120 protein-coding genes, 1 tRNA gene and 5 pseudogenes (2 of these 126 running past the window's edge) are annotated in these 109,986 nt (G+C 62.3%); 74 read left to right on the forward strand and 52 right to left on the reverse strand.

Annotated elements, in window-relative coordinates:
• Positions 1-458, forward strand: the 3' portion of a protein-coding gene (locus AC2S2E_RS03695) for a head GIN domain-containing protein (RefSeq protein WP_476106866.1). 280 nt of this gene lie to the left of the window's left edge; 458 of the gene's 738 nt are visible here — the last part of the coding sequence; its start codon lies off the left edge, out of view; the stop codon is at positions 456-458.
• A gap of 32 nt (positions 459-490) precedes the next feature.
• On the opposite strand, the gene AC2S2E_RS03700 is transcribed toward AC2S2E_RS03695, so the two are convergent.
• Positions 491-1,441 (reverse strand): L-threonylcarbamoyladenylate synthase, encoded by a 951-nt coding sequence (locus tag AC2S2E_RS03700; RefSeq protein ID WP_486523741.1) that lies wholly within the window; start codon positions 1,439-1,441, stop codon positions 491-493.
• A gap of 67 nt (positions 1,442-1,508) precedes the next feature.
• On the opposite strand from AC2S2E_RS03700, the gene AC2S2E_RS03705 reads away from it, so the two are divergent.
• Positions 1,509-2,348 carry an ATP-binding protein gene (locus tag AC2S2E_RS03705; protein ID WP_486523743.1) on the forward strand — a complete coding sequence of 280 codons (840 nt, stop codon included), beginning with the start codon at positions 1,509-1,511 and terminating at the stop codon, positions 2,346-2,348.
• Between the two features lie 223 nt (positions 2,349-2,571).
• Here AC2S2E_RS03705 and AC2S2E_RS03710 read toward each other — a convergent pair whose 3' ends face one another.
• A complete protein-coding gene (locus tag AC2S2E_RS03710; RefSeq protein ID WP_486523744.1) occupies positions 2,572-4,053 on the reverse strand; it encodes a PQQ-dependent sugar dehydrogenase in 1,482 nt (493 codons plus the stop codon).
• An 89-nt stretch (positions 4,054-4,142) separates the two neighbouring features.
• Here AC2S2E_RS03710 and AC2S2E_RS03715 point away from each other — a divergent pair, with 89 nt between their 5' ends.
• Positions 4,143-4,631 carry a GAF domain-containing protein gene (locus AC2S2E_RS03715; RefSeq protein WP_486523745.1) on the forward strand — a complete coding sequence of 163 codons (489 nt, stop codon included), beginning with the start codon at positions 4,143-4,145 and terminating at the stop codon, positions 4,629-4,631.
• A gap of 112 nt (positions 4,632-4,743) precedes the next feature.
• Positions 4,744-5,211 (forward strand): hypothetical protein, encoded by a 468-nt coding sequence (locus AC2S2E_RS03720; protein WP_486523747.1) that lies wholly within the window; start codon positions 4,744-4,746, stop codon positions 5,209-5,211.
• 38 nt (positions 5,212-5,249) lie between these two features.
• On the opposite strand, the gene AC2S2E_RS03725 is transcribed toward AC2S2E_RS03720, so the two are convergent.
• From AC2S2E_RS03725 to hemE, 9 genes are all read right to left on the reverse strand, one after another.
• Positions 5,250-6,218, reverse strand: a complete 969-nt coding sequence (locus AC2S2E_RS03725; protein ID WP_476106857.1) for a ParB/RepB/Spo0J family partition protein — start codon at positions 6,216-6,218, stop codon at positions 5,250-5,252.
• Positions 6,215-6,994: a ParA family protein gene (locus tag AC2S2E_RS03730; RefSeq protein WP_476106855.1), complete on the reverse strand. Its 780-nt coding sequence runs from the start codon at positions 6,992-6,994 to the stop codon at positions 6,215-6,217. The genes AC2S2E_RS03725 and AC2S2E_RS03730 overlap by 4 nt, the downstream gene beginning before the upstream one ends.
• On the reverse strand, positions 6,991-7,644 hold the full coding sequence (gene rsmG / locus AC2S2E_RS03735) for a 16S rRNA (guanine(527)-N(7))-methyltransferase RsmG (RefSeq protein ID WP_486523748.1): 654 nt from the start codon (positions 7,642-7,644) through the stop codon (positions 6,991-6,993). The genes AC2S2E_RS03730 and rsmG overlap by 4 nt, the downstream gene beginning before the upstream one ends.
• 1 nt (position 7,645) lies before the next feature.
• Complete coding sequence (gene mnmG / locus AC2S2E_RS03740) at positions 7,646-9,490, reverse strand: tRNA uridine-5-carboxymethylaminomethyl(34) synthesis enzyme MnmG (protein ID WP_486523749.1); 1,845 nt, start codon at positions 9,488-9,490, stop codon at positions 7,646-7,648.
• A 66-nt stretch (positions 9,491-9,556) separates the two neighbouring features.
• Complete coding sequence (gene mnmE / locus AC2S2E_RS03745) at positions 9,557-10,834, reverse strand: tRNA uridine-5-carboxymethylaminomethyl(34) synthesis GTPase MnmE (RefSeq protein ID WP_476106850.1); 1,278 nt, start codon at positions 10,832-10,834, stop codon at positions 9,557-9,559.
• Positions 10,835-10,846: 12 nt separating this feature from the next.
• Positions 10,847-11,092: a DUF6489 family protein gene (locus AC2S2E_RS03750; RefSeq protein WP_486523750.1), complete on the reverse strand. Its 246-nt coding sequence runs from the start codon at positions 11,090-11,092 to the stop codon at positions 10,847-10,849.
• Between the two features lie 304 nt (positions 11,093-11,396).
• Complete coding sequence (gene rho, locus AC2S2E_RS03755) at positions 11,397-12,653, reverse strand: transcription termination factor Rho (protein ID WP_172340039.1); 1,257 nt, start codon at positions 12,651-12,653, stop codon at positions 11,397-11,399.
• A gap of 392 nt (positions 12,654-13,045) precedes the next feature.
• A complete protein-coding gene (locus tag AC2S2E_RS03760) occupies positions 13,046-13,489 on the reverse strand; it encodes a CopD family protein (protein ID WP_476106905.1) in 444 nt (147 codons plus the stop codon).
• A 101-nt stretch (positions 13,490-13,590) separates the two neighbouring features.
• The gene (hemE, locus tag AC2S2E_RS03765) at positions 13,591-14,616 is read right to left on the reverse strand and encodes a uroporphyrinogen decarboxylase (RefSeq protein WP_486523752.1); all 1,026 of its coding nucleotides are present in this window, start codon (positions 14,614-14,616) and stop codon (positions 13,591-13,593) included.
• A gap of 328 nt (positions 14,617-14,944) precedes the next feature.
• On the opposite strand from hemE, the gene AC2S2E_RS03770 reads away from it, so the two are divergent.
• From AC2S2E_RS03770 to AC2S2E_RS03860, 19 genes are all read left to right on the forward strand, one after another.
• Positions 14,945-15,757, forward strand: coding sequence for a pyruvate, water dikinase regulatory protein (locus AC2S2E_RS03770; RefSeq protein ID WP_476106842.1), 813 nt, complete (start codon positions 14,945-14,947; stop codon positions 15,755-15,757).
• 40 nt (positions 15,758-15,797) lie between these two features.
• The gene (locus AC2S2E_RS03775) at positions 15,798-16,382 is read left to right on the forward strand and encodes a Maf family protein (RefSeq protein ID WP_486523753.1); all 585 of its coding nucleotides are present in this window, start codon (positions 15,798-15,800) and stop codon (positions 16,380-16,382) included.
• A 47-nt stretch (positions 16,383-16,429) separates the two neighbouring features.
• Positions 16,430-17,266 carry a shikimate dehydrogenase gene (gene aroE, locus AC2S2E_RS03780; RefSeq protein WP_486523754.1) on the forward strand — a complete coding sequence of 279 codons (837 nt, stop codon included), beginning with the start codon at positions 16,430-16,432 and terminating at the stop codon, positions 17,264-17,266.
• The gene (coaE, locus tag AC2S2E_RS03785) at positions 17,263-17,874 is read left to right on the forward strand and encodes a dephospho-CoA kinase (RefSeq protein WP_476106838.1); all 612 of its coding nucleotides are present in this window, start codon (positions 17,263-17,265) and stop codon (positions 17,872-17,874) included. Before aroE ends, coaE begins: the two co-directional genes overlap by 4 nt.
• A gap of 59 nt (positions 17,875-17,933) precedes the next feature.
• Positions 17,934-18,626 carry a DNA polymerase III subunit epsilon gene (dnaQ, locus tag AC2S2E_RS03790; protein WP_486523755.1) on the forward strand — a complete coding sequence of 231 codons (693 nt, stop codon included), beginning with the start codon at positions 17,934-17,936 and terminating at the stop codon, positions 18,624-18,626.
• Between the two features lie 61 nt (positions 18,627-18,687).
• Complete coding sequence (hpf, locus tag AC2S2E_RS03795) at positions 18,688-19,227, forward strand: ribosome hibernation-promoting factor, HPF/YfiA family (RefSeq protein ID WP_476106834.1); 540 nt, start codon at positions 18,688-18,690, stop codon at positions 19,225-19,227.
• A 202-nt stretch (positions 19,228-19,429) separates the two neighbouring features.
• Positions 19,430-19,888 carry a PTS sugar transporter subunit IIA gene (locus tag AC2S2E_RS03800; RefSeq protein ID WP_486523756.1) on the forward strand — a complete coding sequence of 153 codons (459 nt, stop codon included), beginning with the start codon at positions 19,430-19,432 and terminating at the stop codon, positions 19,886-19,888.
• Complete coding sequence (locus AC2S2E_RS03805) at positions 19,885-20,223, forward strand: DUF1491 family protein (RefSeq protein WP_486523757.1); 339 nt, start codon at positions 19,885-19,887, stop codon at positions 20,221-20,223. Before AC2S2E_RS03800 ends, AC2S2E_RS03805 begins: the two co-directional genes overlap by 4 nt.
• Before the next feature lie 197 nt (positions 20,224-20,420).
• On the forward strand, positions 20,421-21,032 hold the full coding sequence (locus AC2S2E_RS03810) for a cell wall hydrolase (RefSeq protein WP_476106828.1): 612 nt from the start codon (positions 20,421-20,423) through the stop codon (positions 21,030-21,032).
• 87 nt (positions 21,033-21,119) lie between these two features.
• The gene (locus tag AC2S2E_RS03815) at positions 21,120-21,287 is read left to right on the forward strand and encodes a DUF1289 domain-containing protein (RefSeq protein WP_476106827.1); all 168 of its coding nucleotides are present in this window, start codon (positions 21,120-21,122) and stop codon (positions 21,285-21,287) included.
• Between the two features lie 51 nt (positions 21,288-21,338).
• Positions 21,339-22,628 (forward strand): glutamate-5-semialdehyde dehydrogenase, encoded by a 1,290-nt coding sequence (locus AC2S2E_RS03820; RefSeq protein WP_486523758.1) that lies wholly within the window; start codon positions 21,339-21,341, stop codon positions 22,626-22,628.
• Positions 22,592-23,281, forward strand: coding sequence for a nicotinate-nucleotide adenylyltransferase (locus AC2S2E_RS03825; RefSeq protein ID WP_486523759.1), 690 nt, complete (start codon positions 22,592-22,594; stop codon positions 23,279-23,281). The genes AC2S2E_RS03820 and AC2S2E_RS03825 overlap by 37 nt, the downstream gene beginning before the upstream one ends.
• Positions 23,282-23,382: 101 nt before the next feature.
• Positions 23,383-23,790, forward strand: a complete 408-nt coding sequence (rsfS, locus tag AC2S2E_RS03830) for a ribosome silencing factor (RefSeq protein WP_476106822.1) — start codon at positions 23,383-23,385, stop codon at positions 23,788-23,790.
• Between the two features lie 44 nt (positions 23,791-23,834).
• Positions 23,835-24,257 carry a 23S rRNA (pseudouridine(1915)-N(3))-methyltransferase RlmH gene (locus tag AC2S2E_RS03835; protein ID WP_476106821.1) on the forward strand — a complete coding sequence of 141 codons (423 nt, stop codon included), beginning with the start codon at positions 23,835-23,837 and terminating at the stop codon, positions 24,255-24,257.
• A gap of 3 nt (positions 24,258-24,260) precedes the next feature.
• Complete coding sequence (locus AC2S2E_RS03840; RefSeq protein WP_486523760.1) at positions 24,261-25,457, forward strand: murein hydrolase activator EnvC family protein; 1,197 nt, start codon at positions 24,261-24,263, stop codon at positions 25,455-25,457.
• A 76-nt stretch (positions 25,458-25,533) separates the two neighbouring features.
• The gene (locus AC2S2E_RS03845) at positions 25,534-26,871 is read left to right on the forward strand and encodes a S41 family peptidase (RefSeq protein WP_476106819.1); all 1,338 of its coding nucleotides are present in this window, start codon (positions 25,534-25,536) and stop codon (positions 26,869-26,871) included.
• Between the two features lies 1 nt (position 26,872).
• Complete coding sequence (locus AC2S2E_RS03850) at positions 26,873-27,340, forward strand: disulfide bond formation protein B (protein ID WP_486523761.1); 468 nt, start codon at positions 26,873-26,875, stop codon at positions 27,338-27,340.
• A gap of 1 nt (position 27,341) precedes the next feature.
• Positions 27,342-27,860, forward strand: coding sequence for a demethoxyubiquinone hydroxylase family protein (locus AC2S2E_RS03855; protein WP_476106816.1), 519 nt, complete (start codon positions 27,342-27,344; stop codon positions 27,858-27,860).
• A gap of 108 nt (positions 27,861-27,968) precedes the next feature.
• Positions 27,969-28,553, forward strand: coding sequence for a hypothetical protein (locus AC2S2E_RS03860; protein ID WP_476106814.1), 585 nt, complete (start codon positions 27,969-27,971; stop codon positions 28,551-28,553).
• Here AC2S2E_RS03860 and xth read toward each other — a convergent pair whose 3' ends face one another.
• The 3 genes from xth to AC2S2E_RS03875 form a co-directional block, all read right to left on the reverse strand.
• Positions 28,554-29,327: an exodeoxyribonuclease III gene (gene xth / locus AC2S2E_RS03865; RefSeq protein ID WP_486523762.1), complete on the reverse strand. Its 774-nt coding sequence runs from the start codon at positions 29,325-29,327 to the stop codon at positions 28,554-28,556. It lies immediately after the preceding gene.
• Positions 29,328-29,566: 239 nt separating this feature from the next.
• Entirely contained in the window at positions 29,567-29,905 is a 339-nt protein-coding gene (gene erpA / locus AC2S2E_RS03870) for an iron-sulfur cluster insertion protein ErpA (RefSeq protein WP_476106811.1), read from the reverse strand.
• A 70-nt stretch (positions 29,906-29,975) separates the two neighbouring features.
• Positions 29,976-30,404 (reverse strand): CBS domain-containing protein, encoded by a 429-nt coding sequence (locus AC2S2E_RS03875; protein ID WP_476106810.1) that lies wholly within the window; start codon positions 30,402-30,404, stop codon positions 29,976-29,978.
• Between the two features lie 183 nt (positions 30,405-30,587).
• Here AC2S2E_RS03875 and AC2S2E_RS03880 point away from each other — a divergent pair, with 183 nt between their 5' ends.
• Positions 30,588-30,911 (forward strand): hypothetical protein, encoded by a 324-nt coding sequence (locus AC2S2E_RS03880; RefSeq protein WP_476106809.1) that lies wholly within the window; start codon positions 30,588-30,590, stop codon positions 30,909-30,911.
• On the opposite strand, the gene AC2S2E_RS03885 is transcribed toward AC2S2E_RS03880, so the two are convergent.
• Genes AC2S2E_RS03885 through AC2S2E_RS03905 form a run of 5 tightly spaced genes read right to left on the reverse strand, consistent with a single transcriptional unit; the run spans position 30,893 to position 34,307 of the window.
• Positions 30,893-31,264, reverse strand: coding sequence for a (2Fe-2S) ferredoxin domain-containing protein (locus AC2S2E_RS03885; protein WP_486523763.1), 372 nt, complete (start codon positions 31,262-31,264; stop codon positions 30,893-30,895). The genes AC2S2E_RS03880 and AC2S2E_RS03885 overlap by 19 nt on opposite strands.
• Positions 31,255-31,686 carry an acyl-CoA thioesterase gene (locus tag AC2S2E_RS03890; RefSeq protein WP_486523764.1) on the reverse strand — a complete coding sequence of 144 codons (432 nt, stop codon included), beginning with the start codon at positions 31,684-31,686 and terminating at the stop codon, positions 31,255-31,257. Before AC2S2E_RS03890 ends, AC2S2E_RS03885 begins: the two co-directional genes overlap by 10 nt.
• Positions 31,687-31,725: 39 nt before the next feature.
• On the reverse strand, positions 31,726-32,163 hold the full coding sequence (locus AC2S2E_RS03895) for a DUF2497 domain-containing protein (protein WP_486523765.1): 438 nt from the start codon (positions 32,161-32,163) through the stop codon (positions 31,726-31,728).
• A gap of 42 nt (positions 32,164-32,205) precedes the next feature.
• Positions 32,206-33,702, reverse strand: coding sequence for a TolC family outer membrane protein (locus tag AC2S2E_RS03900; RefSeq protein ID WP_486523766.1), 1,497 nt, complete (start codon positions 33,700-33,702; stop codon positions 32,206-32,208).
• Positions 33,702-34,307 carry a protein-L-isoaspartate O-methyltransferase family protein gene (locus AC2S2E_RS03905; protein WP_486523767.1) on the reverse strand — a complete coding sequence of 202 codons (606 nt, stop codon included), beginning with the start codon at positions 34,305-34,307 and terminating at the stop codon, positions 33,702-33,704. Before AC2S2E_RS03905 ends, AC2S2E_RS03900 begins: the two co-directional genes overlap by 1 nt.
• Before the next feature lie 293 nt (positions 34,308-34,600).
• Between AC2S2E_RS03905 and AC2S2E_RS03910 the strand changes: the two genes are divergently transcribed.
• On the forward strand, positions 34,601-36,121 hold the full coding sequence (locus tag AC2S2E_RS03910) for a fumarate hydratase (RefSeq protein ID WP_486523769.1): 1,521 nt from the start codon (positions 34,601-34,603) through the stop codon (positions 36,119-36,121).
• 258 nt (positions 36,122-36,379) lie between these two features.
• Positions 36,380-37,108 carry a metallophosphoesterase family protein gene (locus AC2S2E_RS03915; RefSeq protein WP_486523770.1) on the forward strand — a complete coding sequence of 243 codons (729 nt, stop codon included), beginning with the start codon at positions 36,380-36,382 and terminating at the stop codon, positions 37,106-37,108.
• Positions 37,109-37,126: 18 nt separating this feature from the next.
• On the opposite strand, the gene AC2S2E_RS03920 is transcribed toward AC2S2E_RS03915, so the two are convergent.
• Positions 37,127-37,837 (reverse strand): YiaD family glycine zipper/OmpA-like lipoprotein, encoded by a 711-nt coding sequence (locus AC2S2E_RS03920; protein ID WP_476106797.1) that lies wholly within the window; start codon positions 37,835-37,837, stop codon positions 37,127-37,129.
• Between the two features lie 202 nt (positions 37,838-38,039).
• Here AC2S2E_RS03920 and AC2S2E_RS03925 point away from each other — a divergent pair, with 202 nt between their 5' ends.
• Positions 38,040-39,350: a hemolysin family protein gene (locus AC2S2E_RS03925; RefSeq protein ID WP_486523771.1), complete on the forward strand. Its 1,311-nt coding sequence runs from the start codon at positions 38,040-38,042 to the stop codon at positions 39,348-39,350.
• Between the two features lie 76 nt (positions 39,351-39,426).
• On the opposite strand, the gene AC2S2E_RS03930 is transcribed toward AC2S2E_RS03925, so the two are convergent.
• Entirely contained in the window at positions 39,427-39,648 is a 222-nt protein-coding gene (locus AC2S2E_RS03930; protein ID WP_486523772.1) for a hypothetical protein, read from the reverse strand.
• A gap of 63 nt (positions 39,649-39,711) precedes the next feature.
• Between AC2S2E_RS03930 and ileS the strand changes: the two genes are divergently transcribed.
• Genes ileS through AC2S2E_RS03945 form a run of 3 tightly spaced genes read left to right on the forward strand, consistent with a single transcriptional unit; the run spans position 39,712 to position 43,508 of the window.
• Positions 39,712-42,543, forward strand: coding sequence for an isoleucine--tRNA ligase (gene ileS / locus AC2S2E_RS03935; protein WP_486523773.1), 2,832 nt, complete (start codon positions 39,712-39,714; stop codon positions 42,541-42,543).
• Positions 42,540-43,085, forward strand: a complete 546-nt coding sequence (gene lspA, locus AC2S2E_RS03940; protein WP_486523774.1) for a signal peptidase II — start codon at positions 42,540-42,542, stop codon at positions 43,083-43,085. The genes ileS and lspA overlap by 4 nt, the downstream gene beginning before the upstream one ends.
• A 6-nt stretch (positions 43,086-43,091) precedes the next feature.
• Entirely contained in the window at positions 43,092-43,508 is a 417-nt protein-coding gene (locus AC2S2E_RS03945) for a DUF3035 domain-containing protein (RefSeq protein WP_476106788.1), read from the forward strand.
• Positions 43,509-43,807: 299 nt separating this feature from the next.
• Here AC2S2E_RS03945 and AC2S2E_RS03950 read toward each other — a convergent pair whose 3' ends face one another.
• From AC2S2E_RS03950 to AC2S2E_RS03975, 6 genes are all read right to left on the reverse strand, one after another.
• On the reverse strand, positions 43,808-44,737 hold the full coding sequence (locus AC2S2E_RS03950; protein WP_486523775.1) for a bifunctional riboflavin kinase/FAD synthetase: 930 nt from the start codon (positions 44,735-44,737) through the stop codon (positions 43,808-43,810).
• Positions 44,738-44,750: 13 nt separating this feature from the next.
• Complete coding sequence (locus AC2S2E_RS03955) at positions 44,751-45,239, reverse strand: dihydrofolate reductase (protein ID WP_486523776.1); 489 nt, start codon at positions 45,237-45,239, stop codon at positions 44,751-44,753.
• Positions 45,239-46,297: a 5-(carboxyamino)imidazole ribonucleotide synthase gene (locus AC2S2E_RS03960; RefSeq protein ID WP_486523777.1), complete on the reverse strand. Its 1,059-nt coding sequence runs from the start codon at positions 46,295-46,297 to the stop codon at positions 45,239-45,241. The genes AC2S2E_RS03955 and AC2S2E_RS03960 overlap by 1 nt, the downstream gene beginning before the upstream one ends.
• Before the next feature lie 11 nt (positions 46,298-46,308).
• The gene (gene purE / locus AC2S2E_RS03965; protein ID WP_476106783.1) at positions 46,309-46,797 is read right to left on the reverse strand and encodes a 5-(carboxyamino)imidazole ribonucleotide mutase; all 489 of its coding nucleotides are present in this window, start codon (positions 46,795-46,797) and stop codon (positions 46,309-46,311) included.
• Between the two features lie 4 nt (positions 46,798-46,801).
• Positions 46,802-47,488 (reverse strand): 2,3-diphosphoglycerate-dependent phosphoglycerate mutase, encoded by a 687-nt coding sequence (gpmA, locus tag AC2S2E_RS03970; RefSeq protein WP_486523779.1) that lies wholly within the window; start codon positions 47,486-47,488, stop codon positions 46,802-46,804.
• 141 nt (positions 47,489-47,629) lie between these two features.
• Entirely contained in the window at positions 47,630-47,776 is a 147-nt protein-coding gene (locus AC2S2E_RS03975; protein ID WP_486523780.1) for a hypothetical protein, read from the reverse strand.
• A gap of 160 nt (positions 47,777-47,936) precedes the next feature.
• Here AC2S2E_RS03975 and AC2S2E_RS03980 point away from each other — a divergent pair.
• A tRNA-Thr gene (locus AC2S2E_RS03980) sits at positions 47,937-48,011 on the forward strand.
• 401 nt (positions 48,012-48,412) lie between these two features.
• On the opposite strand, the gene AC2S2E_RS03985 is transcribed toward AC2S2E_RS03980, so the two are convergent.
• Positions 48,413-49,345, reverse strand: coding sequence for an IS5 family transposase (locus AC2S2E_RS03985; RefSeq protein WP_486524543.1), 933 nt, complete (start codon positions 49,343-49,345; stop codon positions 48,413-48,415).
• 288 nt (positions 49,346-49,633) lie between these two features.
• A complete protein-coding gene (locus AC2S2E_RS03990; RefSeq protein WP_486523781.1) occupies positions 49,634-50,707 on the reverse strand; it encodes a hypothetical protein in 1,074 nt (357 codons plus the stop codon).
• Between the two features lie 453 nt (positions 50,708-51,160).
• Here AC2S2E_RS03990 and AC2S2E_RS03995 point away from each other — a divergent pair, with 453 nt between their 5' ends.
• Complete coding sequence (locus tag AC2S2E_RS03995; protein WP_486523782.1) at positions 51,161-57,445, forward strand: hypothetical protein; 6,285 nt, start codon at positions 51,161-51,163, stop codon at positions 57,443-57,445.
• 30 nt (positions 57,446-57,475) lie between these two features.
• On the opposite strand, the gene AC2S2E_RS04000 is transcribed toward AC2S2E_RS03995, so the two are convergent.
• Both AC2S2E_RS04000 and AC2S2E_RS04005 read right to left on the reverse strand, forming a co-directional pair.
• Positions 57,476-57,598 (reverse strand): hypothetical protein, encoded by a 123-nt coding sequence (locus AC2S2E_RS04000; protein WP_486523783.1) that lies wholly within the window; start codon positions 57,596-57,598, stop codon positions 57,476-57,478.
• 566 nt (positions 57,599-58,164) lie between these two features.
• Positions 58,165-59,163 (reverse strand): IS110 family RNA-guided transposase, encoded by a 999-nt coding sequence (locus AC2S2E_RS04005; RefSeq protein WP_486523784.1) that lies wholly within the window; start codon positions 59,161-59,163, stop codon positions 58,165-58,167.
• Positions 59,164-59,230: 67 nt separating this feature from the next.
• Here AC2S2E_RS04005 and AC2S2E_RS04010 point away from each other — a divergent pair.
• A pseudogene (locus AC2S2E_RS04010) lies at positions 59,231-59,605 on the forward strand (transposase); the annotation flags it as partial.
• 240 nt (positions 59,606-59,845) lie between these two features.
• Here AC2S2E_RS04010 and AC2S2E_RS04015 read toward each other — a convergent pair.
• The gene (locus tag AC2S2E_RS04015) at positions 59,846-60,877 is read right to left on the reverse strand and encodes an IS110 family RNA-guided transposase (RefSeq protein ID WP_066531508.1); all 1,032 of its coding nucleotides are present in this window, start codon (positions 60,875-60,877) and stop codon (positions 59,846-59,848) included.
• 72 nt (positions 60,878-60,949) lie between these two features.
• Here AC2S2E_RS04015 and AC2S2E_RS04020 point away from each other — a divergent pair.
• Positions 60,950-61,960 (forward strand): annotated as a pseudogene (locus AC2S2E_RS04020) (IS3 family transposase); the annotation flags it as partial.
• A 322-nt stretch (positions 61,961-62,282) separates the two neighbouring features.
• Here the strand turns inward: AC2S2E_RS04020 and AC2S2E_RS04025 are convergent.
• The 7 genes from AC2S2E_RS04025 to AC2S2E_RS04055 form a co-directional block, all read right to left on the reverse strand.
• Positions 62,283-63,314 (reverse strand): IS110 family RNA-guided transposase, encoded by a 1,032-nt coding sequence (locus AC2S2E_RS04025; RefSeq protein ID WP_486523589.1) that lies wholly within the window; start codon positions 63,312-63,314, stop codon positions 62,283-62,285.
• 815 nt (positions 63,315-64,129) lie between these two features.
• On the reverse strand, positions 64,130-65,146 hold the full coding sequence (locus tag AC2S2E_RS04030) for an IS110 family RNA-guided transposase (RefSeq protein WP_486523785.1): 1,017 nt from the start codon (positions 65,144-65,146) through the stop codon (positions 64,130-64,132).
• A gap of 87 nt (positions 65,147-65,233) precedes the next feature.
• On the reverse strand, positions 65,234-65,524 hold the full coding sequence (locus AC2S2E_RS04035; protein WP_486523786.1) for a ribbon-helix-helix domain-containing protein: 291 nt from the start codon (positions 65,522-65,524) through the stop codon (positions 65,234-65,236).
• A 183-nt stretch (positions 65,525-65,707) separates the two neighbouring features.
• Positions 65,708-66,508 (reverse strand): IS21-like element helper ATPase IstB, encoded by an 801-nt coding sequence (istB, locus tag AC2S2E_RS04040; RefSeq protein ID WP_486524544.1) that lies wholly within the window; start codon positions 66,506-66,508, stop codon positions 65,708-65,710.
• A gap of 11 nt (positions 66,509-66,519) precedes the next feature.
• Positions 66,520-68,040, reverse strand: a complete 1,521-nt coding sequence (gene istA, locus AC2S2E_RS04045) for an IS21 family transposase (RefSeq protein ID WP_486523787.1) — start codon at positions 68,038-68,040, stop codon at positions 66,520-66,522.
• Positions 68,041-68,137: 97 nt separating this feature from the next.
• On the reverse strand, positions 68,138-68,485 hold the full coding sequence (locus tag AC2S2E_RS04050; RefSeq protein WP_486523788.1) for a MobA/MobL family protein: 348 nt from the start codon (positions 68,483-68,485) through the stop codon (positions 68,138-68,140).
• Between the two features lie 125 nt (positions 68,486-68,610).
• A complete protein-coding gene (locus AC2S2E_RS04055) occupies positions 68,611-69,015 on the reverse strand; it encodes a hypothetical protein (RefSeq protein ID WP_486523789.1) in 405 nt (134 codons plus the stop codon).
• 177 nt (positions 69,016-69,192) lie between these two features.
• On the opposite strand from AC2S2E_RS04055, the gene AC2S2E_RS04060 reads away from it, so the two are divergent.
• Positions 69,193-69,408: a hypothetical protein gene (locus tag AC2S2E_RS04060; protein ID WP_486523790.1), complete on the forward strand. Its 216-nt coding sequence runs from the start codon at positions 69,193-69,195 to the stop codon at positions 69,406-69,408.
• Positions 69,409-69,435: 27 nt separating this feature from the next.
• Here the strand turns inward: AC2S2E_RS04060 and AC2S2E_RS04065 are convergent, their stop codons facing one another.
• Together AC2S2E_RS04065 and AC2S2E_RS04070 are read right to left on the reverse strand one after the other, a co-directional pair.
• Positions 69,436-69,849 (reverse strand): type II toxin-antitoxin system VapC family toxin, encoded by a 414-nt coding sequence (locus AC2S2E_RS04065; protein WP_486523791.1) that lies wholly within the window; start codon positions 69,847-69,849, stop codon positions 69,436-69,438.
• On the reverse strand, positions 69,846-70,112 hold the full coding sequence (locus AC2S2E_RS04070) for an AbrB/MazE/SpoVT family DNA-binding domain-containing protein (RefSeq protein WP_486523792.1): 267 nt from the start codon (positions 70,110-70,112) through the stop codon (positions 69,846-69,848). The genes AC2S2E_RS04065 and AC2S2E_RS04070 overlap by 4 nt, the downstream gene beginning before the upstream one ends.
• Before the next feature lie 166 nt (positions 70,113-70,278).
• Between AC2S2E_RS04070 and AC2S2E_RS04075 the strand changes: the two genes are divergently transcribed.
• The 21 genes and pseudogenes from AC2S2E_RS04075 to AC2S2E_RS04175 all read left to right on the forward strand — a co-directional run bounded on the left by AC2S2E_RS04075 (position 70,279) and on the right by AC2S2E_RS04175 (position 91,569).
• Positions 70,279-72,450, forward strand: coding sequence for a ParB/RepB/Spo0J family partition protein (locus AC2S2E_RS04075; protein WP_486523793.1), 2,172 nt, complete (start codon positions 70,279-70,281; stop codon positions 72,448-72,450).
• Between the two features lie 107 nt (positions 72,451-72,557).
• Positions 72,558-73,025, forward strand: a complete 468-nt coding sequence (locus tag AC2S2E_RS04080; RefSeq protein ID WP_486523794.1) for a DUF6878 family protein — start codon at positions 72,558-72,560, stop codon at positions 73,023-73,025.
• Between the two features lie 10 nt (positions 73,026-73,035).
• The gene (locus AC2S2E_RS04085; RefSeq protein ID WP_486523796.1) at positions 73,036-73,398 is read left to right on the forward strand and encodes a DUF6915 family protein; all 363 of its coding nucleotides are present in this window, start codon (positions 73,036-73,038) and stop codon (positions 73,396-73,398) included.
• A 69-nt stretch (positions 73,399-73,467) separates the two neighbouring features.
• Positions 73,468-74,001, forward strand: coding sequence for a hypothetical protein (locus tag AC2S2E_RS04090; RefSeq protein ID WP_486523798.1), 534 nt, complete (start codon positions 73,468-73,470; stop codon positions 73,999-74,001).
• Positions 73,998-74,213, forward strand: a complete 216-nt coding sequence (locus AC2S2E_RS04095) for a hypothetical protein (protein ID WP_486523799.1) — start codon at positions 73,998-74,000, stop codon at positions 74,211-74,213. Before AC2S2E_RS04090 ends, AC2S2E_RS04095 begins: the two co-directional genes overlap by 4 nt.
• 75 nt (positions 74,214-74,288) lie before the next feature.
• The gene (locus AC2S2E_RS04100; RefSeq protein ID WP_486523800.1) at positions 74,289-74,750 is read left to right on the forward strand and encodes a hypothetical protein; all 462 of its coding nucleotides are present in this window, start codon (positions 74,289-74,291) and stop codon (positions 74,748-74,750) included.
• Positions 74,750-75,079, forward strand: coding sequence for a hypothetical protein (locus AC2S2E_RS04105; protein WP_486524546.1), 330 nt, complete (start codon positions 74,750-74,752; stop codon positions 75,077-75,079). Before AC2S2E_RS04100 ends, AC2S2E_RS04105 begins: the two co-directional genes overlap by 1 nt.
• On the forward strand, positions 75,076-75,882 hold the full coding sequence (locus AC2S2E_RS04110) for a DUF7007 domain-containing protein (RefSeq protein WP_486523802.1): 807 nt from the start codon (positions 75,076-75,078) through the stop codon (positions 75,880-75,882). Before AC2S2E_RS04105 ends, AC2S2E_RS04110 begins: the two co-directional genes overlap by 4 nt.
• A gap of 174 nt (positions 75,883-76,056) precedes the next feature.
• Positions 76,057-77,880: a glutamine--fructose-6-phosphate transaminase (isomerizing) gene (gene glmS, locus AC2S2E_RS04115; RefSeq protein ID WP_486523803.1), complete on the forward strand. Its 1,824-nt coding sequence runs from the start codon at positions 76,057-76,059 to the stop codon at positions 77,878-77,880.
• A 337-nt stretch (positions 77,881-78,217) separates the two neighbouring features.
• Positions 78,218-79,158, forward strand: a pseudogene (locus AC2S2E_RS04120) (IS3 family transposase); the annotation flags it as partial.
• Positions 79,159-79,350: 192 nt separating this feature from the next.
• A complete protein-coding gene (locus AC2S2E_RS04125; protein ID WP_486522625.1) occupies positions 79,351-80,409 on the forward strand; it encodes an IS110 family RNA-guided transposase in 1,059 nt (352 codons plus the stop codon).
• Positions 80,410-80,425: 16 nt separating this feature from the next.
• Positions 80,426-80,611 (forward strand): annotated as a pseudogene (locus tag AC2S2E_RS04130) (IS3 family transposase); the annotation flags it as partial.
• A gap of 194 nt (positions 80,612-80,805) precedes the next feature.
• Positions 80,806-82,020, forward strand: a pseudogene (locus tag AC2S2E_RS04135) (IS256 family transposase).
• 276 nt (positions 82,021-82,296) lie between these two features.
• A complete protein-coding gene (locus AC2S2E_RS04140) occupies positions 82,297-82,491 on the forward strand; it encodes a hypothetical protein (protein ID WP_486523805.1) in 195 nt (64 codons plus the stop codon).
• Between the two features lie 96 nt (positions 82,492-82,587).
• Positions 82,588-86,970, forward strand: coding sequence for a strawberry notch-like NTP hydrolase domain-containing protein (locus tag AC2S2E_RS04145; protein ID WP_486523806.1), 4,383 nt, complete (start codon positions 82,588-82,590; stop codon positions 86,968-86,970).
• Between the two features lie 11 nt (positions 86,971-86,981).
• Positions 86,982-88,028 (forward strand): DUF7146 domain-containing protein, encoded by a 1,047-nt coding sequence (locus tag AC2S2E_RS04150; protein ID WP_486524547.1) that lies wholly within the window; start codon positions 86,982-86,984, stop codon positions 88,026-88,028.
• A 314-nt stretch (positions 88,029-88,342) separates the two neighbouring features.
• Positions 88,343-89,281, forward strand: a complete 939-nt coding sequence (locus tag AC2S2E_RS04155; protein WP_486523807.1) for a DUF2493 domain-containing protein — start codon at positions 88,343-88,345, stop codon at positions 89,279-89,281.
• A 107-nt stretch (positions 89,282-89,388) separates the two neighbouring features.
• Positions 89,389-89,574, forward strand: a complete 186-nt coding sequence (locus AC2S2E_RS04160) for a hypothetical protein (RefSeq protein WP_486523808.1) — start codon at positions 89,389-89,391, stop codon at positions 89,572-89,574.
• Positions 89,571-90,185 (forward strand): DNA-3-methyladenine glycosylase I, encoded by a 615-nt coding sequence (locus tag AC2S2E_RS04165; RefSeq protein ID WP_486523809.1) that lies wholly within the window; start codon positions 89,571-89,573, stop codon positions 90,183-90,185. Before AC2S2E_RS04160 ends, AC2S2E_RS04165 begins: the two co-directional genes overlap by 4 nt.
• A 581-nt stretch (positions 90,186-90,766) precedes the next feature.
• Positions 90,767-91,174, forward strand: a complete 408-nt coding sequence (locus AC2S2E_RS04170) for a single-stranded DNA-binding protein (RefSeq protein ID WP_486523810.1) — start codon at positions 90,767-90,769, stop codon at positions 91,172-91,174.
• A gap of 89 nt (positions 91,175-91,263) precedes the next feature.
• The gene (locus tag AC2S2E_RS04175; protein ID WP_486523811.1) at positions 91,264-91,569 is read left to right on the forward strand and encodes a hypothetical protein; all 306 of its coding nucleotides are present in this window, start codon (positions 91,264-91,266) and stop codon (positions 91,567-91,569) included.
• Between the two features lie 29 nt (positions 91,570-91,598).
• Here the strand turns inward: AC2S2E_RS04175 and vapC are convergent, their stop codons facing one another.
• Positions 91,599-91,991 (reverse strand): type II toxin-antitoxin system VapC family toxin, encoded by a 393-nt coding sequence (gene vapC, locus AC2S2E_RS04180; protein WP_486523812.1) that lies wholly within the window; start codon positions 91,989-91,991, stop codon positions 91,599-91,601.
• Positions 91,988-92,182, reverse strand: coding sequence for a type II toxin-antitoxin system VapB family antitoxin (locus AC2S2E_RS04185; RefSeq protein ID WP_486523813.1), 195 nt, complete (start codon positions 92,180-92,182; stop codon positions 91,988-91,990). The genes vapC and AC2S2E_RS04185 overlap by 4 nt, the downstream gene beginning before the upstream one ends.
• A 353-nt stretch (positions 92,183-92,535) precedes the next feature.
• Here AC2S2E_RS04185 and AC2S2E_RS04190 point away from each other — a divergent pair, with 353 nt between their 5' ends.
• The 16 genes from AC2S2E_RS04190 (at position 92,536) to AC2S2E_RS04265 (ending at position 102,750) form a co-directional block, all read left to right on the forward strand.
• Positions 92,536-92,700, forward strand: a complete 165-nt coding sequence (locus AC2S2E_RS04190) for a hypothetical protein (RefSeq protein WP_486523814.1) — start codon at positions 92,536-92,538, stop codon at positions 92,698-92,700.
• Positions 92,701-92,841: 141 nt separating this feature from the next.
• On the forward strand, positions 92,842-93,258 hold the full coding sequence (locus AC2S2E_RS04195) for a hypothetical protein (protein WP_486523815.1): 417 nt from the start codon (positions 92,842-92,844) through the stop codon (positions 93,256-93,258).
• Positions 93,259-93,439: 181 nt separating this feature from the next.
• A complete protein-coding gene (locus AC2S2E_RS04200; protein WP_486523816.1) occupies positions 93,440-93,631 on the forward strand; it encodes a helix-turn-helix domain-containing protein in 192 nt (63 codons plus the stop codon).
• 132 nt (positions 93,632-93,763) lie between these two features.
• On the forward strand, positions 93,764-94,039 hold the full coding sequence (locus AC2S2E_RS04205) for a DUF2285 domain-containing protein (protein WP_486523817.1): 276 nt from the start codon (positions 93,764-93,766) through the stop codon (positions 94,037-94,039).
• Positions 94,040-94,150: 111 nt separating this feature from the next.
• Entirely contained in the window at positions 94,151-94,363 is a 213-nt protein-coding gene (locus tag AC2S2E_RS04210) for a transcriptional regulator domain-containing protein (RefSeq protein ID WP_486524548.1), read from the forward strand.
• Between the two features lie 52 nt (positions 94,364-94,415).
• Positions 94,416-94,955, forward strand: a complete 540-nt coding sequence (locus tag AC2S2E_RS04215) for a DUF2285 domain-containing protein (protein WP_486523818.1) — start codon at positions 94,416-94,418, stop codon at positions 94,953-94,955.
• A gap of 155 nt (positions 94,956-95,110) precedes the next feature.
• A complete protein-coding gene (locus AC2S2E_RS04220; protein ID WP_486523820.1) occupies positions 95,111-95,407 on the forward strand; it encodes a helix-turn-helix transcriptional regulator in 297 nt (98 codons plus the stop codon).
• A 6-nt stretch (positions 95,408-95,413) separates the two neighbouring features.
• Positions 95,414-96,304, forward strand: coding sequence for a replication initiator protein A (locus AC2S2E_RS04225; RefSeq protein ID WP_486523821.1), 891 nt, complete (start codon positions 95,414-95,416; stop codon positions 96,302-96,304).
• 379 nt (positions 96,305-96,683) lie between these two features.
• Positions 96,684-97,454 (forward strand): DNA-methyltransferase, encoded by a 771-nt coding sequence (locus AC2S2E_RS04230; protein WP_486523823.1) that lies wholly within the window; start codon positions 96,684-96,686, stop codon positions 97,452-97,454.
• On the forward strand, positions 97,451-97,969 hold the full coding sequence (locus tag AC2S2E_RS04235; protein WP_486523825.1) for a DUF2840 domain-containing protein: 519 nt from the start codon (positions 97,451-97,453) through the stop codon (positions 97,967-97,969). Before AC2S2E_RS04230 ends, AC2S2E_RS04235 begins: the two co-directional genes overlap by 4 nt.
• The gene (locus AC2S2E_RS04240) at positions 97,966-98,547 is read left to right on the forward strand and encodes a S26 family signal peptidase (protein ID WP_486523827.1); all 582 of its coding nucleotides are present in this window, start codon (positions 97,966-97,968) and stop codon (positions 98,545-98,547) included. Before AC2S2E_RS04235 ends, AC2S2E_RS04240 begins: the two co-directional genes overlap by 4 nt.
• 15 nt (positions 98,548-98,562) lie before the next feature.
• Positions 98,563-98,892, forward strand: a complete 330-nt coding sequence (locus tag AC2S2E_RS04245; protein WP_486523828.1) for a DUF736 family protein — start codon at positions 98,563-98,565, stop codon at positions 98,890-98,892.
• Between the two features lie 77 nt (positions 98,893-98,969).
• Entirely contained in the window at positions 98,970-99,332 is a 363-nt protein-coding gene (locus AC2S2E_RS04250) for a DUF736 domain-containing protein (protein WP_486523829.1), read from the forward strand.
• Positions 99,333-99,337: 5 nt separating this feature from the next.
• Positions 99,338-100,153, forward strand: a complete 816-nt coding sequence (locus tag AC2S2E_RS04255; RefSeq protein WP_486523830.1) for a lytic transglycosylase domain-containing protein — start codon at positions 99,338-99,340, stop codon at positions 100,151-100,153.
• A 261-nt stretch (positions 100,154-100,414) separates the two neighbouring features.
• Complete coding sequence (locus AC2S2E_RS04260) at positions 100,415-100,549, forward strand: hypothetical protein (RefSeq protein WP_486523831.1); 135 nt, start codon at positions 100,415-100,417, stop codon at positions 100,547-100,549.
• A 446-nt stretch (positions 100,550-100,995) separates the two neighbouring features.
• On the forward strand, positions 100,996-102,750 hold the full coding sequence (locus AC2S2E_RS04265) for a relaxase/mobilization nuclease domain-containing protein (protein ID WP_486523832.1): 1,755 nt from the start codon (positions 100,996-100,998) through the stop codon (positions 102,748-102,750).
• 90 nt (positions 102,751-102,840) lie between these two features.
• Here the strand turns inward: AC2S2E_RS04265 and AC2S2E_RS04270 are convergent, their stop codons facing one another.
• From AC2S2E_RS04270 to AC2S2E_RS04285, 4 genes are all read right to left on the reverse strand, one after another.
• Positions 102,841-103,137 carry a nucleotidyltransferase family protein gene (locus AC2S2E_RS04270; RefSeq protein WP_486523833.1) on the reverse strand — a complete coding sequence of 99 codons (297 nt, stop codon included), beginning with the start codon at positions 103,135-103,137 and terminating at the stop codon, positions 102,841-102,843.
• Positions 103,138-103,203: 66 nt separating this feature from the next.
• The gene (locus tag AC2S2E_RS04275) at positions 103,204-103,719 is read right to left on the reverse strand and encodes a GNAT family N-acetyltransferase (protein ID WP_486523834.1); all 516 of its coding nucleotides are present in this window, start codon (positions 103,717-103,719) and stop codon (positions 103,204-103,206) included.
• Positions 103,720-103,728: 9 nt separating this feature from the next.
• Positions 103,729-103,980 carry a type II toxin-antitoxin system TacA family antitoxin gene (locus AC2S2E_RS04280; RefSeq protein ID WP_486523835.1) on the reverse strand — a complete coding sequence of 84 codons (252 nt, stop codon included), beginning with the start codon at positions 103,978-103,980 and terminating at the stop codon, positions 103,729-103,731.
• A 189-nt stretch (positions 103,981-104,169) separates the two neighbouring features.
• Complete coding sequence (locus tag AC2S2E_RS04285; protein ID WP_486523837.1) at positions 104,170-105,087, reverse strand: LysR family transcriptional regulator; 918 nt, start codon at positions 105,085-105,087, stop codon at positions 104,170-104,172.
• A 132-nt stretch (positions 105,088-105,219) separates the two neighbouring features.
• Between AC2S2E_RS04285 and AC2S2E_RS04290 the strand changes: the two genes are divergently transcribed.
• On the forward strand, positions 105,220-105,993 hold the full coding sequence (locus AC2S2E_RS04290; protein ID WP_486523838.1) for an SDR family oxidoreductase: 774 nt from the start codon (positions 105,220-105,222) through the stop codon (positions 105,991-105,993).
• Positions 105,994-106,055: 62 nt separating this feature from the next.
• On the opposite strand, the gene AC2S2E_RS04295 is transcribed toward AC2S2E_RS04290, so the two are convergent.
• From AC2S2E_RS04295 to AC2S2E_RS04315, 5 genes are read right to left on the reverse strand one after another with little or no spacing between them, the layout of a single operon-like run.
• Positions 106,056-106,970, reverse strand: a complete 915-nt coding sequence (locus AC2S2E_RS04295; RefSeq protein WP_486524550.1) for a PepSY-associated TM helix domain-containing protein — start codon at positions 106,968-106,970, stop codon at positions 106,056-106,058.
• On the reverse strand, positions 106,928-107,281 hold the full coding sequence (locus AC2S2E_RS04300; RefSeq protein ID WP_486523839.1) for a PepSY domain-containing protein: 354 nt from the start codon (positions 107,279-107,281) through the stop codon (positions 106,928-106,930). Before AC2S2E_RS04300 ends, AC2S2E_RS04295 begins: the two co-directional genes overlap by 43 nt.
• A gap of 23 nt (positions 107,282-107,304) precedes the next feature.
• Positions 107,305-107,646: a TonB-dependent receptor domain-containing protein gene (locus AC2S2E_RS04305; protein WP_486523841.1), complete on the reverse strand. Its 342-nt coding sequence runs from the start codon at positions 107,644-107,646 to the stop codon at positions 107,305-107,307.
• Positions 107,565-108,584: a TonB-dependent siderophore receptor gene (locus tag AC2S2E_RS04310; RefSeq protein WP_486523842.1), complete on the reverse strand. Its 1,020-nt coding sequence runs from the start codon at positions 108,582-108,584 to the stop codon at positions 107,565-107,567. Before AC2S2E_RS04310 ends, AC2S2E_RS04305 begins: the two co-directional genes overlap by 82 nt.
• 21 nt (positions 108,585-108,605) lie before the next feature.
• A complete protein-coding gene (locus AC2S2E_RS04315) occupies positions 108,606-109,454 on the reverse strand; it encodes a TonB-dependent siderophore receptor (RefSeq protein WP_486523843.1) in 849 nt (282 codons plus the stop codon).
• Between the two features lie 233 nt (positions 109,455-109,687).
• On the opposite strand from AC2S2E_RS04315, the gene AC2S2E_RS04320 reads away from it, so the two are divergent.
• A protein-coding gene (locus AC2S2E_RS04320; RefSeq protein WP_486523844.1) for a conjugal transfer protein TraG crosses the window boundary here: on the forward strand, positions 109,688-109,986 show its 5' end (the start). 1,819 nt of this gene lie beyond the right edge of the window; 299 of the gene's 2,118 nt are visible here — the first part of the coding sequence; it begins with the start codon at positions 109,688-109,690; the stop codon falls past the right edge of the window.

Raw genomic sequence — 109,986 nt, forward strand, 5'->3', positions numbered from 1 at the left:
TTCTGCGCGATAAAAAAGGGTGGAGCAGCGGCGAATCCGTCACCGTATTGATCACGATGCCCGCGCCCAAATCCTTAACGATGGCCGGATCGGGCAAGATCACCGCCACCGCTTTGGCCCGCGATGCCGAGGTGACGATTGCCGGATCGGGCGATATCGACACGCCGCAGGTCAATGCCGACAGTCTGGACATCTCGATCGGCGGTTCGGGCACCTATCGCGGCGCGGGCCATGCCGCCGATCTGGAAGTGAATATCGCAGGGAGCGGCAGCGCCGAGATGGCGGCGCTGAAAGCCGACAAGGCCGATATTTCGATCCTGGGTTCGGGCGACGCGCAATTCGCCTCGGACGGGACGGTCAAGGCATCCATGATGGGATCGGGTTCGGTGCGCGTCAAAGGCCGCGCCAAATGCGAGGTCAGCTCGATGGGATCGGGCAAGCTGATCTGCGAACCTTGATCAGATCGGCGCCACCGCGCGGCGAGCCTTGATTATATTGGCGCCGCCGCGCGGCGCAGGCGGTCGTTGATCGCCGCGCCAATGCCTTCATCGGGGATCGGGGCAATCGCCACTTTCGCCTGCGGGGCATGGGATGCCTCGTGCAGCGCCGCGTAAAGCCGCGCAGCAGCCTCTGCAAGGTCACCAGAGCGCGAAAGCGAGTAATCGCCACCCTCTGAGCCAAAAGTGATGTAAAACTCCTCAGCGGCCTTCTGGGCGGCATTCAGGCGCACCGGCTTGCCCGGCGCGTAATGGCTGGTCATCTGGCCCGGCGCCTCGATGCCGCGATCCTCATGCACCTCCCCCTGCCCCAACACGGCGCACAGATCGGCCGAGGTGATCGGGCCGGGGCGCAGCACCTGCCACCCGCCATCGGGGCGCAGGGCGACAATCGTCGATTCAATCCCGGCCTTGCACGCTCCGCCATCGACGATGATCGACACCCGATCGCCCAGTGAATCCGCCACATGCTCCGCCACCGTCGGGCTGACCCCGCCGCTGCGATTGGCCGAAGGCGCGGCCAGCGGCAGGCCAGACTGGCGCAAAATCGCCTGCATTACCGGATGGGCCGGACAACGGATCGCCACCGTGGGCAATCCCGCCGTCACCGCCGCCGCCAAAGGCGCATCATCGCGGCGCGGCAAAACCATCGTCAACGGCCCCGGCCAGAACGCTGCCGCCAGCGCCCTTGCCCGATCATCCAGCACCGCCAGCGCCTCGGCCCCCGCCACATCGGGCACATGGACGATCAACGGGTTGAAATCAGGCCGCCCCTTGGCCCGATAGATCGAGGCCACCGCATCGACGCTGTCCGCCCGCGCGGCAAGGCCATAAACCGTTTCCGTCGGCACCGCGACAATTGCCCCGTCACGCAAAGCCTGCGCCGCCCGCATCAGATCGTCGGGCGAAGTGGTCACAATATGGGGAAGTCGATTGTCAGCCATACCCCTCCCGCTATAGCGCAAGATCGGCAAAGTCTATCTGGCAAAGTCTATCTGAAGGAATGAATCCATGGCCGATCAAGGCGACCCTCTGGCCCGCATCGCCGATGCTCTGGAACGCCTGGGAGCGCATTTTTGCCCCCCACCCCCGGCGGCGGCGGCGTGGCTGGACCATCCCGCCTATGTCTGGGACGGGCGCGCCGCGCGCGGGGTGGCGCGTCTGGACGCCCCCGAATTGCGCCTGCTTCAGGGGATCGAGCAGCAGAAAGAAGCGATTTCGGGCAATGTCATGCGCCTTGCCGCGGGCCATGCGGCCCATGACATGCTGCTGTGGGGTTCGCGCGGCATGGGCAAATCGGCTCTCGTGCGCGCCAGCGTGCTGGCCGCGTCAAAGGCGCACCCCGGCGCCATCGCTCTGGTTCAGGTGGCGCCCGATGCGCTGTCCTCGCTCTCGGGCCTGTTCGCGCTGCTGGGGCGGGTGGACCGGCAATTCCTCGTCTTCATCGACGATCTGGGCTTTGAAGAAGGCGACCTGTCCGGCCCCCGCGCCCTGCGCTCATGGCTCGAAGGGGGCGTAGAAGCGCGCCCCGCCAACGTCCGCCTTGCCGTCACATCAAACCGCCGCGCCATCGTCGGGCGCACTTTGGGCGAGCAGGACGACCCCATCAATCCGCGTGACGTCGTGGATGACAAACTGGCACTGGCCGACCGCTTCGGCCTCTCCATCGGATTTCACGCCTGTTCACAGGACGACTATCTGGCCATCATCTCGGGTTATGCCGCCGAACTGGGCCTCAGCTTTGAAGTGGGCGATGCTCTGGAATGGTCCAAGCGGCGCGGCAGCCGGTCGGGGCGTATCGCGTGGCATTATGTCAATGAATTGGCCGGGCGGGTTGGGCGCAGGATTTAAGGGGGTTTATGCGAGGGTCTAGACCCTCGCGCTCCCGTTACTGTCTGCGTGGCGGAACAAATCGACGACGGTTCAAAACACGCAACGTCAAAATGATAAAGCCTGCGGCGCCTTTATACCGGCGCCGCAGGCTTTAATTTCATCAAACCGACTTCGCCAACCAAGCACCACCCCATATTGGGATTGCAAAGGGCCCGCCGGAGGCAAATTCACTTCCGAAAAATCAATTCTCCCGAACCTTCTGATCGTCCTTGAACTTCAAACGATACTGAATTTCCGGATCGCCGTTGAGGTTCTTTTGCGGCGGCAGATGATCGACCACCACCGGCTTGATCGCCGCCGCAGGCGCCGCGCCCGGTGCGATCACGCGCCAGATGATCCCGGCCGTATCGTCGGACACCAGCAACGCGCCATCCTGGGCAAAATTCAGCCAGGTCGGGCGGCCATGCGTATCGCCATCGGGCTTCAGGAACCCGGTCAGCACCTTTTCGGGCAGGCCCTGCGGATTGCCATTGGCGTCAAAGCGGACAAAGACCACGTCATAGCCGGCGGCGGGCTTGCGGTTCCACGAACCGTGGCGGGCGATAAAGGCACCATTGGCGTAATGGCTGCCCATCTTCTCCCCGCCCTTTACAAAGGCCAGCCCGATCGGCGCAACATGCGGCCCAAGCGCATATTCAGGCTTGCGCACGTAATCGATCAGGAATTCCGGCATCTGGAATTCGGGCGTGTTCTGATAGACGCGATTGTCCTCAACCTTGCCCCAATAGAACCAAGGCCAGCCATAATGGGTGCCCACCGGCACATTGGTCAGGTAATCGGGCACCAGATCAGGGCCAAGCTGATCGCGCTCGTTCACCACAGCCCACAGTTCCTCGGTCGAGGGGTTCCAGGCCATGCCATTGGCGTTGCGGATACCCATCGCATAACGGCGCGCATGGCCGCTGCTCAGGTCGATTTCATAGATCGCGGCGCGACCTTCCTCGGCCTTTGGCCCGCGTTCGCCGATGTTCGAGGCCGAACCGATGGCCACGAACAGGTTCTTGCCATCGGGGCTGAGCAACAGGTTGCGCATCCAGTGGTTGCCCGCCGGCGGCAGATCCATCAGCTTCTTGGGCTCGCCCGTCAGGCTGGTCGTGCCGGGCTGATAATCAAAGGCCAGCACCGCATCATGGTTGGCGATGTAAAGCTTGCCATTGGCAAAGGCCATGCCCGAGGGCGAGGACAGCCCTTCGCGCAGGACAAAACGCTGATCGGCCTTGCCCGTCCCCTTGCTGTCGCGCAGCAGGACGATGCGGTTCGGGCTGGGATCGCCCGCGCCGACAAAGCTCATGAAGATGTTCTGGAAAAATCCGGTGATGCCGCCCGGCCCATTATCCTTGGGCGCGCCGGTTTCGGCCACCAGAACATCGCCATTGGGCAATGTCAGGATATTGCGCGGATGCTGCAAACCTTCGGCAAAGCGGGTGACGGTCAACCCCTGCGCGGCCACCGGCGCTTCATTGGCGCCCCAACCCACCGATTTGGCCAGACCGACGGTCGGAATGGTTTCTGGTTCGGGATCGACCAGCTTGGGATGGCGCCCTTCCATCTGTTCGATCGGCAATTTGGAAACATTGCCATGCGTCAGATAGGCAAAGCCACCGCCGCCAACCAGAACGACGGCACCAAGGACGAGAAGCGATTTGCGCAAAGTAGGGCTCATGCGCGTTGAGATAGGAGTTTGACGGGCCGCCCACAAGAGCCGAATGGTGACCCTTGGCGGGCGCGGTTTGGCGTATTACATCGTCGCCCATGTTTGACTTTTCCGCCTCATCCGACGCGCCCAAGGGCGAAATCTATCGTGAATTGTGCGAAGCCGCGCTGGCGCTGACCGCGGGCGAGAGCGACGGTGTGGCCAATATGGCCAATGTGGCGGCGCTGATCTGGCAATTCCTGCCCGAATTGAACTGGGCCGGGTTTTACCGCGCGGTGGACGATGAACTGGTGCTGGGGCCATTTATCGGCAAGCCTGCCTGCATCCGTATCCCTTTTGGCCGGGGCGTGTGCGGGGCGGCGGCCTCGTCCGGGGAAACGCAACTGGTGCCCGACGTTCACGCTTTTCCCGGCCATATCGCCTGCGATGCCGCCAGCGCTTCGGAACTGGTCGTGCCGGTGATGGTCGATGGGCGCGTGGTGGCCGTGATTGACCTCGACAGCCCGGTCAAAGCGCGATTCGATGCCGAGGATGCGGCCGGGATTGAGGCTTTGGCCAAGGTCATTGGTGGGGCGATTATCGGTTAACCTTGTAAACGCATAGTTTTACTTCATTAACCTTTTGCTTTGTGGTGTGGTTGCTTTCTGGTATTAACCTTTATGAACAAGCCTGCTGCTTGCCTCATGAAGGTGTTGGCCCATGCCTGATGTTTCACCCTTTCGCGCGATATTGATCGCCGCCGGTTTCATCGCTGTTCCTGCCATGGCTCAAACCTCGGCCATCCCTCTGCCGCCTCCGGGCGCTGGGGCCAGTTACAGCCAAAACGTTGGTTCAGCGCCGGCGGTTTCCGCCGCCTATGCCTCCCCGCCCGTCACAGGCCCACAACCGGGCGGGTTACAACGCGGCGAATGGCTGGCCGAATGCGAGCGGCGGTTGAACGCAACGTCAGGCGCCGATGTCACGCTGTCGCCGGGCGCATGCCAAAGCTGGTGGGCCTATTATACGCAGGGCGGCGCGCCGCATCCCACCTATGGCTATGCCATTCCGATCAGCCTGACCGAAACGGTAACGCCCGATTGCCCGCCCCAAACCGTGATCGAAAAGCGCGTGATCCAACGCCGCGTGATCCGGCACAAAATCGTCCGCGACAAACGCATCGCGATCTGATCACACAAAAAAGGGGGCTTTGGCGGCCCCCTTTTCTTCTAGATCCCCTCGCCGGTCAGACGCTGGCAAATCAGGTCAAGCTGATCGAGCGTGCGATAGCGGATCGTCACCGCGCCCGAACGTGGATCAGCGTCCACGTTGATCTTGACCGACAGGCCGAGGAATTCCTCCAGATGCGCCTGCATCGCCTGAATGTCGGCGGATTCGGCGGATTTGAATTCGTTGCGCGCACGGCGTTGGGTCGGGGCTTCACGGCCCGAATGGCGGCGCACGACCTGTTCGACCTCGCGCACCGACAGGCCCTTTTCGACCGCCTGACGCGCCAGCCCTTCGGCATCCTCGACCCCGATCAACGCGCGCGCATGGCCCATCGACAGTTCACCCGCCTCGACCATCTGCGTCACCGGTTCCGGCAAAGCCAGAAGGCGCTGGATATTGGCGACATGGCTGCGGCTTTTATCGACCATCTTGGCGATCTCGGCCTGCGTCATGCTCTCGCCTTCGGCCAGTCGCTGATAGGCGCGCGCTTCTTCGATCGGGTTCAGGTCTTCGCGCTGAAGGTTTTCAATGAGCGCAATCGCCATCACCTCGCGCTGGGTCAGCTTGCGCACCAGAGCGGGTATTTCATGCACCTTGGCCCGCTGGGCCGCACGCCAACGACGTTCACCGGCGACAAGGCGATAACGCCCCTCGCCCAGCGGCACGACGATCACCGGCTGCAACACGCCACGCGCCGCAATCGATGCGGCCAGTTCATCCAGCGCCGCATCGTCAAACACCCGGCGCGGCTGATCGGGATCAGGTTCGATGCTGGACACCAGCAAAGAGGCCAGACCGCTCTCCACCGAAACCGGCCCGCCACCGGTGCCACCGGCGGCCACCGGCTCTTCACGCCGCGTTTCGCCCAGCAACGCCTGAAGCCCCCGCCCCAGCGCGGCCTTGCGGCGCGGCGCGGTGCCTCCGACCAAGGCGGCCGAAAGCGGGTTCTGGGTGGTGTCGTCGGTCATGCGGCTTTCCTGTTTTCAGGCAAACGTGAAATCAATTCGCGGGCCAGCGCGAGATAGGCGCGGCTGCCGCTGCAATGCTGGTCATAGATCAGCGCGGGTAGACCGTGGCTGGGCGCTTCGGACAGGCGGACGTTGCGCGGGATTTCGGTGTCGAACACCAGCTTGCCCAGGCACGAGCGCACATCATCCGACACCTGATCGGTCAGGCGGTTGCGGCGGTCGAACATGGTCAGCGCAATGCCGACAATGCCAAGGTCGGCGTTGAAACGCTGCTGCACCCGCTCGACCGTTTGCAACAACTGGCTCAGCCCTTCAAGCGCGAAGAACTCGCACTGCAAAGGCACCAGCACCGTATCGGCCGCCGTCAGCGCATTGAGCGTCAACAGACCCAGCGAAGGCGGGCAATCAATGAAGCAGATGTCATAGCGTTCCGCGCCACGTGAAAGCCCGTTGCGCAAACGATCCGTCCGGCCATCGACCGACACCAGTTCGACCTCTGCCCCCGACAGGTCCACCGTCGCGGCCAGCAAATGCAGCCCCGGAATGGTGGTTTCCATCGCACATTCCTTCAGCGTGGCCTCGCCCAGCAGAAGGTCATAGGTCGAATATTCGCGCGCCGATGCCGGAACGCCGACACCCGTGGAAGCGTTCCCCTGCGGATCGAGATCGATCAGCAGCGTGCGCCAGCCCGCCGCCGCAAAGGCCGTGGCCAGATTGATCGCGGATGTGGTTTTGCCCACGCCGCCTTTCTGATTGGCAATCGCAATGCGGATCACAGCTTCACTCCCTTGGGATTGAGATGGCCGACAATCAGCCCGGCTTCCTCATCGGTCAGCGATTGTTCCACGTGGAACCCTTCGCGCACCGATTTCTTGAGTGCCTCTAACTCTTGCCCTGCCGACCGCCCCTTGGGCAACAGCCAGAGCGTGTCCCTTGTGGAAAAGCGTGAAGAGATTTTCAGAAGCTTGTCCAGCGGTGCAAAGGCGCGGGCGGAAATCACCGCAACGGTCCGCGTCTCCACCATCTCCAGCCTTTGCCCCAAAACCTTTGCCTTGGGCAGGGCCAGTTCCTCGATCACGCGGTTCAGCCATTCGACTCGCCGGGCGCGCGATTCGACCATCAGCACTTCATGCCCCGGCCGAATCGCTGCAATCACCAGCCCCGGAAATCCCGCACCAGTGCCCAGATCGAGCCAGGGGCCCTTGGCCCCATTCCATGTTTCACGTGGAACATAGGACAGCAATTGCGCGGAATCGACGATATGACGTTGCCACACCATGGGGATCGTCGCCGCCGCCACAAGGTTCTGCCGCTCGTTTTCCTCGGCCAACATGGCGACCAGCTTCTCCAGCCGCTCCATCGCTTCGGGCGTCATTTCCCATCGCGCGTTCAGCCATTCGCGGGCCTGTTCCTCATTCGCAATCATCTCAGGCCAGCTTCCTTGCATGCACCAACAACGCCGCCAGAGCCGCCGGAGTTACCCCCGCCACGCGCCCCGCCGCCGCCAGATTTTCCGGACGCGCCCGCGTCAGGCGCTCCACCATTTCACTCGATAGGCCGGCGATCTCTCCATAGGGAAAGTCATCAGCCAGACGCAGATGTTCGTTGGAACGCAGGTCGGAAAGTTCCCTCTCCTGCCGCGCCAGATAGGGGGCATAGAATGCGTCCTCGGCCACTTCCTCGATCAGGGTCGCGTCCACGTCCAACGCCTTACCTAACCAGGGCCGTAGCCGGTCAATCGACACACCATCAAAGCGCAACCACTCACGCAGCGACAGACGCCCCGCATCTGCCTTTGCAGTGATGCCCACGGTCGAAAGATCCTGTGCCGTCACGCCCTGCTCCAACGCAGCTTCGAGCGCCGCCTTGTCCTGCTGACGACGCTCAAACCACGCGGAACGTTCCGCCCCAAGGCACCCTGCCGCCGCCGCCAGAGGTGTCAGGCGCGAGGTGGCATTGTTGGCACGCAGCCGCAGCCGATATTCCGCCCGCGCCGTCAACATGCGATAGGGTTCTGAAACGCCGTGGAGCGTCAGGTCATCGACCATCACCGCCAGATAGGAATTGGCCCGGTCAATCGCCGGAGCATCCCGCCCCAATACCGTGGCCGCCGCATTCATCCCCGCGATCAGCCCCTGCGCCGCCGCCTCTTCATAGCCGGTCGTCCCATTGATCTGGCCTGCGCAATAGAGGCCGGGGATCGCCCGCAGTTCCAGCGAGGTCCGCAACGCGCGCGGGTCGATATGATCGTATTCCACCGCATAGCCGGGCACCACCATCTCGACCTGCTCCAGCCCTTCCATATGGCGCAACATGGTCAATTGCACATCGGCGGGCAGGCTGGTCGAGATGCCGTTGGGATAGACCAGATGGGTCGACAGCCCTTCGGGTTCGAGGAAAATTTGATGCCCGTCACGGTCGGCAAAGCGGTGGATCTTGTCCTCGATGCTGGGGCAATAGCGCGGCCCCCTCGCCCCGATCGCTCCGCTGAACAGGGGCGAGCGGTGGAGGTTGGCACGGATCGTTTCATGCACAGCCTCATTGGTACGCGTGATCGCACAGGCCAGTTGCGGATTCACCCGCCGCGTTTCCACCGCCGACATGCACCAGTGTTCGGCATCGCTCGGCTGCTCCTCCAGACGCACCCAGTCGATGGTGCGCCCGTCCAGACGCGGCGGCGTGCCGGTTTTCAAACGCGCCATCGGCAAGTCGGCCTCACGCATTTGCTGCGCTAGACGATGGGCCGCCGCCTCGCCTATGCGCCCGCCGATCATGCGCTCCTCACCCCGGAACAGCGTGCCGCCAAGGAAGGTGCCGGTGCAAAGCACCACCGCCGATGCCGTCAGGCGAACCCCATCGGCCAGCTCCACGCCAGTCACTCGGCCCGCATTCAGCACCAGTGCCGCAACCTCTCCGGCCACTTGGGTCAAGTCGCCCTGCTGGGGCAGCATGCGTTGGATCGCCGCCTTGAACAGCTTGCGGTCGGCCTGAATGCGGGGGCCTTGGACCGCGCTGCCCTTGCTGCGGTTTAGCATGCGATAGTGGATCGAGGCAGCGTCCGCCGCACGTCCCATCAGCCCGTCAAAGGCGTCAACCTCGCGCACCAGATGGCCCTTGCCCAGACCGCCGATGGCCGGGTTGCAACTCATGGCGCCGATGGCGTTCAGGTCGAACGAGACGAGCGCCACGCGCGCGCCCATACGGGCGGCAATGGCGGCGGCCTCTACGCCGGCATGGCCGCCGCCGACAACGATGATGTCAAAATGCTGCATTCCTCGCCCCTACCCTAAGCGGGCGGGCGGGTCAAAAGCTGCGACGTGTTCCACGTGAAACACGCATCATTTTCCGATGCAGAAACGTCCGAACAAGGCGTCCAGCATATCCTCCGTCCCCGCCCCACCCAACAAGCGGTCGAAGGCGGACCGTGCGGCGCGCAACTCTTCGGCGGTCAACAGCAGGTCACCATCGGGGCGGATCGCACCCAATGCGGATGCTGCCTCGGAGAGCAAGCCATGCTGACGGGTGTTCAGTGCGACCTGGCCCGGCTTGGGCATGGCCATGCGCGCCGTGTCGATCAAGTCTTGGCGCAGGGCATCGACACCCTGCCCCGTCTTGCCGGACAGACGATGGCGAGGGTCGGTCTTGGCCATGCGAACGGCCGCATCGATACGGGATTCGATTTCCCACGCGCCCTCCGGCCCTTCACCCTCCGGCCCCAACCAAAGGACGAGATCGGCACGCGCCATGACTTCACGTGCGCGTTCGATGCCGATGCTTTCGACCACATCGGCGCCATCATCGCGCAGGCCCGCCGTGTCGAGAAACTGAAACGGCACCCCGCCCAGCGATACCGGACGCATCAGAATGTCGCGCGTGGTTCCGGCCAAAGGCGTGATGATCGCGGCATCATCCTCGACCAGCGCGTTGAACAAGGTGCTTTTGCCCGCGTTGGGCGGCCCGGCGATCACCACACGGAACCCCTCACGCAGAGCCTCGGCACGCGGGCGGGAAAGCCAGTCGGAAAGTTCCACGTGAAACATCGTCAGCGCCGGAGCGAAGGAAGCGGGCAGCGCGCCAACATCATCCTCGTCCCCAAAATCCAGCACCGCCTCAACCTGCGCCGAAAGCATCAACACCCGTTCGCGCCAAGCCTTGACCACCGCAGACAGCGCCCCGCCCGCCATGGCGACAGCGGCCTGCCGCTGCATTTCGGTTTCGGCGGAAAGCAAATCGCCCAGCCCTTCGGCCTCGGCCAGATCCATGCGGCCATTCAAAAATGCGCGGCGCGTAAACTCGCCCGCCTCGGCCCGACGCAGTCCGGGCAATCCCGATAACGCATGTTCCAAAGCGGCGATCACCGCCCGCCCGCCGTGGCAATGGATCTCGGCCAGATCCTCACCCGTCGCGGTGCGTGTGCCGGGGAACCACAGGACCAGAGCGCGGTCCAGTTCCGCCCCCGCGCCGTCGCGCAAGACCATCACACTGGCGCGGCGTTCCATCGGCAAACGGCCACCCAGCGCCACCAGCGCTTCGCCGGCCTGCGGGCCACTGATCCGGATCACCGCGATCGCGGCCGGAGGCATCCCGCTTGAGCAGGCAAAAATTGTGTCAGGCATTTTCCGGTGATCTTACTTCTTGCCGCCCGTCGCCATGCTTGCGCCGGCTTCCATGATGTTCTGAAACATCTTCATGCCAAGCTGGCCCATCGGGGCGAACTGCTTGGTGAACTCCTGAATCTGGTCGAGCGAGCCTGCGCCTTGCATCGCCTTCATCACCGCATCGACATAGGCCTCATTCGCCCGCGTCACATCAGGCAGACCCAGAAAGCGACGCGCTTCCTCGGGCGTGCATTCCACCTCGAAATTCATCTTCATCGCCGGGGCCTCCTTGGGCGCAAACCATAGTGGATAAAGACACAATGGGGGGGGGAAGTCTATATATTAGACAAATGAGAAAATGCGAGGGTCATAACCCTCGCGCTCCCGTTACTGTCTGCGTTGCGCCATGGGTTCAACCACAGCGCAAAATACGCAGCGTCTGAAATGATAAAGCCTGCGGCGCCTTTCAAAAGCGCCGCAGGCTCTAAGAATCCGATCCACAAACGTTCGCCCCCAACCGCAACCCCATATCAGGATTGCCAAGGGACAAGTCCCTCGGCCCGCCGGAGGCAAACTTCGCTTACTGGTTCATAGTGGCGAAGAAGTCCTCGTTGGTCTTGGAATCCTTCATCTTGTCGAGCAGGAATTCCATCGCGTCGACCGTGCCCATCTGCATAAGGATGCGGCGCAGGACCCACATCTTCGAGAGGTTGCCCTTTTCGACCAGGAGTTCTTCCTTGCGGGTGCCCGACTTGCCAACGTCCAGCGCGGGGAAGATGCGCTTGTCGGCGACCTTGCGATCGAGGACGATTTCGCTGTTACCAGTGCCCTTGAATTCTTCAAAGATCACTTCGTCCATGCGGCTGCCGGTGTCGATCAGCGCGGTGGCGATGATGGAGAGCGAGCCGCCTTCCTCGATGTTGCGCGCGGCGCCAAAGAAGCGCTTGGGGCGTTGCAACGCATTCGCGTCCACACCACCGGTCAGCACCTTGCCCGACGACGGCACCACGGTGTTGTAGGCGCGGCCAAGACGCGTGATCGAGTCGAGCAGGATGACGACATCGCGCTTGTGTTCGACAAGGCGCTTGGCCTTTTCGATGACCATTTCGGCCACCTGTACGTGGCGCTGCGCCGGCTCGTCAAAGGTCGAGGAGATGACCTCGCCCTTCACGCTGCGCTGCATGTCGGTGACTTCTTCGGGGCGTTCGTCAACCAGCAGCACCAGCAGGAACACTTCGGGGTGGTTGTCGGTGATCGCCTTGGCCATGTTTTGCAGCAGCACGGTCTTACCCGTGCGCGGCGGCGCGACGATCAGCGCGCGCTGGCCCTTGCCCTGCGGGCTGATCAGGTCGATCACGCGGGCCGACTTGTCCTTGACCGTGGGGTCGAGCGTGTCGAGACGCAGGCGCTCATTCGGATAGAGCGGGGTCAGGTTGTCAAAGTTGACGCGATGGCGCACCGCTTCGGGATTGTCGAAATTGACGCTGACCAGCTTGGTGATCGCGAAATAGCGCTCGCCATCCTTGGGTGCGCGGATCTCGCCTTCGACCGTGTCGCCGGTGCGCAGGCCCCACTTGCGAACCTGATTGGGCGAAACATAAATGTCGTCCGGCCCGGCCAGATAATTGGCCTCCGGGTTGCGCAAAAAGCCGAAACCGTCGGGCAGCACTTCGATCGTGCCCTGCCCGATGATTTCTTCGCCATCCTCGGCCACTTCCTTCAGGATCGCATACATCAGATCCTGGCGACGAAGTGTGCTGGCGCTTTCCACGCCATATTCCTCAGCCATCTCGACCAACTCGGCCGAAGTCTTTTTCTTTAATTCTTTCAAATGCATATCAAGGTATTCCTATGAGGTTCGGCCGGCGGGTCTGTGGGGCATGGAGAATGCAAGACCATAAAAATGCCGCGTCTGTTGTATCGCGCGGCGGTGCCGGTTGCGGGGGGAGATAGGGGATTGGAGGGCGGAAATCAAGGAAAGAGAGAGAATGCGAGGGTCTAGACCCTCGCGCTCCCATTACTGTCTGCGTTGCGCCAGAGGTTCAGCCAAGGCGCACAATACGCAGCGTTAGAAATAATAAAGCCTGCGGCGCCGAATGGTTGCGCCGCAGGCTTTATAAAAACCAATCCCAAAACCTGCGAACCAAGACGCAACCCCATTATAGGGATTACAAAGGACCCCCGCCCTTTGCCCGCCGGAGGCAACTTCAAACCCCAAACCTCAAACAATCAAAACGGCTTCAACACCACCATCACCACGATCACCGCCGCCGCCAGCCCCGGCACTTCGTTCAGCATCCGCAGCTTCTTGCCCGACAGCTTCCGCTCGCCCCGCGCCAGAGCCTTGGAATAGCCCACCAGCCACATGTGATAGGCCGAAAGCCCCAGCACCGCCGCCAGCTTCATATGAAACCACCCCTGCGAAAAGGCCCCGATCGTGTGCGCCAAAAGCAGCCCCAGCACCCAGACGACGATGATCGCGGGCGTCAGGATGATCTTGCGCAGTTTCGCCTCACGGTCGATCCAGCGCGCTTCCTCGGCCGATCCGGGGTCGCTTTCCTGATGATAGACAAAATAGCGCGGCAGCATGAACAGGCCCGCCATCCAGAAGATCACAAAGATGATATGGCCCGCCTTGAGCCAGAGATAGGTCATCGAAAGCACCCATTCCATCGCTGCACCATGGTTTAGCATGGTGGGAAAAGTGGTATCCGGTTTTGCGCTGTCAACGCCGCGACATCAAAAAACCGGAAGAACCGTGCCCCATGCGCGCTTTACCGCTTCCACCCGCGCACGACGCTGAGCAATTGCTCAACATGTTCGATGGGCGTGGTCTGTCCGATGCCATGGCCCAGGTTGAACACATGCGGCCGGTCGGCAAAGGCTTCGAGCACGTCGATGGCGCGGGCCTCCAGCTCCGGCCCGCCCGCCAGCAGCAGCAGCGGATCAAGATTGCCCTGCACCGGCATATTCGCGGGCAATTCGCGCGCGGCCCAGATCGGGTCGATGGTTTCATCCACACCCACCGCATCGACCCCGGTTTCCCGCGCATAGGCCGCCAGCTTCTCGCCAGAACCTTTGGGAAAGCCGATGATGGGAACGGTGGGGTGCAACGCCTTGATCGCCCGGACGATGGCCGCATTGGGCGCGATCACCCATTTCTCGAACTCACGCGGGGCCAGCGATCCGGCCCAACTGTCGAACAACTGGATCGCCTCGGCCCCGGCCTTGATCTGACCGTCGAGATATTCGACCGTCACATCGACGATCCCATCGATGATCGCCTGAAATGCCGCCGGATCGCGATAGGCATAGGCGCGCGTCTCGTGCTGATCCCGGCTGCCCTCGCCATTCACCATGTAGGTCGCGATGGTCCAAGGACTGCCCGCAAAGCCCAGCATGGTGGTCTGTGGGCTGATCTGGGCCACGACCTGACGAACCGTCTCATAGATCGGCGCAAGGCGCTCAGGCACCGCCACAAGCGATTTTAGCGCATGATCGACAAGGCGCGGAGAAAGATGCGGCCCCTCGCCCACCAGGAACTGGAGATCCTGTCCCATGGCATAGGGCACGATCAGAATGTCGGAAAACAGGATTGCTCCGTCAAAGCCGAAACGGCGCAACGGTTGCACCGTGATCTCGGCCGATGCCGCGCTGTCATAGACCAGCGCGAGGAAGCCGCCCTTTTCCGCCCGCAACGCACGATATTCCGGAAGGTATCGTCCGGCCTGACGCATGAGCCAGATCGGGCGCTGATCACCATTGGAACCACGCAGCGTATCGAGGAGCAAACCGGGCATCGAGAGAGTCCAATCCAAAAAAATAGATTCTTATTAAAGGGATTCAGTAGGTAGTTGGCCTGTGGATAGCGGGCATACCGGTTCCTTGCCCGATTTATCCCGAAATGAACAGGGGCGTAGCCTCTGCGAATCCCCAAGAGTCAGGGTCAAGGATTCCTTTTCCCCCTTATCCCCAGCCTGTGGGTAACCCTATGCACATGTCCACAAGTCGCGCAAAGGAGTCCGGTTATAGGGGATCAAACCTATCCCCGAGATTGTCACCAGACTTCTCTCGTGGTTTATGGTCAGGCTTATCCACAGCACCCGGCACTATCAGGCACTTATCCCTATGACGCGGCTCCACCTCCATTTGCTCTCGGACTCCACTGGCGAAACGCTGGAGATGATCGCCAAGGCGGCCCTTTCGCAATTCGACGATACCGATGTGGTGCGCCACTTTTGGCCCATGGTGCGCTCGCAAGCGCATCTGGATCGTATCATCGGCGATATTGCTGCCAACCCCGGCCTGGTCGTTTATACGATGGTCAGCCAGGATATCCGCAAGGCGTTGGAGGATCGCTGTCGAACCTTGGGCCTGCCTGCGGTGCCTGCGCTTGATGCCGTGATTGACTCGCTCGAGGCCGCGCTGGGACAGGAAGCCAAGGGGCGACCGGGCCGCCAGCATACGCTGGACGCGGCCTATTTCGCCCGCGTCGAGGCGATCCAGTTCACCATCGCCCATGACGACGGCGTCGCGTGGGAGGATTGGGAAGAAGCCGATATCGTTCTGGCGGGCGTATCGCGCACATCGAAAACGCCGACATCCATCTATCTGGCCAATCGCGGATATAAGGTTGCCAATATCCCCATCGTGGTGGAAAGCCCGCCGCCCGGCCTGCTCTATGATCTGAAGCGTCCGCTGGTGGTGGGGCTGACCACCGCGCCCGAGCGCTTGATTCAGGTGCGCCGCAACCGCCTGCTGACGCTCAACCAATCGCCCGACACTGCCTATGTGGACAATGACCGCGTCGGGGCCGAGTTGCAGTTTGCCCGCCGCATGTTTGCCGATAATGGCTGGCCGGTGATCGACGTCACCCGCCGCTCGATCGAGGAAACCGCCGCCGCGATCATCAATCTGATCAAAGAGCGGCCTGAGAGATAATAACGCGAGATAATAACGCGAGATAGACGGAACGCTCGACATGAATTTCCCCGATCTTGTTCTTGCCAGCCAGAGCGCCTCGCGCCGGGCGATGCTGGATGCCGCCGGTGTCGCGCATGAGGCGATCCCCGCGCGCATCGACGAACGCGCGCTGGAGGCCGGCCTTGAAGGCGCCGCGCCCGATGATGTCGCGCTGGCTCTGGCCAAGGCCAAGGCATTGGCGATCTGTCCGCAGGCGCCGGGGCGTCTGGTGCTGGGCAGCGACTCTCTGGTCGTGGTCAATGGCCGCCGTTTCGACAAACCGGCAAGCCGCGAAGATGCCGCCGCCCATCTGCGCCTCTTTTCAGGGCAAGTGATGGAATTGCATTCGGCCGCCGCCCTTGCCCGCGACGGCGCGGTGGTGTGGAGCCATGCCGAATGCGCGCGACTTGTGGTTCGCCCGCTCGACGAAGCCTTCATTTCCGCCTATCTGGACGCCGAATGGCCGGAAGTGGCGGGCTGTGTCGGGGTATTTCGCATCGAGGCGCTGGGCGTCCAATTGTTCGAAACCATCGAGGGCAGCCATTTCACGGTGCTGGGGATGCCGCTTCTGGCGGTGCTGGGGGCTTTGAGGGGCGTGAAGTGACATATCCGGTTTGGCCTATCGCGGCGGGAGAAACGCCGGTGGCCGCAATGCGACCCTATGCCGAAGTGATTGGCGATCCGATTGCCCAATCCAAATCGCCCGCGATCCATGGCCATTGGCTGGCCGGGCTGGGGTTGGACGCTGATTATGGGCGCGCCCATGTCCTGCCGCAGGATTTGCCTGATTATATCGCCACGCGGCGCGCGGACCCGATGTGGCGCGGGTGCAACGTCACCATGCCGCATAAACAGACGATCATCCCCCTGCTTGATGGGCTGGATCCGTTGGCGGCGCGGATTGGTGCGGTCAATACCGTGGCGGTCATGGGCGATGGGCGACTGATCGGGCATAACACCGATGCGCCGGGTTTTATCGAACCGCTTCTGCCGGTGCTGGGTGATGAACTGGCGCCGGAAAACGCGTTGGTGCTGGGCGCGGGCGGGGCGGCGCGGGCGATCGTCGTGGCGCTGGCCGATGCGGGGATTGCGATTACGCTGGCCGCGCGCGATCCGGGCAAGGCGCGTGAATTGCTGGATGAACTGGCGCCCCGGTCGCGGCATCAGGCGGCGGCGCTGGGTGATTTTGCCAGCGGCGGCGATTATCAATTCGGCATGGTCGTCAACGCCAGCCCGCTGGGCATGGTCGGCAACCCGCCTTTGCATTTCAGTCTGGACCATGCGCGTCCTGCGGCCATCGTCTATGATATTGTCACCGCGCCGCTGGAAACACCCCTGCTGGCCGCGGCGCGGGCCGAGGGCAAGCGCTGCGTGGACGGTTTGGCCATGCTGATCGGTCAGGCCGCGATTGCCTTTGAACATTTCTATGGCGCGGACGCGGGGCGCGAGAGGGGCGATATCGCCCTTCGCGCGATTCTGACGGCATGAAGCGCGGCCCCAAGGTCATCGGCCTGACCGGATCGATCGGTATGGGCAAATCCACCGTGGCGGGCATGTTTCGCGATGCGGGCGTACCGGTGTTTGACGCCGATGCCACGGTGCGCGCTCTGCAAGGTCCGGGGGGCGTTTTGCTGCCTGCGATTGAGGCGGAATTTCCCGGCACCACCGGGGCGCAAGGGGTTGATCGCGGCAAATTGGGCGCGGCGGTTTTTGGCAAGCCCGAAGCGCTGGCCCGGTTGGAGGCGATTGTCCATCCGGCGGTCGCGATTGCGCGCAAAGAGTTCATGGCGCAACATTGCGACTCGCAGGTCGTGGTTTTTGACATTCCATTGCTGTTTGAGCGGACCGGGCGGGCCGGAATGGACGCTGTGGTGGTGGTTTCGGCCCCCGCCCCCGTGCAAAAGGCCCGAGTCTTGGCCCGACCGGGCATGAGCGAGGCCAAATTTGCCGATATTCTGGCCGTTCAGATGCCCGACTCGGAAAAACGGGCTTTGGCGGATTTTGTCATTGATACAGGCACTTCCCTAGAGGAAACCCGTATTTCCGTGCAAAATTTGCTGCGTGAAATTAACCGGATGGACGGAAACGACGCCTAATCTCGATGGCATGAGATTTTTGCTTGTGCAGCCCGGTTTCGAGGAGGATAGATACCACAATGCGTGAGATCATCTTCGACACCGAAACCACAGGTCTGGACCCTAAAAACGGCGATCGGCTGGTGGAAATTGGCTGCGTCGAAATGGTCAACCGGGTGGCGACGGGCGCGACCTATCACTGCTATTTCAACCCTCAGCGCGACATGCCCGCCGAAGCCGAGCGGGTCCATGGCCTGTCCGAAGCCTTTTTGGCGGACAAGCCGTTGTTTGCGGAAAAAGCGGGCGAATTTCTGGAATTTATCGGCGATGCGCCGATGGTGGCGCATAATGCCGGTTTCGACTTTGGCTTTATCAATGCGGAATTGACCGCGGCGGGCCTTGAACCCGTCAGCCTTGATCGCATGGTCGATACGGTCAAGATCGCACGTCAGAAACATCCCGGCGCGAAAAACTCGCTCGACGCTCTTTGCACGCGCTATGGAATCGATCGCAGCCACCGTACCAAACATGGCGCCCTGCTTGACGCGGAACTGTTGGCACAGGTCTATGTCGAATTGCTGGGCGGTCGTCAGATTGGCATGGAACTGGCCGCGCAAACCGTTGTTGTTACTGAAACAGTAACACAAATCCCAACGCAGGCCCCGCGTGAGCGGCCCCTGCGCGAGGCACGCCCCCATGCCGCCAGTCAGGAGGAACTGGACGCCCACGGCGCGTTTTTGAAATCGATCAAGGAACCAATCTGGCTCCAGTGACAATCAAGAGATAACAACAAGAGGAGTAACAACCATGGACGTTCGCGTTTCCGGTCATCAAATGGAAACTGGCGATGCACTGCGCGTGCATGTTGAGGAGCGCCTGGCGGCGATCATCGACAAATATTTCGCGCGGGCGCTGTCTTCGGTTGTCACCTTCAGCAAGGCCCCGGGCGGTTCATTCCGCAGCGACATCGTGATGCATGTGCGCCAGGGCCTCATCCTGAAGGGCGCCGGCCTCAGCCATGATGCGCACCATGCCTTTGACCAGGCATCGGACAAGGTGGAAACCCAGCTGCGCCGTTACAAGCGCCGTTTGAGCGCGCGCCAGGAACAGGCCGCCCATTCGGTCCGTTCGGAAGAAGCGGCCTATACGATCTTTGTCGAACCCGAGATCGAGCAGGAAGAAGCCCCCACCGAAGCGCCGCTGGTGATTGCCGAATTGCGCGTCGATGTGCCCGAAACCACGGTTTCGGACGCGGTGATGATGCTGGATCTGCGCAACACCAATGCGCTCCTGTTCAAAAACGCTGGCACCGGAAAGCATAATATGGTTTACCGGCGCGGTGATGGGTCGATCGGCTGGGTCGAACCGTCCTGACGTAAACGTAAACGCGCTCCACGGCTCGGTGCCAATGGCGCGGGCCGTGGTGTGTTATCGACCACAGGCAAAGGGCGTTTGGTCAAGGCGGACAGCTGATGAACCAAACCTCTTTGCTTGTTTCATAAAAACACGCTATCGGCCCGGCCGACCCCGCTCGCTTCGTGGTGCGCGGGAGAGAAGGCTTAAACGAATTTTGGCGATGACCGCGCTGTTCACGCTCCTGCCTGATGCCGTGGGTACGGTGAAAGCCGATAGCAAATCGGCTGTTCTTGACTGTCTGGCCGACCGCTTTGCGGCGGTTTACGGGCTCGATCGCGCTCTTGTGCTTGAGCGCATTCTGGAACGCGAAAATCTGGGAAGTACCGGATTTGGGCGAGGGGTGGCCATTCCCCATGCCCGCATTGCGCTGGTCGATCGACCGGTGGCGGTGTTTTTGCGTCTGTCCGCGCCTGTGGCGTTCGAAGCAGCCGATGACATGCCGGTGGAACTGGTGTTCGGCCTGCTCAGCCCTGAGGCGGCCGGTGTGGTCCATCTGCATGCCTTGGCCGCGATTTCGCGCCTGATGCGCGATGACAAGATGCACGCGGCCTTGCTTGACGCGCCCAGCGATGAGGCGATTTATGCGATGATTGCCAATGTGGGCGACCGCAACGCGTGACGGACCGCCTGCCCGCGCGGATCGAAGTGTCCGCGTTATTGCGTCAGGTGCAGGCAGAGGGTGGCTTTGGCATGATTATCGCGCGTGGCGACCCGGATGCGGGGGCGTTGATGGTCGTCCTGTGCGACCGGGGTGCCGATTATCGCGCCTATGAGCGTATGCCCAGTTTGGAGGGGGGGCGAATCTGGCAATGCGCTAAGAGGCACAACGCCGAAACGCCCGATGAGTTCCCCGATTGGCTGAAAAAACGTGCCGCGCAGGACAATGATCTGTGGATTGTTGAACTGGATATCGCGCGCGGTGAACGGTTCATCGGATTAACCGCAGATGACTGATTGACCCCGGCACCGAATCTGGGCACCGCGCGAGCCTAATCTCGCGAGGGCGGTCTGTCCGGTAATGACACCGGGCAAACAAGCGCGCAGACGGGGGATATCCGGCAAGAAGTCGGGCGGTTCTCGGGATGTCAGCAATGGCAATCCGGCTGCTTCACGCTTGCGACAGGCTGTTCACCGCCCATTTGAAATTGTTCATGGCTCTCTTTCTCAAACGCGCCAGTCTGGCCTCGGTTGCTGCTGGTTTTCTAATTCTTCTTTACAGCGCCGCCGGTTCGGGCGCGGCCGCACAGGATAAAGCCCTGTCGTCGGTTCAACTGCAACCATCACTCAGCGTGTTTGACGAGGATGCCACCTCGAACGCCCTGATTCCCGCCCAGCAGGGCCCCGCTTCGCTCGCCGACCTTGTCGCCGCAGAGCAGGAAGCCAAGGCCCAAGACACGTCTGAAGAAATTAACTGTCTGGCTGGTGCCATCTATTTCGAAGCCGGTAATGAACCGCTTGCTGGTCAGCTGGCCGTTGGCCGCGTGATCGTGAACCGCACCCATTCGGGCCGTTTCCCCGCTTCTTACTGCGGCGTTGTTTATCAGCCCTCGCAATTCTCGTTCGTTCGCGGCCATCGCATGCCCGCGATCAACACGGAATCGCAGCGTTGGCAGAATGCTCTGGCGATTGCCCACATCGCCAATGACAACCGTTGGAAGTCGGACGCAGAAGGGGCGCTGTTCTTCCACGCGGCCCGTTTGAAGTCGCGCTGGAACGACAAGGTTCGCGTGGCCAAGATCGAGAACCACATCTTCTATCGTTGATCCCTCGCCGGATCCGATGGCTTCAAAGCCCCCTGTCATCCGGCAGGGGGCTTTGTTTTTGCGGGCCGTACCTCTATGGGCGGCCTGATGAAATCGCCCGCCTCCCCCTGTAACGGCGTTTGCCGGATGCATCCGACGCGGGGCCTTTGCGCCGGTTGCTGGCGCAGCGGGGACGAGATTGCCGCATGGCCCAAAATGTCGGATGCGGCCAAACGCGCACTGCTGGCCACGCTCAAAAAGCGACGCAAAGGCTGATACTGACGCGCATAGCTGACATGGGCCCGCAATTCTGCTAGGGGGCCGGCCATGTCTGATACGCAAACTCTTGAATCGCCCATCCAGACCGAAACGCCCGAAGCGCTTGTTGCGCGTCTGGCGAAGGCTGGCCGTGCCGCACAGATCGTCCTGGCGCGCATGACCACGCCGCAAAAGGCGGCGGCGCTGCGCGCAGCGGCCGATGCTCTGCGCGTTGCGGAACCGGCGATTCTGGAGGCCAATGCAAAGGATATGGCGGCGGGCGCCGCGCGCGGCCTATCGGGCGCGATGCTGGACCGGCTGAAGCTGGATTCGGGCCGTCTGGCCGGGATTGCCGATGCGGTGGCGGCGGTGGCCGGACTGCCCGATCCCGTGGGCGAAGTGATTTCGCAGGACGAACGCCCCAACGGGCTGGTTCTTCAGCGCGTGCGCGTGCCTGTGGGTCTGATCGGCATTATTTATGAAAGCCGCCCCAATGTGACGGCGGATGCGGCCGCGCTGTGCATCGGTTCGGGCAATGCGGCCCTGCTGCGCGGCGGCAGCGAGGCGGTGCATTCGAACCGCGCGATCCACGCCGCCATGGTGCAGGGTCTGGCCAGCGCCGGTGTGCCCGAGGCCGCGGTGCAATTGATGCCCACGCAAGACCGCGCGGCGGTGGGCGCGATGCTGACGGCGGCGGGGCTGATCGACATGATCGTGCCGCGCGGCGGCAAATCGCTGGTCCAGCGGGTGCAGGATGACGCCCGTGTGCCCGTGCTGGCGCATCTGGACGGCATTTGCCACACCTATGTCCACAGCGCGGCGGACCCGGATATGGCGCTGTCCATTGCGGTGAATGCGAAAATGCGCCGCACCGGCATTTGCGGTTCGATGGAAACGCTGTTGCTGGACGCGGCCTTCCCCGGTTCGGTGGCGGTGGTGCGCGCCCTGTTGGACACGGGTTGCGAAGTGCGCGGCGATGCGCGTGCCTGTGCCCTCGATCCCCGCGTGACATTGGCCAAGGCTGAGGATTGGGATACCGAATATCTCGACGCCATCCTGTCGGTGGCCGTTGTCGACGGTCTGGAACAGGCGCTTGACCATATTGCCGCCCATTCCAGCCATCATACCGACGCCATCATCACGGGCGACGCCGCCATCGCCGAAGAATTCCTTCAGCGCGTGGACAGCGCCATCGTCATGGTCAACGCCAGCACCCAATTTGCCGATGGTGGCGAATTTGGCCTTGGCGCGGAAATCGGCATTGCCACGGGGCGCCTGCATGCGCGCGGCCCGGTCGCGCTCGAAGGTCTGACGACCTATAAATGGCAGGTTCGCGGAACCGGACAGGTCCGACCCTGAAACCCAATGCGCTTCACATCGGCCTCATGGGCGGGAGCTTTAACCCCGCCCATGGGGGCCATCGCCGCATCAGCCTCATGACGCTCGCCGCGCTGGGGCTGGATGAGGTGTGGTGGCTGGTGTCTCCGGGAAATCCGTTGAAGCCGCAGGCGGGCATGGCCCCGCTGGGCGCGCGCGTGGCATCGGCGCGGGCCATGGCGCGTCGTGCGCCGATCCGGGTCTCGGCCATCGAGCGTGAGTTTGGCACCCGATATACTGTTGATACTCTGGCGCATATTCGTCGCCGTTGGCCCGCGAAATGTTTCACGTGGATCATGGGCGCGGACAATCTGGCGCAATTTCATCACTGGCGGCGGTGGCGCGACATCGCGCGCGCTATGCCGATTGCGGTTATTGCCCGTCCGGGTTATGATGCAGCCGCTGTTGCCAGTCCGGCAATGGCCTGGCTGGGCCGGTTCCGGCGGCCTGCGGCCAGTTTGAAAAAGCCGGCTGGATGGAGCGCGCCAAAGCTGGTGCTGTTGCGTTTCGACCCCGATCCCCGTTCGGCCACTGCCATCCGGCAGGCCAATCCGGCGTGGGCGCAAGGTCAACACGCACCATCGCTGCGGGACGGGTTGACGCGGCGCAGGATTGCCCAAGGGGGACGGGCATGATGCGCCATGAAACCTGTCGAGACGTTTCCGTATTTGTCATTTCGGCACCCCGGCCCCAGCCGGATCGGGTCTGCCTTCAGAGAGGAGTAGTTCTAACCTAAATGTCCCAATCCATGACCCCTTCGCCCGCCCCTGTGGCGGCGAATCCCGCACCAGCCCTGCCTGACGCCGAACCCGGTTCGCTGCATGCGCTGATCCTGAAATCGCTTGACGACGATCAGGCGCAGGAAATTGTCTCCATCCCGCTGGAAGGCAAGACCTCGGTGGCCGATCACATGGTGATCGCATCGGGCCGTTCCACGCGTCAGGTGGCCGCAATGGCACAGCATCTGGCCGAACGTATCAAGCATGGCGGTTTTGGCCATGTCCGCATCGAAGGTTTGCCGGCGGCGGACTGGGTGCTGATCGATGCGGGTGACATTGTCGTGCATCTGTTCCGTCCCGAAGTGCGCAGCTTCTATAATCTGGAACGCATGTGGGCTTTTGGCGGACCCAGCGCATCGGCCTGATCCGTTAGGTTTTTGGGGGCGCGGCAAAAGGACGGGTCGGCGCAATGCTGTTGCATATACTGGCCCGTGGGCGGATTGCCCGCTCGCCCGAAAATGAATTGCTGGACCGCTATTTAAAGCGGATTTCCTGGCCGGTGAAACATACCGAATTGCCAGACCGGGGCGGCACGATTCCTGCGCTCGCCTCCCCTGCCCGCCGCGTTTTGCTCGACGAGCGCGGGCGCCAGCTTTCTTCCGAAGAATTCGCCGCGATTTTAGGGCGTTGGCGCGATGATGGCGTGCGTGAAGTGCGCTTTGAAATTGGCGCCGCCGATGGTCATGGCGATGAAGGGCGCGCAGGCGCCGACCTGTTGATTGCCTTTGGCGCGATGACATGGCCGCATCTGATGGCGCGCGCGATGTTGGCCGAACAATTGTACCGGGCAACCGCGATCCTTTCCGGCCACCCCTATCACCGGGCGAATTGATCGATGCGCTTGGGGTTTTTGCTGATCGGCGCTTTGTTGGCAGGCTCGGCCAACGCGCAGGTGACCAATGCCCTGGACGATCCGGCCCAGACCCGCCGCGATTGGAACGAAGCACAGGCGCAGGCCAATCAGGCCCGCAGCCGCGCCGAAAGGTTGGAAGGCGAGGCCCAGCGCGCCAGCGCCGCCGCCGATAAAGCCGCCAAGGAAGCCGCCGCCCTTGCCGCGCGGATTCAGGAGGCGGAGGCCCAGATCACCGCCGATGAAGCCCGCATCCGCATTATCGAGCGTCAGCGCAAGGATTTGCGCGCGCAATTGGCGCAAAGGCAAAAGCCGCTGGTGGAATTGACCGGCGCGTTGCAACGCCTGTCGCGCCGTCCCCCTCTGGTGGCTTTGCTGCGCCCCGGATCTTTGGCCGACAGCGTGCATACACGCGCTCTTTTGGAAAGCATGTTGCCACAGGTGCAGCGCCGCACCGCCGCGCTGCGCAGCGAATTGGCCCGCGCCCGCGCCTTGCAGGAACAGGCCAAGGCGGCCGAAACCGCGCTGCATCAGGAAATCACCCAATTGAGCACCCGCCGCCGCGACCTGGGCGTGATGGAAGCGCGCCAGCGTCAGGCCGCCCGCAACGCCAATGGCGGGGCAAGCCGTGAGGCCGAACGGGCGCTGGCTCTGGCCGAAAAGGCGCGTGATCTTGGTGGTTTGGTGCAAGGTTTGGAAGAAGCCGCCGCCTTGCGTGATCGACTGGCTTCTTTGCCCGGCCCGGTCCTGCGCCCGACATCGGGACAGGTGTTGAACGAAGCCGTCTATGCCCCCTCGCCCAGCCCGTCGCCGACCTCGCTGCCTGATTTCCTGATGCCGGTGACGGGGCGGTTGATCTCCGGCTTTGGCGATGCTTCACGTGGAACAGTCGCGCGCGGCATCACCCTGACGGTCGCGCCCCAGGCGCAGGTTGTGGCCCCGTCATCGGGGCGCATTGCCTTTGCCGGACCATTTGCCGGATATGGCCGCATTGTCATTATCGACCATCCGGGCGGTTTCACCAGCCTGATCACCGGCCTTGCTTTCCTGTCGGCACAGGTGGGCGACAATGTCGTGGCGGGGTCGCCTTTGGGCGCCGCAGGGCCGGGGCGGGCGCAAATCACGCTGGAATTGCGCAAAGATGGCAAACCTGTGAACCCTTTGGATCAACTCAGCCATTAATTCTTGCATCATAGCGCATCTGGCAATCCGCGCCCATCCGGTCTAGGCTTGCCAGCGAATATCAGAAAGGCCCCCCATGCGTTCACGACTTGCCACTCTTGCCCGCGCCGGACTTTTGCTGGGGGCGGTGGCGATGGTGCCGGTGGGAACGGCGGGGCTGGCCGCGGTCGATGGCCGGGTCGCGCCGCAATTTTCCCGGCTTTATACGGTCTACAGCCTGATCAAGGCGCATTATGTCGATCAAACCGACGACGAGAAGCTGGTCAAGGGCGCGATCGACGGGATGCTCTCCAGCCTCGATCCGCATTCCTCCTATCTCGACGGGGCCAGTCTGGAACGGCTGCGCACGATGATCGACGGTGGCTATGCCGGCCTTGGCATTTCGGTGGTGCAGGAGGATGGCGCGGTCAAGGTGGTCAGCCCGATGCGCGGCAGCCCGGCGGAAAAGGCGGGGGTCAAGGCGGGCGACTATATCACCCATCTGGACGGCAAATTCATTGTGGACGGCGATCTGGACGATGCCGTGGCCAAGATGCGCGGCGAAGCGGGCACGCAGATCAAGCTGACCATTTATCGCCCCGGCCGGGATGAGCCGTTTGACCTGACGCTGACGCGCGCGGTCATCACGCTGGAGCCGGTGACGGGCAAGCTGGAAGGCAATGTGGCGGTCATCACCGTCAATGAATTCAGCCATGACGTGGGCCGTCTGGTCTTTGAACAGATCCAGAAGCAGCGCGCGGCCTCGGGCAATCATTTGACCGGCGTGGTGCTGGACCTGCGTTCCAATCCGGGCGGTGAACTGGACGAGGCGGTGGCCCTGTCTGATCTGTTCCTGAGCAACGGCGTGGTTGTGTCCCAGCGCGGGCGTCAGGCGGGCGAAAACGCGGTTTATCGCGCCGAAACCTATTTCCCCGGCGATCTGGTCAAGGGCCTGCCGGTGATCGTGTTGATCGACGCGGGATCGGCCAGCGCGTCGGAAATCGTGGCGGGCGCACTTCAGGATCAGCATCGCGCGCTAATCATGGGCGAACGCAGTTTCGGCAAGGGCAGCGTGCAGACGATGATCCCCATCGACAGCGCCCATGCGGTCAAGCTGACCACGGCGCGTTATTACACGCCTTCGGGCCGCAGCGTCCAGGAAGGCGGCATCGAACCCGACATCCGCGTGCCCCAGATTTCCGATCCCGATTCGCGCAAGCGCAGCGAAAAGGCGCTGCGTGAAAGCGATTTGCGTCGCCATCTGGTCAATGAAAAGGGCGTGGATGACAAGAAGCTGGAAAAGGACACCACGCCTGATCCGCGCTTCAAAATGACGCCGGAAGAATTGACCGCCAAGGGCATCAAGGATTTCCAGCTGTGGTATGCGCTGCAGACGATCAATCGTACGGCGGCGGCTCCGGTCAAGGGCAAGTAGCATGAAGAATCTTGGAAAGGCCAATCTGGTCGCGCTGGCGGTGCCGTTGGCGCTGCTGGGCGGGGCTTATGGTTTTCAGTATTTTGGCGGGCTGGTGGCCTGCGAAATGTGCTGGTGGCAACGTTACGCCCATTTTGCCGCGCTGGGGCTGGCGGTGGCGGCATTGGTGCTGCCGGTGAAGCGTTTGTTTGTGGCGCTTTCGGGTCTGGCCATTGCGACGGCGGCGGCGATTGGCGGCTATCATGCGGGCGTCGAATATGGCTGGTGGAAGGGGCTGACCGAATGCACCACGACGGTCAGTTTTTCCAACGGCGGCGATCCTTTGGCCGCGATCATGGCCGCGCCGGTCATCCGTTGCGATGTGGTTCAGTGGAAGCTGATGGGCATTTCGATGGCCGGGTTTGATTTCCTGATCTCCGGCGCGGCGGCACTGGTGGTTTTCGCGCTTTTGGCGCGCAAGGAGCGTTGATATGGCGATTTCGCAGCGGGTAAAGCGGATGGTGCGCGTCGATCAGGCGGGCGAATATGGCGCGGTGCGCATCTATGCCGGGCAATTGGCGGTGATGGGCGACCGTGGCCCCCATTCGGCCAAGATTCGCGAGATGGAAGCGCAGGAAGTCGACCACCGCGCATGGTTCGACCGTTTGATTGTTGAGCGTCAGGGGCGGCCGACCGCGCTTCAGCCGATCTGGCATGTGGCGGGATTTGCGCTGGGCGCGGCAACGGCCTTGATCGGGCCGGAAGCGGCCATGGCCTGCACCGCGGCGATCGAGACCGAGATCGACAAGCATTACACCGAGCAATTGGAAGAGCTGGGCGAGGAAGACCCTGAACTGGCCGAATTGATCACCAAGGCGCGCGATGATGAACGCGAACATCGCGACGCCGCCTTTGAAATGGGGGCCGAACGCGCGCCGGCCTATCCTCTATTATCGGGGGCGATCCGTCTGGGGTGCCGTTTTGCGATCAAACTGTCCGAACGCATTTGATTTTGTTCTGGCGCAAGCCCTGCGGCGCCAACTTCAGCTAGCATTCACCCGCTATCGCTGAGGGCTGGACAAGCCTATATTGCCGAAAACGCCTGAGGAGCCTTTGCCATGTTTCGCCCTTTACTCACTCTCGCTGCTGTTTTGAGCATGGCAACACCGGCTCTGGCCGCGCAGCCGACAGGTACGCAGGTCACCGCGCCGGGGGGCGAGCGGGTGAATATGGTCATCATCTTTGGCGACGATGAATGTCCGCAGGGCAAGGGCGAAGAAATCACCGTTTGCGCCCGCAAGGCCGAGAGCGAACGCTATCGCATTCCCGAACCGTTCCGTGAAAACACCGGCGGGCCAAAGAACGAGGCGTGGACCAACAAGGTGATCGCCTATGAACGCGTCGGCGCCACCGGCGCGCAGAGCTGTTCGCCGGTGGGCGCGGGCGGTCAAACGGGCTGCGTTTCGCAATTCATCAAGAACGCCTATGCCGAGCGCAAGCAGTCGAGCGACGTGCAGTTTTCCAAGATGATCGAGGCCGAGCGCGAAAAGCGTCTGGGCAAGATTGACGATGAGGCCGCACGCACCCAATCGGATGTCGAGGACGCGGAAAAAGCCTATTTCGCGCGCAAGCAGAAGCAGGCGGAAGCCGAAGCCAAGGCCGAAGCGGCCAAGAAATCCGGTCCCCCTGCTCCCGGTCAATAATTAATCGCGGATTTCGACCCAGACGGGCGCATGGTCGCTGGCTTTTTCCCGGCCACGATGCGCCTTGTCCACGCCGCATGCCACCAGTCGGTCCGCCAGTTCGGGCGAGAGCAGCGCGTGGTCGATGCGAAACCCATGGTCCTTTTGCCACGCGCCCGCCTGATAATCCCAATAGGTCCACACGCCCCCATTGGGATTATGCGTGGCAATCGCGTCGGTCCAGCCATCGTTGAGCAAACGCAGATAGGCATCGCGCGATTGCGGCTGCATCAGCGCGTCATCGGCCATCGCCTTGGGGTTCCAGATGTCGGCATCGGTGGGGATGACGTTGAAATCGCCCGTGACGATGGCGGGGATTTCCAGTGCCTTTAATTCCGCCATTCGCGCGCGCAGACGTTCCATCCAGCGCAATTTGTAATCGAATTTCGGACCCGGTTGCGGATTGCCATTGGGCAAATAGATGCCCGCGATGCGCACCCCCCTCACCTCGGCCTCGATATAGCGGCTGTGATCGTCCTCTGGCTCGCCTGCAAGGCCGCGCTGGGTCTCGATGGGCATCACCCCCCGGCCAAGGATGGCCACGCCGTTAAAGCTCTTCTGGCCGTGCCAGATCGCCTGATAGCCGATCTTCTCAAACTCATCGGCGGGAAAGCCCTCGTCCTGCGTCTTGATTTCCTGAAGGCAGGCCACATCAGGCTGCGTCTCCTCCAGCCACTCCAGCAGGCGCGGCAGGCGGGCCTTGATGCCGTTGATGTTGAAGCTGGCGATTTTCATGGGCGGTCCTTGGGATGAGAAGGTTCAGGTGCCTCCGGCGGGCAAAGGGCGGCGGCCCTTTGCAATCCCGTTAATGGGATCGTGTCGGTAGGCAAACTCAGCCTTCTTTACCGCCGGAGGCAATAAATTAAAGCGGCTTCGCCGCATAATGCCCAGCGGCGATTTAACGCCACCCCATTATGGGGATTGCCAAGGGACGAGTCCCTTGGCCCGCCGGAGGCACCTTTCCTCCTTAACGATCAAACCGCAAACGACGACCCACACCCACACCCGGCCACGGCATTGGGGTTCTCGACCTTGAACGCCGCGCCGCCCAGCGACTCGACATAATCGACCACGCATCCGGCAACGAGATCGAGGCTGACCGAATCGACGACCAGTTTGACGCCGTCGGTTTCGACCACCGTATCATCGGCCTCGACGCTTTCGGCCAGGCCATAGCGATATTGGAAGCCCGAGCATCCGCCCCCTTCGACCGCAAGGCGCAGGGCCGCCGGTTTGCCCTGTTTTTCCGCGATCCACGCGACTCGGGCGGCGGCGGAGGGGCTGAGCGATATGGTGGGGGCGGTGTCAGTCATAGACCCAATGTAGGCGCGCGCCCGCCCACTCGCAAGGCGGGCGCGCGCCCATCAATTCAGATGGCAGGGGTCACGCCATCTGAATGTAATCGCGCAGGGCGTCAGCTTCGCCCTGGATGCGGTCGATGCGGTATTTCACAAGGTCACCGATCGAGATGAAATCAACCATCCGCCCTTCGCGCAGAACGGGCAAGTGGCGGATACGGCGGCGGGTCATCAGGCCAAGGGCTTCAAGCACCGTGGTTTCCGGGTCCACCGTGATGGCGGGCGATGTCATCACCTGACCCACCACCATGTCGAGCAGGGCGGGGCCGTGTTCATTGAGGCGGGCGATCACGTCGCGTTCGGAAAAGATCCCGGCGATGGCATGGCCATCCAGAACAGGGATCGCGCCGATCCGCTTTTCCGCGAGCAATGCAATCGCATCACGCACCTTCATCGACACAGTGCAGCCAACAATATTCGCATTGCGGCCATCGATCAGACGGGCAATCGTCATGTTTCCTCCATCTCCCCCGTTATGGGTTATTTTGTCTATTTGTATGAGTATGACATAGCGTTCCCCCCATGAAAAGTGGGGATTTGCGCGGTTTTTGGCGGTTGGGCTGTTAACTGTTACCGATCCGCCACGCCCCTGCGCGCGGCTTGAATCATGGCCGGTAAAGGCGCATGAAGGCCCGCGATGGAGAACCGATCACCCTTTTCCGACACCGCCACGGCGGCCGCTGCATGGGCGCGTTTTCGCCGCATTATGCGCTGGATGTTTCTGGTGACGATGACGACGGTGATCGGCGCGCTGTCCGTCCTGTACAAACAGGAAGGCATGGTCAGCCCGCATTTCTATATTGCGGTGGCCATTGGCGTATCGTTTGCAATGCTGTTGATGTCGGGCCTGATGGGGCTGGTTTTCCTGTCCAGCGCCAGCGGGCATGACGAGCAAGTCACGGATTTGGCAACGGATGATCAGGCGCCGACACCCTCGAGCGATCAGGATTTGAGCCGGTAATCCTCCACCGGCACGCCGCCGATGATATGCTCCTGAAGGATGCGCTCCAGCACTTCTTCGGTGCAGGAATGATACCAGACGCCGTCGGGATAGACGACCGCCACCGGCCCGGCAAAGCACACGCGCAGGCAATCGGCCTTGCTGCGCATCACCCCTGCTTCGGTCAGGCCCAATTGCTTGACCCGCTTCTTCAGATAGGCCCACGCCTTGCTGCCCACGGCGGGGGTGCAGCATTCACCTTTTTGCGGCTCTGCGCAGAGGAAAATGTGGCGTTGGACGCCGCCCGGAGCCGCTGCGCCCGCTTTCGCCAGTGCCGATTCGGCCTGGGCAATCTCGCCTGCGCTCACCGACATTTCCATACCTCGATCATCTCGCGCAGGTTTTCGGGCAGAGGTGCCGCCTTGCCGCCCACCACATGCACCGCCACCGCTTCGGCCAGAGCGACCGGGCGGTCATTCTGCATCAGCAGGTGGCGCAGGCGAACGCTGCGATCCCCCACCGCCGACAGGCCCGAATGAACCTTGAGCGGGTGCGGATAAAAGGCCTGCGCCAGATAATCGATGGTCAGCGAGACCACCATGGTTTGCGCCCCGGCCGGAAGCGCCTTGGCAAAGCCACTGGCGACATGAAAACGTACGCGCGCGTCCTCGATGATCGCGGCCATCGCCACATTGTTGATGTGGTTGTTGATGTCCAGATCGGCAAAGCGCGTCGTCACCTCGCAAACATGCGGGTAAACGACGGGATCGAGCAGCGCGGGATCAGGTTTGGCCATGCCGCTGTCCTATCAGGACAAAAGCATGAGGTCGAGACTTCAGCCCTTCTTGCCGACGATCTTGGCGATTTCGGCGGCAACCATGCGTTCGACCATCGCGGGCAGGTTCTGATCCAGCCATTCGCGCAGCGCAGGCTTGAGCAGATCGGCCACCAGCCCTTCGAGCGAGGTTTCCCCGCTGCGCACAATCTGGGGGCGGCTGCTGGGTTGCGACATCATGGCCAGAGCGGCCAGAGATTCGCGCATCGAGGTGATCGCCGGTTCGCTGATCAGGTCAGCCGCAGGGTTGGACGGGGTCGCGTCCTCGTGAAAATACTGATCCGAATCAGCCAGATCGAGGACATCATCATGGCGCGATTCGGCCACCGTTTGGCGCGGTGCGCGCGCGTCCGATGCGGCGTCACGATTGTCACGCGCAATGACTTTCTTAATCGAATCAAGAATTTCCTCGACCGAAGGTTCGCCCTGTGCGCGCATTCTATGTGTCCCTGAAAATCGCATTATCGCCGAAACCGGCCCTCATTGCCCAAATGTTGAACCGTTCTGGGCAGGCGTGTCAACGGTACGCGTCGGTTTGCCCGCGCCCTGCACCTTGTCCACGCCCCAATCGGTCAATTCACCACGCGCATGGCGATAGTGGATTTCCGGGTCATAGAGCGTGCCCGCCTCCAGCCCCAGATCCTTGCCCGAAACGCGGCCCATGGCCGAAAGCAGCGAAAAGCCCGCGACATAGGCATTGCGCCGCGCGGTCACCAATTGGACCTGCGCATTCACCAATTCCTGTTCCGCGTTCAGAATGTCCAGCACGGTGCGATTGCCTACGCTGTTCTCCGCCTTTACCCCGCGCAGCGACAGTTCGGCGGCCTCCACCGCGGTCTGGCTGGCCTCGATGATTTGGTTGGCCGCGCGGTAATTGGAAAAGGCGGCGCGCACGGCGGCGATCACCTGACGCTCGGTGGCGATTTCGGTGTCCATTGCCTGACCTTCGCGGGCCTGGGCCTGCTTGATCTGGGCGCTGGGCCGTCCGCCCTGATACAGCGGGATGGTGGCGCGGATGCTGACGTCGGCGGTGGCGGCCGATTGCGCAATGGGAAAGGGAAAATTCCCGCGCAGCGCCAATTGGCCCAGATAATCGGTGTAATTGCCATTGGCCACCATGCTGACCTTGGGCATGCGTGATGCGCGGGCGGCCTGGCTGTCGAAACCGGCGGCCTTGCTGCGTTCGCGCGCGGCGGCCAGATCGGGGTTGCCGTCCAGCGCAATTTCCACCGCATCATCGGGCGTCGCGGGCAACGCGGGCAGCGGCGGCGGCGCGGCCAATTCGCCCGCTTCATGGCCGATGATCTGAATATAGGTTTCGCGCGCCTGCACCAGATTGGCCTCGGCCCCGCGCAAATTGCCCTGCGCCACGGCCAGGCGTGATTGCGATTGGGCGACGTCGGTGCGGGTTACATCGCCGATCTGGAACCGGTCGCCCGTCGCCTTCAGATTGGTGGAGAGCGTCTGCACCTGCGCCTGATTCAAGCGGACGATCGCCTCGGTGCGGATCACGTCCAGATAGGCGGTGACGGCCTGCGTAAACACGCTGGCCTCGGTGGCGCGCAGATCGTTTCGCCCGGCAATCACCCGCGTATCGGCGGCGCGGATCGCATTCCTGACCCCGCCCCCGCTGTAGATCGGCACGGACAATGTGCCGACCGCCGTGACCATGCGGGGCATATTGGTGGTCGATGCGGTGTTTTGGCGAACATATTCGGTTTCGGTGGCCGTGGCGGTCAACGAAGGCAATCCATCGGCCCGGGCCAGCGGCACCCCGGCATCGGTGGCGCGCAATTGTTCGCGCGCGGCCAAAAGGGTGGGATTGCTGTTATAGGTTGCCGCCAACGCATTGCGCAGATCTTCGGCGTGGAGCCCCCCCGGTGCCAGTATTCCCGGTGCAAGCAGCAGGGGCGCCATGAAAGCCATGGCCGGGCGTGACAAAAGCAGATGCTTGCGCGTTACCCGGCCATTGATCATCAGAAACTCCAGCTTTTGGGCGCGGCCAGTTCGGCAATCGCGGGGATGCCGATTTCGGCCAGCGGCAGATAGGAAACAGTGCCGCCAACCTTGCGGCCAATGGTCAGGCGGGTGATGCCCTTCTGGATCGTGCCGGTGACAATGCGGCCTTCGGCGGCCAGCGCATCGGTCAGAACAGCAGGCACTTCACCCGCCGCGCCGTCGATCAGGATCAGCGTATAGCCGGTGCCCGGCAGACCGCCGCTCAGCGCGGCAACATCGATCTTGTCGACATTGCTGTTCAGCTTGCCCACCACAGCGGCCAGATAGTCGCTGCCTGCGGTGACAACCAGAACCTTGTCCGAAGCCAGCGGCTCGGCCGCGCCCAGCAGCTTGCCATGGAACAAAGGCGCAGGCAGAGCGCGGCCCTGGCCCATCGGCACGGCGCGGTCGATATAGGCCGCCGCGCGATATTCCACCGGCACGTAATCTTCGCGCGCCACGCTGGCCAATGCCGACAACACCCACGGTTCATTCACGCCGCAAGTGCGCAGCTGGCTGTCGATCATGGCGCGGCGAGCCGTACCTGCTTCGGCGCCTTCGGGTGCATAGTGGATTTCGCTCATGCCATCACAATCCTTGACCAAGGCCGTATTACATACATAACACAGTAATGCAATAGGCCAGACCTGCCTTCAATTACGCGCGCGCTTCTAGGGCAAAGGAGCCGCCAAAGCCAAGCGGTTTGACGCGGAAATCCCGGCAAATTCGCCACAAATGACCGCGACTTTTGTCATAACCGCCGCTTTACCCTTGGCGAAGAGGCGCAATCGCGCCTATGGACCGCCCCAACCGATCATACGAATGCGCCTTGGCCCCCTGTTTTCGCGGCCAAAGGCCCAGAACGAAGGAGCGCCCCATGGCCGAATTGGTGACCATCAAGGAACAGGATCTGATCGACAGCGTGGCCGACGCGCTGCAATTTATCAGCTACTATCACCCGATGGATTACATCCGCGCTCTGGGCGACGCCTATGAGGCCGAACAAGGCCCCGCCGCCAAGGATGCCATCGCCCAGATCCTGACCAACAGCCGCATGTGCGCCGAAGGCCACCGCCCGATCTGTCAGGACACCGGCATCGTCAACGTCTTCATCAAATGGGGCCAGAACTGCATTCTGGAATCCGAGATGAGCCTGCAAGAGGTTGTCGATGAAGGCGTGCGCCGCGCCTATAACAACCCTGACAACAAGCTGCGCGCCTCGGTTCTGGCTGACCCGGCCTTTACCCGCCGCAACACGCGCGACAACACGCCCTGCGTTCTGCATGTCGATATGGTCAAGGGTTCGAAGATCCACGTCGATGTCGCGGCCAAGGGCGGCGGGTCCGAAAACAAGTCCAAGTTCAAGATGATGAACCCGTCCGATTCGATCGTCGACTGGGTTCTGGAAATGTTGCCCCAGATGGGCGCTGGCTGGTGCCCGCCGGGCATGCTGGGCATCGGCATCGGCGGCACGGCGGAACATTGCGTGCTGCTGGCCAAAAAGGCGTTGATGGAACAGATCGATATGGCCCAGTTGAAGCAGCGCGGGCCGCAGAATGACCTCGAAGCGCTGCGCATCGAGATCTTCGACAAGGTCAACGCGCTGGGCATCGGCGCGCAGGGTCTGGGCGGTCTGGCCACGATTCTGGACGTCAAGATCATGGACGCCCCCTGCCACGCGGCGGGCAAGCCGGTCGCCATGATCCCCAATTGTGCCGCCACGCGCCACGCCCACTTCACGCTGGACGGCAGCGGGCCGAGCTATCTGGAAACGCCCAAGCTGGACGAATGGCCCAAGGTTCACTGGGCGCCCGATGCGGCGGCCAAGAAGGTCAACCTCGACACGCTGACCGCCGAGGAAGTGCAGAGCTGGAAGCAGGGCGACCGCCTGCTGCTCAATGGCAAAATGCTGACCGGGCGCGATGCCGCGCATAAGCGGATCAAGGATATGCTGGCCAAGGGCGAAGAACTGCCCGTCGATTTCAAGGGCCGCGTGATCTATTACGTCGGCCCTGTCGACCCCGTGCGCGAAGAAGTTGTCGGCCCCGCCGGCCCCACCACCGCCACCCGCATGGACAGCTTTTCCGACCTCATGCTCGACCTGGGCCTGCTGGCCAGCGTGGGCAAGGCCGAGCGCGGCCCCAAGGCCACGGAATCCATCGCCAACCACAAGAGCGCCTATCTGATGGCGGTCGGCGGCGCGGCCTATCTCGTCGCCCGTGCGATCAAGGAATCCAAGGTCGTGGGCTTTGCCGATCTGGGCATGGAGGCGATCTATGAATTCACCGTCGAGGATATGCCGGTGACCGTGGCAGTCGATTCCGAGGGCAACAATGTCCACCAGTTGGCGCCCAAGGTGTGGAAGGAAAAGATCGCGACCGAAGGGCTTTTGGCTTAAGGTTTTTTGCCTCCGGCGGGCAAAGGGCGAAAGCCCTTTGCAATCCCGATAATGGGGCGCGCGCGATTGGCAGCGATGCGGATCGGGAAATGAAATTGAAAGCCTGCGGCGCGGGGAGGTTGCTCTCAAAAGCGCCGCAGGCTTTGTCATTTAAACATGGCGTCGATCAGCCATGGCCGAACCCTTGGCGCAACAAAGACAGTAACGGGAGCGCGAGGGACTAGTCCCTCGCATCATATTCCCCTAATCCCCCTCCCCATGCCCACCCTCTTCCACATATCCGACCTGCATTTCGGCGCCGAGGACAAGGCCGCGCTGGATTGGTTCAAACAGGAAATCGCGCGCGAAAAGCCCGATGCGGTCATCTGCACCGGCGATTTGACGATGCGCGGCACGGTGCGGGAATTTGATGCGGCGGGGGACTATCTGCTCGGCCTTGGCGTTCCGGTCAGCATCGAGCCGGGCAACCATGACATGCCCTATTACTGGGAGATGGTGAGCCGTCTGCGCCGCCCCTTTGCCCGGTTCGAGGCATTGCGCGCGCGGGCGCATTCGGATCTGCCGCTGGTGGATGTGATGCTGGTGTCGCTGCCCACGGTGACGCCTGCGCAGTGGCGTATCAACTGGTCCAAGGGTCATGTCAAACAGCCTGCTTTGACCGCGGCCCTGCGCAAACTGGAGGGCGCACAGGGGCTGAAGCTGGCGGCGTGTCATCACCCGCTGGTCGATGCAGACACCCATGGTACGGGCTCGACGCGGGGCGGTCGGCGGGCCTTGGCGGCATTGGCCGGGGCGGGAGTGAGCGCGGTTTTGTCGGGCCATGTCCATGACCCCTTTGATTTGCAGGTGGAAACCGAAAACGGTCCCATCCGCATCATTGGCGCGGGCACTTTGTCGGAACGGACCCGCGCCACATTGCCCAGTTACAACCGGCTGGATTACGCACCCGAAACCGGGCTGAATGTGACGGTCAGGGCGGCGGGCTAAACCGCCGCCCCTGCCCTGTCACTGACCGCGCGCGGCGTTCACCTGTTCCTGGGTGATGGGCACGATCTTGATTTCCACGCGGCGGTTTTTCGCGCGGCCTTCGGGCGTCGCATTATCGGCCACGGGCATGGAAGCGCCATAGCCCTGGGTGCGGATACGTGCCTGCGAAACGCCCTGCATCGACAGATAATCGCCCACGGTGCGGGCGCGATTTTCCGACAGCGTCTGGTTCAACTGGGCGCTGCCGGTCGAATCGGTGTGGCCGTAAACGTCGATCAGGCTGTTGGGATAATCCTTCAGGCTCTGGGCGATCTTGTCCAGCGTGGGGCGAAATTGCGGGTGCAGCATGTACGAACCGGTGTCGAAGGTGACGCCATCGGGCAGGCTGAGCATGATCGAGCGGCCATCATCCGACGGGCGGATGTCAACGCCGGTGCCGACGGTCTGTTCGCGCAACTGCTTGATCTGCTTGTCACGTTCATAGCCAATGGCGCCGCCCGCGATGCCGCCGATCCCTGCGCCCACGATGCGGCCCGTGCTGCCGCCGATCAAACCGCCCAGCAACATGCCGCCCAGCGCGCCCGCGCCTGCGCCAATCGCCGTGCGCGACACTTTCTGTTGGCCGGTGTTGGGATCGGTGACGCAACCCGACGTGGCCAACAGGGCGGCGATAGCAAAGCCGGCTGTGCCAAGACGGGCACCATTTTTGGCCTTTGAAATGGGCGACATAGGGTTTCTCTCCATGGTTGGCTGGCCGGATCGGCGGCCAATTCATTTCCGACAGGCCGCAATTTTTGGCCGTGTTAACTGAATCTAGCATTGCTGAAATGGTTCCACCATGGCTCTCGCCACGATTTGTAACAAATTTGTATCGGCAACTGTTTTTGTTGGCCTCTTCGCGTTCGCGATAAAGGCTGCTAAGACGTCGCTCGTGATACCTTTTCCCTGGATCGATGTCGTCGTTATTGCCGGCCTGATTGTCGTCAATGGCGTGTTTTCCATGTCCGAACTGGCCATTGTGTCGGCGCGGTCGGGCAAATTGCGCGTGTTGGCCGATCGCGGCAATCGCGGGGCCCAGATCGCTCTCGAACTGACCGCCGACCCCGGCAAGTTGTTGTCGACCGTTCAGATCGGCATCACGCTGGTCGCGGTGGTCACGGGCGCCTTTTCCGAGGCCAGCCTGTCGGGGCCGGTGGCCGAAAGGCTGGCGGGTCTGGGCATTCCTTTTGCTTATGCCGATCGTCTGGCCAGCGTGCTGGTGCTGGGCATCACCACTTTTGCCAGCCTGATCGTGGGCGAGTTGGTGCCCAAGCAAATCGCGCTGGCCCATGCCGAGCGTTTGGCCGTGACGGTGGCGCCGCCCATGGCGATGATGGCGCGGGCGACGGCGCCTTTGGTGTGGATGTTGGGCCGTTCGTCCAACGCGATCCTAAAGCTGATGCGCATCAAAACCGGCGAGGAACAGCATGTTACCGCCGAGGAAATCCATCTCGTCTTTGCCGAGGCGACCCGTTCGGGCGTGATCGAGGAAGAAGAACGCGCGATCATGACCGGCATCATGCGTCTGGCCGAACGCCCGGTGCGTGAAGTGATGACGCCGCGCACCGAAATCGACTGGATCGAGCGCGGCGCGAGCGAAGGCGATGTGCGCGCCGCGATCAAGGAAAGCCCGCATTCGCTGCTGCCCGTGGCCGATGGTGCGGTCGACAATATCGTCGGCGTGGTCAAGGTGCGCGAGGTTTTGGCCCAATTGCTGGCGGGCGGGCCGCTTGATCTGGAAAGCCTGATTTGCAAGGCCGAAATCGTGCCGGACCAGATCGACGCGATGGACGCGCTGCGCGTTTTGCAAAATTCGGGCCTGTCCATGGCGCTGGTCCACGACGAATATGGCCATCTTGAAGGCATCGTTACGCCCGCCGACCTGCTCTCGGCCATTGCGGGCCATTTCGCCTCCTATCAGGATGAAGGCGACAGCCCGATGGTCGTGACGCGCGAGGATGGGTCGCTGTTGATTTCAGGCGCCTTGCCCGCGGATTCTTTGGGCGACCGTTTTGGCATCGAAGTGCCCGAAACGCGCGATTACGCCACCGTGGCCGGTTATGCCCTCTCGATCCTGAAGCGTTTGCCCAAGGAAGGCGACCATTTCATAGATCAGGGCTGGCGATGGGAGATCGTCGATATGGATCGGCGTAAGATCGACAAGTTACTGGCGAGCAGGGTTGAGGTTTTGGAAGAAGGTTAAAATGCGAGGGTCTCGACCCTCGCGCTCCCATTACTGTCTTCGTTGCGTGTGGGGTTCGACCTATGGGTTTCGGACGCTAAGTTTGAATTTTGAAAGCCTGCGGCGCGGCCAAGGATGCGTTCGCCGCGCCGCAGGCAGGAAAACCATCCCCAAACCCCACTTCCCGGCCAATTACGCACAACCCCATAATGGGATTGCAAAGGGAAGTTTTTGTGGTCGCATCGCTGATGCCAAAAACCGGTTCCCACTTTTTGGCGCGATGCTCAAAGGCCCTTTGCCCGCCGAAGGCAAAAAACAAACACACCCCAATCATTATCAAGATTTGCGGAAATCCCCTCGAATCGCTAAGGCACGGCGCGTCATGACCGAGAAACGCGATTTTCGACCCACCGTCTTCCTGCCGAAGACTGATTTCCCCATGAAGGCCGGCCTTCCGCAGAAGGAGCCGGGCATTTTGAAGGGGTGGCAGGAGCAGGACCTTTACCGTGCCTTGCGCGATGCGCGTGCGGGGCGTGAAAAGTTCATTCTGCATGATGGTCCGCCCTATGCGAATGGCAACATTCACGTGGGCCATGCGGTTAACCACATCTTGAAGGACATGGTGGTCCGCACGCAGAGCCTGAAGGGTCTGGACGCGCCTTATGTGCCCGGTTGGGATTGCCACGGCCTGCCTATCGAATGGAAGGTCGAGGAAGAATATCGCAAGAAGAAGAAGAACAAGGACGAGGTTCCGCCGCGCGAATTCCGCGCCGAATGCCGCGCCTATGCCCAGACATGGGTCAATGCTCAGCGTGAACAGTTGAAGCGTCTTGGCGTTAATGGTGATTGGGACAACCCCTATCTTACCATGGATTTTCAAGCAGAAGCGACCATCGTTGGCGAATTGCTGAAATTCGCCACCAGCGGCCAGCTCTATCGCGGGGCCAAGCCCGTGATGTGGAGCCCGGTGGAAAAGACCGCTCTGGCCGAGGCCGAGGTTGAGTATGAGGACATCACCTCAACCCAGATCGACGTGGCGTTCGAACTGATCGAGGTGCCCTCCTCGCCCGAACTGGTGGGGACCAAGGTGGTGATCTGGACCACCACGCCCTGGACCATCCCGACCAATCAGGCGCTGGCCTATGGCCGCTCGATTGATTACCTTCAGATCAAGGTGGGTGAGGAGAAATACCTCGTTGCCGAGCCGCTGATCGAAGCGTTTTTGAAGCGCATCGATGAAGATGGCTATGACTTCCTGATGTATGTGAAGGGTCCGGTTCTGGCCGGGGCCAAGGCGCGTCACCCGATGGCCGCCGCCTTCCCCGACAGCGAATTCTTCACCCGTCCTCGCCCGCTGCTGGCCGGTGATTTCGTGACGACCGATTCGGGCACCGGCTTTGTCCATATGGCGCCCGACCACGGCGAAGACGACTTTTTGCTGTGCAAGGCGAACAAGATCAATCCGGTCTTTGCCGTTGAAGGCGATGGCAAGTACCGCGCCGACTGGCCTTGGCTGGGCGGCGAAGGCAGCGTCATCAATCCCAAGTTCAACGCGCCCGACGGTCCGATCTGCACCGCTTTGCGTGAGGCTGGCGGCTTGCTGGCGGCCAGCGCGGATTACAAGCATTCCTATCCGCATTCGTGGCGTTCGAAGGCGAAGGTCATTTTCCGCTGCACCCCGCAATGGTTCGTACCGATGGACAAGGATCTCGCGCCGTTGAGCGAAGAGGACGATAAGTTCGATCTGGCGACGATCCTGTCGCCCGATACGCTGCGTGAACGTGCAAAGAAGGCGATTGCCGACACCCGTTTCGTGCCCGAAAAGGGCCGCAACCGCATCGGCGCGATGGTCGAGGGCCGCCCCGACTGGGTGCTTTCGCGTCAGCGCGCATGGGGCGTGCCGATCACGCTCTTCGTCGATCGCAAGAGCGGCCAGTATCTGGTCGATGCAGCCGTCAATGAACGCATCGTCGCGGCCATTCGCGAAGAAGGCGTGGACGCATGGGACGAGGCGCGTGCGCAGGAATATCTGGGCGCCGATTACAACGTCGAGGATTACGAGCGCGTCACCGACATTCTGGACGTGTGGTTCGATTCGGGTAGCACCCATGCTTTCGTGATGGAAAGCGGCCGTTGGCCCGACCTGCTGCGCCCCGAAGGCTATCGCGGCCCCCGCGCCGACCTTTATCTCGAAGGCAGCGACCAGCATCGCGGCTGGTTCCAGTCCTCGCTGCTCGAAGCCTGCGCCACGCGTGGCCATGCGCCGTACAAGGCGGTTTTGACCCACGGTTTCACCATGGACGCCAAGGGCATGAAAATGTCCAAGAGCCTTGGCAACACGGTCGATCCGCTGAAAGTCATGGAGACTTACGGCGCGGATATCGTCCGCCTCTGGGCTCTGTCGGTGGATTATACCGAGGATCACCGCATTGGTGACGAAATCCTCAAAGGTGTGGCCGACCAGTATCGCAAGCTGCGCAACACGTTCCGCTATCTGCTGGGCGCGCTGGACGGCTTTAGCGATGATGAAAAGCTGCCGGTTGAGGACATGCCTGAGCTGGAGCGCTATATCCTTGCGCTGCTGGCCAAGCTGGATGGGGAACTCAAGGTTGCGGTCGATGCTTTCGACTTCAACACCTATGTTCGCAGCCTCGTCGATTTCTGCAACGAAGACCTCTCGGCCTTCTTCTTCGATATCCGCAAGGACTCGCTCTATTGCGACGCGCCGACGGACACCAAGCGCCGCGCCTATCGCACGGTGCTGGACATCCTGTTCCACGCGCTGATCCGCTATGCCGCGCCGGTTCTGGTGTTCACGGCCGAGGAAGTGTGGAAGTCGCGCTTTGCCGATGAGGGCAGCGTGCATCTGCTGGAATGGCCGGTGGTGGATGCGGTTGTCGTGGATAATGGCAAATGGGACGCGATCCGTAGTTGGCGCGCTTGGGCCTATTCAAAGATCGAGCCGCTACGTCGATGCAAAATACTTGGCTCCAGTATGGAAGCAGAAGTCACGGTGCCAACCGGCTATCCCGTTGATGATTTAGCTGAATTATTCATCTGTGCTAAGGTTACTGGCGGCGATGATATGGAGGTCACCAAAACCGAAGCCCACAAATGCGGCCGCTGCTGGCGCCATCTGCCCGAAGTTTCGGAAGACGGCGATCTGTGTTCACGTTGCGATCAGGTTGTGTCGGCCATGGACGCGGCTGAATGACGATTCTTGCGCGCATCTCCGCTGTCAAAGCGCGCCTGCTCGGCCTGGCCGTGGCGGGGGTGGTGTTTGCGCTCGATCAGATCGTCAAATGGGCGATGATCGGCCCGCTCGACCTGCCCCGCGTCGAACAGATCACGCTGCTGCCCATTTTCAACTTTACCTGGGCGGAAAATTACGGCGTGTCGCTGGGCCTGCTGACGGCGGGTTCGGATCTAGAACGCTGGCTGCTGGTCGGCATGACCGGCGCCATCGCTTTGGGCGTGGCCATCTGGATCTTCATGGAAAAGCGTGTGGGCGAAATCCTGCCGCTGGGCCTCGTGCTGGGCGGCGCGCTGGGCAATATCCTTGATCGGGTGTCCAAGGGCTTTGTGGTGGATTATGCCGATCTGCACATTGGGGCCTATCGCCCCTTCTACATCTTCAACCTTGCCGATGTTGCCATCACCTTCGGCGTATTGATTATCCTTGCCCGCAGCTTTCTTTCGGGCAAAAAGCGTGGCCACATCAAGCTGGACGCCGCACCGTCCATCCCGGAGAATTGAACCACAATGCGTAAGATTTCCGCCATCCTGCTGGCCGGCACGACCTGCCTGATGCTCTCCGGCTGTGGCGCGGGCGGGCTGTTCAACCGCGTGCGCCCCGATGAATTCGCCGTTCAGCGCCAGACGCCGCTGTTCGCCCCGCCCGATTTCGCGCTGACCCCGCCCAAGCCCGGTGCGCCGCGCCCCAACACCCGCCCCGGTCAGGTCGAAACCACCGAGGCCATGTTCGGCCCCGCGCCCCAGCGCAGCGCGGTCGAAAACACCGCTGTTTCCAAAATGGGCACCGCAGACGCGTCGATCCGCTCGACCGTGGCCGATCCCAAAACCGCCACGGCCAACAAGGGCGACGTCACCCGCACCATCATCGCCGCGCCCGAAGGCGATGGCCGTGAAGCGCAGGCCAAGACCCCGCCGCGTCAGTAATTTCGCGGTTCTGTGGTTGCAAAAATGCCCCTGCCCGGTTGGGTGGGGGTTTTTTGTTTGTTTTTTGTGGTGGGTTTTTGCCTCCGGCGGGCAAAGGGACTTGTCCCTTTGCAATCCCGTTACTGGGGTGGTGTTTGCTTGGCTGCGTGTGTGGATCATTTATAAAGCCTGCGGCGCGGATAGCTCGGCTTTGCCGCGCCGCAGGCTTTAAAATTTCAACGCCGCGTCCGACACAAATCGTCGAACCCTTGGCGCAACGCAGACAGTAATGGGAGCGCGAGGGTCTAGACCCTCGCATCTTACACCCCTTCTAAAGCCCGCTTCGCCTCATCACAATCCCGCCCGATCTGCGCCACCAACGCATCGAGCGAATCGAACCTGGCCTCCGAACGCAGGAAGGCATGGAACCCGATCTCGATCTCCTGACCATAGAGGTCGCCGGAGAAGTCGAAGAAATGGGGCTCGAGCAATTCCTTGGGCGGGTCGAAATGGGGGCGGATGCCGATATTGGCCGCGCCTTTCAGCACGCGCCCATCGGCCAACCGCCCCGTCACCGCATAGATTCCATAGGCGGGCCGCAGATAGTCGCCCAGCGCCATATTGGCGGTGGGAAAGCCGATTTCCCGGCCCAGCTTGTCGCCATGCTGGACGGCGGCGCGCATGGCGAAGGGGCGCGTCAAAAGCTGCGTGGCGGTGGCAATATCGCCCGAGGTCAGCGCCCGGCGGATGCGGCTGGAGGAGACGATCTCGCCCCCTTCCATCACCGCGCCCACCGCCCGCGCGCCAAGGCCGATTTCCGCCCCCATCGCGCGCAGCGTGGCGACCGAGCCGGAGCGGCCCTTGCCAAAGGTGAAATCCTCGCCCGTGACGACGCCCGCCGCGCCCAATTGGCGGCCCAGCACTTCATGCACCCAATCATGGGCGCTGCTGGCCGCCATGGCCGCGTCAAAGGCAAAGACCAGCATGGCGTCCGCCCCGGCGCGGCCAAACCATTCCTGCCGCTGATCCAGCGTCGAGAGGCGGAACGGCGGCGAACCGGGGGCGAAAAATTCCACCGGATGGGGATCGAAAGTGGCGACGATACAGGGCCGCCCCTCTTCCTTGGCCCAGCGCAGCGCTTCGCCTACCACGGCCTGATGGCCCAGATGAAAGCCGTCGAAATTGCCCAGCGCGATGATAGCGCCGCGCAAAGTGTCGGGAATAGGGTGACGGGAATCGAGCCGGATCATGTCAAAACTGCGCCTATCCCGCCTTTTCCAGCGTGACAAAGGCAAAAGCCGGTTTGCCCTCTTGGGCATCATGGGTTTCGCGCGCGACCTCGCTCCATTCCGGGCCAATGGTCAGCGGGAAATGGGTGTCGCCCTGCGGTTCTGCCTCGATCTCGGTCAATTCGATGCGGTGCGCCCGGTCGATGAATTGGGCATAGATCTGCCCACCGCCCACCACGCAGATTTCCGGCGCATCTCCGGCCAGAGCCAGCGCCGCGTCCAGATCAGCGGCAACCTCTGCGCCCGGCGCGCCCCACGCCGTATCGCGGGTCATCACGATATGGCGCCGTCCGGGCAGCAATCCTGGCAGGCTTTCAAACGTCTTGCGCCCCATCACCATCGGTCGCCCCATGGTCTTGGCCTTGAAGTGGCGCAGGTCGGCGGGCAAATGCCATGGCATTGTGCCATCGGCGCCGATCACGCCATTGGCCGCGCGGGCCACAACAAGGGTGATGCACGTCATTATTCCAGAATCAGGCGGGTCACATGGCCCATCTTGCGTCCGGGTCGCGCCGCCGCCTTGCCATAGAGATGCAGGTGGTTGGCCGGATCGGACAGGATCTGGGCCCAGTCATGGGCATCATCACCAATCAGATTGGTCATTCGCGCCCCCGGAACGGCCAGCGTGGTCAGGCCCAGCGGCAAGCCGCAGACGGCGCGAATATGGTTTTCGAACTGGCTGGTGATCGCGCCTTCGATGCTCCAATGGCCCGAATTATGGACGCGGGGCGCCATTTCGTTGAACACCGGGCCATCATCGGTCGCGAAAAATTCCAGCGTCAGCACGCCGACATAATCGAGCGCCTCGGCCACCTTTTGCGCCAGAGCGCGGGCCTCGGGCACCTGCGCGGCAATCGCATCGCTGGCCGGGACGGTGGATGTGTCGAGGATGCCGTTCACATGAACGTTTTCCGCGCTATCCCAGAATTGGATGCTGCCATCGGCGGCGCGGGTAAGGATTACGGAAAATTCGCCAAAGAAAGTGACGAATCCCTCGTAGATCAGCGCCTGAGCGGGCAGGTCCAGCCCGGCCACATCGCCCTCGCTCTTGATCCGCCATTGCCCCTTGCCGTCATAACCATCGCGGCGGGTCTTCAAAATCCCCGGTGCGCCGATTTCGGCCACGGCGCGGGCGAGGTCTTCGACCCCGTCCACCGCCCTGAAAGGCGCCGGACGTCCGCCCAACGCCTTGACGAAATTCTTCTCACTCAACCGATCCTGCGCCGTTTCCAGCGCGCGCGGGTGGGGCAGCAAGGGCGTTGCGCCGATCGCCGTCAGAGGCGCGACCGGCACATTTTCAAACTCATAGGTGACGACCGCGCATTCGGCGGCAAAGGCTTTCAATGCCGCCTCGTCGGTATATTCCGCGCAGGTAAAGCGGCTGCACACCTCAGCCGCGATACTGTCGGCCTCGGGCGCAAAAATATGCACGCGATAACCAAGGCGGGCGGCGGCAAAGGCCATCATTCGGCCCAATTGTCCGCCACCCAGAATGCCGATCGTTTCACCCGGAGCAATCATGGTCGCAGCGCTTATTCCGGACGTTCCGCGACGCCTTCGGTCTGGGCCACGCGGAATTCCTTCACGCGCGCGGCCAGAGCCGGATCGCTGGTGGCCAGAATCTTGGCGGCCAGCAGGCCTGCATTGGTCGCGCCCGCTTCGCCAATGGCCAGACAGCCGACAGGAACGCCCGCAGGCATCTGGACGATGGAGAGCAGCGAATCCTGACCCGACAGCGCCTTGGATTGAACCGGAACGCCCAGCACCGGCAGATGAGTCATCGAGGCGACCATGCCCGGCAGATGCGCCGCGCCGCCCGCGCCCGCGATGATGACCTTGAAGCCTTCATCGGCCGCATTCTTGGCGAAATCGACCAGACGGTCGGGCGTGCGATGCGCCGAAACGATCCGCACATCATGCGCGACATCCAGTTGCGTCAGGATGTCTGCGGCCTTCTTCATCGTGTGCCAGTCCGACTGGCTGCCCATGACGATGGAAACGACGGCTCCGGGACGGGTCATGTTCTTACCTCTCCGACAGATAATAGCGTTCGAGCGCGCTGAGATTGTCGTCCAGTTCATAGACGATGGGCTGGCCGGTCGGAATCTCCAGATTGAGGATATCCGCATCCGAAATATTCGACAGATGCTTGACCAGAGCGCGCAGCGAATTGCCGTGGGCGGCCACGATCACCGTTTCGCCCTTGGCCAGCTGCGGTGCGATTTCGGCCTCATAATAAGGCAGTACGCGTTCGATGGTCAGCTTCAGCGATTCCGTGCTGGGAATGTCGATCCCGGCATAGCGCGCGTCCTGCTTCAAATCGAATTCGCTGCCGTCTTCCAGAACCGGCGGCGGCACGTCGAACGAACGGCGCCAGATCTTGACCTGTTCGTCGCCATGCTTGGCGGCGGTTTCGGCCTTGTCCAGACCCGTCAGACCGCCATAGTGGCGTTCATTGAGGTGCCAGTCCTTATATTCGGGAATCCACACCCGGCCCGCCGTTTCCAGCGCCAGATGCAGCGTGCGGATCGCGCGGGTCTGAACCGAGGTGAAAGCTACCGTCGGCAGGATGCCCTTTTCCTTGAGCAAGGCGCCGGCCGCGCGGGCTTCGCCTTCACCCTTTTCGGTAAGATCCACGTCCCACCATCCGGTGAAGCGGTTTTCAAGGTTCCATTGGCTTTGACCATGACGGACGAGAATCAGACGAGGCACGTTTCTGGCACTCCCTCAAATGCAGCGTGAAGACACGTTTAAGGCGGCCCTAGCCCTTTGCCGCGATAATGGGAAGCAAGGATTTGCCCGATACGCATGGGGCGTGATGCGGGCGGCGGGCGACCATCGGATGATGAAAATTTATGCCTGCGAATCGCCCGTCGGGTTGGGGGTGTCCTGCATGGCGCGGCTCTGCGCTTTGCGGCGGTGCAGATTCTCGCGCAGCTTGGCCGCAAGGCGTTCTTCGCGGGAAAGCTTGGAATTGTCGGGTTTTTCGGGGTTCTTCATAGTAATCTTCTCTTGTGCGCACCCTGTTTGGCCGACCCGGACGCCATGTTCAAGGTACAGCCTTTGGAAAAATTCAGATGGGCGCTTGACATTCTTTCGATCCCCGGCCAATAGCGCGCCTCCGCTGCGGCACTGGTCGCACCGGCGATAACTGTGGTGTGCTGCTGTAGCTCAGTGGTAGAGCGCATCCTTGGTAAGGCTGAGGTCGGGAGTTCAATCCTCCCCAGCAGCACCACATAACCACGAAAAATCAATAACTTACGCCTCCCCGAAAATGGGGAGGCGGGGTTGTTTTTTCTCACGGAAGCACCACGGAAGCAAATTCGAGGGTATTGGAGGGTGCATCTGGCAAGATTGGCGTAGTTTCCACCCGCCCTTTAAGCCGCGCGCTGCTCTAACGATCCTACTAGAAATCGAGCGAATCGCTCGGATCAGCCACGCTCCCATCAAGTGGAGAGGGTTGCAGCAGCGCCGTTTTTCCCGAAGCGTTGGGGCCGACCACGGCAGTGATGTCCGTCGCTATATTGATCGCAAGCGGATCAGGTCCGAAGCAGCGGAAGCCGGCGATGGTGACAGTTTCGATCGGCTTTGTTGCATAACGTCTGGAATGTATAAACTTATGATTACATATAATTATTATGAAATTCGCACGGTGTTCGGCATTCCGATTTGCGAGAAGCGATTGAGGATTGCAGCACGGACTTTGAGTTCGGTGACCTGACGCTCGAAGGTGCGCGCGGCGACGCGCTGGCCGAGCAGCTTGAAGCAGTGCATCTTGGTCTCGACCAGACTGCGTCGATGGTAGCCGCTCCACTTCTTCCAGATGGTTCTGCCCAGTCGTTTCATCGCGCGCAGTGTCTCGTTGCGCGCCTCGACGCCAGGGTCGTCCCTGGTCCAGGCCTTTGCGTTGCGGCGAACCGGGATGACCGGATCGGCACCGCGCGCATCGATGGCCGCGTGGCAGCCTCTGGTGTCATAGGCGCCATCGCCGCCAACAGTGACAATGGCCTCATCCTCGGGGATCTGCGCCAACAGATCTGGCAGCGTCTGGCCATCGCCAACGGCATTGCTCGTGACCTCGATCGCCCGGATGTCGAAGGTTTCCGCGTCGATGCCGATGTGTACCTTGCGCCACTGGCGGCGGTAGGAAACACCGTGTTTGCGAGCCTTCCATTCACCCTCACCGATCATCTTGATCCCGGTGCTGTCGACCAGCAGGTGTAGACCGCCTGCGCTGGGCCTGCCGCCCAGATCGACCGGCAAGCTCTTCTGGCGTCGGCACAGCGTCGTATAATCCGGTGCCGGCCAGTCCAGACCAGCCAGCTTGGGCAGGCTCTGGGCCAGACCCGTCACCTGCCGCAGCGGGAGTTGGCACAACCCTTTCAGCGTAAGGCAGAACTCGATCGCTTGGGGTGAAAACCGCAACGGCCGACCGGGCCGACCATCGGGCGCCGCAAACCAGTCTATCCCTGGGTCGAACCACACATCCAGCGAACCTCGCCGCTTCAGCGCTGCATTATACTCGGGCCAATTGGTCGTGCGATACTTCGCAGGTGTCGGTCGGGGCATGCCGCCCATCTATGACATCCGATTCCTCAAGGGAATCCATCACCTTGTTATGCAACAAAGCCCATGACCGCATCCGATCGCATGCCGGCGCCGTTCCAATAGCGCTTGCGCGACAGGGGGCATCCACTCCATCAATTCTCGGCGCTACTCAACAGGATCACATGAGCGAGGATTTCGCGCAGGAAACGCTCAAGACCGTTACCAACTGGGGCCGCTATGCCGAGATACTTACCGGTCACGAGGACAAGGATCTGTTCAGTCTGGACGACCCGTAATAATGGCGGGCAATCATAAACAGATCGGTTCAACCTTTCCATTTATATACAATTGATCGAGGCCTGATTTTTCGACATTGTCCAAACGGATGCTGTTAATGATCGAATGCATGCGCTCAATCCGGTCGCAGGCATTGGCAATCATCGTCGCATTGGCAAGCCATTTGCCGTCAAAGATCAGGCCGCCATCCACATCCTTGACCGATCCCAGCATTTTCATCACCGCAATGCGCCGCCATGCTGTGGTGGGACTGATGGGCAGAATATCGCAGAGCGCCTTGAAATACACCGGCTTGCGCAAGTCCATCGGCGGAATCTTGTCCGGCGCTGCATAGGCAAAGGCCAGTTCGGGATGATAGGTCACATCGCGAATATTGCCTGCGGTGATGGCTGCGGCCAGCAGCAACCCGGTCCAGTCGGTAAACAATCCCTGCATGCCTTCAACCGACAGCAGATGCAGATCGAGGGCGGCCAGCTTGATTGACCTTTGCGGGCCTTGCCGATCAGAGAATTCGGGTCGGGACAATTTGGCAAAGACAAACAGGTCTTCCATCAACGTGATTGCGATGTCGTTCATTTCGGCCAGATAGGCTTGAACATCGGGCCGCTCGATGATGGTGCTGTTAAGAGCGGCGCCTTCCTCGCGCAGTTCGGCCAGTCCGAGATCGACAAGGCGATGAAGCGCCCGCCGCATTGTCTCATAGGGGCGGTGAAACGAGCGCGCCATGGCGCGGATGGCGATCGGGCGCCCGCCCTGAGCAAATCCGCCTTGAGCCGATCCGTGCAGAAGCGATTGCGGAAAGGCCCGCCCGGTTTCGGCCAGAAGCGCGACAAAGGCATTGCCGCCCATATGATCCTGTCCGACAAGGCGGGACAGGGCAACCACGCTGCACAATTGCATTTCGGTCAGCAGGCGTATGACCAGCCGATAAGTTTTGAGCGTATTCTGCCGGATGCCAAACGCATTGGCGGTCGCGAGTGTTTGCCCATCATGCGGATTGAGAAATTCTTTGGCGATGACATCGATGCGCGCATGGGGAAGCTTTGAAATTTCGGTCAGCGACCATGGAAAGCGGAGCGATTGCAAAGCAATTCATCCTTTTGAACACGCCGTAAAACGGCAAATGAAGGCGCCGTGAAAGAGGTGCGGCGCGCAGTGGCAGATGGAGGAGGCAAGGGGCAAAGGCTTTTTTTCGCACCATTTCAAAATGAGCCAACTTGCTCTGGCCTGCGCGCACCGCCTGACTGTAACGAGGGCCAAATTTGCGAATTGCATTCGTTTAGTGGGGCTTAGATTGAAAATATGACGCTTAAACCATCGGGCATGTGGCTCCAGGGCATGCTGTCATAAGCTGAAGCGCGGCTTCCCCCTGTCTTTTGCGGTCAGGCCGGGATCCGCGATTGCACATTATCGCCACCGCCATGTCGCCGCCTCTCGTGAAAGGCTGCGGATGATGGCGGCTGTGCGCCACGCGCCGCGTCCATTCAAGATCGCTCCTCAATTCTTTTCAATAGTTTCGACGACATCAGGGGCTCATCCGTGAAAAAGAACATCGTATTTTTGCAGTCCGCATCCATTCTGGCTATTAGCCTGCTGCCCCTTGGCGCTTCTGCCCGGGCCGCCGACAGCACAGGCACGACCATCGTCGATGGTCAGGGCGGCACCGGCGCGATTGTCACCGGCACCGCCACCGTGGGCAACAGCAGCCAGATCACCGTCTATACCAATTTCAGCACGGTGGGCGGTTCGGGCAGCGGCGGCGGCGGCGGGCTTGGCGGGGTGTTCTTCGTCAACAGCGGCGCCAATCTGACGCTCAGCAATGTGGAATTGACCGGCAATACCGCGACCGGCGGCACGGGCGGGGTCGGCAACGCAGGCGGTTCGATGAACAACCTGTCCAATATCACCACCTCGGTTCTCAATGGCGCGGCGGGCGGCAATGCCTCGTCCGAATATGCCGATAACAATGGCACGAATGGCGGCCCCGGCTATGCGGGCCATGCCGGTCTGGCCGCCGCGCTTGGCATTGGCGGCAGCGGGGGCAAGGGCGGCAACGGGTCGGATGGCTCGACATCCTCCACCGACATTGTCATTTCGGCCCTGACGGCGGCCTATAATCTTGTGACGGCGGCAACCACCACGGCGCGCGATAGCGCCTTTGCCGCGCTGGCCTCGCAATTTGGCATTCTGGCGGCAACGGCGGCGGCCGGGGCCAATGTCGGCGGGCCGACCACGGCCAACCTTTCCGCCGGCCTTACGGGCATTGCCGCCACGCTGACCGAAATGGCCGCCGCCGAAGCATCGCAGGCGACCAACGATGCCGCGCAAGCCGCAGCTCAGGCAGTTTATCAGATCAAGCAGACCTTCGACGCCTATACCTCGGGCGCATCGGGCAATGGCGGCAATGGCGGTATCGGTGGCAAGGGCGCCGCGGGCAGCAGCTTTTACGGCGGCGGCACGGGCGGCAATGGCGGTAATGGCGGCAATGCGGCGGCCCCGCTTGGCACCGACGGCGGTGGCATTGGCGGCGACGGCGGCGATGGCGGCAATGGCGGCGCGGGCGGATTTGGCGCGGGCGGCGGCTCCGGCGGATCGGGCGGCACCGGCGGCTCCTCGGCCGATGGCAGCAATGTGGGCGGCGCGACCGGATCGGACGGTTCGGGCGGTTCGGGCGGCTTTGGCGGTGGCGTGGGGTCAAGCGGCACCACCGACAATGGCTCGGGCGGCGGCGGCGGCTCGGGCTATGGCGGCGCGATCTTTGTACGCAACGGCGGTTCGTTGACGGTGACGGGCGATTCGCTGTTCCGCAACAATGCCGTGATGGCCGGTTCGTCGGAAAATGGCGGCGCGGCGGGCGATGCCGCAGGCAGCGACATCTTCATGATGAAAGGCAGCACGGTCACGCTGGCCCCCGGCGCGGGCCACACAATCCGCATCGAAGGCACCATTGCCGACGACAGCGCGTCGAGCATCAGCAGCGCTTCCTATGCCTCGGGCAATGGCGCGGATCTGCACATCACCGGCGGCGGCCTTGTGCAACTGGTGGGCGCCAACACCTATTCGGGCAAGACCTATATCGAAGGCGCCACGCTTCAGGCCGACGATGGCGTGGGCATCAACGCCAACAGCCATGTTCAGTTCAACGGCAGCAGCACGATCGGCTCGAACCTGTCGAACGACACCGCCGGCGTGTGGCTGACCTCGGGCACTATCGAGCGGCGCATCGGTTCGCTTTCCACCCAGATTTCGTGGTCGGGCAGCGGCGGCTTTGCCGCAGGCGATGCTGGGCTGGTGCTCAATTTCGGGGCGATCAACAATGGCTCGACGCGTCAGGAACTGACCTGGAATTCGGGCGGCTTCGTTACCGCCGATTCGACGCTGCTGTTCGGTTCCGATTATGGCACGGGCGCGGTGACGTTGCTCAACAACGTCAACCTCAACGGACTGAACGGCCGGATCGCGGTCTATGACAACACCGCCGTTGCCACCGATTACGCCGTGATGGCGGGCCGGTGGACCAATGGCACGCTGGAAATCAACGACACCGGATACAGCGGCACCGCCTATTTCACGGCACAGAACAGCCTGTCCGGCCTGACGGTGCACAATAGCGTGGTCAGCACCAGCTATAATGGCGCAATCGGCCGGATGATGGACGCCACCAATGGCGGCTATCTGACCATCACGGGCGGCGAGGTCGATCTGTATGCGGCCGAGAAGTTCACCACGGTGGCAGTTTCGCAGGGCGGCGCGCTCAATGCCTATGGCGCGGTCACGGCGGGCGATGTCACCAACAATGGCTCGGTCAATCTGGCCTCGACCTCGGCGCTGGGCAATGTGGTCAATGCAGGCTCGCTCTATCTGGGCGGGGCCAGCACCGCAGGCAGCGTGACCAACCAGGCGGGCGGCACGATCACCACGGGCAGCAGCCTGACCGCCTCGGGCGCGGTGAACAATGCTTACGGCGCGACTTTCAATCTGGGCGGCGATCTGACCTCGGCCTCGACCGTCACCAATGACGGGCTGATGGTCATTCTGGGCAATGGCACGGGCGCAAATGAAACGGCCGCGGCCCGCACCATCACCACCACCGGTTTTCAGGACCCCACCGGCGTCCTGCAACTGGGCAGCACGTCCGGCCTCATCGCCAACACGCTGACCATCAACCAGTCGGGCAACAGCACCTATTCGGGCACGATCATCGGCGCAGGCTCGCTGGTCAAGACCGGCGCGGGCACGTTGAACCTTCAGGGCGCCAACACGTTCACCGGCGGCCTGAGCGTCAACGCCGGGACGATCGACACCACCGGCGGCGGCACCTTTGCCGATACGCTGGCGGTTTCGGTGGCGCATGGTGCAAACTTCATTGTGGGCACCGATGACATCATCGGCGCGGTGACCAATGCGGGCACGGTGCTGCTCACCGCGGCTTCGCAAATGAGCAGCCTGACCAACAGCGGTTTGCTCAACGCCAATTCCGTCTCGTCTGAACTGGCCTCGCTTTATGTGACCGGATCGACCGTCAACACCGGCACGATCAACTTTGCCACCAACGTATTGGGCGTCCTCAACGATCTGACCAGCAGCGGGACGGTCAATCAGGCGCTTGGCGGTTCGCTCTATGCAACCTCGATCGACAATAGCGGCGCGTTCAACAGCCTTGGCGCGGTAACGGTGTCGGGTTCGGTCAACAATCGCGCGGCCGGGACGATGACGCTGGGTGCGGCCTCCAGCCTGAACATCGGCGGCGATCTGACCAATGCTGGAACGGTGAACGAGCAGGGCAACCTGCATGTCACGGGCAATCTGAACAACAGCGGCCAGTTGACCGATGCCACCGCGCTTTCCATCGGCGGCAATGCCACCAACAGCGGCACGCTCAATGCAGGCAGCGATGTGTCGGTGGGCGGAAACCTCGACAACAGCGGCCTGTGGACGGGCGCCGCCACGCTTTATGTCGGCGGCAATGCGGCCAACACCGGCACGCTCTGGACAGCAGGCAGCGTGCAGGTGAACGGCGGCCTGAACAACAGCGGCGTGATGGTTGACGGCGGCACGCTCTATGTCGGGGGCGATGCCACCAACAGCAACATCCTGACCACAAGCGGCAATGTGCGCGTCAGCGGCAATCTGGACAATGGCGGTCATTTCACCGATGGCGGCTCGCTCTCGGTGGGCGGCAATGCCAGCAATGGCGGCACGCTCTCTACGGCCGGCTATGTGCAGGTTGATGGAAATCTCGATAATAGCGGTCACCTGACCGATGGCGGCGCGCTCTATGTCGGCGGCAATGCCACCAACAGCGGCGCGATCACCACGGGCGGCAATGTCAGCGTGACGGGCAACCTGAACAGCAGCGGCACGCTGAGCGATGCCGGTACGCTCTATGTTGGCGGCGATGCGGTCAACAGCGGCGCGCTGTCCACCGGCGGCAACAGCCAGATCACCGGCAGCCTGACCAACAGCGGCCAGTTCGCCAATGCCGGTACGCTTTATGTCGGCGGCAATGCGGCGAACAGCGGCACGCTGAACGTGGCGGGCGATACGGGCGTGGTCGGCAATCTGACCAACAGCGGCACGATCGGCGTGACCGGCAATATGGCGGTCAATGGCTCCTATACGCAAAACGCCGGTTCGCTCACCGTCAGCGGCAATCTGGCCACCGGCTCGCTTTCGGGCGCGGGCGGTGCGATCCATCTGGCCAATGGCTCGGTCTATACGCTGAACCAGACGACCGATGGCACCTATGCCGGGTCGATTTCGGGCGCGGGCTCTTCGCTGGTCAAGACCGGCAGCGCCACGTTGACGCTGGCGGGCGCGGCGGGCAGCTTTGCCACCTCGTATCTGGACATTGAGGCGGGCAAGATCGCGGTCAATGGCGCGGGCATTCTGGACAGCGCGCTGGCGGTGAATGTGGCCAGCAATGCGGCGCTGGTCTTGCTGGCGGGCAATCAGACGATCAACAATCTGACCGGCACCGGCCTGATCGACCTGGGCAGCAACACCTTGTCGCTGGCCAATGGCGGCAATTTCTACGGCACGATCTCCAGCACCGGCACTGTCAAGGTGACCTCGGGCACCTTCTCGCTGGGCAATACGATCAATGCCACGGGCGGCGCGTTTGAAATGCAGTCGGGCACCACGCTCAACATCCTGAGCGGCGGCACGCTCAACGCCAAGTCGCTGCTGGTCAGCGGCAGCTTGCTGAACCTGCTGGGCACGGTCAACACCGGATCGACGCAGGTCAACAATGGCGGCACGCTGCATCTGGGCAATAGCGATGGTTCGGTGGGCGGCACGCTATTGTCGGACACGGTTCTGGTGAACGGCGGCAGCACCCTGAGCGGCGTTGGCGCGATCACCGGCTCGGTCACGGTCGGCGGCGCCAGCGCGGGCACGCTCAGCCCCGGCAATTCGCCCGGCGTGCTGACCATGACCAATCTGACGCTGGGCAATCTGTCCACCGCCCAGATGGAAATTCAGGGCAATGCGGGCGCGGGCCTTTCGGCGGCGGCCGGCGGCTACGATCAGGTCATCGTTTCGGGCAAGCTGGCCATTGCGAACGGGGCAACCCTTTCGATCAACAATGCCAACACGTTCGAACTGGGCCTTGGCCAGAAGGTGCAGATCTTCAAGTTCGCGCCGGGCGCGGTTTCGGGCTATTTCGGCACCGTGACCAGCCAGTTCGACAAGGCGGTGGCCTATAATATCGCCACCGGCACCGTGGTGGGCCTTGGCAACTATACCGCCTCGACCTTTGAAGCGGCGGCGGCCAAGACGGCCAATCAGGCCGCGATGCTCAACCAGATCCGCGTCAATTCGAATGGCGGGGTCAGCCAGTATTACGGCGGCCGCCTGGTCGAATATCTGACCGGCGCGATGGCATCGGGCGCGTCCACGGCGCAGGTCTTTGCCAAGGCATCGCCCGAGGCCTATGTCGGCCTGATCGATCAGGTGAAAACCTCGGTCCTCAACAATCTGCTCGATCTGAACGGTGCGAATATCGACAAGACCTCGCATTACTATCTGACCGGGTCATATGGCACCGACAATACGCGCAACGATCATCAGGATGGCTATGCCGACTATCGCGTCGTCAATGACCATTTCAACATTGGCGCGGCGGCCCAATGGGCGCCGGGCATGATCCAGATCTCGTATGCGCGCAGCAATGGCCATGTGACTTCGGATCTGATGAATAGCCGCCTACGGGGCGACCAATATTCGGCCGGGGGCGTGATCCCCTTCGCCCTGAAGGGGCAACTGCGCATGATCGGTCGAGTGTCCTATGGCGAGTATAACCTGAACGGCTCGCGCGTCACCAATGCCGGAACCGCCGGGTTCAGCCATGTCCGCGGGCATGCCACGGTCTATGGCGGCGGTGTGGAATATTTCCGCGCCACCAAGAGCCCGCTCTCGATCGACGCCTCGCTTGAACTGTTGGGTGTGAACAGCGCGGTGAACGGCTTTACCGAAAGCGGCGTCGATGTGCTGGATAACCTGTCGGTCCGCCGCCAGAGCCAGAACTATGCGATGCTCAAGGGTCAGGTGAAGCTGGGCTATCAGGTGGTACCGGCGATCCGCCTGTTCGCCTCGGTCGGGCTGGATCAGGACCTTTCGCATGCCATGCGGCTGGTTTCGGCCAATGTCGCCGTGGAGGATGTGATCATGACGGTGGCCAATCCCGGCATGGCCTCGACCCGGTTCAAGGGCGGCCTTGGGGTTCAGGCGCGCCTGAACCCGGCGATCACGTGGAGCACGGATGGCTATCTGGGCACGATGACGGCGGCAGGCGTCAGGAGCAGCCTGACGTTCCGTTTCTGACCCGATGATGAGGGCTTGAGCGCTTTGGGTTCAACCAGAAGCGCTCAAGCTGCTGATTTCGGCGCGCATCTGCCGCAGGTCCAGCCCCAGCCGCTTGGCCCGGTAATAGAAGGTCTTGCGGGGAATGCCCAGAAGAGCGATGGCGCGCGTCATTTCGCCCCCGCTTACCTATCCGCCGCTTTCACAATCCGCGCCATGTGTCCTCCATGGCGTGCCAGCACGCGTCAGCCGCAGGACATCCTGTCCACAATGAAACGCACAAATCTGCCAAAGAGGACAAGGTGTGTCGTGCGGCTTTCGGTGACCAAAAGCCCGCCCACCCCTTTCTCCCCCAAGCGGGCGATTCGCTCCGCTAGGCAAATCGACAGAATGAAACCTGCGTCGTGTTCGGCGTCAGCACCTATGGCCCAGAAAAGGGGTTGCGGATAATGGAGGGATTGGGTCTCGTCGAAGTGACGTAAGGAACGAATCTATGGACGCCTCCTGCGCAAGGCGATTTTTCGATCGTACGAACGGCTTACTATGCGTGAATCTATCCGGCCTCTGTTTGGAGCGATAGAACTCCGGGCCATGATGGGAATCCGCGTTCTTCAATGCCTTTTAAGATGAGCGGCCTGTGATGGCCATCGTTCCTTGCAGGCTGTGAAGGGGCGGCGCTTGCCGTTGCACCATCAATTTCTCACCTCGCACATTGTCACTGCCGGAGCAGCAAATCCCAATCAAGCCATTTGAAAATTCTTCTCGGTACGCAGCATCGCCCAAGCCATGCGGACAGTCTTGTTGGCCATGGCGACGGCTGTTTTGTTGTGACCAGCGCGCGCGAGCAGTTCTTGCGCCCATTTGGCGAGCCGATCATTGCGCCTGGCAATTGTGAGCAGCACAGCTCGTGCTCCGTGGATCAGCTGTCGCCGAAGATAATGACTGGCCTTCTTGCCAATTCCACCGAGCCTGGGCTTGCCGCCGGTGGTGTATTGGCGGGGAACCAAACCGACCCAAGCCGCCATCGCCCGACCAGAAGAAAAATGCCGACCATCATCGACGGCTGCAACGAGCGCGGTTGCTATCACAGGACCAACGCCTGGGAGTGTCGCCAGGCGACGGCACTGCTCATTGTCGCGACAAATGGCGACGAGCTTTCGGTCAAGATCGGCCACTCGCTCATCGAGCGCGCGGAATTCGCTGATCAAGGCTGAGAACAGATCGGAGGCGAGTTCGGTCAATGGCGCACTGGCCACCGTCTCGGTAATTTGCTTTCGGAATCTGAAGGCACCTGCTGAAAGCACGACGCCATACTCGCCAAGCAAGCCTCGAATGTGGTTGATCAGCGCGGTGCGTTCACAAACAACCCGGTCTCGCATCCGATGAAGCATTTGCAAATCCTGCTGGGCGAGTGTCTTGACCGGCACAAAGCGCATCGTGGGACGAGACGCAGCTTCATAAATCGCTTCGGCATCAACAGCGTCGTTCTTGGCGCCCTTCACGAATGGTTTGACGAAACGTGGGTGGATCAGGCGAATGGTACAGCCATAGGCCTCAAGCGCACGCCCCCAGTGGTGGGCGCTGGCACATGCTTCCATGGCCACAATTGCCGGATCCAGGCGCTTTACAGCGTCCAGGAATTTTGCCCTGCTCAGCTTTCGGGAGATGATCTCGCCATCTTCTGTAATGCCGTGAATGTGGAATGACTGTTTTCCAAGGTCGACTGCCAAAAGTTGCATAACACCGACTCCTTGCTTTGAGGCCAGCTACGATCTCTGAGGTTGCAGGAGGCGTCCATCCCATAAGATGAGACCCAATCCCTCCGGCCCAAAATCGGCTGCCAAGCCCACCAAGAAGCCCGCCGAGGCGGTGGTGAAGGATATTCGCCGCGCAACGCGTCGGCATTTCTCGGCTGAAGACAAAATCAGGATCGTGCTTGAAGGCCTGCGCGGCGAGGAGAGTATCGCCGAACTGTGCCGCCGTGAGGGCATCGCCCAGAGCGTGTATTATTCCTGGTCGAAGGAATTCCTTGAGGCCGGCAAGCGCCGTCTGGCGGGGGATACGGCCCGCGCTGCCACCAGTGACGAGGTCAAGGATCTGCGCCGCGAAACGCTGGCCCTGAAGGAATGCGTCGCCGATCTGACGCTCGAGAACCGCCTGCTCAAAAAACGTATGGCCCGCCCCGTCTGCAAGGGGGATTTTGAAGTGTTCTGATCAGTCTGCGTCAACGTATGCGGTCTCATGGGTGACCCCATGGCCAAGATGGACATCCGCACGTCTGGAGCCACAATAAAGACGCCGGCAACGAGTGCCATTTTTTTGGCCGGGCTTTCCAGACGCCGATCGACTGTCAGGCCATCTTCACGATCCTTCCTGCAAACATCGTTGGCCTATGCACGAAGATGCGTGCGGCCGATCCGGTTATGCCGCGACTGGGTAGCCGCGTTCGAACGTCGCGTCCTTGCGCAAGGCCGCCCATGCGATCCGCGCCAGCTTGTTGGCCAGCGCGACGACGATAGCATTGCGGTGGACTCCTCGCTCGATCATTCCTGTCAACCAGCGCCCCAACGGGGTCTCGCTTCGCGCCAGCGACGGCAATGCTGCTCGGGCACCGTGGATGAGCAAGGTGCGCAAGTAGGTGTTGCCTCGCTTGGAGATGCCGAGCAGCCGCGGCTTGCCGCCGGTAGTATGCTGACGGGGCACCAGACCGAGCCAGGCACCCAGGTCTCGGGCTTTGGCAAAGCTGCTGGCATCGCCCACGGCTGCAATCAGGGCAGTTGCGTTCAGCACCCCGACGCCGGGGATGGATGTGAGCCGCCGGGCAGCCGCGTCATTGCGCGCCAGCTCGACAAACTCGCCGTTCAGCGCTTCCACCCTGGTATCGAGTTCGCGCCATTCGGCACGCAGTTCGGCCACCAACTGGCGCAGACGCGGTGACAAGGTCGTATCCTCATCGGCCAGCAGGGCATCGATGCCGAGTTCCAGCTTGCGCCGCCCAACCGGGAAAATGGTCCCGCGCTCCAGCAGGATCGCCCGCAACTGGTTGGTCAGGCTCCTGCGCTCAGCCACCAGGCGCGAGCGAACCCGGTGGAGCGTCTGGATGTCCAACTGCTCCTGGGTCTTGAGTTCGACGAAGCGCATCGTTGGACGCGAGGCGGCCTCCGCGATCCCCTCGGCGTCGCGGTCATCGTTCTTCTGTGCTTTGACATACGGCCGTACGTACTCCGGCGACATCAGCCGGATCTCATGTCCGTGCGCGGCGAACAGGCGCCCCAGATAATGGGCACCGCAACATGCCTCCATCGCGACCACGCACACAGGAAGCTTGGCAACGTAGTCGACCAGCGTCTGGCGGCGCATCGACCTGCGTACGACGACAGCTCCCGCCGCATCCACGCCAACCACACTGCAGGCATTCTTGCCCAAATCAACGCCAAGGATCACAATAGACATCGGTCCGCTCCTTTCCTCTTCAAGCACCAGCATCATATCCGATGCCGGGGAAAAGGGGCGGGCCATCCCATAAAGCATGATCGCGGATGGGGGCGACCAAGAATGAGGTATCCCGCCGCTGAGAAGCTCGAGATTATCCGCCTTGTCGAGCAGTCCCATCTGCCCACCCGCCAGACGCTGGACAAGCTGGGGATCCCCCGCCGCACTTTTGCCCGCTGGTATGCCCGCTACGTCGATGGCGGGCCCGAGGCGCTGGAAGATAAACCCTCGGCGCCCAGCCGGGTGTGGAACCGGCTGCCTGACGATGTCCGCAAGCAGATCATCGACATGGCCCTGGAAAACAGTGAACTCTCACCCCGCGAGCTGGCCACCAAATTTACCGATGAGAAGCAGTACTTTATCTGCGAAGCCACGGTCTATCGTCTGCTCAAGGCACAGGATCTGATCGCCAGTCCGGCCTACATCGTCATCAAGGCCCGCGACGAGTTCCACACCAAGACAGCCCGGCCGAATGAAATGTGGCAAACCGATTTTACCTATTTCAAGCTGATCGGTTGGGGCTGGGTTTACCTCTCGACCGTGCTCGACGACTATTCCCGCTACATCATCTCGTGGAAGCTGTGCACCACGATGACGGCGGGTGACGTCACCGACACGCTGGACCTGGCGCTCGCCGCCTCGGGCTGTGACAGCGCCACTGTGCTGCACATGCCGCGTCTGCTGTCAGACAACGGCCCAAGCTATGTTGCGGGCGAACTGGCCGCCTATATCGAGGCGCAATCCATGAGCCATGTGCGCGGCGCGCCCTTCCACCCGCAAACCCAGGGCAAGATCGAGCGCTGGCACCAAACCTTGAAAAACCGCATCCTGCTGGAGAATTACTACCTGCCCGGCGACCTCGAAGCCCAGATCGAGGCCTTCATCGAGCACTACAACCACCAGCGTTATCACGAGAGCCTGGGCAATGTGACGCCTGCCGATGCCTACTTCGGGCGCGATCGGCAGATCCATGCCCAACGCGCTGCCATCAAGAAGCAGACCATCGAACATCGCCGCTTGCAACACCGCAAGCTCGCCGCCTAAAACCCAACCCCAGACGAGGCCCTATCTTCGTTACCGACACGCCAAATTTGCGCCAAATGTTCTCTGTGGACGCCCCAGCGAACGCAAGCGGTAATTTGGGTATAGACTGCACTTGATCGGATGCTGCCATCTGTCCGGCCTCGTGATGCAGTATGGAATGCTGCGGGCCAGTATGGGAGTTCGCGGATCGGATCCAGATCAGACGAGCGTGCTCTAGGCACGAGAACATTTCCTGGTTTTCCGACGCCGTCTTGCCGACTGTTGTGCCATACCCTCCTTCGACCGCTTGTCGTCCTCCGACGACCTCTGATGGCCGTCCGGCTTACGCCGCCGCTGCCATCGGAGCTCTGTAATCCTCGTTCTTCATGAGCAGCGCCCAAATTATACGCGCCGTCTTGTTGGCCTGTGCGACTGTCACCAGCATGCGCGGCTTGCGCGCCAGCATACTGGCGAGCCATGATCCTTCAGGCGCCCCGCGCCTGCTTGCATGCAGGACTACTGAACTGCTGCCGATGATCAGCAATCGCCGCAGGGTGCGTTCGCCCATCTTGGATGTTCGGCCCAGCTTGGTCTTTCCGCCCGATGATTTCTGCAAGGGTGTGAGCCCGAGCCAGGCAGCAAAGTCACGGCCGCGTTTGAATGTTTGCGCTGCCGGTGCCAATGCCGCGATTGCTGTCGCCGCAATCGGCCCGATGCCTGGAATGGTCATCAGCCGGCGAGCCACCTCATCCTCACGGGCACGCCGAGCAATCTCCTTGTCGAGGTCTGCAATCTGACAATCGAGTTTTTCGAGCATGTTGAGCATAACCCGAAACATCTCCCGCGCTGCATTCGGCAGTGACGCACCGACCTCGTCTTCAATCAACTCGCCCAGCATTGTCACCCAAGAAGGACCTTTCGGTGCCACCCAACCGTACTCAGCCATGTGCCCGCGGATCGCATTGATCGTCTGTGTGCGCTGCCCGACCAGCAGGTCGCGCGTGCGGAATACCAACGCTGAGGCCTGCTGCTCCTCGCTCTTGACCGTTACAAATCGCATGTTCGGCCGCTGCACCGCTTCGCAGATCGCTTCGGCATCGGCTGCATCGTTTTTGTGACGCTTTACAAAGGGCTTAACATAGGCCGGCGGGATCAGCCTCACCTCATGGCCCATGCCTATCAACTCACGGGCCCAGTGATGCGCCCCGCCACAAGCCTCCAGCGCCACGAGGCACTTCGGTTGCTTGGAGAAAAATTCCAGCACCTTGCCGCGTGCAATCCGCTGGCTGAAAACTTGGCGGCCCGCAGCATCAGCGCCGTGCGCCTGAAAGACATTCTTTGCGATATCCAACCCGATCGTGATAACATCTGTCATGGACGCCTCCTTCTCATAGGTGTTCTCCAACACCTACCTTGGCACATAGATGCCGTCGGGGGGCGTCCACCCCATCAGACGACGGACAGATATCACTTCCCCAGCGGCTCACATCGTTCTCATCGCCCGCCGCCTCTATGCAGGCGAGTAAGCGAATGGCTGTCTGTCGTTCGCTTGCAACAGCTATTTCTGTCACTTCAGCCCCATCCTATTACCGACATTCGCCAAATCGCCCGATCCAGCAGGTTATCCTTATCCTCTTCTTTGCCCTACTGCAGGACAAAGAATAGCCAGCCATTTATTTTTGACGTGAAATCGATACGAAACTTTTGGGCTCGCGTCGTGCGCGATCGCCGCGACATGATTGATCGAGAATTTACTACGCGATGGGCACCATCGGTCGATGGTGCGATGAGCTAGACATCAACAACAGACGATTGATCGTGTTGTCTTGGATACCGTCGGGCCTAGGCCTGAGCTATAGAAGTGGCCTGCTGCCGGTTAACCCGCAACCCCGGTCAATCTGGCGCCGTTTTCGAGCCGAGTGAATGAAGGTCGGCTTGGCCCAATCCGCAACCCAAAGGTGCCTTTCCGGAGTGTTGTCTAATTGATTCCTGCATTGCTCTTCCTTTTCCCCGTTTGCCAATGGTTGTCTTCGAGGTCACCGGACAGCTGGTGCGCTAAATATCCGGGCCTTCATGATCGCGGCCGGGCGGTTATGGATTGGACGTCTCTGGGTCCCCCTCGAGGTCAAAGCCTCGACACTCCGGTCGAGATCGTCCGGGCATGGCTGAAGGGAGGGAGTTTCGCGAAGGTCAGGCCCAGCGGAACTCGGTCTCGTTCAGCCAAAGTGAGTGAAGCAACACTGCCAGTTTTCGCGCCACGGCTACTCTGGCACGCCGGTTTCCTTTGGCCTCAGCAATCCGCAGGCCCCATTCTTGAAGGGCGAACGGGCGCTTAACCCTGCAAAGTACGATGTTTGCGGCTTCAAAGAGTGCGCGGCGCAGGAGCGGATCTCCCGCTTTGGAAATACCTCCGCGGACATCACGTTCGCCTGACTGGCTGCGCTTTGGCACCAAGCCGGCATAGGCTCCCACGTCTTCGCTTCGCGCGAAGCGGTGCGGATCCTCGATGCTGGCGGTGAATGTCAGGGCTGTGATGGGGCCGACGCCTGGGACACTCATCAGTCGGCTGCAGACAGGATCGGCGCTCGCGCGGCTTTCCAACAAGCGGTTCGACGCGCGCAACTGCTGCTCCATCACCTCAATGGAAGCAACCAATGGCGCGAAAAGGGCTTCCAGGTCCGGGCGCTGGCGATAAAGCGCCGCAAGCCTTTCCGCACGTTTAGCTGGCGTAGTGACTTGGCCCATGCGCAGACCGAAAAGCTTGAGCAATCCACGTAGCTGATTGGCCATGGCAATCCGAGCCGTGATCAATTGTGACCGAACGCGCAGCGCTGCTCGGTCGATGTGCGTTGCCGAAGCTTTCATGCGGACCCGCTTGAACCAACCAGTGCGAGCAAGCTGAGCAAGGCCCTCTGCGTCATGGACATCGCTTTTATTGACCCGCGCCGACAGCACTCCCTTTGCATGGCGAGCGCAAATGCACTCAACAGGCAGACCACGTTCCGCCAGGCCATGATAGAGGAAGGTCGAAAGAGGCCCGGTTTCCAAAACGACACGTTGAAGATCCGGGCAATAACGATTCAGCCATTTCCCCAGAACCTCGGGATCGCTCACGACCACGTCGCGTTTCAGAATAGTTCCATCCGCAGCAACAGCACACAAATGCGTGGTCTTGTCGCTCACATCCAATCCGGCATAAATCGACATCGGTCACCCTCCTGCATTGAAGCGTTCACGCGACTTCGTACCATGTCGGAGGGTGGCTACATCAATTACGCGGTGTCCCATTCATGGTCATTCACCCACCGGGCTTTGCCCATATTTGCGAAGGACATCATCGAAAGCCTCGGCCATCAGTTCCTGAAGGCTAAGGCCATGTTTGCGGGCACAGACATGCATGGCGAGGGACATCTCGGGAGAGAAGTACGCGGCGATGGCCTTGCGCCCAGCGCGGCTGTTCGATCTGGGCGTGGTGCGGAGCGATGCTTTGGCGTTAGCGCCATCGTCATTGCCAAGCATTGCAGGCTCGGGCTGCGGTTTATGGCTGACTTTTGGCTTGTCGGCTAGGTTGGCAAAGCGGCTCATTTGCTCACACTCCCTCATTGTGTCAACACTGGGATAAAAACGGGCCAGGCACCGATTTAAAATGGGGCCAGTTGGTTTGAATAAAAAGCCCCAGGGTTGAGGCTGGACAGCATCGGCAGCGGGGAAGCGGCTGTAGCGGAGCGGAAGCCGATTTCCCGCTGCCGATGGCCGCCTTTTGTCAGGTCATTTGGCCTCCCCCCTGTCCTTCTGGCGTTTGCGGCTGCTGGCGAGGCGGAAGCTGTCGCCATTCATCTCGAGAATGTGGACGTGGTGTGTCAGCCGGTCGAGCAGGGCGCCGGTCAGGCGCTCGGAGCCGAACACCGATGTCCACTCATCGAAGGGCAGATTGCTGGTGATCAGCGTGCTGCCGCGTTCATACCGCTGGCTGAGCACCTCGAACAGCAGTTCGCCGCCCACCGCGGTGAAGGGAACATAGCCCAGCTCGTCGAGGATCAGCAGCTTCACCGAGGCCAGATGCTTTTGCAGGCTGCGCAGTCGCCGTTCATCGCGCGCCTCCATCAGGTCATGGACCAGCGCCGCAGCGGTGGTGAAGGCCACGCTGTGCCCCTTCTGGCATGCGGCCAGTCCCAGCGCGAGGGCGGTATGGGGCTTGCCGGTGCCACTGGGGCCCAGCGCAATGACATTGCGCCGCCGCTCGATCCATTCCCCGCGCGCCAGTTCCAGCACCAGCGCCTTGTTCAGCGATGGCTGGGCCGCAAAGTCGAAGGTGTCAAAACTCTTGGTATGCGGGAACCTGGCCATGCGGATGCGACGCTCGACCATCCGGCGTTCGCGGTCGATCCGCTCCAGTTCGCACAGGCGCAGCAGATAGCGCGGGTAATCGGCCCGATCCTGCGCCGCCTCGAAGGCCACTTTCTCATATTCGCGCGCGAAGGATGGCAGCTTGAGCGCTTTGAGGTGGTTTGCCAGCAGCACGGCGGGCGGCACGCTGGTGGGTTCTATCTCGATGGCTGGCAGTGGCATCATGGGATCGCTCATGCCGTCACTCCTGTCGCCGGGGTGCCGGACTGCGTGAGCAGGCCCATATAGCTGCGCGGGTCGGTGCGCCCAACATGGGCGCGTGGCAAGTGCGGGTAAAACTGCAGATCGAGGCGCGGCACGCGCTGTTCAAGCCGGGCCAGCGCGATCATCTTGACCGCATCGAAGCTGATTGCCCCCATGTCCAGCGCGCGGGCCACCGACCATTCCACCAGGGATTGCTCAAAGCGTTCGCACAGCCGCAGCACCTGGATGAACTCGCGCCGCCCCTCTTTGCCGCTGCGCGCCTCCATCAGTCGTCGAATGCGATGCATCGGTTCAGCGAGCATCCAGCCATCCAGTGGCGCTGCCTGATCAAGCGCACGGGGTTTCTGTTCCAACAGCGCCAGATAGTGCAGCGGATTGGCGATGAAGTCCTCACGCTCATAGCTGCGTGGGTGCACCGCGATCTGCTCCCCGCCGCAGATGATGGCAACCCGGTCGACATAGCCTTTGATGACAACCTCCTGGTGGGCATAGGCCGTTGGCACCGAGTAATCATTGGTGCGATAGCGCACCAATGACATCGACGAGGCCCGTCCCGTCACCATGTGGCAGGGATCGAACGGCACCGCAGGTAGCGGCATGAAGGCTGCCAGATCAGCCACCAGCCTTTCACCGATGCTGTGTTCATGCCCACGCAAGATGGCCTGCCGGCGCTCCATGCATTGGTCGAGGAAGCGCGCGTTCAGTGCATCAAAGCTGGGCGCCTCCGGCCTTGGCACCATGAAGTGGCGCCGGGAATAGCCGACCAGCCCCTCAACCTTGCCTTTGTCATTGCCCTTGCCGGGGCGGCCGAACTTGTCAGCAAACAGGTAATGGCTTTGCAGCGTGGAGAACATCCGGCTGCGCTCGCGCGTCCCATCACCCAGGATCTGCGCCACCGCCAGCTTGGTATTGTCATACAGGATCGATTGCGGAATGCCGCCGAAGAAGGCGAAGGCCGCCACGTGCCCTTCGCAAAAGGCTTCGGCCACCTCGGCAGGATAGGCCTTGATGAACGGCGCATCGCTGTGCGGCAGATCCATGCAGAAATAGTGGAACCGCACCAGCTTGCCGTCGATGATCCCGTCGGCCTCGCCGAAATCTACCTGTGCGTGCCCCGGCTTGTGGCTCAGGGGTATGAACACCTCGCGGCTGCGCAGCTTGGCCCCCGCCACATAATCGCGGACAATGGTGATGCCGCCGGTGAAACCATGCTCATCGCGCAAACGCTCGAAAATGCGGGCGGCGGTGTGTCGCTGCTTGCTGTGCACCTTGCGATCATCCGCCAGGATCTGGTCGATGATGTCGGTAAATTCAGCCAGCTTGCGGCTGTAGGTTTGCCCGCTCCGGCCATGCGCCCCCGGTTCCGGAAAGCACAGCATCTTGTCGACAGTCTTGCGGTTGATCCCAAAATACCGGGCGGCCCCGCGACGGCTCATCCCGTCAATCAGCACGGCGCGGCGGACCTTCTGATAAAGCTCCACTCTCTTCATCCTCCACCCCCGCCCAAAAGCAGAGGTCTAGCAGGACTGGCCCCTTTTTATTCCGGTGAGACCGGCCGATCCGTGGCCCCTTTTATTCCCGGTGTTCTCAGGCGGTGAATTCCTGCGCGACATAGGCGCGGACAAGGTCGGTGCCCTGTTTCACGGTCATTTCGCGCGGGATGGCGATCTCGATTTCGCGGGCCAGTTGCGCATCGCGTCGCAACTCGGCGGCTTCCACGTCATTCCACAACCGCTGCCGATCCAGCCATTGTCCGAAGACCGGATCGGGCAGCAGGATCGCGCTATGCACGACACCTTGCCTTGCTGTGTAATCCCAGGTCTTGTTGCGGGCCTTGTCACCGAGCCGGGAGGCTGAACGGAACGCGGCCTCAGCGATGCAACTGCGCCCCTGGCTGCGTCCGATGATCTGTGCGGAGAAGTGGTAAATCGCCATGACGACTCACCAATTACGCCGTCATTCGCGCGATGACATGCGTTTCGTGCGCGCCCCCTCGTGAAAAAATCCCGCTACGGCCTATGGTGTTTCAAGCCTTTCCGCCGCCGGCTGTCGCGGCCAGGCTAATTGTTGGCGGAGTTGCTGTGCGACTTCACCCTCACCGCTTCGACCACGACGATGATCGGCGTCTTGCCATCCACCGAGAACCGGATGGACTCGCTTGCACGGGCGGCTGTATTGATGGGGGCGATGTCGCGGGTGATCGCTCCGCCTTTGGCGCCGATGACCGTCACCGTGGCGGGTTCGGCCATCGGGCCAACGGTGATCGTATAGACCGCACCGCCTTGCAATGCGGGCCATGTGCCAAAATCCGCCTTCCCGGTCGCATCGGTGGTGCGTGTGGCACAGCCGCCTCCAGGAATCTTCCCCAGGCTGACGCCCGCGCCTTTGAGCGGCGCTCCTGCCTGCGCCGGTGTCGCGCAAGCCAAACCAGCCAGTGCGAGTGTCAGAATAGCGGTATGGCGCATGATCGTACTCCCCCATCTGTTTATGGACGCCATTCTATCCGACCGCGATGAAGCGGCTCTGACCGGGATCAGCGCAGGACAATAGAGCGAAACGCAGAGGGAAAGGAAGGCCGGGGCCTTCGTGACGGGCTGATAGCCGGGAGAGAGACTTCCAGCGGTCCGTCATGGAGAATTCCCATGACCTGTTCCTCGAAAATCCGCCTGTTTTCCCGCCTGCGTGGGCGTGTCCGCTCGGCTCTGGTGGTGGACGCCACGCCGCAGATGCTGGCTCTCGATGCCGAATTGCGCGCTGGCGAAAAGCGATTGCCCAAGGGTATTGCACTCGCTCTCGTGCTGGGGCTGTCGCTTGCAAGCTGGGTGGGCCTTATTGCGCTGGTCAGGGCGATGCTCTGACCAATGGGGGATCTTGTCGGCGCTCAGTCAGACAGTGATGGTTTCAACCTTGCACCGCCGTGCGGCGGCAAGCAGATCGTTATCGCCCGACGCCAGCGGCTTGCCAAGGCGCAACGCCAGTTCGAGATAGGCCGCATCATTGGGTGTCAGCCCTTCCTCGCGCGACAGTGTCCGGGTTGCGTCCCATGCGTGTAAGGCTGTTTCCTCATCCACAGTAATGGGCAACCGCGCTAGCCGGGCCAGCGACAGATCGGCATGGGCTTCATCGCAGCGCTTTCGGCGGACCGCGCTTCGCAGCACGTTGGCAACTTCAAGGTGCCATAGCGACGGTACGACCGCGCCTTTATCCGCCACGCGCTGCAAGGTTGCCAGGGCACCGGGCGTTTGCTCATCCTCAAACAGCCAGGCGATCGTCATTGCCGCATCAAGGACAAGGTTCACCTGCGGCGCCCCTCATCGCGCAACTCGCGGATCGACAGCCCGCCCAGCCTCTGACCCGCCGCGCCAGCGATGATTTCGGCGGCAGCCGCCTGGGCATCACGCTGCGCCACGGCCTTTGCCGCGCGCCGCCGGATCAAGATGTCGCCATCTGCGGCCTCGATCTCCACCGCCTCGCCATCGTTAAGCCCGAGGCTGCGGGCAATCTCGTGGGGCACGCGGATTGCGAGGTTCTTTCCCCATTTGCCGACAATGACCTCTGACATGGCATGAGTCTCCTATGGGAATATTCTGGCATATCCCGTCAGGACCGGCAAGCCGGAGCAGGTGGCCTGCCTGCGGCCGGCCGGAGAGGAAGAGGGCGGAAGGGGAATGGGTGACGGGCTGGGAGTCGGGAGAGAGTTTTCCGGCGGTCCGTCATGGAGAAAACCGATGGCCAAAGCGCCTCAGAAGATCACCCTCAGCGGCTCGCGCGACATTCCCTTCAACCAGTTGGTGCTGTCGCAGTCCAACGTCCGCAAGATCAAGGCTGGTGTGAGCATCGCGGAACTGGCCGATGACATCGCCCGCCGCACCTTGCTGCAAAGCCTCAATGTGCGCCCCATCCTGGATGCCGAAGGTCAGGAGACCGGCCAGTTCGAGGTGCCTGCTGGCGGGCGCCGCTTCCGCGCGCTCGAACTGCTGGTGAAGCAGAAGCGCCTGGCGAGGGATGCCGCCGTCCCCTGCGTGGTCAAGCCCGCCCATGGCGATGTGTCCGCTGAGGAAGACAGCTTTGCGGAAAACACGTTCCGCGAACAGCTCCACCCCCTCGACCAGTTCCGGGCGATGCAGGCCATGATCGACAAGGGCGAGGATATCGAGGCGATTGCCGCGCATTTCCTGGTGACGCCCGCCGTGGTGCGCCAGCGGCTGAAGCTGGCGGCGGTCTCGCCTGCGCTGCACGAGGTCTATGCTGAAGATGGCATGACGCTCGAACAACTCATCGCCTTTGCCGTGTCGGACGATCACGCCCGTCAGGAACAGGTCTGGGAATTGCTGGCGCATAGCTACAACAAGTCGGCTGGCTATATCCGCCAGAAACTGACCGAGAACACGGTGCGCGTCGCCGACAAGCGGGTGCGCTTCCTTGGCACCGAGGCTTATCTCGCGGCGGGCGGCTGTGTGATGCGCGACCTGTTCGAGCCTGATGACGGTGGCTGGCTGGTCGATCCGGTGCTGCTCGACCGTCTGGTCGGCGAGAAGCTTCAGGCCGAAGGCGAGCGCATTGCCGCCGAAGGCTGGAAGTGGGTGGCAACCGCTATCGACATGCCGTGGAGCGCGACCCAGGGCATGAACGAAATCACCGGCAGCGAACAGCCGATGTCGCCTGAAGATGAGGCTACCCTTGCCACGCTTCAGGCCGAAGCCGAGGCGTTGGAGGGGGAATGGGCCGATGCGCCCGAAGTGCCCGAGGAGATCGACACCCGGTTGACGGCTATCGAAGCTGCCATCGGTGTGCTGCTCGAACGGCCGGTGACCTATGACCCGGCGGATATGGCGCGGGCGGGTACGTTCGTGTCGATCGATCGCGATGGCGAACTGACCATCGAACGTGGCTATGTCCGTCCCGAGGACGAGCCCGTGGCGCAAACCGCCACCGATGCCGAGGCCGACGCCGACGAGCGTGATGCGGATGCTCATGGGCAGGATAGCGAGGAAGTCGGCACGGGCGCGGTGGTTTCCTTCGGGCCGAATGTCACCGCGATCACCACGGCGTCGGGTGAGGATGAAGATGGCGATGAGGAAGTGGTCAAGCCGCTGTCGGATCGTCTGGTCGCCGAACTCACCGCCTGGCGCACCCTCGCATTGCAGGACGCCTTCGCGCAAAGTCCCTCGACGGCTTTCGCGGCGGTGCTGCATGGTTTCGTGATCGACGCCTTCTATTCCTTCAGCCGCGAATCCTGCCTGGAAATCTCGCTCAGCAAGGTGTCGTTCAACCATGCGCCGAGCAGCCTCAAGGACAGCGCTCCGGCGCGGGCCATTGCCGAGCGGCACAAGCGCTGGAAGGCGCGTTTGCCTGAATCCGACAAGGATCTGTGGGATGCGCTGATCAAGCTCGATGGCAATGAGCAGGCGGCACTGTTCGCCCATTGCGCCTCGCTGGCGGTCAATGCACAGCAGGAGGTGGTCCCCAAGTATGACAATGGTCGCATCTCGAAATCGGCCATCGAGCGGCGCATCACCCATAGTCATGTGTTGGCGCGGGCAGTCGGGCTCGATGTCATCGGTGCGGGCTGGCGCCCGACGGTGGCGGATTATTTCGGGAGCGTCACCAAGCCGCGGATCCTTGCCGATGTGACCGAAGCCAAGGGTGCGCGCTTTGCCGAGATGATCGACCATCTCAAGAAGGGCGACATGGCCCGCGAGGCCGAGCGACTGTTGGAAGACAGCGCCTGGCTTCCCGAAGTGATGCGCACGCCCGATGCGCTCGACATTTTCGCAGCGACCGACGAGGCGGTTGAGGATGAGGCTCAGCCGCTGCCCGCCTTCCTCGACGAGGAACACCCGATTGCAGCCGACAATGACGATGGGAACGACGGTGCCGACGCGCAAGTGGCGGCCTGACACGTCCTCGATGCCAGGGGCGGGGCGGCTTCGGTCGTCCCGCCGATTCTCCAGCCTCCCGACACCCGGAGCTTCGGCCCGGGTGTTTTCATATCAGGAATTGCGCCATGACGCAGACAAATGCTCCGGTGATCGACGTCGCCGTGATTCTTCAAAAGCAAGCCGCTTGGGAAGTGGCAGCCAACGCTCTCATCCCGGAAAACAAGGCAGGCCTGTTCGCGGCCCTCGCCTCGGCGGGCATCACGCGCGTTGTCGTCACTTTCGACGGCTACGGTGACAGCGGGCAGATCGAGGCGGTTGAAGCCTTCAGCGGTGACGATGCATTCGAGCTGCCCGATCAGCCGGTCGAGATCCGATCGCTGCATTACAATTCTGTCAACGCGACCGTCGCGACGCACCCCGTTGCCCAAGCCATTGAGAGTCTGTGTTACGCCCTGCTGGGGCAAACCCACTGCGGTTGGGAGAATAACGACGGCGCCTACGGCGAGATCACTTTCGATGTCGCAGGGAACCTGATCGCGCTCGACTATAATGAGCGGTTCACCTCGTCCGAATCCCATTGGCACGAATGGTAAGGAGGCGGCGATGGGACATTGTTATCATCACGCGCTGTCATCGGTGCGCAAATGGGGCGGCGAGGCTGAAGACTATCTGGCGTTGCACCAGTGGTTCGACGAATCCAAATCCATCACCGCCGATTTCCGGCATCGCGCGCTGCGCCATCACGCCGAGGGCATTTTCATGCTCGAACGCTTCTTTGGCGCGACAATCACCATCTCGACGGGGCGGGTCGTTCCTGTCCGCCTGATCGGGGAACAGCACATTCGTGAGGATTTGGGTTTCATCCCGAGTTTTGCCGATTGGGTACGGTGCGTGCGCCCCGAACCATGGATGGGCCGTGCCCAGCCAATCCATCGGGACGTCGATCCTTTCGCGATCACGGCCTGAGTGATCACATTCCCGTTCCACACGAAGCCCGGCCTTGCGCCGGGCTTCGGCATTTTAAGGAGGCCTATCATGGCAGACTATTATTTCCCGACCGTGATCCGGCCGAGCATTCCGCTCGCCGCAATCACGCCGCTCGAACATGCGCTGCTTTGCCGGATGTTCGAGCATGAGAGCGATGGCGATACGCTCTATTTTTTCTCCAGCGAAGGCACATCGAGCACCGTCTGTCTCGACGCTGCCGATGTGAAGGCGATGCTGGCCGATGAGATCATCGCGGAGGACAGCGTTGCGGCCTTCGTGCGCGACAGGCTGGCAGAGGCCGATCCCAACGAAGCGGAGCTGGAACTCGACCTGTCCGATTTCGATGAGACGCGGATCTTCCAACAGATCGTGCGGCGCTGCGCCGATCTCGATCATGTCGTCATCATCTCGGCCTGGACCTGCACCAGGATGCGTCCGGACGGTTTCGGTGGCTGCGTCACCGTGGTGACCACTGACGCCATCCTGTCGAGTTCCACCGGTGAGATGGAGGCGCACCTGCTCGACCGCGCCGACTATGCGACCTCGGCTGCGCACCGGGCCATGGCAAGCATCCGGTCGTGACCTTGGCCGAGGATGAGGTGCGTTCGATGATCGTCGATGTCCAGACAGCCTATGCCGAAACCGATATCGGCACGGTGACGGTTAGCGATGAGCATATCCGCAGAGCCTGCCTCACACTGATCCCGAGGCTGGATGTCGATGAGCAGCTTCGCAGCATCGAGTTCAACGCGGCGATGGCCGCGATCCGCATGGCGCAGGCTGCGTCTGCCTGAATCGTTTCTTCCCCAACCATCCCCCTCGAAAGCCCGGCCATCGCGCCGGGCTTTCGCGTTTTCAGGAGTATGACCATGTCCGCTCAGCATATTTTCGATGCGCCGCTCGGTAGCTTGATCGCTTTTTCCAACGGTGAACCCCGCCCGCCCGAACGCTTCCGGCGCAAGCTGGCCCTCTGGGAGCAGTGCAATGGCACGGGCCGCCTCACCGAACGCAGCCCGGCTTCGGGCAATTCACCGGCAAGTTTCGCGCTGCATCTTCGCGATTACGGTAGCCAGGGTGTGATCGTCATGAAGGTCCGCCGCATCTACACCCTCGACAGCGCCTTGCATTTCGAGATCGTCGAGACTCCGCGGTCCGGCATGGTGCGGGTGATCACCAGCTTCGCCGGGCGCGACGAATTGCTATACTTGGCGCCGGTTGTGGCCACCGCCGAAGCATGGATGGCGAGTCATCATTATTCCAACATGCGTGCCGAGATCGTCGGTGATGCTGACCCGGCTGCGCAGCCCTCCATCCAGGGGAGGGCTGCGTGATGCAGGACCAGCAAACACTTGCGCAGACCGAGTGCGTTGGCGAGGTGAAGCGCTATTTCGTGCATGTCTATGCGACCATCCGCATCAAGGTCGCAATCGATGCCCAGGATCATCGCGCGGCGATGGAAGCGGCGGATGCGGTGGCGTTCGGCGAAAGCCAGGCTGTCCGGTTGACCCCTGATCACCCCGCAGTGATGGACACTGATTTCGCCGATGAGGTTACCGAGTATCTCGTCGATGAGGATGGCGACAGCACTTTCAGCCGCTCGCGCAGCTACGGTCCTCATTTTGCGCCCATTGTGCATTCTGGCGAAAGGAAAGCGGCATGAACGCGATCCTCGTCGATTACGGCATCACTGCCGATGGGCTCCTTGCTGCGCGCGTTGACGATCTGGCCTATATCGCCATTCCGGTTCGGGACGGTATTCGGTTGGCCTCTGGCTGGCGCCTGTCCCGCCCGATCAGCGAATGGACCGAAGCCGATGTTTACGGCAGCGAGGGTACGGTGGCCGATGAAGCCGGCTTTCGCGCGCATGTCGCAAGCGTGGCTCAGCACCTGACCCAGCGCGAGGCTCTTGGGCGCAAAGAGACGTATATCCGCGTCTCAACGCCCTGGGGAATGTCGCAGAGCGCGACCGTATATGCCGACGGCATCGTCTGTCATTCCACCGCCTCGCATGGCGGGTTCAAGCTCGATCGTACGCGCAATGCGGCGCTCCATCCGGCGTTGCGGATCAAGGGAGGCTGGTTCGAGGAGGATCAGCAGTGGTCGCGGGTTGCCACGGGCTTTCCAGACCTTTTCACCGACCGGGAAAAAGCCGATGCCGAACGCACCCTCAGGGAGTGGGAACCCGAGGTCTGGGAAGCGGTCTATGGGCGCGTGCTTGGGCCGGAGGAATCCTTCATGCGCGACCGTCAGCGTTTCGAGCGCGAACATGCGCATGACTGGGTGGTGATTGCAGCCGTCCGGTCGGATCGGTATCCCGGTTTCGTCGAGGCCGTCGCAACTATCGGGGGGCGCCGTGATGGCGGACAGCAGCGAGGGTTTCTGGTGGCGCGTGACGAATATTCCGCCGGGCGGCATGGCTTCGTGATCAATCCCAACCATCACGATGAAGTTGGGCCGATCTAGCACAGTGCCATCAACTTGCCGTTCATGGGGGAATAGGGATTGTAAGATTTTCCGACACTTTTGTTGTGAGGTGGGCAACGGTCTTCTAAGCCAACCAAAAGACGCATTGGGTTAAGGATAGCTGATTCCCGGTGCTCGACAGGTCCACAAGGCAATCAAGAGGTAGCATCGCGCATGTGCGGCATTATCGGAATCGTTGGTAAGAAAGAAGTGGCGGAGCGGCTGGTCGATGGCCTGCGCCGCATGGAATATCGCGGCTATGACAGCGCCGGCGTCTGCACCGTCCAGGATGGCGAACTGATCCGCCGCCGCGCGCCTGGCAAGCTGATGAACCTGGTGAAGGAACTGGCTGTCAACCCGGCGCCGGGCCTGACGGGCATCGCCCATACCCGCTGGGCCACCCATGGCGCCCCCACCGCCAGCAACGCTCACCCGCATGCGACGGGCGAGGTGGCGCTGGTCCACAACGGCATCATCGAGAACTTCAAGCACCTGAAGGACGCCCTCGGCGCGCGCGGCCGCGTGTTCGAAAGCGACACCGACACCGAGGTGGTTGCCCACCTCGTCTCCGAAGGGGTGGAGGCAGGGCTGTCGCCGGCGGACGCGGTGAAGGCTGCCCTGCCGCAACTGCGCGGCGCCTTTGCGCTGGCCATCGCCTTCCGCCAGCACCCGGACATGTTGATCGGCGCGCGCCTCGGCTCGCCGCTGGTGCTGGGCTTTGGCGAGGGCGAGACCTACCTCGGCTCGGACGCGCTGGCCCTGGCGCCGCTGACTCAGAAGATCTGCTATCTGGAGGAGGGCGACTGGGTGATCGTCAAGGCCGATGGCGTCCAGATCTTCGACAAGGACAACAACGCCGTCACCCGCCCGGTGGTGGCCAGCGGCGCCAGCACGGCGGCGATCGAAAAGGGCAACTTCCGCCACTTCATGCAGAAGGAGATCTACGAGCAGCCCACCGTGGTCGCCCAGACCCTGCGCTCCTACGTCCGCCAGGTCGACGAGAGCGTCGCCCTGCCCCAGATCGACTTCGACCTCTCCACGATCAACCGCGTCACCATCGTCGCCTGCGGCACCTCGTACTACGCCGGGCTGGTGGCCAAGTACTGGTTCGAACAGTTTGCCCGCCTGCCGGTGGACATCGATGTCGCCAGCGAATTCCGCTACCGCGACCCGGTGCTGGAGCCGGGCGGCCTTGCCCTGTTCATCAGCCAGTCGGGCGAAACCGCCGACACGCTCGCCGCCCTGCGCCACTGCAAGGCCCATGGCCAGACCATCGCCGTCGTCGTCAACGTGCCGACCAGTTCAATGGCGCGCGAGGCCGACCTGCTGTTGCCCACTCACGCCGGGCCGGAAATCGGCGTGGCCTCCACCAAGGCTTTCACCTGCCAGCTGGCGGTGCTGGCGGCGCTGGCCGCGCATCTGGCGGTCAAGCGTGGCCGCCTCAACCGCGAGGAAGAGCGGCATGTGGTGGCGCAACTGGTCGAGACCCCGGCAGCGCTGAACGCGGCGCTGGCCTTCGATGACGAGATCGCGGCGATGGCCCACCTGATCGCGCCGGCGCGCGACGTGCTGTACCTGGGGCGCGGCCAGGATTACCCGCTGGCGCTGGAAGGCGCGCTCAAGCTGAAGGAAATCAGCTACATCCACGCCGAAGGTTATGCCAGCGGCGAGATGAAGCATGGCCCCATCGCCCTCATCGACGAGAACGTGCCGGTGATCGTGCTGGCGCCCAGCGGGCCTTTGTTCGAAAAAACAGTCAGCAACATGCAGGAGGTGCGCGCGCGCGGCGGCAAGATCGTGCTGATCAGCGATGCCGCCGGGCTGGAGGAGGCCGGCGAGGGTTGCCTCGCCACCATCGAGATGCCATCCGTCCACCCGCTGATCGCGCCTTTGGTCTATGCCGTGCCGGTGCAATTGCTGGCCTATCACGTCGCCTGCGTGAAGGGCACCGATGTCGATCAGCCGCGCAACTTGGCGAAGAGTGTAACAGTAGAATAATGCTCCGTGCGATCTTTCGTAACCTGAAATAGAGCCGGTTTCGTCCGTCGGAACCGGCTTTTCGCCTGACGGTCAGGGCCACCATGCGATGAGCGTACTGCATCGTACTATGCCAGGCCGGAGCGCCCCGTTTATTATTTCTGTGGCAGCCTCGTCTCGTGGCGTCAAATCATGCTACCGCAGATCCAAACTGAAGTTCGCTGTTCACCTGACCGCCAAGCGTTCAGGGCGAACTCATGCCTCAGCACCGTGCTCTCAGGCTGCCATCAACTTGGACTTGTAACGGTTTTGCGCCGGTCACCTGAGCGTTTTAAGCTCGCAAGAGGAGACCGACGAGATGATCAAGCATTCAGAAGAGTTCAAGCAGGAAGCGGTGCGCATTGCGCTGACCAGTGGGCTATCGCGTGAGCGGGTGGCTGCCGATTTGGGGATCGGCAAGTCGACGCTGGGCAAGTGGATTGCGCATTATCGGCCAACAGACCTGACCGCAGCGCCACAGGTAGACCTGGCACGTGAGAACGAACGGCTCCGCCTTGAGAACCGCGTGCTCAAGGAGGAGAGGGATATCCTAAAAAAGGCCACGCAGTTCTTCGCGAGCCAACGGCCGTGAGGTTCGCGTTCGTGGAGAGCTGGCGCCATGTCTGGCCGGTGGAGACGATCTGCCGGGTGATGCGTGTCAGTCCGCGCGGCTATCGCTCATGGCGCACGCGACCGATCAGCCAGCGTGCGCGCACGGATATGAAGGTTCTGGCCCATATCCGGGAACAGTATCGCCTGAGCCTTGGCAGCTACGGTCGTCCTCGCATGACGATGGAGCTCAAAGAGGCGGGCCTCGATGTCGGTGAGCGCCGCGTTGGCAGGCTAATGAAGATCAACGGTATTCGGCCCGTTCGCACCCGCAGGCACAAGGTGACCACCGATAGCCATCATCGCCTGGGTGTTGCCGCCAACTGGCTGGATGGCGATTTTGTCGCTGCTGCACCCAACCAGAAGTGGGCGGGTGACATCACCTATATCTGGACGTCTGAAGGCTGGCTGTACCTCGCCGTCATCCTCGATCTGCATAGCCGCCGCGTTGTGGGCTGGGCAGTCAGCGACCGGATGAAGAAGGACTTGGCGATTAGGGCGCTGGACATGGCGGTGCGCCTCCGCAACCCGCCGCCAGGCTGCATCTTCCACTCTGATCGAGGCAGCCAATATTGTTCCTATGCCTATCAGAAAAAGCTTCAGGCTTACGGCCTGCGGCCATCGATGAGCGGCAAAGGAAATTGTTACGACTGTGATAACCTGCTGCGGCCTGATGGTCTGACCCATGCTACGATTGACCGCGTGTCATTGCGTTGACGTGTCGGCCATCAGGTCGCCCCGGCAACGGGCGAGATGTGACTTTATAGGAGCCTGACGGGTTCGCCCCTTCACAGTCCTGTCCTCTCTGTGCGGTGCCCGGGCACCGCGCAGAGAGGACAGGACATGAGCGACATAACGACCAACGCCGTAATCATCGGCGTCGATACGCACAAGGCCACGCATGTCGCTGTGGCAATCGATACCAAAGGCAGCCGCCTGGCAGCCTTCTCGGCTCCGGCGACAACCAAAGGCTATATTGCGCTCGAAGACTGGGCGTGTGCGATCGGCGCGATCACAGCCTTTGGTATCGAAGGAACGGGATCATATGGTGCTGGCTTGTCGCGTCACCTCCTTGCCCAAGGGCACAAGGTCGTCGAGGTAACGCGACCCAATCGACAGCTGCGCTATCAGCACGGCAAAACTGACAGCTTGGATGCCGAGGGAGCAGCCCGTTCCGTGCTAGCCGGGCAAGCGATCGCCGAACCCAAAACCCACAGCGGGTCGGTCGAGATGATCCGGCACCTTAAGATCGCTCGCGACACGGCCGTCAAAAGCCGGTCACAGGCCATGGTGACGCTGAAAACCTTGATCATCAATGCGCCCGCGTCGCTTCGCGACGGTCTTGATCAGATCAGCGGCAAAATCGCACTGATCCGGCATATCGCCGCGTTCAGGCCAGGTGCACTCACCTCGACCACCGCGTCGGCCAAAGCCGCTATGCGCGCCCTAGCGCGACGCTGGCTCGCGCTGCACGATGAAATCCAGGCGCATGACAAGGCGCTCGAACAACTCGTCGTCGCCCGCGCGCCGACATTGATCGCAGCGCACGGAATCGCCACGATGACAGCGGCAGAGATGCTCATCCTGGTCGGCGACGATCCTAACCGGATCCGTTCCGAATCCGCGCTCGCCAAGCTCTGCGGCGTTTGTCCAATCCCGGCGTCGAGTGGCAAAACCAACCGCTTCCGGCTTAATCGCGGCGGCAGTCGGCAAGCCAATGCCGCGCTCTATCGTGTCGCGATCGTACGGATGCGCAACCATCCGCCAACTCTCGCTTATGTCAGCAAACGTAAGAAGGACGGCAAAAGCAACCGCGAGATCATCCGCTGCCTCAAACGCTACATAGTCCGCGAAATTTTCACTCACCTGTGTCGCCCGGAAACAGCCTCGGCAGATGCTTGACAAATATAGGAGCCTCAACGCCTCTGTCGAAACGTTTTTCAAATCGCTGAAGGCTGAACTGATCTGGCGGCAGAAATGGCCGACACGGCGTCAGGCCGAAGCCGCAATCTTCCAGTACATCAACGGGTTCTACAACACCCGCAGGCGTCATTCATATCTGGGCGGTATCAGCCCGATCGCTTTCGAAGCCAAGGTGGCATAATGAGATAGGTGACCGGCGCAAAACCGTTACAAGTCCAAGTGTTAGCGTCCGCGTTCATGGTGTAATATCCGGTGTATGAGCTGGTGAATTTGGGGTGGGGCATGCCCCACCCCAAATTCGGCGGCTCTGGTGGCCACCGGGCTCATCGTTATGGTGGAGTTGTGAGACTTCAACCTGACGAAGAGGAATTCCCGATGACCGATGCCAGACTACTGATTGAAGAGCTTTCTGCGAAGAGCGGCGACGGTGATTTTTTACGCGCCATTGCCGAGAGCGTGATGCAGATCATCATGGAAGCCGACGTTGACGGCCTGATCGGCGCCGGCCGCCACGAACGCAGCGGTGAGCGCGCCACCTGGCGCAACGGCTACCGCGACCGTTCGTTGGACACCCGGGTCGGCACCCTCAACCTCAAAATACCCAAACTGCGAACCGGCACCTACTTCCCCGCCTTCCTGGAACCCAGGAAGATGGTTGAGAAGGCGCTGGTGGCCGTAATCCAGGAGGCGTGGATTGGCGGCGTCAGCACGCGCCGGGTCGATGAACTGGTACAGGCCATGGGCATGACCGGCATCTCCAAGTCATCGGTGTCCAAGTTGTGCAAGGACATCGACGAGCGGGTGCTGGCCTTCCTCAAACGCCCGCTCACCGGCGAATGGCCCTACATCTGGCTTGATGCCACGTATCTCAAGGTCCGTGAGGGCGGGCGGATCATCAGCGTTGCCGCGATAATCGCCGTTGCCGTCAACACCGAGGGCCGCCGCGAGATCGTCGGCCTGCATATCGGTCCCAGCGAAGCCGAGACCTTCTGGGCCACCTTCCTGAAGGACTTGGTGCGCCGCGGCCTGACCGGCGTGAAGCTGGTCATCTCCGATGCCCACGAAGGCCTCAAGGCGGCGATCACCCGCGTCATGGGCGCGACCTGGCAGCGCTGCCGCGTCCACTTCATGAGGAACGCGCTGGCGCACGTGCCCAAGGGCCAGCACACCATGGTCTCCGCCGCGATCCGGCAGGCGTTCATCCAGCCCGACCAGGCCAGCGCCGTCCAGACCTGGCGTCACGTCGCCGACCAGTTGCGCCCGCGCTGGCCCAAGCTCGGTGCCTGCATGGATGACGCCGAAACCGACGTGCTCGCCTAAACCGGCTTCCCCACCCAGCACCGCACGAAATTACACTCGACGAATCCACTCGAGCGGCTGAACAAGGAAGTGAAGCGCCGCGCCGACGTCGTCGGCATCTTCCCCAACGAGGACAGCATCATCCGCTTGGTCGGGGCAGTCCTCCTCGAGCAGAACGACGAGTGGCAACTCCAGCACCGCTACATGCAGATCGAAGGCTTCACCGAATTAGTACAGCCCATGATCGAGGAGGAAAACCAGCCCCTGAACATCACCGCCAAGGCCGCCTGACGATGAACCCAGACCACCGCCGAAATTACACCACCTTGACGGACGTGACCAGTCCAAGTTTCCTCCTCGAAACTTCGGGCGTAGATGATCAGTCGGTCATATTGCTCCCATTCTCTTGCGGCCCTTCCCGCCTGTTGGACGCCCGATAAGGGGCATGGCCTCATATCCATCAACCCGTAGACGGGTTCCCCTCGCTTCACTCGGTGACGGTTTCGTCCAACCCCTTGTTTCCGGCGTCAGCGGGAATGGTTCCGCCATAGGAAAAGGAAGCAGCTTATGCCCTACGACACACCCACCTATGGCTCCGATGATATCGTGGTCTGGCCTGACGGCACCTGGGCAACGCTCGGTGAGGTCCGGGCTGGCGATTATGCGCATATGTCCGATGATTATGAGATTGTCCGGTGCGACGGCCATGCGCGGTTGAAGGCGTTGGGCCTTGGCGAGGATCTGTATCTCGATCCGGGGTGAGAGGGAGAGTGGGGCCGGGAGGAAGTGGCCCTGCCGGGGGTAGAGAGAGTGTCCGGCGGGGTTGCTCCATTCCTGCTCTCCCGGAGACCTTCCACCATGACCAACCACCGTTCCAGCACCGCGCTGAACCTCGTGCCCGATGCCGCTCGCCAGGATTTTGCCGCGCGCGCGGACAATCTGCTGGCCGCTGCCCGACTGCTCCTGCCCGCACTGGAAGGGGGGCGCGTAATCGATGCGGCCACTTTGCGCGAGGCCATGGTGCAGGCTTTCGGCGGCAGCGACGCCCAAGGCGCCTGGGACTGGAAAAGCGCCTATGACGCCTGCGAGGCGGCGGCGATCCTGTTCCTCAGAAAATACGGCGCCGGGATCGTTGCGCGCGAACCGACTGCAGCGCTGGCACTGATCGAGCGCATCGCCAGCCTGCTGCCGACCCACACGCGCCGTTCGGAAACCTCGCAGGCACTCCAGCAATTTTCGACGCCGATGGGGCTTGCCTATGTGGCCGCCTGCGCCGCTGCGCTCTCGCCTGCCGACAGCGTTCTGGAACCCTCGGCAGGCACCGGCATGCTGGCGGTTCACGCGCATCTGTCGCGCGCTGGCCTCGCCCTTAATGAATATGCTGAAACGCGCGGAGAACTTATTGCCCGGCTGTTTCGAGGGGCGCGGGTCTGGGCGCATGACGCGGCCTCCATCGATGACCGGCTGACGCCGAGTGTCAGGCCGACGGTGGTTCTGATGAACCCGCCTTTCTCGGCGGTGGCGCATGTCGAGCGTACCATGAAGGATGCTGCCCTGCGCCATATTGCCTCGGCACTCTACCGGCTCGAACCCGGTGGTCGACTGGTGGCGATTACGGGCGCGGGCTGTTCGCCCAATAGCCCGGCATGGCATGAGAGCTTCAAGGCGCTGCAAGCGTTCGGTCGCGTGGTGTTCACCGCCGCCATCGACGGCAAGGTCTATTACAAGCACGGCACCACCATCGACACGCGCATCACCGTGGTCGACAAGCTGCCTGCCGAAAACGCCGACCAGTTCCCTGCCGACGCCGGACTTGCACCCGACACGGCAACGCTGCTGCGATGGGTGCTGGACCAGGTGCCGCCGCGCCTGCCCGTGACGCTTCCTCCTCCGCCACCGCCCGCCACGACGCAGGCCATCGTATTGCCGATCACGGGTGCCCCTACTGCCCGGCCTGCGGTGGTCAAGACGCCCGCGCCCGCGACCACTGGTGAGCAAGCGGGCAAGACGGAGGAGGCTGTTCCCGACCTCACCTATGAAACGGTGGATTGGATACCACCCGCCGACCGGCTCGGTGACAGCATCTACGAGCCCTATATGCTCCAGTCGATCATCATCCCTGGCGCTGGCGCGCATCCGACGCCGCTGGTGCAATCCGCCGCCATGGCTTCGGTGGCGCCGCCCAAACCCTCCTACCGGCCACATTTGCCGCCGCAGTTGGCGATGCTCGGCATCCTGTCCGACGCGCAGATCGAATCGGTGATCTATGCGGGCGAAGCCCATGCGGGACATCTCTCGGGCGCATGGAAGGTCGATGCGACCTGCGACATCGTTACCGCCGCGCCAGAGGGTGCCGAAGATGCTGTCCGTTTTCGCCGGGGCTGGTTCCTCGGCGATGGCACCGGCGCGGGCAAGGGGCGGCAGGTCGCGGCGATCATTCTCGACAATTGGCTGAAGGGCCGACGCAAGGCGCTGTGGCTGTCGGTCTCGGATCGGTTGCTTGAGGATGCCCAGCGTGACTGGTCCGCGCTCGATCAGGAACGGTTGCTGGTGACGCCCTTGTCGCGTTTCAAGCAGGGCAGCGCCATCCGCCTCGACGAAGGCGTGCTGTTCACCACCTACGCGACGCTGCGCTCGCAGGAGCGCGGGGGCAAGAAATCGCGCGTCGATCAGATCATCGAATGGCTGGGCGCTGATTTCGACGGGGTGATCGTGTTCGACGAGGCGCACGCCATGGCCAATGCCGCTGGTGGCAAGGGCGCGCGCGGGGATGTCGCCGCCTCGCAGCAGGGCCGCGCCGGGCTTCGGCTTCAACATGCGCTGCCCAATGCCCGCATCGTCTACGTCTCGGCCACTGGCGCGACGACCGTGCAGAACCTTGCCTATGCCCAGCGCCTCGGTCTCTGGGGCGGCGATGATTTCCCGTTTGCGACGCGGGGCGAGTTCGTCACCGCGATCGAGAATGGCGGGGTCGCGGCGATGGAGGTGCTCGCGAGGGATCTGAAAGCGCTGGGGCTCTATGCAGCGCGCTCGCTGTCTTTCGATGGCGTCGAATATGAGATGCTCGAGCACCGGCTGACTTCCGAGCAGGTTCGCATTTATGACAGCTATGCTTCGGCTTTCGAGGTGATCCACAACAATCTGGATGCCGCGCTCGAAGCCGCCGGTGTCACCAGTTCCGAGCATGGTACGCTGAACCGTCAGGCCAAAGCGGCTGCTAAATCCACATATCAGGGGATGCTCCAGCGCTTCTTCAACCATCTCATCACCAGCATGCAGACACCCGCCGTTATCGCCAGCATCGAGCGCGATCTGGCGGCCGGCCACGCTGCCGTGGTGCAGATCGTTTCGACCGGTGAGGCGATGCAGGAACACCGCCTCGCCGAGATCCCGACCGATGAATGGAACGACGTCTCTGTAGACATCACGCCGAGGGACGGCGTTCTCTCCTACCTCGAGCACAGCTTCCCGGTGCAACTCCACGAGCCGTTCACCGACAGCGAGGGCAACTTTTCGTCCAGGCCGGTGACGGATGCGGAGGGGAACCCCGTGGTCAATCGCGAAGCCGTGCGTTTGCGCGATGCGATGATCGAGCGGCTTGCGGCCTTGCCGCCGGTTCCCGGGGCGCTGGACCAGATCGTCCAGCATTTCGGGACGGAGATGGTGGCCGAGGTCACGGGGCGGTCGCGGCGCGTGGTGCCCAAGCAGCGCGACGACGGCACGGTGCGCTTTGCGGTCGAGAACCGTCCGGCCTCGGCGGCATTGCATGAGACCGATGCCTTCCAGAGCGATCAGAAGCGTATCCTGGTGTTTTCCGAAGCGGGTGGCACGGGCCGGAGCTATCATGCCGATCTCGGTGCGGTGAACCAGCGCCGCCGTATCCATTACCTGCTCGAAGCGGGCTGGAAGGCCGATGCCGCGATCCAGGGCTTCGGGCGCACCAATCGCACCAATCAGAAACAGCCGCCGCTGTTCCGGCCAGTTTCGACCGATGTGAAGGCGCAGAAGCGCTTCATCTCCACCATCGCCCGGCGTCTCGACTCACTGGGTGCGATCACGCGCGGCCAGCGCCAGACCGGCGGACAGAATATGTTCCGGCCCGAGGACAATCTGGAGAGTTGGTACGCGCGTGATGCGTTGCGCCAGCTTTATGTGCTGCTCGGGCGCTGCAAGGTCGAGGGCTGCTCGCTCGCCCGCTTCGAAGCGGCAACCGGCCTGTCGCTGCTCGACAGCGAGGGTGGGCTGAAGGATGAACTGCCCGGCATCAACACCTTCCTCAACCGTATGTTGGCGCTCACCGTCGCCATGCAGAACCTGCTGTTCGAGGCGTTCGAGGGCCTGCTCACCGCCCGGATCGAACAGGCGCAGGCATCGGGCAGTTATGAGGTTGGGCTGGAGACCTTGCAGGCCGAGAGCTTCCGCATCGTCGGCCGCGCGCCGATCTACACCCATCCGGGCACCGGCGCGCAGACTTCGCTGCTGACGATTGAGCGCAAGGATCGGCTCATGCCGCTGTCGCTGGCCGACGCGCTGGAGCAGGCTGATACGCGGGGGGCGAAACTGCTGGTGAATGCGAAATCCGGCAAGGCCGCCATCCAGCGCCGGGCACGCAGCGTCATCGATGATGATGGAGGCGTGCATTCGCGCGTGCGCCTCGTCTGGCCGCTCAAGGATGCGGTGATTCCCGCCGAGACGCTGCTCGCCGCCGAATGGGAAGAAGCGGATCGGGCGACGTTCAGCGCGGCGTGGGAGGCCGAGCTTGTGGGGCTGCCTGAGCATCAGATTTCGACGCTGCATATGGTGTCGGGGCTGCTGCTGCCGATCTGGAAATTGCTCCCCGACGAATCGACGCGCATCTATCGGCTTCAGACCGATGATGGCGAGCGCGTGATCGGCCGCCGCGTTTCCCCGGCCTGGGCGGCGCGGGTCGCAAATGACGACGGTCCGGTCAGGCTGGCCGGCGAGGACGCCATGGCCATGCTGATGTCCGGCGAAGCCACGCTGCTGCTGGCGGGCAACCAGAAACTCCAGCGGGTTCGCGCGATGAACGACTGGCGGATCGAACTCAGCGGCTTCAACGATCTGGGGGTCGAGCGATTGAAAGCCATGGGCTTGATCTCCGAGATCGTCTCGTGGAAGCTGAAGCTCTACGTGCCGACAGGGGCTGTCGGCGTTGGCGTGCTGGAGCGCCTGTTCGATCGTTTCCCGATCGAACGGATTTCCTCGCGTCAGGCCGCCTGAGGAGCCCCATGATGCAAAGTCCCGCCAGCCAGATTGCCTACGCCTTGGCCGAGAACGCGGAAAGCGTATGCCGCCATTATCTTTCAAAGGGTCACAAGGAGGGTCGATACTGGCTGGTGGGTGATGTGTATAACACCCCTGGTCGTAGCCTCTATGTCCGCCTCACGACCTCGCCGGAGGGACGTGGGGCGGCGGGCAAGTGGACCGATGCGCAGAATGGCGATCACGGCGATTTGCTCGACGTGATCGCCGCCACCTGCGGGCATCATACCTTGCGCGAAACGCTCGACGAGGCCCGCCATTTCCTGAGCCTGCCCATGCCTTTGCCGATGGAGGACAAGCCCTTGCGCAAAGCCAAAGCGCCGACCGGCACGCCAGAAGCGGCGCGGCGGCTCTTTGCAGCCTCCAAGCCGATGACGGGCAGTCTGGCGGGCACCTATCTTGCCTCCCGGGACATCACGAATCTTGCCGGTTGCGAAGCGCTGCGTTTCCATCCGCATTGCTGGTATCGGGCATCGGATGATGACCTTGCCGATGTTCGCCCCGCATGGCCGGCGATGGTCGCGGCGGTCACCGATCTCGATGGCAGCATCACCGGCGTGCATCGCACCTGGCTGATGCGCGATGGTTCGGGCAAGGCGCCCGTCGCCTATCCGCGGCGCGCCATGGGCCATCTGCTCGGGCACGGTGTTCGGTTCGGGCAAGCGGGTGCCGTGATGGTCGCCGGCGAGGGCATCGAAACCATCCTGTCGCTGCGGCAGGTGATGCCTGGCCTGCCGATGATCGCCGCGCTGTCCGCCGCCCATCTCGCCGCCATCTTCCTTCCGGCCGTTTTGCAAAGGCTCTATGTCGCTTGCGATGCCGATCCCGCAGGCGCGGCGGCGTTGACGAAGCTGACCCGTCGGGCAATCGCATCGGGGATCGAACTCGTGCCGCTCAAACCCAGGCTCGACGACTTCAACAGCGATCTGCGCGCTTTCGGAAGGGATAGGCTGTCGGAGCAGGTTCGGGTTCAGCTATGGGCGGATGACGCGGCACATGTCCTGACGAACGGGTGAAGGCAAGCCGAGGATTCCCGTTCGGTGTCATGCGGCGGGGAGCGCCGGAGATCGCCCATGCCAGAGTGCCACGCCTCGGCCTTCGTCAGAGGGCGCTTGCGGCAAGCGGTGCGGGACAGCAATGGCGGGCGGGCAGCTATTTTCCGCCGGGGCTGAAGCCCCTTTGCATCGCGAAGCAAAATAGCCACCCGCCCGCCATCCTCCACATGCGTTCCGGCCTCGCCAGAGGGCGAGGTGCGGTCCCGCGCCGCCCGCCGCCGGGCAGCGCCACGAAGGCCGCGAGAGGCGCGGCTGACAGGCAAGGGACACTTCTCATGGCGACCCCATTTGACCAGCATGACGACGAACAGGAACCCCAACCCGGCGGCACCGCCTATGTTCTTCAGGAAATGCAACTCTACGGCTACCGGCCCTTCGAGGATGAGCCCGACCAGCGCCTCTTGCCGGAAGATCCCCATATCGAGCGCGCGGTTGCCGACATGTTCGACGGTCTGGTGTCCTCGCTGATCGACACGCGGATCGAGCCTGATCTCGAAGATCTCGCCTGGGGCATCGTCAACGTCTTCCAGCGCGCTGCCGAGCGGATCGAACGCGAGCTGGACAGCAATGAGCGGAAGCAAAAGCGGCTCCGGCATGAATATGATGGCAGCGAGGTCGCATCGGTCGAACTGGAGCGTGCGACGGCCGAGGGCATCACCATGCTCGAACGCCGCGACACGATGGAATTCTTCCGCGATGCCGCCGCCGATCAGTTCCGCATCCATATCCGCAAGCCCTGGCTCCCCCGTTCCAGGCCGATGGTCAATCATAAGGCGCTGACCTCGGCGGTGATCGACAGCCGCACGTTCTCCGACAAGCGCAAATATCAGGATGCGAAAGTGCTGAACCCCGATGGCGTGCGGATCGCCTTCACCGGGGGTGCCGACTGCAACGATCACCAGCGCATCTATGCCGTGCTCGACAAGGTTCATCAGCGCGTGCCCCAGATGATTCTGCTCCACGGCGGTACGCCGACCGGCGCCGAGCGTATCGCCGCCTGCTGGGCGCGAGACCGCAATGTGCCGCAGGTGCCCTATCAGCCTGACTGGAATCGCCACAAGAAGGCCGCGCCCTTCAAGCGCAACGATGCCATGCTCGAAACCATGCCCAAGGGCGTCATCGTCTTCCCAGGCACCGGCATTCAGGACAACCTTGCCGACAAGGCCCGTAAGCTGGGCATCAAGCTCTGGGATTTCCGCGAGCGGAGGGGGTAATGGGAACATATCAAGAATATCGCCCTTGCGCCTCATGCTATTCGAGGATTATTCTCTGGCTCTGGACCGGGCATCTTCGTCCGGCCCGGAGCGGGAGTCTTCGCCTGATGACGTGCAAGAATGCCAGAAACGCCGAGATGGAAAGGCTGTATAGCGACGGCGCGACCTATGCCGCGCTTGGCCGCCAGTTTCAGCTATCCGCGTCTCGGGTGGTTCAGATCATCGCAAATGTCAGGCGAGCACGTATCAAGCTCCAGCGCCGTCTGGATGCGCCACTACGCCATACGACGTGAGTTCGCTGTTTACGGTCGACGCTCAGCCTCGCTGTGGCTGGTGTGCGGCCACGCCCGACTACATCGCCTATCATGACACCGAATGGGGTTTCCCTGTCGATGATGATCGCCGCCTGTTCGAAAAGCTCAGTCTTGAAGGTTTCCAGTCGGGCCTTTCCTGGCGCACCATTCTGGCCAAACGCGAGAATTTCCGCGCGGCCTTCGCGGGATTCGATTTTGAGCGCATCGCCGGATTTACCGAGGTCGATGTCGAACGCCTGTTACAGGATACCGGCATTGTACGGCATCGCGGCAAGATCGCGGCGGTGATCAACAACGCCGCTCGCGCGCAGGCGCTGGTGCGCGAGGCTGGATCGCTCGCCGCCTATGTCTGGAGTTTCGAGCCTGGCGGCAAAGATATTCCCTATCTCGCCTCAACTTCCCCGGCGTCGGTGGCGATGTCGAAAGATCTGAAGAAGCATGGATGGGCTTTTGTCGGCCCAACCACGGTGCATGCCTTCATGCAAGCCATGGGCCTCATCAACGATCATGCCGAGGGTTGTATGATCCGCGCGAAGGTCGATAGCGCGCGACAGACGTTCCGGCGCCCCAGGCAAAGGCCGGGAATCTGACGAATTTGATGCTGCGCTGGCCCGCATGGTGCTCACCAGGCCGGATCGATCTCGACGTATTCGGTTTGAGTTTGCAGGCTTTGGTATCAAGCTGTTGATGGCGCAATTGGTCGTTATGCGGGGGCATGACCATGCATCATGCCTGTCGCAATGCGCGTCCCTTCGCTTGCCGGTCCGTTGAATACGGCGGGGCCATTCGTCATGTCAGGCTTCACCATAGGCCCGCAGCCGCAGCCTTCGGGCAGAGCGCCAAGGCCGAGAAAAGGGGGTGAGGTCGGTTCTCTACTGGCCGGGCATTGGTCCAGCCCCATGCCGCAACGATTGCTGACTTCATCCGCATCTTCTCGGCGCCGCTCACCGCCAAGGGAAGCGCCCTCCGCCTGACTGATCCCCTAAGCCCGCTCGTTTTCCGGCGGCAACCCCGGCGGGCCGGGCCGTGTTGGCGCCAAGGCGCCTGCCCGCACCACCCCGACCCTTGGGGGTCACGTCTCCGCTGCGCTGCGATGCCGCCGTCTCCCGACGGTCTTGGCCGGGTCTCGTCGGAGGGACGGTCCCTCGGGCGGAAGCAACGGAGATTTGAAATGCAGAACATCGTCATTCTCGCCGGCAACATTGGCCAGGAACCCGAAACCCGCACCACGCAGGGTGGAACCTCGATCACCCACTTCACCCTCGCGACTTCGCGCCCGCGCTATTTCGAAGGCAAGGTGCAGCGGGACAAGGATGGCTACCGCATCCAGGAAACCGAATGGCACCGCATCACCGTGTTCAACGGCCTCGGCAAGACGGTCCAGGAGCATTGCGCCAAGGGCATGAAGGTGCTGGTCCGCGGCCGCATCCACTACACCAAATGGACCGATCAGCAGGGCAATGACCGCTACGGCTGCGAGATCATCGCCGAAACCGTCGATTTCCTGAGCCGGGCCAAGGCAGCCGACACCAGCGGTTCGGGCGCGGCCAACGATATCGATGACGATATTCCGTTCTGAGCGGGTCGTTCGGCCCGGCGGCATCCGCCGCCGGGCCTTCGTTCCCTTTCGAACCCATTCCATCGTCCCTTAAATCCGTGAGAAAAATCATGAGCCGTCACACCATCACAGTTCGTTCGCACAATGCCTGCGACGAGGAAGCTACCATCGGCTTCGATCCGCCGATGCAAACCTACTTCCTTCACGCCTTCATGCACGTTGACGGCAATCTCGGGATCTGGCTGGGCGGTCGATTCGGTGAGTTCAAGGAACTCGACACCCTGATCGCAACCGTCCTGAGGTGGGGCTATACGCTGGAGGGCCTCACCGAGGAGGTCATCGCCGGTATGGCCGTCGAAGCCGCTCGCCCACACCGGCCTTCGCTGGTCGAACGGCACGGTTGGCCGATCCGCTAAAGCCATGGCGCCGCCGATAGTGGCGCCATTCAACTTGCGCGTTCGAGGCCCAGAAATTCGACAAAAGGGTCGAAATCGCGATCACTGTAAAGCAGGGCATGGCCGCTCTCGATGCAGCGTGTCGCGATCAGTGTGTCGATTGTTTTGCGCACCGTAACGCCTCTGGCCCGCAGATCGCGGAAATTACGGGCTGCCTGCACTGCGACGTCCCGGCCACCGATTTCGACGAGGTCAAGACTGGTCAGCAGTCGATGCGCGCGGTAGAAATCGCGCTCGCTGGTGAAGCCCTGTAGAACTTCGGTCAGGATGAGATCGCCGATCGCCAACGGCGCCTCGCCGAGCAGGCGGTCGAGTGTTTCGACTTCCCGGGTCGCTGTGCCACGGAAGAAATCGATCCAAACGCTCGAATCGATGAGGATCATCCGTCATGCCGCATGGCGTCGAGATCACCCTGCCAATCGAGTTTGCCACGCAAATCGCGCAATTCTCTTTGGTGGCCAAGCTTGACGAGGGTGCGCAAGCCCAGTTCGACCGCCTCGCGTTTGGTTTTGAGGCCCGTCGCCCGTAATGCATCGGCCATGAGGTGATCGTCGATCTGGATGTTGGTGCGCATGATGTGTATCCTTCGGGATTAATATACACATCGACATGCGGATTGGCCAGTGCTGTCATGCGACAAGCTGAGGGCAACGGTCATAGCCCGGTCTAGCTGGATCAGGTTCCAGACGAGCGACTGGGCGATTCTAGCATGGTGGCCCAGCCTGCCTCCCGCGAAGTCCATCCCCGCTCTCGATTGGCGCTGATCCCTTGGCCGAAGCCCGGCCTCCTTCAATCAACCCACAAGGGGTCCGCTACGCATATGCGTGCGGCCGCGCCTTTCAGGCGCGGTGATTGCGGCCTGTCCCCAGCCCGCAGGGCACCTGTCGAGCGGGGATGGTCTCCGCTCCCCGACAGGAGTTTTGCATCATGCCGCTCAAGACCGCCCAGTCGCTCGCCTGGAACCTCGCCAAGACGCTGATGACCGTTATTGCCCTCATCCAGACCGAACACGGCTTTTATGCGCTGCCCGCCAGCGAATTCGATGGCGACCCGCGTATGGTGCTCGCCGAATACGATCCCTACCCATCCTGATCGCCAAAGGCGCTCATGCTGATCCGCAGCAAAATGCGGCTTTTCCTGCCAGATCTTGCCAGCTATAAGGGATTGGCAAGACCGCGCTGTGAAACCAGATAGTGAGCGCGTCCCGATCCGGAAATCCGAAAAGGACGCACCATGATTATTTTCCTCGTTCTCGGCCTGTTTGCCAGCCTCTACATGCTCTGGCTGCTGTTTGCCCTCGCGGCGCAGGCGCTGCCATTTTACGCGGGCATTTCGGTCGCATTCCTCCTGCACCATCTGGGATGCGGCTATGTCGCCTCGATTGTCGTGGGGTTCATCGCTGGCGCGTTCACGCTCGGCCTTGGCCAGGCGTTGTTCGTGCAGAGCCGATCGACATCCGTGCGTTGTGCGATTGCAGTTCTTTTCATCGCACCGGCTGCTATCGCGGGCTACAGTGCCACGCATGGCGTCGTTGGTCATGTCATTGGCAACGGCGTCTTCGCGACGTTGGTGGGCCTGGTGGGGGCACTCGGTATCGCCAACACCGCATGGCGCCATCTTGCTTCTGGCCCGATTGCCCCGCGCATCTGAACGCTTCAGCCTCTGGTCCGGTAAGGCGCCGACCTGCTTGGGAGACCATCATCCCGCAATAGTCGGGTGACAGGTCGGCTCAGGATACAAATCCCTACTATACTGGGTGGAAGTGATGTAGGGTAACCGCGACGACACCCGAATGACACTTCGGGAGATCGTAGCGAGAAACTTGCGGCATGTGCGTCGGGCCAAAGGCCTGTCGCAGGAGGAATTGGCGCATCGTGCGGGTTTTGATCGCAATTATGTCGGCATGCTTGAGCGACAGGAAAATTCGCCGACTGTCGATACGGTCGAGCGCCTCGCTGCCGTTCTTGAAATCCAGCCTTTCTTGCTGTTGGTGGAGAATATCGACAGCACTGATCCTTTTTGAATATCGGCGTTTCGTTTACCCGGCGATGGCAATTTGTTCGCCCGTCGTTAGGCGCAATCGCCCCTTGTTCCAATTTGGTTGCTATTCTCTGGGCAGGCTCTCCATCGCGCGCAAGCCTGTCGGGCGATTGTCATGACCGATCGAACCTTTCTCGACGCGCCGCCTTCAGGCGAGGTGCTGACCGCCTATGATATGGCGCATCTGACTTCCTATTTGCGGCTGCTTGATGCCGCCGCCGATCCGACCGCCACCTGGCAGGACGCGGCTCAGATCATTTTGGGGATCGATCCGGCCGTAGATCCCGACAGTGCACGGCGTATTCACGATGCACACCTGGCCCGAGCCCGCTGGATGACGGAGGTTGGTTATCGACAACTGGCGGCGTTCGAGCGAGCGCGTTGGCGGTAATCACGCTTGGTCAAGTCCCTTATCTACCGCCATAATCCGGCCAAAAGGGGCTTTTTGTACAGCTTGATGCCCGACACTCTCCCTGTCCAAAAAGACAACGGGAGAGGTTCGATGGGAAACGTTCGCGATTGGCGAGACGAAAATCCGTTCGCACCGGCAGAACAGTTCAGCCTGCCACAATTCGCGCTGCAATTCCTGCTCCGCAACCGGAACTATCAGCGTGAGTACGGCGACTTGGTGCAGGACCCCGCCTCGTCGGATGAAGCGGCCAAAGCTCGTGTAGCGCATCGCTGGGGGTTGCGATTTCCTGGTCGATCCTGCTGAGGCCTGCCCGGCCGATGAGCCAATCTGGCGAGCAGATGCTCTGGGTTATGTTGTGCTACTTGCACAGTGGCCGCAAGGGTTTGCCGATTTCACGCCCATCCATTTTGCCGACATTGGTGATATAACCGCGCGGCATGAGGATACCGATGGCCTTCATCTGACCCTGGGGTCGGGCGAAGGCATCATTCGCCTGTTCTGTCAGGCTGGCCCTTCGGTCTGGGGTAGTGTCGTCATGCCGATAGAGCCGGTCAATCCGGCGCGCCGCAAAGTGACGGAATGGTTTCAGGCCTTGTTGAACGGGAAAGCGCACGGCTTTTCCCCGGAGGCCGCGGATTTGACGCCGCAATTGCGGCACTATCTCGCCAGATTGCTGTTCCTGCTCGACGCGCGCGCAGCCGGTGCGACCATGCAGGACCTTGCCGAGGAATTGCTCGAGGCGCAGGGCGTCACGATCAGGGGCGCTGATTTCGCCGACAGCGCGCAGCGACAGCGTTTGCGTCACTGGCGCCGGGATGCCGAATGGCTGGTGACTGGCGGCTACCGGGATCTTCTTGCCGGGCGCTGGCCTCGCAACCGGCGGCGGTCGATCTGACCGTTTCGACCTTGCGGCTTGTCCTTCCTGCTGAAGCGCAAGGGACATCTTCAATATTTTTGCGCGTCCCTCCCAGGGACATCTCGCTTCCGCCAGCCTGATCTCCTCATCGCCGCCAAGCGCCTCTGCTGGCGGTCCTTTGCAGGAGGATGCCCATGCAACCCGTCGAAGCCGATCATCGCCCACGCTACCTCAAGGAGATCAATCCCGCGCCCGTCCAGGCGCATTATCTGACGACCCCTGATGCCGCGACGCATCTCGGCCTTTCCCCGCGCACGCTGGAAAAGCACCGCTGCTATGGCACCGGCCCCGTCTATCGGCGCCGTGGCGGTCGGATCGTCTACGCCATTACCGATCTCGATGCCTGGGCAACTCTGGGAACGCGCCGCTCCACCTCCGATCCGGGGCATGGCACCGTCCATCCGGCCAAGCGCCTGCCGGCGGGAGCCTGAACGGCCATGCCGCGGATTTTGCCCCTGAAATCCGGCGAACGCGCCCAGCTCGACCTGTTTCGGTCGATGCCGGGCGACATCCCGCCGCGCGATGCCCAAGATCTGATGGCCTGGCCCTTCTTCAGCCTCGCCAAGCGTCGGCGGACCGCGCCCATCGATTTTCGCATGGGCGAGACATGGATTTCCGTCGAGGCCGTGGCGGAGCATGGCATGGCGACCATCTGGGATGCCGACGTGCTGATCTGGGCCGCCAGCCAACTGGTCGAGGCGCGCGATGCCGGGCGCGCGACCTCGCGGCTCATGGTTACGACGCCGCATGAGATACTGAGCTTTATCGGCCGAGGCACCGGGCGCGATCATTATGATCGGCTCAAGGCGGCGCTCGACCGCCTGCAATCGACCAGCGTTGCCACCTCGATCCGCCAGCGGCATCAACGGCGGCGCCATCGCTTCTCGTGGATCAACGAATGGCGTGAACTGGCCGATGGCGATGGTCGTGCGCTCGGCATCGAATTGATCCTGCCCGACTGGTTCTATGCGGGCGTCATCGACAGCGCACTCGTGCTGACCATAGATCGGGCTTATTTCAGCCTGACGGGCGGCCTTGAACGCTGGCTCTATCGCATCGTGCGCAAACATGGCGGACACCAACCCGGAGGCTGGAGCTTCGATATTGCGCATCTCCATCTCAAATCCGGTGCGCTCTCCCCGCTCAAGCAATTTGCTTTCGAGTTGCGGGCCATCGTCCTTCACCAGACCTTACCGGGCTACACACTGTCGCTAGGCCGAGCCTTCGGGCGTGAGCGTCTCAACTTTGTCCCGCTCCCTGAAGATGGCCTTGAACGGGCCATGCGTCGCCTGCGGCTGCCTGTGGATAAGTCCGGGGATAGGCGGTGATGACACTCGGCCTATTAAAAACCACCGGAGTCGGCCCATTGAAAACCGCTGACTCGGCCTATTGGAAACCACACCCCCTTGCAACTCCATGGAATCGCAGGAAGATTCGGCTCCCTTCTAACTATGCTAACATTAAAAACCTAACTGCTTCGCACGCGCGCGCGCAAGGCGGGGCCATTTTGAGATTGTTTCTCCAGGAAATTCTGGGTCGTTCATGCGGATCAAGGGCAGCATCTGAGTACGACTGGAAACGATATTCATCGTATCCGCACCATATACTACGCCGCTGTAAGCGAAGCAACGCTTCTGTTGGGAATGGTCCCTTGCGCCACCAACAGCACGCTTTGATCACGCACCTCTCAACGGCCGGGAGGCGGCCATGATCGTCCTTGCTGGCGATTGCCGCCAGATCATGCCGGCCCACGCCCCCTTCGACATGATCCTGGCCGATCCGCCCTATGGCGACACGTCGCTGGGCTGGGATCGCCGTGTCGAGGGCTGGTTACCGCTGGCTCGCCAGGCCTTGGCGCCTTCCGGCTCGCTGTGGATCTTCGGATCGTTGCGCAGCTTCATGGCGCTGGGGCAAGAGTTCGCCTCCGCAGGCCTGCGCTATGCGCAGGAGATTGTCTGGGAAAAGCAGAACGGCAGCGCGTTCCATGCTGATCGCTTCAAGCGTGTTCATGAACTGGCGGTGCAATTCTACCGCGACGATGCCGCCTGGGGCAGCATCTACAATGCTGTCCAGAAAACCCATGACGCCACCGCGCGCACCGTTCGGCGCAAGCAGCGCCCGCCGCATACCGGGCGCATCGATGCAGGGCATTACGTCAGCGAGGATGGCGGCCCGCGCCTGATGCGCTCGGTGATCTATGCGCGCAATTGTCACGGCCGGGCCATCCATCCGACTGAAAAACCGGTCGGTCTCCTCGAAATCCTGATTCGCACGAGTTGCCCCGAAGGTGGCCTTCTGGGCGACTGGTTCGCCGGTTCCGGCGCGGCGGGCGAGGCCGCCCGTGCAACCGGCCGGCGCTATCTCGGCTGCGAGATCGACCCCGCCATGGCCGCTCGGGCGCAAGCGCGCATCGCAGCGGTGCTGTCGTTCGGTGGAGCGGCAGCGGCCCGTTCCTTCTTCCCTGGAGATCAGCCATGACACAGCAAACGCCATCGGGCGAACCAGTTCCTATGCGTGGGATTGCCGCGCGCAAGGCGCACACCGAAGTCGAGATCCTCTGGATCGAGAAGCGTCTCGAACACTGGATTCGTTTCGGCCGGATCGCGGGCGAGCAGATTCTGACGCGGCGTTCGCGCATCCTCTCATTCCGGCCGGGCGCGGTGTTTGCCTTCGTGCGCTGGTCGGCCAATGACTATGGCACGGTGTCTTCGCACATCGACATCGTGCGGGCTATCCTGCCGGGCGAAGCCTATACGACGGTGCCTTTCGTGCGGCCCGGCGGCGAAGTGCTGCTCTCGATCCAGGGCTGGGCCAAGGTGCGCCGCGTGCTCGATGCGGTCGATGCAGTGGAAGCGGCAGGCCTCGATCCGTGTGACGCCGCGCCCGATCACTGGCGGCATGTCCACAACCGTCTGACCGCAGGTGAGGCGCCACGTCTCTACACCCCCGAGCGCCATCAGGCATGGCTCAAGCGCAAGGCGCTTGAACAATGATCCGCTCCGCCTTCTATCGCTTCTGGCCGGAATTGGTCGGCACGACAATCGGCCTTGCGCTGGCCCCATTGATCATGCCGATGCCCAAGCTGCTGCTGTGGAATGCCAGCGCCAGCGCACCCATGGGTCTCTACCGGCTCAATCCCGTTGCCCTGCCCGAGGTTGGCGACATAGTTGCGATCATACCGCCGCCGTCGCTCGCCCGCGTGATGGCCGAGCGGCATTATCTGCCTGACGGCGTGCCCCTTCTGAAGCATGTCGCGGCGCTATCCGGCGCGCGCGTCTGCCGCATCGACAGCGCAATCCTGATCGACGGACGGTTTGCCGCCATCGCGCGTACCGTCGACAGCCATGGCCGACCTCTGCCGGTCTGGCGCGGCTGCCATGTGCTGCGGGCTGACGAAGTGTTTCTGCTCAACGCCGCCGCCGACAGCTTCGACGGGCGTTATTTCGGGGCGTTGCCTGCGGCAGGTGTGCTGGGTCGCGCCGCGCCGATCCTTACCCGCGATACACCATCGGCGCCGCTCGTCTGGCGCATTTTTTCAACCTCGATTTCGCTCACCCCCCCCCCCGTTTAAGCAAAGGATCTGACCATGACCATTATCGGTGAATTCAAAGCCACCAAGGAGGGCTTCGAAGGGCATATCCGCACCTTCTGCCTCGACGTCGATATTGTCATCATCACGGTGCTGGACGGGCGCGTAGGGCACTACACCGTTCACCGCGGACGCGGACAATACGGCCCCCGGATCGGCCATGGCGAACAGCGCGAGGATGGCACGCTGGGCAGTCGCATCGTGCTGGTCATCGACGATCCTTCCTTCGCCGCGCCGCTACATGCCGAACTCTATGCCTCGCTTCTCTACGAGGGGCGGCACGACCTTTTCTGGAAACAGCCTGCCGAGCGACGGCAGCTTTCCTGAAACCGCGCCTCATTACTCGCGCACGCAAGGCGCGGGCTTTTTCCCGAATTCCTATCACGCAAAGCAGGAGGCATCCCATGCAGATTGGTTTGTTCCACGAGATCACCGACGGCTTTTCCGGGCGCATCCGCACCCCGGTCCTCGACCTTGCGGTCATGCTCGTTCCCAACCGCCGACGGACCCATGACAAACAGGCCCATGACAAGGCGCCCGATTGGCGGCTACACATTGCCGACGACAGCCTCGCGGCGGGTCTCGGTGCCCAGATCGGCGCGGGCTGGACGCATGAGAGCGAGGCTGCCGGGCAGTTCATCGGCGTCGAGATCGACTGCCCGACTTTCGATGGCCCCTTGCATGCCAATCTGCTCTCGCCCCGCCGTTCCGGCGAGCCGTATATGCTGCTCTGGCAGCGGCAGGCGCGCAAACCGGCAGCGGAGTGAGCGTGATGCCATTGCACCTTCCCCGCACGGATGGGCTGCGACATCGACGCCGCAGTGTTCGCCATCGCGGTGCGCTTGCCGCAGCCGTTGTCGCTATCGTCCTCGTCCCGGCCAACACCTTCGCCGCACCCGGCGCTGGCGCGGTCTCGACGCGCGATGCGCCGCCCGGTGCGTTCTCTATCAGCGCGGTGGTGACGCAAGCTGCGCGGCGTTTTGGCATTACCGAAAACTGGATCTGGGCGGTGATGCGCGTCGAGAGCGCGGGCAACACGCGCGCCATCTCGCCCAAGGGGGCGATGGGCCTGATGCAGATCATGCCCGCCACCTGGGCACGCATGACCGCGCGTTATGAGCTGGGCGGCGATCCTTTCGACATGCGCGCCAATGTCCATGCCGGTACGGCTTACCTGCGCGAAATGTTCGATCGCTACGGCGATCTGGCAACGGCGCTGGCGGCTTACAACGCCGGGCCGGGCCGTGCGGATGATTGGCGCTGGCGTGGTCGTCCGCTGCCTGCGGAAACCACGGCCTATGTCGCGCGGATCGTGCCGGCGGTCGGCGCCCTCAGCGGCGGCGCAGGAGCCGTTCCCGTTTCCATCCCGGTCGCGCAAACGGTCGCGGTCCAGCCCTCGTGGCGCGGATCGGGCCTGTTCGTGGCGCGCAGTGATGACGCAGCCACAGATGCCACCTCCACCTCCCGGTCGACCGCCATCATGCAGCCAGATGGCGCTTCCGCGTCGACAGCCACTCCACCGTCCGCGCAAGCGATCATGCGGCATCGCGGTCTTTTCGTGACCGGTTTCGGGGATGGAAAGCGGTGAATCGCCTTGGTTCAATGCGCATCGTCGGATCGGCCATGGGAGCCTGCCAACGCCTCCGCGCGCATGGGGAGAGGAAGGTATCCGCTCAGCTTTGTCCATCATCCGGCATGGATCAGTCCGCCTCAAGGACGACGGTGCCCCCAATTTTGCTCACGCAAAATCGGCACCCCCATCGCCGCTGGCGCGGCCGCTTCGCGGTCCTTGACCCGGCCCGATCCATACCGGGCGCAGCCTCCTGTCTTTCGACATCAGGAGGTGATTATGGAACTGCAACAGCACATCAACGAACTCCGGGCCGAGCTTTCCTGGAACGACGATGCGACCGAAATCGCGCAGATCAAGGCCGAACTGAACGCAGCGCTTGTGGCACTGAACCGGCAGCGACAGACAGGCTGACGCAGCCGGGGAAGCGGCGCGCCTCAAGCGTCGCTTCCCGACTTTCCGCAACAGGGCATGGCTCCCCGCACGGCCATAAGGGCGGCATGGCCTTGAGCCTGGCCCGTACCTTTCGCGGACCGGGGCGACTGTTTGTACCTCTGTCATCGGGGACACCTTGTCGGGCCTCGCCTGCTCTCATTCTCCTCGCTTTCCGGTCGAGGTGCGGCATGGGTGGCAATGGCGCTCCTGGTCGCGGATTGGCGTGGTGTGTCGTTGTGGGCATCTCGCAGGAAACGAAGGGAAAAGTTCAGCGCAAGATAAAAGCCCCGCCCGACGCGGGCGTTGTGGTGGTTGTATGATGGGCATTTTTCTGTCGGGCATCCAGCAGGCGTGTCGGGCGCGATGTGCTGATTTCGCCCGGATTGCCTCGTTTTTATGTCGGGCGGTGCCTTTAGGAGGTCAATATGCCCGGCGATGAAGGCGATTTCCGGCTGCGACCGGGCAGAGGACGGGACCGGGGCGCGGGTTCGGGGCGCAAGGCGAAGAGCCTTGCCGCGCAAGTCCGGCGGGCCGCAGGCCGAGCGGGGCATACGCGCTCTCTGGGGGTAACCACCAGGAGCAAAGCCAAGAGCAGCCGGATCGGGCGGGGACGCAACGTCACCATGCGCATCGCCCGATCAGCGAATGCGCGGCGGGTGACCGTCATGGCGCGCATCGTCCGCCACAAGGGCACGAAATTCCGCGCAGCGCCGCTTGGCAGGCATATCGCTTATCTGAAGCGTGAAGGCGTTACCCGCGACGGGCGTGACGCCGACCTGTTCGACGCCCGCTCCGACCATGCCGATGGCGATGCGTTTGCCGAACGTTGCGAGGATGACCGCCACCATTTCCGCTTCATCGTCAGCCCGGAGGACGCGATGCAGATGGAGGATCTGCGCGCCTTCACCCGCGAGTGGATGGCGGACATGGCGCGCGATCTCGATACCGAGCTGGACTGGGTAGCCGCCGATCACTGGAACACCGACAATCCGCATATTCATGTGCTGGTGCGCGGCGTCGATGACACTGGCGCCGATCTGGTCATCGACCGCGACTATATCCGCGAGGGAATGCGCGCCCGTGCCGAGGAGCGGGTGACGCTGGAACTGGGGCCACGCAGCGAGCAGGACATCCGCACAGCGCTGGAACGTGAAGTGGAGGCTGACCGTTGGACCAGCCTCGACCGACGCTTGCAACGCATGGCCGACGAGACGGCGGGCATCGTCGATCTGCGGCCCGGCGGCGATGACGATCCCGAAATGCGCCGCCTGCTGGTGGGGCGCGCCGACAAGCTGGAACGGCTGGGTCTTGCCGAGGAACAGGGGCCGGGCATCTGGTCGATCAAGGCGGGTGCGGAGCAGACTCTGCGCGACCTCTCGATCCGCACCGACATCATCAAGACCATGCACAAAGCCATGCGCGGGGCGGGCATGGAACCCGATCCCGGCGCCTTTGCCCTGCATGGCGAGGCGCCCGGCGAACCCGTCATCGGCAAGCTGGTGGCGCGCGGGTTGGACGATGAGCTGGCGGGCACGGCCTATGCGGTGATCGACGGGGCGGACGGACGGCATCATCATCTGCGCTTCGACGATCTGGAAATGACTGGCGATGCGTGGCCCGGCGCTATCGTCGAAACACGAGCATGGGAGGATGCCAGGGGCAAGATGCGGCTATCGCTCGCCACGCGTTCCGACCTGACACTGGCCGAGCAGGTCTCCGCACCGGGGGCGACCTGGCTCGACCGCCAGTTGATCGCGCGCGAGCCGGCAGCGACCGGAAACGGTTTCGGGTTGGAAATCCGCGAGGCGATGGATGCCCGCGCCGAGCAACTCGAAGCCATGGGGCTTGCCCAGCGCCGGGGGCAAGGTTTCCTCTTCGCGCGGGGGCTGATCGATACGCTCAAGGCACGCGAGGTCGAGCAGGTGACCGGGGCGATTGCCGAGCGTACCGGCCTTGTGCATCAACCCTCGGCGGCGGGCGACTATGTGAGCGGCACCTACCGCGAGCGGGTTACGCTCTCCTCCGGCCGTTTCGCCATGATCGATGACGGGGTGGGTTTTCAGCTCGTCCCCTGGCGACCGGCGCTCGATCAGCACCTTGGCCAGCACATCACCGGCACCATGCAGCCCGGTGGAGGCATCGACTGGTCACTGGGGCGCGGTCGGGGGTTGGGGCTGTGAGGTTGACAGCGATACGCGCGCCCTGGGCCGATCAATGGCCACCTTACTTGCTTGATCGAATGCGCTCCAATTCGTTTTCGGGATCTCGCATCAGAAAACCTGGACCATGTCGTGTTCCGCTTTTTCCCGAAAGCGGGGGCGCAGGCCTTCCCGCGCGACGAGATCGACCCTGGTTCCCAACCGTTCTGACAATTCCTGGATCAACCCGGCTTGCGTGAACAGGGTGAAGTGCGCGGTGGGATCGTAATCAAACAGCAATTCGAGGTCCGAACCGGCATCTGCCTCGCCGCGTGCCGTCGAGCCGAACAGGTAAAGCGCACAAATACCGCGCTCGCGTAAATGCGGTTCGAATGGTTTCAAACGGGCAATGGCGACAGCTTTGTCCATGGGATTATTTTGCACCAGCAAGCGCTGCGAAGCAATTGTTCGATTGAGGGCATGTGGCGGGAGGCATCAGGCGACAACGGCGCGCAACGTCTCGATCGGCAGAACCAGCGTCGATTCTCCAAGTGGCGAGGGCAAAAAGCCATGCCGTCGGTAGAAAGTGGCTGCCTGGTCGTCGAGCGCGTGAACGATGATCGCACGGGTGCCCGCCATGACCGATACCGCAAGGCAGCGGCGCAAGGCATCCGCGAGCAGATCGCTGCCAAGTCCCATGCCTTGCCAAGGCTGATCAAGCGCGAGACGGGCGATCAACAGCAGGGGCACCCTGTCTGGCGTGCCGCGGCGCAGTTGTGCGCTGGGCAGCACCGCGCGTTGCTCCATGGCGGTGGTGATGGTGTAATAGCCGACAACGCGTTGCGGCTCGTCGCTGGCGCAAATCACATAGGTTCGTGCCGAGAGCCCCTCGCTGGTCAGCGCCCGATCATGCAGCCATAGGTCGAGTGTGTCGTGGCTGCCATTCGCAAAGCCAGATACCACATGATCGGCACGCAGCGGCACCGGCATGGTAACAGTCCTGTCGCGCATGAATGTGCTTCAGCGTTCCCAGGCGGGCTTGCGCTGCATGAGGGCAGCGAGTTCCGGTGCCGGGGATGGCGATGCGTCGAGCAGGGCCAGAAAGCGTTCATGCGCTTCCTCGTCGAGGAAGAAACTGCGCTGATCGAGCAGGGCGTTCTCCGCCTCACGCCGCGCGCTTTCCAGCATGAACTCGGAGAGTTTCTGGCCTCGCATGGCCGCCGCGCGATTGAGCAGCGCTTTTGTTCCGGCCATGGCGCGAATCTGGATCACGTCATCCTTGCGTATCGCGCCTGAACGCCCTTTCTCGTGTTGCCTTGCCTGAGCCATCGCGATGATCCTCGTCATCCCGATCCATCAGGATGTAACGACAATATCAATACACTGCTCCGCCTGAAAAATCCAGCAGCGAATCCGTCTGGCAATGTTTGCTTTGCTGGCGAGCCAAAGGGGATGTGTGGGCTATTGGCTTTCACCCCCCCGCGCCAGCCTCTCTCTGAGCAGGGCTTCCAGCCAGTCGGCGAAGACCTGCAAACGGCGGGACAGGTGCTGGCGATGCGGGTAGAGGAGCGTCATCGGCAGCGCTTCGGCGCGGTGATCGGGCATCACCTCGACCAATTCGCCCGCCACCAGATGATCGCGCACGTCATAGGCCGGGATCTGGATCAGCCCCAGCCCGGCCAGGCAGCAGGCGATCAGGGCCTCGGCGCTGTTGACGGTGACGCGCCCGCGCAGGGCAAGGCTGTGCGTTGCGCCACCTTCGACCCATTCCCACGGCTCAACGCGTCCGGTGGAGGGTGAGGCGTAAAGTACCGCCTGGTGATGCGCGAGATCGGCCGGCCCCATCGGTACGCCCTGCCGCGCCAGATAGGTCGGACTGGCGACGTTGATCAGCGCCAGACTGCCGATCGGCCGGGCGATCAGCGTCGAATCTGCCAGCGGCCCCACGCGCAGCACACCATCCACGCTGTCCTCCACCAGATTGACCGCCCGGTCGGTGGCGCCAAGGTCGATGTCGATTCCGGGATAGGCGTCGAGAAAGGCAGGCAGGGCGGGGACGAGGATCAGCCGCCCGATCCGTCCCGGCACATCGATGCGCAGGCGGCCCGCGGGCTGGGCGCCGCTCTGGCGGAACAGGCCCTCCGTTTCCTCCACCTCGGCGATGGCGCGCAGGCAGCGTTCGTAAAAGGTAGCACCATCCTGCGTCGGGGCGACCCGGCGCGTGGTGCGATGCAGCAGCCGCGCGCCCACCCGCGCTTCCAGCTCCGCCACCGCCGCCGACACCGAGGAGCGCGGCAGCCCCAACCGGGCGGCGGCGCGGGTGAAGCTGGAGGCCTCGACCACGCGGGCGAAGATACGGAACAGGTCGATGCGGTCCATGGGGCGCTCCAGAAGATTGGTCGCTATTTCTGACCAATGTTGTCAGATTGCCCGGCTTTATCGCAATTTGCCAGACGATAGAACGGGCTCATCACGCGGCACCTCCGCCGCCTGCTGCTCAGGAGACCCTTCATGACCGACCATGCCATCACCGGCAAAACCGTGCTGATCGCCGGTGGCGCCAAGAATCTGGGCGGGTTGATCGCCCGCGATTTCGCCGCTTATGGCGCGAAGGCCATCGCCATCCACTACAACAGCGCCGCCACCCAGGCCGATGCCGAAGCCACCGTGGCCGCCGTCAAGGCTGCTGGGGCCGAGGCCGCCGCCTTTCAGGCCGATCTCACCACGGCGGGGGCAGTGGAACAGTTGTTCGCCGAGGTGGTGGCCGCTTTCGGCAGGCCGGATATCGCGATCAACACCGTCGGCAAGGTGCTGAAAAAGCCGATCCTCGCCATTTCCGAAGCCGAATATGACGAGATGAGCGCGGTCAACGCCAAATCGGCCTTCTTCTTCCTGAAAGAGGCGGGCAAGTCGCTGAACGGCAACGGCAAGATCTGCACTTTGGTGACCTCGCTGCTGGGCGCCTTCACCCCATTCTACGCTTCCTATGCGGGCACCAAGGCGCCGGTCGAGCACTTCACCCGCGCGGCGGCCAAGGAGTTTGGCGAACGCGGCATTTCGGTGACGGCGATCGGGCCGGGGCCGATGGATACGCCCTTCTTCTACGGCCAGGAAACACCCGAAGCGCAGGCCTATCACAAGAGCGCGGCGGCGCTCTCGGCCTTCTCGAAGACCGGCCTCACCGATATCGAGGACATCGTGCCTTACATCCGCCTTCTCGTCTCCGAAGGCTGGTGGATGACCGGCCAGACCATCCTCGTCAATGGCGGCTACACCACCAAGTGACCGTGGGCGTAGGCCGGTCGCCTGCCAGGGTGGCCGACCTTGCTTTCCGCTCGCCGAAAAGCCTATCGCGCGACCTGATAACGAATGGCAGCGATATGCCTTGCTCGCCGCTTGCGTGCCCAGATCATCACACCGGTGATGCTGAGCGCCGTCACGCCCAGCCCCAGTGCCGAGACGAGGATACGAAAGGGTAGCCCCCACACCTCGGCCATATGCAGCAGGGTGATCCAGGTCATGAACCGGTCAGCGCCGGTCTTGCCGATGGGATCGGCCCAATGCAGCACATGGCCGTCCGTCGCATCGAATATCAGCTCGGTGCGCCCGCCTTTGTCGATGGCATCGAGGCTGGTGCGGGCGTAGAGCGCATAAGCACCGCTGGCCGGATCATACCCCAGCATCGCCAGGGTGCTGACGGTGAAGCCGCGCCGGGCGCCCATCGCCGTCAATTCGCGCATGGCCAGCGTGATCGCGGCGCGCCGGTCAATCGGTGGTCTGGCGAGCGGTTGCGCCCGATGCGGCGGTTCATAGCGGTCGGTTGCGCCGAACAGATGCATCACCGGCCGTTCGACCTGTGGCAGGATCAGCCCGACACCCGACCATGCAAACACCAGCAGCATCGGCCACATCCACAGGCCGGAAGCACGGTGGATGTCGAAGGTCAGCTTGTGTCCACGTGCGCGCCGCCGGATCTGCCATGAGGGTTTCCAACGCCGCCACCAGGCCATGACAGGTCGTTGTGCCCCTGGCTGTTTCTGACGCACCGGCAGGGTGAGCCCGAAGCCTACGAAGCAGTCGATGGTCCAGATCAGTGCGGCCACGCCAAACGCCAGCATCCCCCAGCGCCCCGCCACGAAGCCGTAATGCAACCGATACAGGAAGGGCACGATGTTCACCGCTCCGTCGCGCACGCCGCCATAGGAGAAATGGGTGCGGATTATGCCGGTGAAGGGATCGGCCCAGACCGTGTCATAGCCCAGCCCAGCGGCGGATGGCCCGGCGCGGCTTCGACGAACAGACGCATGACATGAGTATCGGGCACGTCGAGCGCCAGATAATCGACCCGCCCGCCGGTTTGAGCCTCGATCCTTTCGGCGATGCTCACCGCATCCAGCACATGCGCGCCCGGATAGGGCGGCACGGCGCGCGACAGGGCGGGGCTGCTGGCGTATCCGAGGCTTTCCTCGAAGGGGATGATCGCACCGGTCAATCCGGCAATCACCAGGAAGAAGGTCAGCGCCAGCCCCGCCCAGAGATGCACGATCACCCAGAAACGACGGGTGAGCGGCATCGCCAGGACGGCCCTACTGCACATCAGAACGAGCGCGACAAGGTGAGCCGGAAGCTGCGGGGCTGACCAACGGTGACGCGGGTCAGGCGACCCGCGCTCGGCCAGTAGCGCTTGTCGAACAAATTGCCGACATTGGCCTGAATGCCCCAGCCGGCAAGCTTGTAGGCGATCCCGGCGTCGACGATCGTATAGGCTGGCAGGATCAGGGTCGGTGTCGTCCCGACATTGACATCGTCGAACGACCCGTTGCGGCTGCTGTTATAGGTCATCCCAAGCGATGTGCTCAGACCCTTGAGCGCGCCGTTCTGCACCGCATATTGCCCGAACAGGGTGAGATTGTGGCGCGGGTAATTGCCCAGTTCCATGCCGACGGGCAGATCATTTCCCGTGTCACCTTGCCCCGGATATAGGCGTAGGCGACATTGAGGCTGAAGCCCGGTGCCGGTCGCCACTGACCTTCGACCTCGACACCACGGCTGCGCTGCTGACCGGTAACGCGATAATAGTCGGCATAGGCTGGATTGGGATCGCTGGTCTCGACATTCTCACGTGTGAGCTGGAACAGCGCGATCGTGCCCGAGAGTGTGGAGTTCTTTGGTGCGAATTTGAACCCGACCTCGTAATTCTCGCCGCGCTTGGGCGGCAGAGGCCCCAGGATCAGGCTGCCATCGCTGTTGACGCCCAGCACCTGCTGGTCGCCCGGATATTGCGGCGTGAAGCTCTTCGACCAGGAGGCATAGACCGTGGCTTCCGGAAGCACGGCATAGGTTGCGCCGACGCGGGGGCTGAAGGCATGCGTCTTGTCACCGTCGCCATTCACCCAGTCATAGCGGCCGCCCAGCGTCAGGGTGACGCGATCACCGAACTTGAGATGGTCCTGAAGGTAGAGACCGGTCTGGTGGGAGCGTGAACTGTCGCCGGAAGGCGTGCCGCCATTGTTGACGAGGACGGCGGCGTAGTTCGGATTGGTGAGGCTCAGCGGGTTATCGGTGGCATCATAATCGCCGCCGCTGGTGTAGCTTTCCCGGTTCTGGCGGTAATCGATGCCAACCACGACGGCGTGCCGGATCGGTCCGGTCGAGAAGTCCGCTGCCATCCGGCTATCGACGGCAAAGTCCTTATAGGCCGCATGATGCGGGCCGTAGAGATAGCGGCCAAGCGTGGCCGTAGGGGTTGAGGTGCTGTCGCCATTGGCGTCGATGAAGCCCCCGGCGAACATCCAGCGGTCCCAATCCGAAGTGCGATAGGTGTAGCGCAGGCTCTGCGTAAAGCGCAGCGCTTTCGAGAAGCTATGCTCGAACACATAGCCGATCTGCTTGCGGTCCTAGGAGGTGAGGTTTTTCTGATTTCCGCTGCCGTTAAGGGAAAAATCGACGGGCAGGCTGACAACGCCGGGCAGGACCGTGCCATAGGCGGGGACCGGCGAATAGGCATTGTCATGGTCGCGCTGCCACCGGCACAGCACCGTCAGGCGCGTTTCGGGACCGATCTTCCAGGTGAGAGCGGGCGCGATGAAGATACGGTTCTGCCCGGCATTCTTCACGAAACTGTCGGCATCGCGGTAGAGGACGCTGAGGCGCGCCAGCAATCTCCCGTCCTTGTTGAGCGGCGCATTGGCGTCGATCGTGCCTTCATAATTGTTCCACGAACCTACCGACGGACTGACGTTGAGGAAGGCGTCATCCTGCGGGCGCTTGCTGACGAGATTGATGAGCCCACCCAAGGGCGCCTGACCGAACAGCATCGAGGCCGGGCCCTTGAGCACTTCGACCCGCTCCAGCCCGAACAGCTCCTGGTTGGCGCCGACGCCCGTCTCACTGGCCAGACCATCGAGATAGAGGCTCGAATAGGAGGCGTCGTAACCGCGGATCGTGTAGCCGTCGTAGAAGCCATAGGTACTGGCCGACGAAATGCCCGCCACCGTGCGCAGCGCATCGGCGAGGCGCGTCACCCCGCGCGCCTCGATCAGTTCCTTGGGAACCACCGAGACCGACTGCGGCGTTTCCAGCACCGGGATGTCGGACTTGCCGATCTGGGCTGACTCGCGCAGCAGGAGGGCGGTGACGACGATATCGTCTGCCTTGGCCGGCGCATCGCTGGCCTCGTCGGCCAAAGCGGCGGTGGAGCAGAGCAGCGCGCCGCACAATGTCGGCGCGTACAGGATAGAACGCATGGTGATCCCCGTCTTTGAATTTAAGGGCGGCCTAGACTTATTAGGAATGAGTCGCAATAACTGGTGCGAGCGGTTCGCAACATTGTGCCAGTGGGGCTATGAGAGCAAGCCTCGGACAAAGCGCGCCTACCCTGTTCCCTGTCTTTCTGCGCTATCCTGCGACGGGCGTGATCAGCGCTTGAAAGTCGCTGAATTGTGCGGGTTCGTTCCTCCTTCATCACGAGGAATGCCCAATGTCCGTCACCAAAATTCTCTGGGGCCAGGTCTTCGCCGTCCTCGCCATCACCCTGCTCGGCATCTGGAGCGCGACGCAGTGGATAGCGTATGCCTTGGCCTATCAGCCGGAACTGGGCACACCCTGGTTCTGGTTGGGGCCATGGCCGATCTACCACCCGTGGATCTTCTTCTGGTGGTGGTTCGCCTATGATGCCTATGCGCCGCACATTTTCGCAACCGGTGGGATGATTGCCGCTTCCGGCAGCCTTGTCGCGGTCGGTGTCGCCATCGCCATGTCGGTCTGGCGCGCCCGCGA

This window comes from Novosphingobium sp. 550D (assembly GCF_057401885.1).

What these genes read in the sequence shown, in the direction of transcription:
- AC2S2E_RS03700 (WP_486523741.1), bottom strand. Translation starts at nt 1,441, where the DNA reads ATGGCTGACAATCGACTTCCCCATATTGTGACCACTTCGCCCGACGAT.
- AC2S2E_RS03705 (WP_486523743.1), top strand. Translation starts at nt 1,509, where the DNA reads ATGGCCGATCAAGGCGACCCTCTGGCCCGCATCGCCGATGCTCTGGAA.
- AC2S2E_RS03710 (WP_486523744.1), bottom strand. Translation starts at nt 4,053, where the DNA reads ATGAGCCCTACTTTGCGCAAATCGCTTCTCGTCCTTGGTGCCGTCGTT.
- AC2S2E_RS03715 (WP_486523745.1), top strand. Translation starts at nt 4,143, where the DNA reads ATGTTTGACTTTTCCGCCTCATCCGACGCGCCCAAGGGCGAAATCTAT.
- AC2S2E_RS03720 (WP_486523747.1), top strand. Translation starts at nt 4,744, where the DNA reads ATGCCTGATGTTTCACCCTTTCGCGCGATATTGATCGCCGCCGGTTTC.
- AC2S2E_RS03725 (WP_476106857.1), bottom strand. Translation starts at nt 6,218, where the DNA reads ATGACCGACGACACCACCCAGAACCCGCTTTCGGCCGCCTTGGTCGGA.
- rsmG (WP_486523748.1), bottom strand. Translation starts at nt 7,644, where the DNA reads ATGATTGCGAATGAGGAACAGGCCCGCGAATGGCTGAACGCGCGATGG.
- mnmG (WP_486523749.1), bottom strand. Translation starts at nt 9,490, where the DNA reads ATGCAGCATTTTGACATCATCGTTGTCGGCGGCGGCCATGCCGGCGTA.
- mnmE (WP_476106850.1), bottom strand. Translation starts at nt 10,834, where the DNA reads ATGCCTGACACAATTTTTGCCTGCTCAAGCGGGATGCCTCCGGCCGCG.
- AC2S2E_RS03750 (WP_486523750.1), bottom strand. Translation starts at nt 11,092, where the DNA reads ATGAAGATGAATTTCGAGGTGGAATGCACGCCCGAGGAAGCGCGTCGC.
- rho (WP_172340039.1), bottom strand. Translation starts at nt 12,653, where the DNA reads ATGCATTTGAAAGAATTAAAGAAAAAGACTTCGGCCGAGTTGGTCGAG.
- AC2S2E_RS03760 (WP_476106905.1), bottom strand. Translation starts at nt 13,489, where the DNA reads ATGGAATGGGTGCTTTCGATGACCTATCTCTGGCTCAAGGCGGGCCAT.
- hemE (WP_486523752.1), bottom strand. Translation starts at nt 14,616, where the DNA reads ATGCCCGGTTTGCTCCTCGATACGCTGCGTGGTTCCAATGGTGATCAG.
- AC2S2E_RS03770 (WP_476106842.1), top strand. Translation starts at nt 14,945, where the DNA reads ATGACGCGGCTCCACCTCCATTTGCTCTCGGACTCCACTGGCGAAACG.
- AC2S2E_RS03775 (WP_486523753.1), top strand. Translation starts at nt 15,798, where the DNA reads ATGAATTTCCCCGATCTTGTTCTTGCCAGCCAGAGCGCCTCGCGCCGG.
- aroE (WP_486523754.1), top strand. Translation starts at nt 16,430, where the DNA reads ATGCGACCCTATGCCGAAGTGATTGGCGATCCGATTGCCCAATCCAAA.
- coaE (WP_476106838.1), top strand. Translation starts at nt 17,263, where the DNA reads ATGAAGCGCGGCCCCAAGGTCATCGGCCTGACCGGATCGATCGGTATG.
- dnaQ (WP_486523755.1), top strand. Translation starts at nt 17,934, where the DNA reads ATGCGTGAGATCATCTTCGACACCGAAACCACAGGTCTGGACCCTAAA.
- hpf (WP_476106834.1), top strand. Translation starts at nt 18,688, where the DNA reads ATGGAAACTGGCGATGCACTGCGCGTGCATGTTGAGGAGCGCCTGGCG.
- AC2S2E_RS03800 (WP_486523756.1), top strand. Translation starts at nt 19,430, where the DNA reads ATGACCGCGCTGTTCACGCTCCTGCCTGATGCCGTGGGTACGGTGAAA.
- AC2S2E_RS03810 (WP_476106828.1), top strand. Translation starts at nt 20,421, where the DNA reads ATGGCTCTCTTTCTCAAACGCGCCAGTCTGGCCTCGGTTGCTGCTGGT.
- AC2S2E_RS03815 (WP_476106827.1), top strand. Translation starts at nt 21,120, where the DNA reads ATGAAATCGCCCGCCTCCCCCTGTAACGGCGTTTGCCGGATGCATCCG.
- AC2S2E_RS03820 (WP_486523758.1), top strand. Translation starts at nt 21,339, where the DNA reads ATGTCTGATACGCAAACTCTTGAATCGCCCATCCAGACCGAAACGCCC.
- AC2S2E_RS03825 (WP_486523759.1), top strand. Translation starts at nt 22,592, where the DNA reads ATGGCAGGTTCGCGGAACCGGACAGGTCCGACCCTGAAACCCAATGCG.
- rsfS (WP_476106822.1), top strand. Translation starts at nt 23,383, where the DNA reads ATGTCCCAATCCATGACCCCTTCGCCCGCCCCTGTGGCGGCGAATCCC.
- AC2S2E_RS03835 (WP_476106821.1), top strand. Translation starts at nt 23,835, where the DNA reads ATGCTGTTGCATATACTGGCCCGTGGGCGGATTGCCCGCTCGCCCGAA.
- AC2S2E_RS03840 (WP_486523760.1), top strand. Translation starts at nt 24,261, where the DNA reads ATGCGCTTGGGGTTTTTGCTGATCGGCGCTTTGTTGGCAGGCTCGGCC.
- AC2S2E_RS03845 (WP_476106819.1), top strand. Translation starts at nt 25,534, where the DNA reads ATGCGTTCACGACTTGCCACTCTTGCCCGCGCCGGACTTTTGCTGGGG.
- AC2S2E_RS03850 (WP_486523761.1), top strand. Translation starts at nt 26,873, where the DNA reads ATGAAGAATCTTGGAAAGGCCAATCTGGTCGCGCTGGCGGTGCCGTTG.
- AC2S2E_RS03855 (WP_476106816.1), top strand. Translation starts at nt 27,342, where the DNA reads ATGGCGATTTCGCAGCGGGTAAAGCGGATGGTGCGCGTCGATCAGGCG.
- AC2S2E_RS03860 (WP_476106814.1), top strand. Translation starts at nt 27,969, where the DNA reads ATGTTTCGCCCTTTACTCACTCTCGCTGCTGTTTTGAGCATGGCAACA.
- xth (WP_486523762.1), bottom strand. Translation starts at nt 29,327, where the DNA reads ATGAAAATCGCCAGCTTCAACATCAACGGCATCAAGGCCCGCCTGCCG.
- erpA (WP_476106811.1), bottom strand. Translation starts at nt 29,905, where the DNA reads ATGACTGACACCGCCCCCACCATATCGCTCAGCCCCTCCGCCGCCGCC.
- AC2S2E_RS03875 (WP_476106810.1), bottom strand. Translation starts at nt 30,404, where the DNA reads ATGACGATTGCCCGTCTGATCGATGGCCGCAATGCGAATATTGTTGGC.
- AC2S2E_RS03880 (WP_476106809.1), top strand. Translation starts at nt 30,588, where the DNA reads ATGGAGAACCGATCACCCTTTTCCGACACCGCCACGGCGGCCGCTGCA.
- AC2S2E_RS03885 (WP_486523763.1), bottom strand. Translation starts at nt 31,264, where the DNA reads ATGTCGGTGAGCGCAGGCGAGATTGCCCAGGCCGAATCGGCACTGGCG.
- AC2S2E_RS03890 (WP_486523764.1), bottom strand. Translation starts at nt 31,686, where the DNA reads ATGGCCAAACCTGATCCCGCGCTGCTCGATCCCGTCGTTTACCCGCAT.
- AC2S2E_RS03895 (WP_486523765.1), bottom strand. Translation starts at nt 32,163, where the DNA reads ATGCGCGCACAGGGCGAACCTTCGGTCGAGGAAATTCTTGATTCGATT.
- AC2S2E_RS03900 (WP_486523766.1), bottom strand. Translation starts at nt 33,702, where the DNA reads ATGATCAATGGCCGGGTAACGCGCAAGCATCTGCTTTTGTCACGCCCG.
- AC2S2E_RS03905 (WP_486523767.1), bottom strand. Translation starts at nt 34,307, where the DNA reads ATGAGCGAAATCCACTATGCACCCGAAGGCGCCGAAGCAGGTACGGCT.
- AC2S2E_RS03910 (WP_486523769.1), top strand. Translation starts at nt 34,601, where the DNA reads ATGGCCGAATTGGTGACCATCAAGGAACAGGATCTGATCGACAGCGTG.
- AC2S2E_RS03915 (WP_486523770.1), top strand. Translation starts at nt 36,380, where the DNA reads ATGCCCACCCTCTTCCACATATCCGACCTGCATTTCGGCGCCGAGGAC.
- AC2S2E_RS03920 (WP_476106797.1), bottom strand. Translation starts at nt 37,837, where the DNA reads ATGTCGCCCATTTCAAAGGCCAAAAATGGTGCCCGTCTTGGCACAGCC.
- ileS (WP_486523773.1), top strand. Translation starts at nt 39,712, where the DNA reads ATGACCGAGAAACGCGATTTTCGACCCACCGTCTTCCTGCCGAAGACT.
- lspA (WP_486523774.1), top strand. Translation starts at nt 42,540, where the DNA reads ATGACGATTCTTGCGCGCATCTCCGCTGTCAAAGCGCGCCTGCTCGGC.
- AC2S2E_RS03945 (WP_476106788.1), top strand. Translation starts at nt 43,092, where the DNA reads ATGCGTAAGATTTCCGCCATCCTGCTGGCCGGCACGACCTGCCTGATG.
- AC2S2E_RS03950 (WP_486523775.1), bottom strand. Translation starts at nt 44,737, where the DNA reads ATGATCCGGCTCGATTCCCGTCACCCTATTCCCGACACTTTGCGCGGC.
- AC2S2E_RS03955 (WP_486523776.1), bottom strand. Translation starts at nt 45,239, where the DNA reads ATGACGTGCATCACCCTTGTTGTGGCCCGCGCGGCCAATGGCGTGATC.
- AC2S2E_RS03960 (WP_486523777.1), bottom strand. Translation starts at nt 46,297, where the DNA reads ATGATTGCTCCGGGTGAAACGATCGGCATTCTGGGTGGCGGACAATTG.
- purE (WP_476106783.1), bottom strand. Translation starts at nt 46,797, where the DNA reads ATGACCCGTCCCGGAGCCGTCGTTTCCATCGTCATGGGCAGCCAGTCG.
- AC2S2E_RS03975 (WP_486523780.1), bottom strand. Translation starts at nt 47,776, where the DNA reads ATGAAGAACCCCGAAAAACCCGACAATTCCAAGCTTTCCCGCGAAGAA.
- AC2S2E_RS03985 (WP_486524543.1), bottom strand. Translation starts at nt 49,345, where the DNA reads ATGCCCCGACCGACACCTGCGAAGTATCGCACGACCAATTGGCCCGAG.
- AC2S2E_RS04000 (WP_486523783.1), bottom strand. Translation starts at nt 57,598, where the DNA reads ATGACGCGCGCCATCGCTCTTCTGGGCATTCCCCGCAAGACCTTCTAT.
- AC2S2E_RS04005 (WP_486523784.1), bottom strand. Translation starts at nt 59,163, where the DNA reads ATGCAACTTTTGGCAGTCGACCTTGGAAAACAGTCATTCCACATTCAC.
- AC2S2E_RS04015 (WP_066531508.1), bottom strand. Translation starts at nt 60,877, where the DNA reads ATGTCTATTGTGATCCTTGGCGTTGATTTGGGCAAGAATGCCTGCAGT.
- AC2S2E_RS04025 (WP_486523589.1), bottom strand. Translation starts at nt 63,314, where the DNA reads ATGACAGATGTTATCACGATCGGGTTGGATATCGCAAAGAATGTCTTT.
- AC2S2E_RS04030 (WP_486523785.1), bottom strand. Translation starts at nt 65,146, where the DNA reads ATGTCGATTTATGCCGGATTGGATGTGAGCGACAAGACCACGCATTTG.
- AC2S2E_RS04035 (WP_486523786.1), bottom strand. Translation starts at nt 65,524, where the DNA reads ATGAGCCGCTTTGCCAACCTAGCCGACAAGCCAAAAGTCAGCCATAAA.
- istB (WP_486524544.1), bottom strand. Translation starts at nt 66,508, where the DNA reads ATGCCACTGCCAGCCATCGAGATAGAACCCACCAGCGTGCCGCCCGCC.
- istA (WP_486523787.1), bottom strand. Translation starts at nt 68,040, where the DNA reads ATGAAGAGAGTGGAGCTTTATCAGAAGGTCCGCCGCGCCGTGCTGATT.
- AC2S2E_RS04050 (WP_486523788.1), bottom strand. Translation starts at nt 68,485, where the DNA reads ATGGCGATTTACCACTTCTCCGCACAGATCATCGGACGCAGCCAGGGG.
- AC2S2E_RS04055 (WP_486523789.1), bottom strand. Translation starts at nt 69,015, where the DNA reads ATGCGCCATACCGCTATTCTGACACTCGCACTGGCTGGTTTGGCTTGC.
- AC2S2E_RS04060 (WP_486523790.1), top strand. Translation starts at nt 69,193, where the DNA reads ATGACCTGTTCCTCGAAAATCCGCCTGTTTTCCCGCCTGCGTGGGCGT.
- AC2S2E_RS04070 (WP_486523792.1), bottom strand. Translation starts at nt 70,112, where the DNA reads ATGTCAGAGGTCATTGTCGGCAAATGGGGAAAGAACCTCGCAATCCGC.
- AC2S2E_RS04075 (WP_486523793.1), top strand. Translation starts at nt 70,279, where the DNA reads ATGGCCAAAGCGCCTCAGAAGATCACCCTCAGCGGCTCGCGCGACATT.
- AC2S2E_RS04080 (WP_486523794.1), top strand. Translation starts at nt 72,558, where the DNA reads ATGACGCAGACAAATGCTCCGGTGATCGACGTCGCCGTGATTCTTCAA.
- AC2S2E_RS04085 (WP_486523796.1), top strand. Translation starts at nt 73,036, where the DNA reads ATGGGACATTGTTATCATCACGCGCTGTCATCGGTGCGCAAATGGGGC.
- AC2S2E_RS04090 (WP_486523798.1), top strand. Translation starts at nt 73,468, where the DNA reads ATGGCAGACTATTATTTCCCGACCGTGATCCGGCCGAGCATTCCGCTC.
- AC2S2E_RS04100 (WP_486523800.1), top strand. Translation starts at nt 74,289, where the DNA reads ATGTCCGCTCAGCATATTTTCGATGCGCCGCTCGGTAGCTTGATCGCT.
- AC2S2E_RS04105 (WP_486524546.1), top strand. Translation starts at nt 74,750, where the DNA reads ATGCAGGACCAGCAAACACTTGCGCAGACCGAGTGCGTTGGCGAGGTG.
- AC2S2E_RS04110 (WP_486523802.1), top strand. Translation starts at nt 75,076, where the DNA reads ATGAACGCGATCCTCGTCGATTACGGCATCACTGCCGATGGGCTCCTT.
- glmS (WP_486523803.1), top strand. Translation starts at nt 76,057, where the DNA reads ATGTGCGGCATTATCGGAATCGTTGGTAAGAAAGAAGTGGCGGAGCGG.
- AC2S2E_RS04125 (WP_486522625.1), top strand. Translation starts at nt 79,351, where the DNA reads ATGAGCGACATAACGACCAACGCCGTAATCATCGGCGTCGATACGCAC.
- AC2S2E_RS04140 (WP_486523805.1), top strand. Translation starts at nt 82,297, where the DNA reads ATGCCCTACGACACACCCACCTATGGCTCCGATGATATCGTGGTCTGG.
- AC2S2E_RS04145 (WP_486523806.1), top strand. Translation starts at nt 82,588, where the DNA reads ATGACCAACCACCGTTCCAGCACCGCGCTGAACCTCGTGCCCGATGCC.
- AC2S2E_RS04150 (WP_486524547.1), top strand. Translation starts at nt 86,982, where the DNA reads ATGCAAAGTCCCGCCAGCCAGATTGCCTACGCCTTGGCCGAGAACGCG.
- AC2S2E_RS04155 (WP_486523807.1), top strand. Translation starts at nt 88,343, where the DNA reads ATGGCGACCCCATTTGACCAGCATGACGACGAACAGGAACCCCAACCC.
- AC2S2E_RS04160 (WP_486523808.1), top strand. Translation starts at nt 89,389, where the DNA reads ATGACGTGCAAGAATGCCAGAAACGCCGAGATGGAAAGGCTGTATAGC.
- AC2S2E_RS04170 (WP_486523810.1), top strand. Translation starts at nt 90,767, where the DNA reads ATGCAGAACATCGTCATTCTCGCCGGCAACATTGGCCAGGAACCCGAA.
- AC2S2E_RS04175 (WP_486523811.1), top strand. Translation starts at nt 91,264, where the DNA reads ATGAGCCGTCACACCATCACAGTTCGTTCGCACAATGCCTGCGACGAG.
- vapC (WP_486523812.1), bottom strand. Translation starts at nt 91,991, where the DNA reads ATGATCCTCATCGATTCGAGCGTTTGGATCGATTTCTTCCGTGGCACA.
- AC2S2E_RS04185 (WP_486523813.1), bottom strand. Translation starts at nt 92,182, where the DNA reads ATGCGCACCAACATCCAGATCGACGATCACCTCATGGCCGATGCATTA.
- AC2S2E_RS04190 (WP_486523814.1), top strand. Translation starts at nt 92,536, where the DNA reads ATGCCGCTCAAGACCGCCCAGTCGCTCGCCTGGAACCTCGCCAAGACG.
- AC2S2E_RS04195 (WP_486523815.1), top strand. Translation starts at nt 92,842, where the DNA reads ATGATTATTTTCCTCGTTCTCGGCCTGTTTGCCAGCCTCTACATGCTC.
- AC2S2E_RS04205 (WP_486523817.1), top strand. Translation starts at nt 93,764, where the DNA reads ATGACCGATCGAACCTTTCTCGACGCGCCGCCTTCAGGCGAGGTGCTG.
- AC2S2E_RS04210 (WP_486524548.1), top strand. Translation starts at nt 94,151, where the DNA reads ATGGGAAACGTTCGCGATTGGCGAGACGAAAATCCGTTCGCACCGGCA.
- AC2S2E_RS04220 (WP_486523820.1), top strand. Translation starts at nt 95,111, where the DNA reads ATGCAACCCGTCGAAGCCGATCATCGCCCACGCTACCTCAAGGAGATC.
- AC2S2E_RS04225 (WP_486523821.1), top strand. Translation starts at nt 95,414, where the DNA reads ATGCCGCGGATTTTGCCCCTGAAATCCGGCGAACGCGCCCAGCTCGAC.
- AC2S2E_RS04230 (WP_486523823.1), top strand. Translation starts at nt 96,684, where the DNA reads ATGATCGTCCTTGCTGGCGATTGCCGCCAGATCATGCCGGCCCACGCC.
- AC2S2E_RS04235 (WP_486523825.1), top strand. Translation starts at nt 97,451, where the DNA reads ATGACACAGCAAACGCCATCGGGCGAACCAGTTCCTATGCGTGGGATT.
- AC2S2E_RS04240 (WP_486523827.1), top strand. Translation starts at nt 97,966, where the DNA reads ATGATCCGCTCCGCCTTCTATCGCTTCTGGCCGGAATTGGTCGGCACG.
- AC2S2E_RS04245 (WP_486523828.1), top strand. Translation starts at nt 98,563, where the DNA reads ATGACCATTATCGGTGAATTCAAAGCCACCAAGGAGGGCTTCGAAGGG.
- AC2S2E_RS04250 (WP_486523829.1), top strand. Translation starts at nt 98,970, where the DNA reads ATGCAGATTGGTTTGTTCCACGAGATCACCGACGGCTTTTCCGGGCGC.
- AC2S2E_RS04255 (WP_486523830.1), top strand. Translation starts at nt 99,338, where the DNA reads ATGCCATTGCACCTTCCCCGCACGGATGGGCTGCGACATCGACGCCGC.
- AC2S2E_RS04260 (WP_486523831.1), top strand. Translation starts at nt 100,415, where the DNA reads ATGGAACTGCAACAGCACATCAACGAACTCCGGGCCGAGCTTTCCTGG.
- AC2S2E_RS04265 (WP_486523832.1), top strand. Translation starts at nt 100,996, where the DNA reads ATGCCCGGCGATGAAGGCGATTTCCGGCTGCGACCGGGCAGAGGACGG.
- AC2S2E_RS04270 (WP_486523833.1), bottom strand. Translation starts at nt 103,137, where the DNA reads ATGGACAAAGCTGTCGCCATTGCCCGTTTGAAACCATTCGAACCGCAT.
- AC2S2E_RS04275 (WP_486523834.1), bottom strand. Translation starts at nt 103,719, where the DNA reads ATGCGCGACAGGACTGTTACCATGCCGGTGCCGCTGCGTGCCGATCAT.
- AC2S2E_RS04285 (WP_486523837.1), bottom strand. Translation starts at nt 105,087, where the DNA reads ATGGACCGCATCGACCTGTTCCGTATCTTCGCCCGCGTGGTCGAGGCC.
- AC2S2E_RS04290 (WP_486523838.1), top strand. Translation starts at nt 105,220, where the DNA reads ATGACCGACCATGCCATCACCGGCAAAACCGTGCTGATCGCCGGTGGC.
- AC2S2E_RS04300 (WP_486523839.1), bottom strand. Translation starts at nt 107,281, where the DNA reads ATGCCGCTCACCCGTCGTTTCTGGGTGATCGTGCATCTCTGGGCGGGG.
- AC2S2E_RS04305 (WP_486523841.1), bottom strand. Translation starts at nt 107,646, where the DNA reads ATGGAACTGGGCAATTACCCGCGCCACAATCTCACCCTGTTCGGGCAA.
- AC2S2E_RS04315 (WP_486523843.1), bottom strand. Translation starts at nt 109,454, where the DNA reads ATGCGTTCTATCCTGTACGCGCCGACATTGTGCGGCGCGCTGCTCTGC.